The sequence below is a fragment of the Candidatus Scalindua japonica genome (assembly GCF_002443295.1).
Classification (GTDB): Bacteria; Planctomycetota; Brocadiia; order Brocadiales; family Scalinduaceae; genus Scalindua; species Scalindua japonica.
The window spans coordinates 115,344-230,686 of the sequence record NZ_BAOS01000017.1; the positions used below are offsets into that span (position 1 = coordinate 115,344).

General features: G+C 40.4%; 97 protein-coding genes and 3 pseudogenes (1 of these 100 only partly in view). 34 read left to right on the forward strand and 66 right to left on the reverse strand.

The window, feature by feature from the left end; genetic code table 11:
- A protein-coding gene (locus SCALIN_RS10555; RefSeq protein ID WP_133111829.1) for a hypothetical protein crosses the window boundary here: on the forward strand, positions 1–512 show its 3' portion. The gene continues 559 nt to the left of window position 1, outside the view; 512 of the gene's 1,071 nt are visible here — the last part of the coding sequence; its start codon lies beyond the left edge, outside the window; its stop codon occupies positions 510–512.
- 12 nt (positions 513–524) lie between these two features.
- Here SCALIN_RS10555 and SCALIN_RS22160 read toward each other — a convergent pair whose 3' ends face one another.
- On the reverse strand, positions 525–698 hold the full coding sequence (locus SCALIN_RS22160) for a hypothetical protein (protein WP_162532257.1): 174 nt from the start codon (positions 696–698) through the stop codon (positions 525–527).
- A gap of 68 nt (positions 699–766) precedes the next feature.
- Between SCALIN_RS22160 and SCALIN_RS22165 the strand changes: the two genes are divergently transcribed.
- Positions 767–922 carry a hypothetical protein gene (locus SCALIN_RS22165; protein WP_162532258.1) on the forward strand — a complete coding sequence of 52 codons (156 nt, stop codon included), beginning with the start codon at positions 767–769 and terminating at the stop codon, positions 920–922.
- 1 nt (position 923) lies between these two features.
- Here the strand turns inward: SCALIN_RS22165 and SCALIN_RS10560 are convergent, their stop codons facing one another.
- The 22 genes from SCALIN_RS10560 to ligA form a co-directional block, all read right to left on the reverse strand.
- Positions 924–1,700: a sulfite exporter TauE/SafE family protein gene (locus SCALIN_RS10560; protein ID WP_096894574.1), complete on the reverse strand. Its 777-nt coding sequence runs from the start codon at positions 1,698–1,700 to the stop codon at positions 924–926.
- Between the two features lie 135 nt (positions 1,701–1,835).
- A complete protein-coding gene (locus tag SCALIN_RS10565) occupies positions 1,836–3,152 on the reverse strand; it encodes a TldD/PmbA family protein (protein ID WP_162532259.1) in 1,317 nt (438 codons plus the stop codon).
- A gap of 4 nt (positions 3,153–3,156) precedes the next feature.
- Positions 3,157–4,269: a PilT/PilU family type 4a pilus ATPase gene (locus SCALIN_RS10570; protein WP_096894465.1), complete on the reverse strand. Its 1,113-nt coding sequence runs from the start codon at positions 4,267–4,269 to the stop codon at positions 3,157–3,159.
- Between the two features lie 8 nt (positions 4,270–4,277).
- On the reverse strand, positions 4,278–5,330 hold the full coding sequence (locus tag SCALIN_RS10575) for a type IV pilus twitching motility protein PilT (RefSeq protein WP_096894466.1): 1,053 nt from the start codon (positions 5,328–5,330) through the stop codon (positions 4,278–4,280).
- 204 nt (positions 5,331–5,534) lie between these two features.
- Positions 5,535–7,274, reverse strand: coding sequence for a GspE/PulE family protein (locus tag SCALIN_RS10580; protein WP_096894467.1), 1,740 nt, complete (start codon positions 7,272–7,274; stop codon positions 5,535–5,537).
- A 6-nt stretch (positions 7,275–7,280) separates the two neighbouring features.
- Positions 7,281–8,138 (reverse strand): tetratricopeptide repeat protein, encoded by an 858-nt coding sequence (locus SCALIN_RS10585; protein ID WP_096894468.1) that lies wholly within the window; start codon positions 8,136–8,138, stop codon positions 7,281–7,283.
- A 28-nt stretch (positions 8,139–8,166) separates the two neighbouring features.
- Positions 8,167–9,693, reverse strand: coding sequence for a secretin and TonB N-terminal domain-containing protein (locus SCALIN_RS10590; protein ID WP_096894469.1), 1,527 nt, complete (start codon positions 9,691–9,693; stop codon positions 8,167–8,169).
- A gap of 699 nt (positions 9,694–10,392) precedes the next feature.
- A complete protein-coding gene (locus tag SCALIN_RS10595; protein WP_133111831.1) occupies positions 10,393–10,857 on the reverse strand; it encodes a hypothetical protein in 465 nt (154 codons plus the stop codon).
- Positions 10,858–11,030: 173 nt separating this feature from the next.
- Positions 11,031–11,681 (reverse strand): hypothetical protein, encoded by a 651-nt coding sequence (locus SCALIN_RS10600; protein ID WP_096894471.1) that lies wholly within the window; start codon positions 11,679–11,681, stop codon positions 11,031–11,033.
- 12 nt (positions 11,682–11,693) lie between these two features.
- Positions 11,694–13,391, reverse strand: a complete 1,698-nt coding sequence (gene pilM / locus SCALIN_RS10605) for a type IV pilus assembly protein PilM (protein WP_096894472.1) — start codon at positions 13,389–13,391, stop codon at positions 11,694–11,696.
- 14 nt (positions 13,392–13,405) lie between these two features.
- A complete protein-coding gene (locus tag SCALIN_RS10610) occupies positions 13,406–13,657 on the reverse strand; it encodes a hypothetical protein (RefSeq protein WP_096894473.1) in 252 nt (83 codons plus the stop codon).
- Positions 13,645–14,664 (reverse strand): hypothetical protein, encoded by a 1,020-nt coding sequence (locus SCALIN_RS10615; protein ID WP_096894474.1) that lies wholly within the window; start codon positions 14,662–14,664, stop codon positions 13,645–13,647. The genes SCALIN_RS10610 and SCALIN_RS10615 overlap by 13 nt, the downstream gene beginning before the upstream one ends.
- 62 nt (positions 14,665–14,726) lie before the next feature.
- Positions 14,727–15,269 carry a PulJ/GspJ family protein gene (locus tag SCALIN_RS10620; RefSeq protein WP_162532260.1) on the reverse strand — a complete coding sequence of 181 codons (543 nt, stop codon included), beginning with the start codon at positions 15,267–15,269 and terminating at the stop codon, positions 14,727–14,729.
- Complete coding sequence (locus tag SCALIN_RS10625; RefSeq protein ID WP_096894476.1) at positions 15,259–15,717, reverse strand: type II secretion system protein; 459 nt, start codon at positions 15,715–15,717, stop codon at positions 15,259–15,261. The genes SCALIN_RS10620 and SCALIN_RS10625 overlap by 11 nt, the downstream gene beginning before the upstream one ends.
- Before the next feature lie 4 nt (positions 15,718–15,721).
- Complete coding sequence (locus tag SCALIN_RS10630) at positions 15,722–16,204, reverse strand: pilus assembly FimT family protein (RefSeq protein ID WP_096894477.1); 483 nt, start codon at positions 16,202–16,204, stop codon at positions 15,722–15,724.
- Between the two features lie 189 nt (positions 16,205–16,393).
- Entirely contained in the window at positions 16,394–16,825 is a 432-nt protein-coding gene (locus SCALIN_RS10635) for a type IV pilin protein (RefSeq protein WP_096894478.1), read from the reverse strand.
- Positions 16,800–16,958, reverse strand: a complete 159-nt coding sequence (locus SCALIN_RS22170; RefSeq protein ID WP_162532261.1) for a hypothetical protein — start codon at positions 16,956–16,958, stop codon at positions 16,800–16,802. The genes SCALIN_RS10635 and SCALIN_RS22170 overlap by 26 nt, the downstream gene beginning before the upstream one ends.
- Positions 16,959–16,960: 2 nt before the next feature.
- On the reverse strand, positions 16,961–18,181 hold the full coding sequence (locus tag SCALIN_RS10640) for a type II secretion system F family protein (RefSeq protein WP_096894479.1): 1,221 nt from the start codon (positions 18,179–18,181) through the stop codon (positions 16,961–16,963).
- Between the two features lie 11 nt (positions 18,182–18,192).
- The gene (locus SCALIN_RS10645; protein WP_096894480.1) at positions 18,193–18,576 is read right to left on the reverse strand and encodes a response regulator transcription factor; all 384 of its coding nucleotides are present in this window, start codon (positions 18,574–18,576) and stop codon (positions 18,193–18,195) included.
- Positions 18,573–20,330: an ATP-binding protein gene (locus SCALIN_RS10650; RefSeq protein WP_096894481.1), complete on the reverse strand. Its 1,758-nt coding sequence runs from the start codon at positions 20,328–20,330 to the stop codon at positions 18,573–18,575. Before SCALIN_RS10650 ends, SCALIN_RS10645 begins: the two co-directional genes overlap by 4 nt.
- Positions 20,331–21,073: 743 nt before the next feature.
- On the reverse strand, positions 21,074–22,435 hold the full coding sequence (locus tag SCALIN_RS10655) for a TldD/PmbA family protein (RefSeq protein WP_096894482.1): 1,362 nt from the start codon (positions 22,433–22,435) through the stop codon (positions 21,074–21,076).
- Positions 22,436–22,453: 18 nt separating this feature from the next.
- Complete coding sequence (gene ligA, locus SCALIN_RS10660) at positions 22,454–24,520, reverse strand: NAD-dependent DNA ligase LigA (protein ID WP_096894483.1); 2,067 nt, start codon at positions 24,518–24,520, stop codon at positions 22,454–22,456.
- A 453-nt stretch (positions 24,521–24,973) separates the two neighbouring features.
- Here ligA and SCALIN_RS10665 point away from each other — a divergent pair, with 453 nt between their 5' ends.
- The 3 genes from SCALIN_RS10665 to SCALIN_RS10675 are packed head-to-tail and all read left to right on the forward strand — an operon-like array spanning position 24,974 to position 27,068.
- Entirely contained in the window at positions 24,974–25,741 is a 768-nt protein-coding gene (locus tag SCALIN_RS10665) for a hypothetical protein (RefSeq protein WP_096894484.1), read from the forward strand.
- A gap of 17 nt (positions 25,742–25,758) precedes the next feature.
- A complete protein-coding gene (locus SCALIN_RS10670; protein WP_096894485.1) occupies positions 25,759–25,977 on the forward strand; it encodes a small basic protein in 219 nt (72 codons plus the stop codon).
- Entirely contained in the window at positions 25,977–27,068 is a 1,092-nt protein-coding gene (locus SCALIN_RS10675) for a pyridoxal phosphate-dependent aminotransferase (RefSeq protein ID WP_096894486.1), read from the forward strand. The genes SCALIN_RS10670 and SCALIN_RS10675 overlap by 1 nt, the downstream gene beginning before the upstream one ends.
- Before the next feature lie 3 nt (positions 27,069–27,071).
- Here the strand turns inward: SCALIN_RS10675 and SCALIN_RS10680 are convergent, their stop codons facing one another.
- The 7 genes from SCALIN_RS10680 to SCALIN_RS10710 all read right to left on the reverse strand — a co-directional run bounded on the left by SCALIN_RS10680 (position 27,072) and on the right by SCALIN_RS10710 (position 36,952).
- Complete coding sequence (locus SCALIN_RS10680; protein WP_096894487.1) at positions 27,072–27,959, reverse strand: HDOD domain-containing protein; 888 nt, start codon at positions 27,957–27,959, stop codon at positions 27,072–27,074.
- Positions 27,960–28,076: 117 nt separating this feature from the next.
- Entirely contained in the window at positions 28,077–29,702 is a 1,626-nt protein-coding gene (locus SCALIN_RS10685; protein ID WP_096894488.1) for an HD domain-containing protein, read from the reverse strand.
- Entirely contained in the window at positions 29,699–30,043 is a 345-nt protein-coding gene (locus SCALIN_RS10690) for an Hpt domain-containing protein (protein ID WP_096894489.1), read from the reverse strand. The genes SCALIN_RS10685 and SCALIN_RS10690 overlap by 4 nt, the downstream gene beginning before the upstream one ends.
- Positions 30,044–30,316: 273 nt before the next feature.
- The gene (locus tag SCALIN_RS10695) at positions 30,317–30,892 is read right to left on the reverse strand and encodes a CheB methylesterase domain-containing protein (protein ID WP_096894490.1); all 576 of its coding nucleotides are present in this window, start codon (positions 30,890–30,892) and stop codon (positions 30,317–30,319) included.
- Positions 30,893–30,958: 66 nt separating this feature from the next.
- The gene (locus SCALIN_RS10700) at positions 30,959–31,333 is read right to left on the reverse strand and encodes a response regulator (protein ID WP_096894491.1); all 375 of its coding nucleotides are present in this window, start codon (positions 31,331–31,333) and stop codon (positions 30,959–30,961) included.
- Between the two features lie 82 nt (positions 31,334–31,415).
- Positions 31,416–32,585: a hybrid sensor histidine kinase/response regulator gene (locus SCALIN_RS10705; RefSeq protein ID WP_096894492.1), complete on the reverse strand. Its 1,170-nt coding sequence runs from the start codon at positions 32,583–32,585 to the stop codon at positions 31,416–31,418.
- A 200-nt stretch (positions 32,586–32,785) separates the two neighbouring features.
- Positions 32,786–36,952: a PAS domain S-box protein gene (locus SCALIN_RS10710; protein WP_096894493.1), complete on the reverse strand. Its 4,167-nt coding sequence runs from the start codon at positions 36,950–36,952 to the stop codon at positions 32,786–32,788.
- Between the two features lie 783 nt (positions 36,953–37,735).
- Between SCALIN_RS10710 and SCALIN_RS10720 the strand changes: the two genes are divergently transcribed.
- The 3 genes from SCALIN_RS10720 (at position 37,736) to SCALIN_RS10730 (ending at position 41,244) form a co-directional block, all read left to right on the forward strand.
- Entirely contained in the window at positions 37,736–40,096 is a 2,361-nt protein-coding gene (locus SCALIN_RS10720; protein ID WP_096894495.1) for a multiheme c-type cytochrome, read from the forward strand.
- Positions 40,097–40,274: 178 nt separating this feature from the next.
- The gene (locus SCALIN_RS10725) at positions 40,275–40,826 is read left to right on the forward strand and encodes a thioredoxin family protein (protein ID WP_096894496.1); all 552 of its coding nucleotides are present in this window, start codon (positions 40,275–40,277) and stop codon (positions 40,824–40,826) included.
- A 238-nt stretch (positions 40,827–41,064) separates the two neighbouring features.
- Positions 41,065–41,244, forward strand: coding sequence for a hypothetical protein (locus SCALIN_RS10730; RefSeq protein ID WP_096894497.1), 180 nt, complete (start codon positions 41,065–41,067; stop codon positions 41,242–41,244).
- Positions 41,245–41,255: 11 nt separating this feature from the next.
- Here SCALIN_RS10730 and SCALIN_RS10735 read toward each other — a convergent pair whose 3' ends face one another.
- From SCALIN_RS10735 to SCALIN_RS10760, 6 genes are all read right to left on the reverse strand, one after another.
- Positions 41,256–42,578 carry a cyclic nucleotide-binding domain-containing protein gene (locus SCALIN_RS10735; RefSeq protein WP_096894498.1) on the reverse strand — a complete coding sequence of 441 codons (1,323 nt, stop codon included), beginning with the start codon at positions 42,576–42,578 and terminating at the stop codon, positions 41,256–41,258.
- Position 42,579: 1 nt separating this feature from the next.
- Complete coding sequence (locus SCALIN_RS10740; RefSeq protein WP_162532262.1) at positions 42,580–43,203, reverse strand: ABC-type transport auxiliary lipoprotein family protein; 624 nt, start codon at positions 43,201–43,203, stop codon at positions 42,580–42,582.
- 19 nt (positions 43,204–43,222) lie between these two features.
- Entirely contained in the window at positions 43,223–44,116 is an 894-nt protein-coding gene (locus SCALIN_RS10745) for an MlaD family protein (protein WP_096894500.1), read from the reverse strand.
- Positions 44,117–44,244: 128 nt separating this feature from the next.
- The gene (locus SCALIN_RS10750; protein ID WP_096894575.1) at positions 44,245–45,006 is read right to left on the reverse strand and encodes an ABC transporter ATP-binding protein; all 762 of its coding nucleotides are present in this window, start codon (positions 45,004–45,006) and stop codon (positions 44,245–44,247) included.
- Between the two features lie 153 nt (positions 45,007–45,159).
- Positions 45,160–46,299: an MlaE family lipid ABC transporter permease subunit gene (locus tag SCALIN_RS10755; RefSeq protein WP_203415433.1), complete on the reverse strand. Its 1,140-nt coding sequence runs from the start codon at positions 46,297–46,299 to the stop codon at positions 45,160–45,162.
- Between the two features lie 15 nt (positions 46,300–46,314).
- The gene (locus SCALIN_RS10760) at positions 46,315–46,677 is read right to left on the reverse strand and encodes a hypothetical protein (protein ID WP_133111835.1); all 363 of its coding nucleotides are present in this window, start codon (positions 46,675–46,677) and stop codon (positions 46,315–46,317) included.
- 305 nt (positions 46,678–46,982) lie between these two features.
- On the opposite strand from SCALIN_RS10760, the gene SCALIN_RS10765 reads away from it, so the two are divergent.
- The 4 genes from SCALIN_RS10765 (at position 46,983) to SCALIN_RS10780 (ending at position 48,874) form a co-directional block, all read left to right on the forward strand.
- The gene (locus SCALIN_RS10765; protein ID WP_203415434.1) at positions 46,983–47,714 is read left to right on the forward strand and encodes an esterase/lipase family protein; all 732 of its coding nucleotides are present in this window, start codon (positions 46,983–46,985) and stop codon (positions 47,712–47,714) included.
- 4 nt (positions 47,715–47,718) lie between these two features.
- On the forward strand, positions 47,719–47,988 hold the full coding sequence (locus SCALIN_RS10770; RefSeq protein ID WP_096894503.1) for a hypothetical protein: 270 nt from the start codon (positions 47,719–47,721) through the stop codon (positions 47,986–47,988).
- 150 nt (positions 47,989–48,138) lie between these two features.
- On the forward strand, positions 48,139–48,468 hold the full coding sequence (locus SCALIN_RS10775) for a 1-acyl-sn-glycerol-3-phosphate acyltransferase (RefSeq protein ID WP_096894504.1): 330 nt from the start codon (positions 48,139–48,141) through the stop codon (positions 48,466–48,468).
- A 16-nt stretch (positions 48,469–48,484) separates the two neighbouring features.
- Positions 48,485–48,874: an AMP-binding protein gene (locus tag SCALIN_RS10780; protein ID WP_230406601.1), complete on the forward strand. Its 390-nt coding sequence runs from the start codon at positions 48,485–48,487 to the stop codon at positions 48,872–48,874.
- 250 nt (positions 48,875–49,124) lie between these two features.
- Here the strand turns inward: SCALIN_RS10780 and SCALIN_RS10785 are convergent, their stop codons facing one another.
- From SCALIN_RS10785 to SCALIN_RS10805, 5 genes are all read right to left on the reverse strand, one after another.
- On the reverse strand, positions 49,125–50,078 hold the full coding sequence (locus tag SCALIN_RS10785; protein WP_096894506.1) for a carbohydrate kinase family protein: 954 nt from the start codon (positions 50,076–50,078) through the stop codon (positions 49,125–49,127).
- Between the two features lie 271 nt (positions 50,079–50,349).
- Complete coding sequence (locus SCALIN_RS10790) at positions 50,350–51,675, reverse strand: TolC family protein (protein WP_096894507.1); 1,326 nt, start codon at positions 51,673–51,675, stop codon at positions 50,350–50,352.
- A gap of 385 nt (positions 51,676–52,060) precedes the next feature.
- Entirely contained in the window at positions 52,061–55,174 is a 3,114-nt protein-coding gene (locus SCALIN_RS10795; RefSeq protein WP_096894508.1) for an SUMF1/EgtB/PvdO family nonheme iron enzyme, read from the reverse strand.
- A gap of 84 nt (positions 55,175–55,258) precedes the next feature.
- Entirely contained in the window at positions 55,259–57,508 is a 2,250-nt protein-coding gene (locus tag SCALIN_RS10800; RefSeq protein ID WP_096894509.1) for a heavy metal translocating P-type ATPase, read from the reverse strand.
- An 85-nt stretch (positions 57,509–57,593) separates the two neighbouring features.
- Positions 57,594–57,836 carry a DUF6868 family protein gene (locus SCALIN_RS10805; RefSeq protein WP_096894510.1) on the reverse strand — a complete coding sequence of 81 codons (243 nt, stop codon included), beginning with the start codon at positions 57,834–57,836 and terminating at the stop codon, positions 57,594–57,596.
- A gap of 707 nt (positions 57,837–58,543) precedes the next feature.
- Between SCALIN_RS10805 and SCALIN_RS22175 the strand changes: the two genes are divergently transcribed.
- The 3 genes from SCALIN_RS22175 to SCALIN_RS10815 all read left to right on the forward strand — a co-directional run bounded on the left by SCALIN_RS22175 (position 58,544) and on the right by SCALIN_RS10815 (position 59,697).
- The gene (locus tag SCALIN_RS22175; protein ID WP_162532263.1) at positions 58,544–58,687 is read left to right on the forward strand and encodes a hypothetical protein; all 144 of its coding nucleotides are present in this window, start codon (positions 58,544–58,546) and stop codon (positions 58,685–58,687) included.
- 22 nt (positions 58,688–58,709) lie between these two features.
- Positions 58,710–58,904, forward strand: coding sequence for a hypothetical protein (locus SCALIN_RS21685; RefSeq protein WP_133111837.1), 195 nt, complete (start codon positions 58,710–58,712; stop codon positions 58,902–58,904).
- Between the two features lie 130 nt (positions 58,905–59,034).
- Positions 59,035–59,697 (forward strand): ATP-binding protein, encoded by a 663-nt coding sequence (locus tag SCALIN_RS10815; protein ID WP_162532264.1) that lies wholly within the window; start codon positions 59,035–59,037, stop codon positions 59,695–59,697.
- Positions 59,698–59,979: 282 nt separating this feature from the next.
- On the opposite strand, the gene SCALIN_RS10820 is transcribed toward SCALIN_RS10815, so the two are convergent.
- The 6 genes from SCALIN_RS10820 to priA all read right to left on the reverse strand — a co-directional run bounded on the left by SCALIN_RS10820 (position 59,980) and on the right by priA (position 68,769).
- Positions 59,980–61,149 (reverse strand): cysteine desulfurase family protein, encoded by a 1,170-nt coding sequence (locus tag SCALIN_RS10820; protein WP_096894513.1) that lies wholly within the window; start codon positions 61,147–61,149, stop codon positions 59,980–59,982.
- A gap of 34 nt (positions 61,150–61,183) precedes the next feature.
- Positions 61,184–63,424 (reverse strand): ATP-dependent helicase, encoded by a 2,241-nt coding sequence (locus SCALIN_RS10825; protein WP_096894514.1) that lies wholly within the window; start codon positions 63,422–63,424, stop codon positions 61,184–61,186.
- 69 nt (positions 63,425–63,493) lie between these two features.
- The gene (locus SCALIN_RS10830; protein ID WP_096894515.1) at positions 63,494–64,138 is read right to left on the reverse strand and encodes a class I SAM-dependent methyltransferase; all 645 of its coding nucleotides are present in this window, start codon (positions 64,136–64,138) and stop codon (positions 63,494–63,496) included.
- Between the two features lie 206 nt (positions 64,139–64,344).
- Complete coding sequence (locus SCALIN_RS10835) at positions 64,345–64,791, reverse strand: PEGA domain-containing protein (RefSeq protein WP_096894516.1); 447 nt, start codon at positions 64,789–64,791, stop codon at positions 64,345–64,347.
- 188 nt (positions 64,792–64,979) lie between these two features.
- Positions 64,980–66,506, reverse strand: coding sequence for an IMP dehydrogenase (gene guaB, locus SCALIN_RS10840; RefSeq protein WP_096894517.1), 1,527 nt, complete (start codon positions 66,504–66,506; stop codon positions 64,980–64,982).
- A gap of 10 nt (positions 66,507–66,516) precedes the next feature.
- On the reverse strand, positions 66,517–68,769 hold the full coding sequence (priA, locus tag SCALIN_RS10845; RefSeq protein ID WP_096894518.1) for a replication restart helicase PriA: 2,253 nt from the start codon (positions 68,767–68,769) through the stop codon (positions 66,517–66,519).
- 170 nt (positions 68,770–68,939) lie between these two features.
- On the opposite strand from priA, the gene SCALIN_RS10850 reads away from it, so the two are divergent.
- Positions 68,940–69,548 (forward strand): peptidoglycan recognition protein family protein, encoded by a 609-nt coding sequence (locus SCALIN_RS10850; RefSeq protein WP_096894519.1) that lies wholly within the window; start codon positions 68,940–68,942, stop codon positions 69,546–69,548.
- Between the two features lie 151 nt (positions 69,549–69,699).
- Here the strand turns inward: SCALIN_RS10850 and SCALIN_RS10855 are convergent, their stop codons facing one another.
- From SCALIN_RS10855 to mutS, 4 genes are all read right to left on the reverse strand, one after another.
- Positions 69,700–70,836 carry a response regulator gene (locus SCALIN_RS10855; protein WP_096894520.1) on the reverse strand — a complete coding sequence of 379 codons (1,137 nt, stop codon included), beginning with the start codon at positions 70,834–70,836 and terminating at the stop codon, positions 69,700–69,702.
- A 176-nt stretch (positions 70,837–71,012) separates the two neighbouring features.
- A complete protein-coding gene (locus SCALIN_RS10860) occupies positions 71,013–71,972 on the reverse strand; it encodes an HD-GYP domain-containing protein (RefSeq protein ID WP_096894521.1) in 960 nt (319 codons plus the stop codon).
- 256 nt (positions 71,973–72,228) lie between these two features.
- On the reverse strand, positions 72,229–73,866 hold the full coding sequence (locus SCALIN_RS10865) for a hypothetical protein (protein ID WP_096894522.1): 1,638 nt from the start codon (positions 73,864–73,866) through the stop codon (positions 72,229–72,231).
- Between the two features lie 89 nt (positions 73,867–73,955).
- On the reverse strand, positions 73,956–76,583 hold the full coding sequence (gene mutS / locus SCALIN_RS10870) for a DNA mismatch repair protein MutS (protein WP_230406598.1): 2,628 nt from the start codon (positions 76,581–76,583) through the stop codon (positions 73,956–73,958).
- Positions 76,584–76,938: 355 nt separating this feature from the next.
- On the opposite strand from mutS, the gene SCALIN_RS10875 reads away from it, so the two are divergent.
- The 4 genes and pseudogenes from SCALIN_RS10875 to SCALIN_RS10890 all read left to right on the forward strand — a co-directional run bounded on the left by SCALIN_RS10875 (position 76,939) and on the right by SCALIN_RS10890 (position 80,022).
- Entirely contained in the window at positions 76,939–77,268 is a 330-nt protein-coding gene (locus SCALIN_RS10875; protein ID WP_096894523.1) for a 4a-hydroxytetrahydrobiopterin dehydratase, read from the forward strand.
- Positions 77,269–77,586: 318 nt separating this feature from the next.
- Positions 77,587–79,103: pseudogene (locus SCALIN_RS10880) on the forward strand (ISNCY family transposase).
- A gap of 205 nt (positions 79,104–79,308) precedes the next feature.
- Positions 79,309–79,776: a hypothetical protein gene (locus tag SCALIN_RS10885; protein WP_096894524.1), complete on the forward strand. Its 468-nt coding sequence runs from the start codon at positions 79,309–79,311 to the stop codon at positions 79,774–79,776.
- A 27-nt stretch (positions 79,777–79,803) separates the two neighbouring features.
- Positions 79,804–80,022, forward strand: a complete 219-nt coding sequence (locus SCALIN_RS10890) for a hypothetical protein (RefSeq protein WP_096894525.1) — start codon at positions 79,804–79,806, stop codon at positions 80,020–80,022.
- A 149-nt stretch (positions 80,023–80,171) separates the two neighbouring features.
- Here SCALIN_RS10890 and SCALIN_RS10895 read toward each other — a convergent pair whose 3' ends face one another.
- From SCALIN_RS10895 to SCALIN_RS10910, 4 genes are all read right to left on the reverse strand, one after another.
- A complete protein-coding gene (locus SCALIN_RS10895) occupies positions 80,172–80,540 on the reverse strand; it encodes a GIY-YIG nuclease family protein (RefSeq protein WP_096894526.1) in 369 nt (122 codons plus the stop codon).
- 221 nt (positions 80,541–80,761) lie between these two features.
- A complete protein-coding gene (gene pgi, locus SCALIN_RS10900) occupies positions 80,762–82,423 on the reverse strand; it encodes a glucose-6-phosphate isomerase (protein WP_096894527.1) in 1,662 nt (553 codons plus the stop codon).
- Positions 82,424–82,476: 53 nt separating this feature from the next.
- Positions 82,477–82,818: a type II toxin-antitoxin system PemK/MazF family toxin gene (locus SCALIN_RS10905; RefSeq protein WP_096894528.1), complete on the reverse strand. Its 342-nt coding sequence runs from the start codon at positions 82,816–82,818 to the stop codon at positions 82,477–82,479.
- Positions 82,811–83,017, reverse strand: a complete 207-nt coding sequence (locus tag SCALIN_RS10910; RefSeq protein WP_096894529.1) for a hypothetical protein — start codon at positions 83,015–83,017, stop codon at positions 82,811–82,813. Before SCALIN_RS10910 ends, SCALIN_RS10905 begins: the two co-directional genes overlap by 8 nt.
- Positions 83,018–83,412: 395 nt before the next feature.
- Between SCALIN_RS10910 and SCALIN_RS10915 the strand changes: the two genes are divergently transcribed.
- The 11 genes and pseudogenes from SCALIN_RS10915 to SCALIN_RS10965 all read left to right on the forward strand — a co-directional run bounded on the left by SCALIN_RS10915 (position 83,413) and on the right by SCALIN_RS10965 (position 97,261).
- Entirely contained in the window at positions 83,413–85,194 is a 1,782-nt protein-coding gene (locus tag SCALIN_RS10915; RefSeq protein ID WP_096894530.1) for a hypothetical protein, read from the forward strand.
- A gap of 46 nt (positions 85,195–85,240) precedes the next feature.
- A complete protein-coding gene (locus tag SCALIN_RS10920) occupies positions 85,241–85,615 on the forward strand; it encodes a ComEA family DNA-binding protein (protein WP_096894531.1) in 375 nt (124 codons plus the stop codon).
- Positions 85,616–85,620: 5 nt separating this feature from the next.
- A complete protein-coding gene (locus tag SCALIN_RS10925) occupies positions 85,621–86,835 on the forward strand; it encodes an AI-2E family transporter (RefSeq protein WP_096894532.1) in 1,215 nt (404 codons plus the stop codon).
- Between the two features lie 11 nt (positions 86,836–86,846).
- The gene (uvrB, locus tag SCALIN_RS10930; RefSeq protein ID WP_096894533.1) at positions 86,847–88,808 is read left to right on the forward strand and encodes an excinuclease ABC subunit UvrB; all 1,962 of its coding nucleotides are present in this window, start codon (positions 86,847–86,849) and stop codon (positions 88,806–88,808) included.
- A gap of 126 nt (positions 88,809–88,934) precedes the next feature.
- A pseudogene (locus SCALIN_RS23925) lies at positions 88,935–89,257 on the forward strand (GxxExxY protein).
- Between the two features lie 59 nt (positions 89,258–89,316).
- Entirely contained in the window at positions 89,317–90,207 is an 891-nt protein-coding gene (gene nadC, locus SCALIN_RS10940; protein WP_096894534.1) for a carboxylating nicotinate-nucleotide diphosphorylase, read from the forward strand.
- 269 nt (positions 90,208–90,476) lie between these two features.
- Positions 90,477–91,295 (forward strand): HAD-IIB family hydrolase, encoded by an 819-nt coding sequence (locus SCALIN_RS10945; RefSeq protein ID WP_096894535.1) that lies wholly within the window; start codon positions 90,477–90,479, stop codon positions 91,293–91,295.
- Positions 91,296–91,481: 186 nt separating this feature from the next.
- A complete protein-coding gene (locus tag SCALIN_RS10950) occupies positions 91,482–92,690 on the forward strand; it encodes a glycosyltransferase family protein (RefSeq protein ID WP_096894536.1) in 1,209 nt (402 codons plus the stop codon).
- Positions 92,691–93,875 (forward strand): FprA family A-type flavoprotein, encoded by a 1,185-nt coding sequence (locus SCALIN_RS10955; RefSeq protein ID WP_096894537.1) that lies wholly within the window; start codon positions 92,691–92,693, stop codon positions 93,873–93,875.
- Between the two features lie 433 nt (positions 93,876–94,308).
- Complete coding sequence (locus tag SCALIN_RS10960; protein WP_096894538.1) at positions 94,309–95,061, forward strand: oxygen-binding di-iron domain-containing protein; 753 nt, start codon at positions 94,309–94,311, stop codon at positions 95,059–95,061.
- A complete protein-coding gene (locus tag SCALIN_RS10965) occupies positions 95,054–97,261 on the forward strand; it encodes a PAS domain-containing hybrid sensor histidine kinase/response regulator (protein WP_096894539.1) in 2,208 nt (735 codons plus the stop codon). Before SCALIN_RS10960 ends, SCALIN_RS10965 begins: the two co-directional genes overlap by 8 nt.
- Here SCALIN_RS10965 and SCALIN_RS10970 read toward each other — a convergent pair.
- From SCALIN_RS10970 to SCALIN_RS10980, 3 genes are all read right to left on the reverse strand, one after another.
- Entirely contained in the window at positions 97,258–97,494 is a 237-nt protein-coding gene (locus tag SCALIN_RS10970) for a hypothetical protein (RefSeq protein WP_096894540.1), read from the reverse strand. The two genes, SCALIN_RS10965 and SCALIN_RS10970, sit on opposite strands and share 4 nt — an antisense overlap.
- 122 nt (positions 97,495–97,616) lie before the next feature.
- Entirely contained in the window at positions 97,617–98,465 is an 849-nt protein-coding gene (locus SCALIN_RS10975; RefSeq protein WP_096894541.1) for a UbiA family prenyltransferase, read from the reverse strand.
- A gap of 33 nt (positions 98,466–98,498) precedes the next feature.
- Positions 98,499–99,764 carry an OmpA family protein gene (locus SCALIN_RS10980; protein ID WP_162532265.1) on the reverse strand — a complete coding sequence of 422 codons (1,266 nt, stop codon included), beginning with the start codon at positions 99,762–99,764 and terminating at the stop codon, positions 98,499–98,501.
- Between the two features lie 562 nt (positions 99,765–100,326).
- Between SCALIN_RS10980 and SCALIN_RS10985 the strand changes: the two genes are divergently transcribed.
- On the forward strand, positions 100,327–100,827 hold the full coding sequence (locus tag SCALIN_RS10985; RefSeq protein ID WP_096894543.1) for a peptidylprolyl isomerase: 501 nt from the start codon (positions 100,327–100,329) through the stop codon (positions 100,825–100,827).
- 171 nt (positions 100,828–100,998) lie between these two features.
- Here SCALIN_RS10985 and SCALIN_RS10990 read toward each other — a convergent pair whose 3' ends face one another.
- The 4 genes from SCALIN_RS10990 to SCALIN_RS11005 form a co-directional block, all read right to left on the reverse strand.
- Positions 100,999–104,154 carry an efflux RND transporter permease subunit gene (locus SCALIN_RS10990; RefSeq protein WP_096894544.1) on the reverse strand — a complete coding sequence of 1,052 codons (3,156 nt, stop codon included), beginning with the start codon at positions 104,152–104,154 and terminating at the stop codon, positions 100,999–101,001.
- Complete coding sequence (locus SCALIN_RS10995) at positions 104,151–105,230, reverse strand: efflux RND transporter periplasmic adaptor subunit (protein ID WP_096894545.1); 1,080 nt, start codon at positions 105,228–105,230, stop codon at positions 104,151–104,153. The genes SCALIN_RS10990 and SCALIN_RS10995 overlap by 4 nt, the downstream gene beginning before the upstream one ends.
- A gap of 167 nt (positions 105,231–105,397) precedes the next feature.
- A complete protein-coding gene (locus SCALIN_RS11000; RefSeq protein ID WP_096894546.1) occupies positions 105,398–105,784 on the reverse strand; it encodes a type II toxin-antitoxin system VapC family toxin in 387 nt (128 codons plus the stop codon).
- Between the two features lie 2 nt (positions 105,785–105,786).
- Positions 105,787–106,044 carry a hypothetical protein gene (locus tag SCALIN_RS11005; protein WP_096894547.1) on the reverse strand — a complete coding sequence of 86 codons (258 nt, stop codon included), beginning with the start codon at positions 106,042–106,044 and terminating at the stop codon, positions 105,787–105,789.
- A 128-nt stretch (positions 106,045–106,172) separates the two neighbouring features.
- Between SCALIN_RS11005 and mfd the strand changes: the two genes are divergently transcribed.
- A complete protein-coding gene (gene mfd, locus SCALIN_RS11010) occupies positions 106,173–109,592 on the forward strand; it encodes a transcription-repair coupling factor (protein ID WP_096894548.1) in 3,420 nt (1,139 codons plus the stop codon).
- A gap of 605 nt (positions 109,593–110,197) precedes the next feature.
- Here the strand turns inward: mfd and SCALIN_RS11015 are convergent.
- Complete coding sequence (locus SCALIN_RS11015; RefSeq protein WP_096894549.1) at positions 110,198–111,379, reverse strand: PKD domain-containing protein; 1,182 nt, start codon at positions 111,377–111,379, stop codon at positions 110,198–110,200.
- A gap of 556 nt (positions 111,380–111,935) precedes the next feature.
- Here SCALIN_RS11015 and SCALIN_RS11020 point away from each other — a divergent pair.
- Entirely contained in the window at positions 111,936–113,219 is a 1,284-nt protein-coding gene (locus SCALIN_RS11020; RefSeq protein WP_096894550.1) for a DEAD/DEAH box helicase, read from the forward strand.
- Positions 113,220–113,311: 92 nt separating this feature from the next.
- On the opposite strand, the pseudogene SCALIN_RS23930 reads toward SCALIN_RS11020, so the two are convergent.
- The 3 genes and pseudogenes from SCALIN_RS23930 to SCALIN_RS22700 form a co-directional block, all read right to left on the reverse strand.
- Positions 113,312–113,428 (reverse strand): annotated as a pseudogene (locus SCALIN_RS23930) (YaiI/YqxD family protein); the annotation flags it as partial.
- A 236-nt stretch (positions 113,429–113,664) separates the two neighbouring features.
- Positions 113,665–113,970 carry a group II intron maturase-specific domain-containing protein gene (locus tag SCALIN_RS22695; protein ID WP_203415436.1) on the reverse strand — a complete coding sequence of 102 codons (306 nt, stop codon included), beginning with the start codon at positions 113,968–113,970 and terminating at the stop codon, positions 113,665–113,667.
- Between the two features lie 11 nt (positions 113,971–113,981).
- Positions 113,982–114,536, reverse strand: a complete 555-nt coding sequence (locus SCALIN_RS22700) for a reverse transcriptase domain-containing protein (protein WP_203415437.1) — start codon at positions 114,534–114,536, stop codon at positions 113,982–113,984.
- Between the last annotated feature and the right edge of the window lie 807 nt (positions 114,537–115,343).

Below are 115,343 nucleotides of genomic sequence, written 5' to 3' on the forward strand. Positions count from 1 at the left end.
AGGTCTGGTGCGGAGCGAAAGGCAAAACGATGGAAGGGGCTAATACAATTTTTGCTTCTGATGGTATTAGCAATGCCATTGTGTATACGAGGGCAGATGTATTACGCAGGGAAGAGGCCAATGAGATTAATAAATTTGTAGAGTACTGGAAAAGCATAAAAGAGAATGTTGCGGAAACACTGGTTTTCGATTGTAAATTTACAACATATAGGATACTCGATGATCTGACACAGAGGAAGGTGAAGTTTGTAACTCTGCGGAAACATTATGCCAGATTGATAAAAGAAACCAGGGATTTGCCGAAAGAAGTTTGGAAAAAGATTTACGTGCCTATTCCAAAGCGAAAATATAAAAGAGTATCAGTTTATGAGAGCCAGGTCAGGTTAAAGGATTGCAAAAGCTCATTTCGTCAAATAATAGCTGTAGGGTGGGCACTGCGCACCAAAAACATTCTACATCCGGAAACAAAAATCGTAGGGTGCGTTTTACGCACCAGAAACATGCCAGCATAATCAAGTATTTGCTTAATAGATAACACCATTGCCGTATCCAACGTTGTTAGCGGTGCATGGAATGCACCCTACTTGTCTGCTGCCAACCAAAAACATTCTACATCCGGAAACAAAAATCGTAGGGTGCGTTTTACGCACCAGAAACATGCCAGCATAATCAAGTATTTGCATAATAGATAACACCATTGCCGTATCCAACGTTGTTAGCGGTGCATGGAATGCACCCTACTTGTCTGCTTGATTAGGGGAATATTGTGATTATTTCAGAGCCTGTGAAAATCGGTGTTAATGCTGAGAGATATGATGATGCGCGAAATCTTTGTAATCGTATCCTGAGTTTATCAGGATCAGAAAGTAACGCGTACAGCAAATATGCTGAAGAGATTCTGGCGCGCTTATCAAAAAAGTAAGTTACGGAATGAAGCCAGAAAGTTTTATTACCATCGCTATTACACAGACGGTAAGTACCAATCGTATCCAACGTTCACCCTTATCAACAGCCCAATGGCTCCCGATCCAACCCCCAAGTCCCATCCCGGCAGCCAGACATAATCCAATTGACCAGCAGACCTTACCGTTGAAGGCAAACACTATTAATGCAAAGATCGTATAGGTACCGGCAATAAATGCCTTGTGGCTGTTTGTCACCACAAGATTGAATCCTGTAATCGTGGTTAGCGCCGCAATAATTATGAAACCAACACCTATCTGGATGAATCCACCATAGATCCCAATAAAAAAGAGCACAATCATTGTCGCTATTAGTTGATTGCGTCCAAAACGAACCGGATCGTTTCCGCGTAACTGCCGATTTGTATTCCATCTTTTTGCAGGATCCAACAAAATAAGCCCGAGAACCAGTAGCATAACAATGGCAAGTACTCTTTTAAACAAGATGTCGGAAAGGTCAACCGCAATCTGAGCACCAATGATGGCGCCTAAGATTGCAGGAATTACAAATAAAAGGCTTAGTTTAAAATGAGAAATACCCTTCTTCTTAAATCCCGCAACCGCAGACATACACTGAACCACAATTGCAATACGGTTCGTGCCATTTGCTATCGCTGTTGGTAAACCGAGAAAAATGAGTATCGGAAGGGTAAGCAGCGAACCTCCACCCGCAAGGGTGTTGATGAATCCAGCCAGTATACCAATAGTGAAAACAACAGGGATATGCCAAATTTCCATTTTAAAGTCTGGTATCTGTAGGGCAGGCATCTCCCAGCAAAAAAATTCTGCAATTGGAAAAGGAATGGTATAAGATGCCCACCATAAGTGAATAAAAAAATAGTATTTCCACGGTTGTCAGGTTTCATACTCGGGTCAGCCCATATTTCCAGCAACATTTACAGACCTGAAATAAAAGGGTGGTGCTTTCAGTGATCCATGCCAATCGGATGTATCACCAATAGCTATTATGTTATTAAATACATCAAAGACATTTCCGGCAATCATACAATCTTTCACCCTTCCAACGATTTCTCCGTTTTCTACAAAATATCCTAAATCTATGTTTACAGAAAACTCTCCGGCAAGGACGTTACTTTGACCTCCTCCAAGGACCTGGTCAACCAGTATTCCAGTCTTCATATCTTTGATCATATCATCAAATTTCATTTCTCCTGGCTCTATAATAACATTAGAGTTTCCCGGGGAAGGTTGAGATGCAAAACTTCTTGTTCCATTTCCAGTAGACTTTGTATTCATAATACCGGCAGTTTGTAAGTCAAATATATAATTTTTAAGTACACCTGATTCAAAAAGCGGGGTCCGCTGTGAAGAGACTCCTTCATCATCACAAACATAGCTACCATCAGCAAAGTCAATAGTTGGATCGTCATAAATGCTGATCCTTTCATCTATAATTTTCTGGCCCAGTTTGCCAGTCAACGGGGAGACGCCTTTCTGCACCATTTTTCCATTACAACCGGTTTCAAATGTTGATAATAAAGTCCCGATAGCCTTGGAAGTAAAGACAACCGGATAACTGGCAGTAGATACGTCAACTTCCTTCTCTGCCAGCCTTAGATCATGAAGCATTTTTGTTGTATGTTTTTCAAGACAGTCAACTACTTTAGCGGAACTCTCACCTTCTCCAGTCCATAATAATCCGTTATCTTTAACAAGTAAGATATCCATGCTTGAACCAAAAGAGGTTGATTGTGTGCTTACGTCTAAGCCGCTTGAGTTAATTAAGCGGCTTAGACCAACACCTTTTCCAATGCTGACCCCACATTCATAATTTGAATTTACTGATAAGGCTTTCTCAATCGCATCTTTACCAATTTGTATGCCTTTTTCTATAGGGTAGTTCACAACGCCTTCATCAAACAACTTAATGTCATTCAATTGGCTTTTTTGCTGAAATACAAATTTTGCTTCCTGTCCAAACTCAGCACTTTCAACCGCATTTGCAACAAGTTGTTCCGGCTTCCTGAAATCAGTGGTACTTGAAAATCCGATTTTTCCGTTTTTGATAATACGTAAACCGATGCCTCGGATCGATTTGGTATAAACTGATTTTAATTTATTATTTTCAAAACTGATAGATCTGGATTCTCCCTCTTCATAAATCACCTCAGCTGAGTCGGAATTTTTTAAGGCCAGTTCAAGTGTCTTTTCTTCTATGTTATTATTCATTTTTTTATTGTTCTCTGATTTTAAAAATAGGTTTATTTTTTCCCTCTTCCTCATGACCGGGAGTATCAAATTTAATTCTTAAACGTAAGTCATTTGCACTGTCCGCGTATGCTATTGCGGTCTTATAATCAATCTTTCCCTGCACATAGAAGTTATAGATGGCCTGGTCAAATGTCTGCATGCCTTCCTGCTCGCCTTGTTTCATGGCTTCTTTAAGCAGACCAATCTCTTTTTTCAGGATCAGGTCCTTAATCCTGGGCGTATCCATAAGGACCTCCAGTGCGGCTACCCTCTTCTCTTCAACTGCGGGTATAAGTCTCTGGGAAATAATACTTCTGAGATTAAGCGAAAGAAGCAGATATATCTGCTCATGTCTTTCAGCAGGGAAAAAGTTTATTATACGTTCTATGGACTGATTGGCATTGTTTGCATGAAGAGTGGCAAGGCAGAGATGGCCGGTTTCAGCAAAGGTTATGGCGGCCTCCATTGTTTCTGTGTCACGTATCTCGCCTATGAGGATGACATCAGGGGCCTGCCTCAATGTATTTTTTAAAGCTTCCGAAAATGAATTTGTATCAATCCCCACTTCCCGATGGGTAACAATGGACTGTTTATGCTGATGCACAAATTCTATAGGATCTTCTACTGTTATAATGTGTCCTGATGAACTACTGTTTCTATGGTCAATCATTGCTGACAGAGTGGTGGACTTACCGGACCCTGTCGCCCCGACTACTATAACCAACCCTCTTTTTGTCATTGAAATATCTTCTAAGACTGAAGGAAGTCCCAGGTCACTAAAAGACTGAATTGGGGTTTTTATCTGACGAACAACAAGCCCGATATTATTCATCTGATAAAATATATTCACTCTAAAACGACCTTCTGAAGACGGAGCCAAAGCAAGGTTCATCTCCTTGTTTTCAAGAAAGGTCGCTTTCTGCTTTTCACTCATTATTGAAAAAGCAATCCTCTCTGTGTCTTCCGGTGTCAATGGTTCTCCCAAATCAGATTCAGTCTGGCCCTCCACCCTGAAGGCAGGCGCAATTCCCGCCGTTATATAAATATCGGAGGCTCCCTTTTCTACCATTAATTTTAAAAGATCTTCTATATTCATAAGAACACCTACATACCGTATGAAGAGAGGGCGGATGGATTGGTTAGATAAGGGGTTACGGTCTCCAGTGAAACCACACCCTGTTTATAAAGTTTCGCGAGTGTTGCATCCATTGTCTGCATTCCAAACTGTTTTCCTGTCTGCATCATTCCGGGTATCTGGGCTATTTTACCTTCTCGTATGAGATTTCTTACAGCGGGTGTTCCTGTTAATATCTCTAAAGCCGCAATCCTGCCTTTACCCTCCTTCTTTTTCAGTAGATTCTGGGTGACAACTGCCAGGATGGATTCAGAGAACATAGATCTTATCTGGTTCTGTTGTTCCGGAGGGAAAACATCTATTACTCTGTCTACCGTTTTAGCCGCACTGGAGGTGTGCAATGTACCAAAGACCAGATGGCCTGTTTCAGCAGCAGTCATCGCTAAGGAAATTGTTTCCAAGTCCCTCATTTCACCAACCAGAATAACATCAGGGTCTTCTCTTAAAGCAGAACGGAGTGCTTTGGCAAAACTATGCGTATTGAGACCAAGCTCTCTCTGGTTTATGAGGCTAAGCTCAGATTCATAAACAAACTCTATGGGGTCTTCAATAGTTAAGATGTGTGCCTTTTCATTTCGGTTTATAAAATCCATCATAGCTGCCAGTGTTGTTGATTTACCGGACCCTGTGGGGCCTGTTACCAGAACAAGGCCCTTGGTTTTTTTTGTCAGATCAGCAAGTACATCGGGTAGCCCTAATTCTTTCAGCGTCATGACCTTTGTTGGAATAGTCCTGAAAACTATCGCTTCGCCTCTGGACTGATAAAACGCATTTATTCTGTAACGGGCAATTCCCTTGATGTCCAAAGCAAAGTCTATCTCTTTTTCTCCCTCGAAAACCTTACGCTGCTGGTCATTGAGAATATCATAGAGCATTGAATGGACTTCATCTTGGGGCAGGGAAGGCATATCTACCTTCTGGATATCACCATCAATCCTGACCATCGGCGGTTCTCCAGAGCTTATGTGCAGGTCAGAAGCGCCCTGTTCTTTTGCAAAAGTAAGAATTTCACTAATATCCATAATTTGTCTTATTTAACAGTGGAGTCTCAAGAATGTTAATTCAATAAAATTTCCTGTTATTTCCGAATTTCACTGTGATTATACTTCATATAAGTGTTTATTATATAAAAGTTTGTATTATTACACCATAAAATATTCTTTATTTATAAAATTATTATTAATCAGGTTCAAAATTTTCAGAAAACTCCGATTCATGATCTTTATCTATACGGAAGATGCAACGGTAAAAACTTCCTCCAGAGACGTTAAACCATTTTCTACTTTATCTATTCCATCATCTACAAGGCTTTTAAAACCCTGAGTTTCCCTGGCTGACTTTGCAATAACGTGTGGAGTCTCCTGCCTTATGATTAAATCTCTTATCTGATTATCTACCGCGAGGGTCTCGTACAGGCCAAGTCTACCCTTGTATCCTGATTTCCTGCAACGTTCACAGCCTTTCCCTTTTGAAAAAGTAATGTCAGTTTTGTCATGTAGCCTTGCACCTGTCAATAGCTTTTCATCAGGTACATAAGTTTCTGTACAATATTTACAATTTGCTCTAACTAATCTCTGTGCCACAATACCTATTACAGAAGATGCAATAAGAAACGGTTCAACGCCCATATCTATTAAACGACTGATAGCACCGGGAGCATCGTTGGTATGAAGCGTACTGAATACCAGATGACCGGTCATTGCAGCTTGAATGGCTATCTCCGCTGTCTCTCTGTCTCTCATCTCTCCAATCATTATTACGTCCGGGTCCTGACGAAGTATACTCCTCATTGCGTATGCAAACGTAACACCCGCCTTGGTGTTAATCTGAGTCTGACGGATAAGATTTAAATGATACTCTACCGGGTCCTCCACCGTAATTATGTTTTTTTCAGGAGAGTTGATTCTATTCAGGGATGCGTACAGTGTCGTTGTTTTACCGCTACCTGTAGGTCCGGTAATAAGGACAATGCCGTTTGGCCTGTCAATAAATGATTGATATCTCTCAAGAGACTCTGTTGTAAAACCCAGCTGCTCCAGCCTCATAGAGGCGGTCCTTTTATCAAGTATACGCATAACTACACACTCTCCAAAAACAGTCGGCATTGTAGAAACACGAAAGTCAAATTCTCGCCCGGATATTTTCACTTTGAACCGGCCATCCTGCGGTAGCCTGCTCTCGGCAATATTCATTCCTGCAATAACCTTTATTCTGGATACCAGGGTATTACGAAGTTTTTTCGGTAGAGTGGAGGCATGATATAAAATCCCATCTAATCTATACCTGATAAGCATTGAGTCCTCTTCATGTTGAATATGAATATCACTTACTCCTTCTCTGATGGCTCGATGAAGGATTGTGTTAAGTAGTTTTACTATAGGAGATCTTTCCAGCGCCTCCTCCGATACTGTTTCAAGGTCTACCTCCTTGATTTTCTCCACTTCAACATCTTCATCAAAGCCCTCAAATTCATTCTGAACAATATCATCTACGACATCTGTCAGATCTTCTACAGTGCTTCCATAATACTTGTCCAGAGACTGGAGTATCTGACTCTCAGATGAAACAGTGACTCCGATGTCGCAGTCCAGAATGTCCCGAATTTCATCAATTCCATATAGATTCCTGGGATCAGAAATAGCGATTGTCAGGTTATTAGTTATCTTAAAGAGCGGCAGAAACTTATATTTACGAGCCAACCTCTCTGAGACCACCTTTAATATGTTTGTATCAATATCGTAATTATCGAGGTCCACATACGGGACGTCGTAATAGTTACCCAACGCATTAGCGATAGACTCTCTCGTTGCAAGGCCCGTAGTGAGAGCTGCCTGCTCAAAAGGAACCTCGGACTTTTTTTGCTCATCAAGGCATTTTTTCAGATCCTCTTCTGTTATCACACCTTCGCTTACCAGTATATCTGCCAGTTTCACTCTTGATTCCTTTTTGGCTTCATTCTGGATCATTATGTTTTATCCTTTTAGTGTATCTCCACCAGACTTTTGCAGATCTTTAATATGCTCTTTTACTATTCCTCTTAATTCAGAATAATTATTTGTCGAATTTTTAAGGAAAAGAGTATAGCGCCATATAGCCATCTCCACATGCCCCATCTCCTCATAAAGAATTGCCAGGTTATAATGAGCTTCTGGAAGGAAAGAGTCCTCCGCCACTACATCTTCCAACACTTCAATAGCTTTTTTTGTTAAGCCCTGAGTCTTGTAGACAAGCCCCATGTTTATCAGGCTTTTCAGATTATTAGGATTGAGTTCAAGCGCCTTCCGGTACTCCTCTGCAGCCTCCCTATAGTTACCTCTGAGATAATATATTACTCCGAGGTTATTACGCGCCTCCTCCATTCCGGGATTTAATGATACTACAAACTGATAATGTTCCATCGCTTTATCCAGCTCATTCTGTTCTCGATAAATAACACCCAGGTTGTTATGTGCCTCGGCATTGTTTGAGTCCAGCTTCAGCACTGTTTCGTATTCATTAACAGCCCTTAACATATCACCCTGTTTCTGGTAATAAACCCCGAGATTAAAATGATAAACTGCCTTATCGACGGATTGATCTTCTGGTGAAGATGCAACATGTGGTATTCCGGTATTACCAGGCCTTCCTGAATTAGTTACTTTACTATTTACGGTCCTTTTCAACTCTACATTCTCCGGGGCGGCATAAACCCTGCTGATATTACAGCCAAAGTATAAAATTACCGCAATAACCACAATAAAGTTTACATAACAGGTAAACTGTTTTATGTACGACTCTCGTATATAACGCATTAATCCCTTTCTGTAATAACTATTAATGTTATGTTGCATAATATCCTCCTGTTAATTTAAATTCCAATTACCTGGAAAATGGTTTCTTCACCATCGAATATTTTGACCTGATAGAACCAAAATCCTTTGCTCTGGGGCCAACAATAGTAGGTGTAATAAGTATCACCAGCTCTGTTTTAATATTTGATCTTGTTTCTCTTCGAAAGGCTTTTCCGGCAACCGGAATATCACCGAGAACAGGAGTTTTAGACTGGTTCTCCTTTACATCATTCTTCATCAAACCTGCTATCAGGATTGTCTCTCCATTTTTAATGGTAACTACCGTCTCCGTCTCTCTCGTGTCAATAGCGGGCCTTGCGGCTGTTCCGGAAGTCCGGAGGGCAATAAATGAGGACACGCTTGGGTGTACTTCCATTGTAATCATTCCATTCGAATCCACGTGTGGCGTAACATCAAGATATACTCCGAAGTTAAACGGCTTTGCCATTGTAGTGGTAATGACGCCGCCCGCTCCTCCTGCACTCTGCTGGGTCTCAAAATATACATCCTGAGTAACGCTGCTCAGGATGGCCTTCTGTCCATTCAAAATAGAAACCTCAGGGGCTGAAAGGACGGTGATATCTCCCTGTGATTTCAGCGCCGTTAAGAGATAATTAAAGTCACCATCACTCTTCCCTATCTGAAACAGCTCCGCCACGTCACCCGGTCTTGACTCGCCGGTCGGGGTTGTTGTCTGGCCTAACCGTGGGGCAAAACTCTGTACAATGTTCAAAGGGTTGGTTTTACCCGAAAACGGCCCTATAGATTGAAGCGTCGCCGCCCAGTTAATTCCAAATTCATTACCCGCTTTAAGGGTAACTTCCAGCAACTTTGCCCTGATATGTATCTGTGTCTTAACTGATGACTTGAAAATGTTTATGTATTCCTCTATCTCATTCATATTTGGCCGATAGTCAGTAACTCTTATGTAACCCACTCTCTTGTTTATTAACAATTTTCCCGTATCACTACTCATAAGTGACCTGATCCCTGATTCAAGTTCTCCCCATACATCTACAGATTCTTCAGTCTCAATATAGCCATAACTTGCACTATCATTTTCCTCTCCTCCGGCCCCTGTGACAGCCAGGACCGAGCTTTTGGATTTCCTGGTAGAAGTGCTGTAAATAAATTCAAAGGTACGTGTTAACATTCTTGGCTGTGAAACCCTGAGAATATTGTCTTCAATAGTGTACTCAAGCCCTAATGGTCTCAGCAAGATTTCAAGGGTCTTGTCAAGCGGCAGATTCTTGAATGATGCAGTTATTTTGCCAGAGGCATCAGGGTCTACAATAACATTATATTCCGGTAACTCTTCGGACAACACATAGAGAACGTCCTTTAGTGCCATATCCTTAACCGATAAGCTAAACAGCTTCTCTCTCTCTTTTACCTCTTCCAGCATTTGAGTTACAGGCAGTTCATCCAGAGTAGAAAGGTTGCCTCTTTTTTCAGGGACTAACTGACTGACCGGCATTTTTTTCAGCTCTTCTTTAGTGGTAGCACATCCGGCAATAATGGATACAATAATCATTGCTAAAATAATATTTTTCATTTCTCCTCCTTATGCATGCGTTTAATTGAATGGCTGAGATAGAACTCTCCGGTAATACAACCTGTATGTTGCCCTGCTCTCCCGTCTAAAGTAATGACTACTGTCTTATCCATCATCTATAAAATACGCGGGTTTGTTCCGCAAAAAAACTTCACTAAAAATTTTTTAAAAATTAACCATTACATTTCAAGTTTTGTTTTGTATAAAAATTAACCATTACATTTCAAGTTTTGTTTTGTCTTGTTGAAGAATTAATCACTAAAACGTAAGCATTGCTTTGTTGCGCAAATGCATTGCCAAAATATTTGTCAAACTCAAAGTTTTTATAAGATGCTTAGATAACAGCATATGCGAGCTAAAGCATTTTACTGTTTATACATTTTTATTTGTTTTAACATGTGTCACTCTGGTGCATCCTGAGTTATTTTGAATCTTAGCAGTACAGGGAGGACTGGTGGGTTGGAACCTCCAGCTCAATAGTTTCTCATGTTGGTACAAACGACTACCGGAATCCGGCATGGAAAACGTGTGAGAGAGACGAATGCTACAGGCTGGATATAGATGTCTTACAGAAGGTCAGTGTGAGTAAGCTCAATGTAGAAAGAATGGTACATAGGAAAGCAAAAAGGAAGGACAGGTTTATTTCCTTTCAACTCTACCTCTATAGGGTCCGGGAAAGCTTACGGGCTTTTTTTATTTCTACCCCTTTGTCCTCGATATAATCCGCTTAGTAACCTTAAACCTGGCCTTCTGTTCCTGCATAAGAAGGGTCCTTTTCAACCCATTCTTCCCGGACAAAACTACTCGATCCCTGTTTATTTCGGTCACCTGTTCCTCTCCCACCCAACTGCCTGTTTCTACCCATACATGGTTAATATTGGCAATGGATTTCCCATTGCTCCGGAAAATACCTTTTACCCTGCTGGCAACCATTCCCTCTTCCCATTTTCCTGACTCTGAGTAAGTCTCTACAAAATCCTGTGATTTTTTAAAAAAACTTACGTCAAGGGGGAGAGTAAAAGGACCGCGTACGGACTCTTCTTCCTTTGAAGGATTTAAAACCATGTCCTCTCCACCACCATATATATCTGTAAAGCAAATTGATAAAATATTAATGGTAATGATAGTCGTAAATAAAAACAGTCTCGTTTTGATATGTTTCATAATTAATAACTCCATTTTATAATTTTAAAAATCAGTGGATTTGTCTCTCTTCCGAGAGGATTCCAATTCTGAAGGCATCTCGAAAGAGAGGCGGGTCGTATTTGCGAATAAAGTTATCAGGCAGAATCGGCGCCACCCACCTTACAACTATGGATATTAATAAACACAGGCAATCACTTACTGGCGACAATATCACCTGCTTTCTTTTTACTATAAACGTTTATCATCAGATTTGATACTACCTGTGGATACAGTTTTTCATCACTACTGATTTCCAATGTATCTATGATAAGGAACGTTGCCAGGTCCTGTAGTACGCTTATGAACTTTTCCAGTTTGTCGTATTTACCCTGCAAATTGATATCAAAGGAGACCTTAATATAACCGGGAACTTGTCCGGGGATGACAGTACTGGACCCAGTTTCCTCACCTTTATCATTATCAGGTTCAGGCGAAGGTGGTGGCTCTATCACCCTTGTAGACATTTTTAACACCTTTAAATCCAGACGCAGCGCTTCTTTTTCTATCGTTTTAATTATGGGAATTATCTCCCCACTTGCAGCTATTTTAGTCCTGATTTTATTGAGTTGGTTTTCAATCGCCGCTACTTCTTCTTCTATCTTTTTTGTCATGGTAACATGTTTTCTGGCGATACCGATTTTATTTTTGTGATCTTCAATTTCCCTGGATATATCCACTATCTCTTTCTTTGAAGGAACGAGAAAAAATTGATAAAATGCTGCCGACAAGGCCAATGAGCCGACAACACCCAGCATAAGGCATTTCTTTTTATCCAGCTTAGGCATATTTCCTTTTAGTTCCAAATCTATTACCTCCTATATAGTATTAGATAGACAACTTATCTGAAATTTCAGACCTTCAGATGTATAATCTTTGTCTTGTTCCAGGTAGATAAGCCGTACGTCATCAAATTGAATAGAATCTTCAAGGGCAGTCATAAATTCTGAAATTGCAGAGCCTCTTTTATCCAGAAAAAATGCTGTACCCGTTACCATTATCTTCTTCTTTTCTTCTGTAGATGATTCGGAGAGAAAGCGAATATATTCCAGTCGTATATTGTCTGCGGTATGCAGCCTTATCTCTTTTAGTATTATAGAGGTATCTATATCTTCTCTAAGCACTTGAGGGTATAAGTCTCTTTCTGCCAGTAATTTTCTTTTTTTAGAACTCAGCAGAAGCACACGTGTATTTGCGGGAGCCAGAGACGACAACTCCTTCTTTCTACCTTCCAATTCAGATCTGGCATTAACCATTCCTCCGGATATGTTTAAATAGAGAAAAAACATTACCATGGCAGCTACACCGCTGGGGACCGTTAAGGCTGTAATAGAGGCGACACTCTTGTTCTCGTTCTTTTTCTTTCCGTGTAAGAGATTCAACTCTTCTTTATTCCACACGGCCAAACCATACACTGTAACCAGAGCCGAGGGGCTCGCTGTAGTAATTTCTTCAGATATTCCATCCGCATATTCTGCACCATGGATGGGATTGGCCGATTCTACTTCTATACCAAGCTCACTTGACAGGAAGACCCTTAGGCCTTGCAACTCACAACCTCCACCCGACATACTTATTTTTTCTACGTTAGATATATGGAATTCAGTTGTATAAAAATCGAAACTCGTCCTGATTTCACTCAACAGCTTTTCTAAAACAGGCATCATCAGCATGGAAAGTTGTGACAACTGTATACCACCTTCTGTCGTTTTCCTTTCTGTTGGAGAGGGAAATCCGTATTCTCGCTTCAGGGCGTCTGCATCGTCATATGATAGCGTATGCAGATCTTTCCCGCTTTCGCTTATCGGCGCTGATATCAGTGATTTTGTTACATCATTACCTCCCAGATTAATAGTCCTGGTAAATTCGAGTACTCCATTATTAAAGAAACTAATGACAGTCCTCTCATAACCAATATCCACCATGGCGCTAACTTTATCTCTTTCATCATTATTACGTAGTGCAAGCGTTTTCCATTGTACTAATGGGGCAACAGTGACCGCAACAGGCTTCAAGCCGGCAGCACGAGCAATAGAGAACTCCTGCTCTACTAACTCTTTGGGAGCAGCAACCAGGATGACATCCAGCTTATTTACACCATCCTCATTCTTTTCCCCTACAATCATATAATCCATAGCCATTTTGTCGACGGGGATGGATACATATTTCTGCACCTCAAAAGGCACTACTTCATCCAGCTCTTCTTCTGGCATTGGAGGCAAGGTAATACGTCGGATGAAAACCTGAGACCCTGATACCATAATAACAACATCTTTGTCCACAATGCGTCCTTCCGCCAGGCAATTTTTTATTAACCCGGTCAGTACCTCCGGATTCCTTCCGTTCTGCCTTGCTTCTACAGGTACTTCTGATATTGCCAGGCACTCTATTTTCTGGTCCGTTCCGTTGACGTTTACTCCTAAGGCCTTTACGGAATAGTTGCCTATATCCAGACCTATCAGACGTTTTCCTTTACTTTTCTTTGAAATTGAAGAGAACATTTTATTTTTTAACATGGTTTTTCACTTTCTTAATTAGCTGCCACTGCCTCCGACAATGATTGGACGGTTATGATGGGCATTGACGTACTTAAATCTCTAAAATAATCATTTTCTACTGTAACTGCGGTTGGATTTCCATTTCCATTTATAACACCACCATAATGGATTATGCCTCCAATTATATCTGAGTTACCATTGAATGTAATATCACCTTCGCAGATTATTATGGCGTCCATTGTGGCGGTCCCATTCAAAACAACGTCTCCTTTTACCCAGAACACCCCCACCCCTTCCGGTTTGAACCAACGGTAAGGTCATTCTCAACATAGGTAAAGTTCGGCATTGCGTTTGTTGGTGCATCAATGTAGTAACTTGGATTTGATGGTTCCGGATAATCATCGTTAGCATTGTCAATAGTCAAGTCCCAGGCATTGTAGTGTCCCTGATCAATGGCAATGACCTTAACAAAATCCACATCCAATAACTGTGCAGGACGAATAACAATACCGGTCTCAGGGTCAGGGCCAGTATTGTTATCTACCCCGGGAGTACCAAAACTAGTTACAATAGAGCCATCATCATTTGTCATGCCAAAACCTCCACCTGTTCCTGCAATACCACCACTCGTTTGTACACCCGGTTGTACTGCGGTGCCAGGAGAAGGAATAATAGTCACCTTTGTCTTTATCTGTCTTTGTGAGACTGTGGTACCGCCTCTTATAACCTTACCAGTCGCTATTATGGTGTAAACATCTGAGAAACCGTCAAGTGGATTACTCACATCAGTAACGTTATTGATAATGGTAGCATCATCACCATCATCATCTACTATGTCATCATCCGCAAGTGCTGTATCATCATCATTATTACCACGATCTAAATCAACATCAGAATTTGTGGAATGCGGAGATGAGCCCGCGAGGTACGGTCTTTCAATCCAGTACTCTGCTCTTTCAGTAGTGCTGGATGATACGACGTACGGAGCACTCCTTATGCCTGTTGTAGCAGCTGGAAAAAGGGGAGTTCCGGAGGCATTCATACTAAAAAACCTGTACTTTGCATCCTGAAGGGCAAACATTGTTGCTGTATCAGCCAGGTAATAGGCCTTGTTTGAATTTATGGTTAGAGGTGCAGATACTTTCCAAGTACCCATAATAGAGGTAAAGATACCTCCCATTACTGACATAAGCACCATTATTACTATGATGGAAGTGAGGGCAATCCCTTCGTTTCTGTTAAAAAATCCAGGAAATTTCTTCAGTAATTTTGTAGTCTTAATATTGACCATTTTCAAATAAAGTCGCTAATAATTTCAGCTTATAAATACACTTCTTACACTTCTTAGTTTAACTAAAGACCATAGTTCCTGGGATAAATTTTTGTATTCCAATTAGAGCCGCCGTCAAGTACCAGATCTATGATAATTGCGTCAACACTGCTGCCATATTGCGGCACAGCATCGGCAATGAAGGTTGTAACATGTTCCGCTATAACATCGCCTGAAGTATCGTTGCCAGGAAGACCTCCATAAGTTGTAGAGCTCTGCCTTCTCAGTTCATTAGTGGATGTATTCCGAATAAATTTTACAAACAGGTTTCCGTCCAAACTTGAAGTAACATTTTTTTCAAATATTAGTTGATTTGTTGCTGTATTATTTATGGTTTTTGCCTCTTTTACCTCTCTACTTATCTTTTCCATTACCATGATGGCATCATCATTTCTCTCTTTTTTCTTCTGCATGGCAATTTGCGCGCTCAAACTTTTGGTAAGGACCCCAAAAACAAAAGTCCCGAGTATAGAGGCAATTACAACCACTATAATCATCTCCATCAGAGTGAAACCAGCCTCTCCATCTTGAGTATGTTGACATTTATGTTTTCTATTAATTTGCATTTGGATTATAAAAGTCCTTTGCCAGGATGGCCCAAAGGGTGACAACATCCGCGTTCTCCGAGTTGCTTACGCTTTCAGTAACTCTTATGAAATCTGTAGGTGAAGCAGAGTAAGTGAAAGTGCTGCCTGAATGAGACACATATTCTCTCGTGGAGTTTTCAGTATAGAGACGCCCATTCAATGTAACAGAACTGGGGACATTACCAAGATTGCTGGTAGCGATCGTATAACCGGCATTTTTTAACTCTTCTATTTCTTTCTGTGCCAGATAAGTGGCCGTGGCATATATCTCCGGCCTGGTCCCCTGCTTTATTCCAGTGGCAAAGGGTACAACAAGGGTAGAGGAGAGGACTCCTGTTACGGTTATGATCATAACGAGTTCTACAAGGGTAAAGCCCCTCTCTGACTTCAAATCCCATATCCTATTTTTACAAAAACTATTCTTCATACGTTTACTGTATAGCCGCTCTTCCTGTTGTATTCTCAACAATAATATTTTTAAAAGCCCCTTCTGAAGTAATTCTAAGAATTCCACCCGCTCCTGTAACAGGTTCACCAGTGGAATTGAATGTATATATAAGATCTGTAGTACCAGTACCAACTGGACTAAATATTGCTCTAGAAAATTCCGGTAATTCTTTTGACTCGTTTGACCCTGCAGATGTAATAGTGTAAGTACTACCGTTTGAGGTAAATGTAATTGTTGTTTCTCTGTACTTGCTCATTGCCATCTCTTGTGTATGACGAATATCTGATTTTACCTGCCTGGCAACACTGTCAAGGTCTATAGTATTAATTGCTCCCAATCTGGGCAGGGCAACCGCCGCCATTATCCCCGCAATAGCTATAACCATTACCAGTTCAAAAGTAGAAAAGCCTTCAGAGCGCCCATACACTATTTTCCGGAGTTTTTTTTCTATTATATTAATTTTCATTTTCACTAACCTGCGTGGTGGCATGGACAAGTTTTGTTTGTCCGTATTCTCAGCATATTGTAACATTCCACACGAACAAATGAGTTTTTACATGCCACCCTACCGTTTCAAAAACTTTGAAATTCTACACATCCAGGCAGGCAAACTGAAATAGTAAACAGTTTACCCACCTGTACTATGTAGAATAATTTAAAAAGCGGAACTAGCATCTTCTGTTATCAAAGCAGGGGTATCACCACTCCTTGCCGTCCAATCCCATTCGAAAGTTGAACCCTTATAATTCAAGATAATGGCGGTTCCTGCGGCGTTTGAAGCAATCTCTCCTGAAGCAGGGGTATCAGTGGCGGTAGCTTGATACGTTATACCACCGGTGAACGCGGTAGCAGCTAAGACATCGGCTAAAGTGTATGTAGTTGTATTAATCAGAAAATCAGAGTGTTCTGCCTGAATTGACGAACTAAGTGCGCTTCCAACTCCCCTGGCGGCACTGAGCTTTGCTGAATCTGACAAACTTAAGAACTTAGGTATGGCAACGGCAGAAATTACCCCGAGGATAACAATAACCATAATGAGTTCGATAAGGGTAAAACCTTCTTCACTTTTTTTCCGTTTTGACTGCATTTTTCTTCTCCTGTAAAAAATTATAAAATTCTTTAATAATTAACTGCTCAATACCTCTTTCATGGTTCTCTATACTAATCAATACCTCCTTTCTGTCTCTCTCTTTTAAAACAGATTGTTTTGTTTCAAACATAATTAACCACCTCTTTCTGCCAGCTTGGTAAGGTCCCACATGGGTAAGAATATAGCCAACATAAGGAAGAGCACAACTACTCCAAGAAATGCCAGGAGTATTGGTTCAATAAGGCTTGCAATATTTTTGATTGAGTAATCAACTTCCATGTCATAATATTCAGAAACCTTGACAAGCATACTGTCAAGTTCCCCGGATTCTTCTCCCGCTGACATCATCTGTACTACCATAGGGGTAAAAAATTTTGATTTCTTCATGGTGGCGGCTACACTCTCTCCTCGTTGCACACCTTCTCTGAGATCACCTATAACCTCGGATATTGGAATATTCCCAACTACGTCCGCACATATCTTCAGGTTCTCCAGGATTGATAGTCCACTTCGATTCAGGGTAGACAAGGTCCTGGTAAAGACCGACATGGCAATCTTAAGAAAAATAGGCCCAAAGATTGGGACCTTCAGCTTAAGCAAGTCGAGTTGACGACGTCCTAGATAGGTTTTGGCATATCCTCGATAAGCAAAAAACAGACATCCTGCTCCACCAAGGAGAAGGTACCAGTAGTTTGAAAAGATATCATTAGCGGCTATCAACATCCTTGTCGCAAGAGGTAGTTCAAGATTAACCTGCTTAAAGATACTCACAAAATTGGGGACCACGAATTTCATGAGTATTAATACGGCAATCAACATTGCGCTTATGACTATCTTGGGATAACGTGTGGCAGCCTTTATCTTCGCCTTGGTTTCTGCTGCATGTTCCGCCAGAGAGGCAAGCCTCCCCAGGATATCATCAAGAGTACCGGAAGCTTCTCCAGCTCGTATCATATTTATGTAAAGACTGGAGAACACTTTGGGATGTTTTGCAAGCGCGTCAGAGAAAGAAGAACCTGTCTGGATTTCTGCAGCCAGTTTAAAGAGAATCTCTTTAAAGGTTTTATTCTGCACCTGTTCAGCAAGCCCCTGGATCCCCATGAGCAATGGTATTCCTGCGGAAAAGAGGGTGGCAAGCTGACGGTTAAACACAATGAGATCTTTGTCCGTTACCTTTGGCTTTAAAAAACTGAATGAAGATGCGCTCTTAACCGCCTTACCTTCTTCCAGGTGAACAGGAATGTAACCCATTTCCCCCAGCTGAAACCTGGCAATATCCAGCCCCGCAGCTTCCAGAGTCCCTGCAACCGCTTTTCCGTATCCGTCCCTCGCCCTGTATTTAAAAACCGGCATTATTCACCTCTTTATTTAACTGTCTCATCTAAATATTTTTCAACGGTATTTGTAAGCATATTCAGATCATAAGGCTTTGCTATGTACTCATTTCCACCACATGCAAGGCCCATTTCCCTGTCGGCATCCTGAATTTTTGAACTTACAATAATAATCGGGATATGCTTGAACCTGGCATCAAACTTTAGCAGTCTGCAGAAATGGTAACCGTCCATTTTCGGCATCATAACATCCAGTATTATGAGCTGTGGTTGTTCATTGTTTACCATTGTCAGAGCGTCTTTTCCGTTTGTAGCCATAGTTACTACGTGTCCTTTTGCCTCCAGGGCAAACTTCAATGTTTCAGCGCTATAATAGTCATCTTCTACCAATAGTAATTTTTTGTTCTCACTCATTTGTATAAAGGCAGAGTAAAAACGAAATTACTGCCCCCTCTCCCTTTACTTTCTACCCAGATTCTTCCTCCCTGTGCTTCTATGATGTCTTTGCATATGCTCAAACCCAATCCTATGCCGTAGTGTTTTTTTGTCGTGGCATTCTCAACCTGATAGAACCTTTCAAATATCTTGTCCTGCTCCTCAAGAAAAATACCTGCCCCATTATCCTTAACACTGATTTCTACCTCATCTTCCGTAGATTTTGTACTTACTACTATTTCTCCACCATGAGGCGTAAACTTAAAGGCATTATCCAGAAGATTCAGCAACGCCTGCCTTGTCCTGTTTGAATCTGCCAGGACTGAAGGATGGCTTCCGTTATTATTGATCAGAGACACTTTATTCTCTTCAGCCTTGAACCACTGGCTCTCTATAGTGCTTTTTATTATCTTGTCGAGGTCCACCTTTTCCCGCTTTAATGGTACTTTTCGTATTTCTGAAATGGTTATATCCAGAAGTGTAGTAGTCAGGTTTGACAGATATTCAACTCCATCATTTATTATATGTAAAAATTTCTTCTGAGAGTCCGTGTTCGGCCCCAGCATCTCCTGGAGCAATAGGTTTACCGCGTTTTTCATAGATGTTATAGGAGAAAGTAACTCGTGAGAAGCGATAGTTATAAATTCTGACTTTACCTGGTCAAATTTTTTATCCCGTGTAATATCTTTAAACACAACTAAACAGCCTTTTTTTCTCTCGTAGTTAATTTCCCCGTTTATTTCTGAGAACTCTACTTTTATTACCCTTACCTCAGGTATCTGAATAGTTATCTCTTCAGAAGTAAGCGAATCCACCTCTCCTCTCAACCATTTTGATATTTTACCCAGTCCTGATTTTTCCAGTAATTCTTCTGTTTCCTGCTTATCAATGTCCTTTTTGATTTTCCAACCCAGCATCCATTTGACTGCGGGATTTACAACCACAGCATCGTCATCCTGTGTGATTATTATCACACCTTCAGCCAGGTTCTCTACAGCCAGATTAAACATATTCATGTTTTCAGCAAACCTGGTTTTCGGGTTTTTTATCTTGCCGGCACTAACCATAGAGATAGCATTTGAGGCAAAGATGGCAAAAGACTTTAAAAGCCATTCATCATAAGAGGTAAACCGGCCTTTTCCTTTTTTATTTACAACCTGAATCGCTCCGATTACCTTATTACTCTGCTGTTTGACAGGAATGCATAAGACGGTACTTGTTTTGTATCCCAGGTTGTTATCAAGTTCTGGATCAAACAGAGGGCTCTGGTAAGCATCTTCAAGCTTGATAGTTTCTGAAGTCTTTGCTACATATCCGGCTAAACCGTTACTAAGAGGTAAGCGTATTTCCCTGACTTCTTCATTGTAAATAAAAACACACTTGAACTCATCTGCTTCTTCATCCACCAGAAACAGATTACACATATCGGATTCTAATATTCGTTTAGCTTCAGTCATTATAAATTTGAAAAGGGATGCCTGATCAATACACTTCATCATTCCAATAGAGGTATTAAAGAGATGCGCCAACTTCTGCTCTGTCTTGCGCGTAATATTGAGAACACTTTTAATTAAATCGCTTGTTGTGTAACCTAAATCGATCAATATGTTTCCCAGCGCCTTACCATTTGTTTTCTGTACTTCCAGCGCTTCCTTTATCTGTTTCTGATTTATAATTTTTTTGTCCAGCAGTAACTGCCCGAACATCTGTTTGTTTTCTTCTTTGACAATCATAGGTTATCACAGCCTGTAATTATTTTCCGGTTATTGAAGATTAAAATGTTATTATTTTGATCCAAAAAAAAGAGCTGGATCAGAAATAAAAAAGATCTCTATAACATTTATCGGTTATGTAACGAGAAACATTAGTTATTAAATAATTGTGAACAACTAAAAAAGTTAAATACTGACGGACTGCCTGAGAATAGGAGTTTTGTCAGATCTGTAAGGCGTAAACCATTTAGAATCGATGCATAGCTCTTTTGGTTTTGTATTCTTGCACGACATGCTGGCTGTTGAATACAATTGGTTTTGCGACCTGATTTCATATTTGTTCATTTGTTAATATCGCACTTAATGTTCCAAAACTTTTTAATTCTGGAAAATAATATCATGATAAACTTAAGTGCGAGTGATTAAAGATGATATGAAAGGAATTGGTATAGTCTATAAAAAGGAATATGGGTGTGAATTAAGAAGCACCAGATTCTCTGTTCTAAAAATGAAACAAGGGTGCCTTATATTGAAACACCTGTTAGCTTAAAATGGGAATATGAATAAGATGTGTTCAGGTGTTTATTGTCCCCAGGCTTCCAACATGTTGTCTCTGCCCGTCAGGTAGCAATGCTATGAGCATGGAGTATATCATCCCTGTCTGAACAGCCCGGTCTGGCGGGAACTCATTTCTCCGTGTCCGTGCTTTTCACGCATTACTATGTAATGGAGATTTCAGAAAATAGTAATTCAATCTAATATTATCATCTTCCGCCGATTGTAACATTCTTTATTCTGATATGCGGTCCGCCGTCGCTTACACGCAGGGGTGACTGTCCGCCTTTACCGCATCCACCAAGCCCTCCGTACAGCACAAGGTCGTTACCGATTGCGTCTATGTTCATTAATGTTTCAAATACATTACCTGTTAATACTACATCGCGGACCTGTTCACAAATCTTTCCGGCTTTTATTCTATACGCTTCCTCCGCGCTGAAAGTAAACATCTCTGTATTAGTCTGCCCGCCAAGCGACCCCTTTGCGTAGATTCCATCTTCTGTTCCGGCCAACATATCTTCAAATGTTTGATCGCGAGATTCCATATAGGTGTTAGTCATGCGAACAATCGGTTCACTGCCATAGCCGATAGCCCTCGCGTTTCCGGTCGGGTCTTCGTTCATTTTGGCGGCTGTTTCTCTTGAATGCAGGCGGTTGGCCAGGATTCCATCCTTTATCAGGTATGTTTTCTGAGTGGGAGTGCCCTCACTGTCATATTTGTTATAGCCGGCTTCTCCTACAAGTGTACCATCGTCTACAATAGACAACTCGTCAGAACCGAAGCGTTTTCCGATTTTCATAATCTCACGAAGCTTCTGGTTTTCATAGATAAAATCTGCTTCGCTCAGATGTCCAAATGCTTCGTGCGTAAACACACCGCAAAGTTTTGGATCAACAATTACGGTATACTTGCCGGCATCCACCGGTTTGGCGGAAAGCAGGTCCACAGCTCTCTTTGTAACCTCTTCACAACTCTCTTCAAAATTTTCAACTTTCCTGTACCCTCTGAGATCTCCAATTGAATTGTATGCCTGCTGCACATCCATACCGTCTTTTGCCATTGCCATGACCGAAACACCGCAGAATATATTTTCGCAAACGATAAAACTACCTTCCGAGTTCGCGAAGTAAAGCGTACCGTGGGAATCCACATATCTTACACTGGAAGTCTGTATCTTTTTTGAAGATAAGATGATATTATTGTACTTTTGACATAAATCATGTTTATCAATCAACGAGACGTCTGCCGGATCAAGATCAACCTGTGTTTTTACAATGTCATTAACTATCCCGGTTTCTGCAAGCGAAACGTCTTTATTACCAACCAGCTTTGCCTGTTCACATGCCATTTTTACATAGCGAGGTAAATCTTCAATATCATTAAAGGCGACAAATCCCCACCCGCCATTTACGAGAGCGCGCACACATCCCCCCATCATGCTGCTTTCGCCGATACTCTCCAACTCCTTACCCACATAAGAGACACCGGTCCCTCTTCCTTCATTAACACGTATTTCTATATGGTCTGCTTTTGCAGATTTTAAAGCATTCTTAATCAATTTTTCCATTTTGTTCCTTCCTACAAACTAGAGGTTAATTAATTTTTCAAACTCCTCTGTATTTAAAATTGTTGTTCCCAGTTCTTTTGCCTTTGTCAACTTTGATCCAGGGGATTCACCGGCAATCAGAAAATCAGTTTTGCTACTTACGGCTGACGATACTCTGCCACCCAGATTTTTTATTATGCCCTCGGCCTCTTTCCTGGTATATCCATTCAATGTTCCTGTTACTACGAAAGATTTCTCCGCTATAGGGGAGACACTCTTCGTATGTCGGCTAATCGCGGTAAGATTAACACCTGCGGTCTTTAACTTTCTGATAACATCTTGTGTATGGCTATTTGAGAAGAAATCTACTAAGCTTTTTGCCGTGATGCTGCCAATTTCGAAAATCTCCTCCAACTCTTCGACAGAGGCGTTCATAAGTTTGTCAAGTGTGCCGAACTCTTTTGATAACACCTCCGCTGCATGAGAACCGATATTCTGAATACCTAACGCGCAGACCAAAAGATGCAAATCTCTAGACTTACTCTTTTCTATTTCTGTGATAAGATTTTGAGCAGATTTTTCTCCCATTCTTTCCAGTGGTACAAGGTCATCAACTTTCAATGAATAAATATCAGCATAATCATTAATAATCTTTTTATCTACCAATTGCTCGATCAGGGCCGGACCTAACCCCTCGATATTCATTGCGTTTCTACTCGCAAAGTATACTATTCTTCTCTTCGCCTGGGCGGTACAGAGGGGATTATGGCATTTCAGATAAACCTCTTCTTTAATAACATCTCCTTCACAGGCAGGACATTTTTCCGGAACATCAAACCGTTGCTCGTTACCGGTGCGTTTCTCCTTCAACACCTTAACTACCTGAGGGATTATCTCTCCCGCTTTCCGAACAATGACACAGTCTCCTACGCGAATATCCTTTCTCTCAATTTCATCAAAATTGTAAAGCGATGCCCTGCTTACCGTTGTACCGCTGAGCGGGACAGGGTCTAATTCTGCTACAGGAGTTAATATACCTGTTTTTCCAACCTGCACCTTTATCGTCTCGATCTTTGTGGTCGATTCTTCCGGCTGATACTTGTAGGAGATAACCCAACGCGGCGCTTTACTGGTTGAGCCCAATATGCCATGAAGTCCTAATGAGTTAACTTTTATTACCATTCCATCTACCTGATATTCAAGCTCACTTCGTCTGCTTTCCCACAAATTACAGTATGAGATTGCTTCATCCATGTTTTTGCATAATTTATAGTGCGGGTTTACCGGAAGACCGAACTTTTTTATTGTTTCAAGGCATTCAATATGGTCTGTAAATTTACTATCACCATAATATCCAAAGGCATAGGCAAACAGGCGGAGGGGCCGTTTGGCTGTTGTTTGGGGATTAAGGAGTTTAAGAGAGCCTGCAGCGGCATTTCTGGGATTTGCAAATAAGGGTTCACCTTCTTCTTCACGTCTTTGATTCAGTATCTGAAAATCCCCGTCCGGAAGATATATTTCGCCACGGATCTCAATACTTGGCGGTATTCTGATGTGATCATCACACAGAAATCTTAAAGGTATGTCCTTTACCGTTCTTAAATTTGCGGTGACGTCATCTCCCCTGATACCGTTGCCTCTTGTAGCGCCACGTGTGAAGATTCCATTTTCGTACCACAGTGAAATTGCCACACCATCAATCTTATGTTCTATAACATATTCTATCTCCTCGATCAGCTCAAGACTGCCTTCCTGTGCCGAAGTCCGCCCGGCTATGTCACTCAAGCGGGTATTTTTTAATTTTCGTCTTATTCTTCTGTCAAATTCTCTTAATTCCTCCTCTGAGTATGTGTTTTCAATGCTGAGCATGGGTATCTTGTGTTCAACTGACTTGAATTCCGGAACAGGTTCACCGCTTACACGTTGAGTTGGTGAATCAGGTGTGATCAATTGCGGGTGGGAATTTTCAAGCATTTCCAGCTGTTTCATCAGTTGATCGTATTCATAATCCTCAATTTCAGGCATGTTTGAAACATAATACTTTCCGTCGTGGTATCGTATCTTTGCGCGAAGGTATTCAACCTTCTCAATTACATTTTTATTCACAATTAGTTCTCGTTCTTAGCCGGAAAATATGGTATTTAGAGGTGGAGCTTCCAAGATTATAACAACAGGCACTAAATTGAATAATACACAAGCTCTATGTGAATAACAAAGATATTTTTTCTGAGTACTTAGTTACTGCTATACCGAGCTATGCAGTATTCCGGTTTTCACATATAAGCAAAAACCCTTGACAATAAAATCTGTTTTTTATACACTTGAGGGCTTGTATTCTAAAGATTTGTTTTTAATTTCTTTAGTAGATTTATAAACCCATTGTGGAATGATTTTTTTACCTGCCTTCACATTATTTCCCGCCAGTGCGGGCAACATAACCCTATTTAGGCCAGGGATATAGGTTCAGGAACGAATTACCCATTTCTGCTAAAAATATCTTAAAATCATTTTGTTTACCAACTATTTATAAATCATTAACTTTGCAAGTAAGGGGTTGTAATGTTTGGGAAAGAAAAAGAATCAAAAGAGTTTTTTGAAGTATTCAATAAAAAACTACAAACGGATGCTAAATGTGACAGTAAAGTACTGGAAAGAGACCAGGTGAATCCAACGGTTCTACCCCGACCTAACCAACAAAGAAACCAGGATAGTATTGACGAAAGTAGTAATGCAAAACAACTGGGGTGGATTAAAGATACGCAAAGAGAGAAAAAAGTTCAATCAGATGCTGAAGAGCCCAGGACACCATCTCGGAATGAAGTTGTTATTAAACAGGAGACGTTGATCTTTGGTGCGTTAGGCGCCGTTTTTTTATCATTAGTTTGTTTTTTTGTCGGTTATAAGATTGGCAATAAAGATGTGTTAAACCCTGAAACATTGCAGGAAACTATTGAATATTCTACACTGGAAGGTGGGGTCAAGACTATACCTCAGGACAGAAAGATAAATACAGTAGATTTATCAACTAAAAAACCCGAAAAAGTACCAGCGAAGAGTGAGGAAAATGTCAAATGGACTCTTCAGATTATATCATATAGTAACACAAAGCAGCATATAAAGAAGGCGCGTGATCTGGCGAAAGCTATCAAAAACATGACGAACCATAATACCTTTGTGGCAAAAAGGGGTAAGGAAATTGTTGTATGTACGGGTAAATTTAATTCTAAGGATAGTAATGAACTAAAGAGGGCTTTAAATGAAATCAGCAAGTTAGAATACGAAGGAAAAAAGCAATTCGCAAGTAGCTATCCAATTCAAGTGCGATAATGAAGAAAGGATAAACAATGAGTATTGACAAAAGTCTTGTATCAAAGAGTAAGTTAGGCAGGCATCGAAATGTTCTTACAAGGACGGAACGCATAAAAATACTGGAAGAAGACGGTTCGTGGAACGAAAAAAAATCTGTGTACGGCTTACCTAAAGTAAAAAGCATGAAGGTAACGGTTAAGAAAAAGGTGAAGAAGGTTGCTGAAGTTGCTGATGGTAAGGAAAAGGCGTCCTGATGATTGCGGATCGAATGCGGGGATTTGAAGCGTCCGGGATAAGAAAGGTATTCGACCTTGCGCAAAAGATTGAGAACCCGGTTAATCTCAGCATTGGACAACCGGATTTTGATGTTCCTGTTGAGGTAAAGAACGAAGCGATAAAAGCAATAGAAGGAGGTTTTAACCGATATACCAGAACTCAGGGCATACCGGAGCTTGGTGATAAAATCCTGGAGAAAGCAAGGAAAGAGCGCGGTATCAAGGGTGAAAGCATAATGATTACATCAGGTGTGGCCGGAGCTTTAACCCTTGCGTTTATGGTCCTTATTAACCCCGGAGATGAAGTCCTTGTGCCTGACCCGTACTTTGTATCATTTAAACATCTTGTGAATTTCTGCGGTGGCAAGGCAAAGTTTATTGACACATATCCTGATTTTGAACTCACCCCGGAACGTATTTTACCACTTATCAGTCCGCGTACTAAAATAATCATTATAAATAGTCCATCCAATCCTACAGGTGTAGTTTATAACCCTCAACGCCTTAAAGAGATCAGTGACATTGCAGAAAAACATAACCTGATAATTATTTCAGATGAAATATACAAAAAATTCGTTTACGACATAGAATATCAGAGCATCGGGAAATTTTATGAAAAGACGGTTACCTGTAACGGTTTCTCCAAATCATACGCAATGACCGGATGGCGATTAGGCAGTGCAATCGGCCCAGCAAAGATTATTGATGAAATGATGAAACTTCAGCAGTACACCTATATATGTGCTCCCTCATTTGCTCAAGTAGCCGGAGTAAAGGCTATGGATATTGGTATGGACGCGTATGTAGAAGATTACAAAAAGAAACGTGATTTCGTTTGTAACAACCTTAAAGATCATTACAAGTTAATCAAGCCTGATGGCGCATTTTATGCTTTCCCTCAAGTACCCTGGGGAACGGATGAGAAGTTTGTTACGGAGGCAATAAAACATGATTTGCTAATCATACCCGGCAGTGTCTTTTCAGAAAAGAAGACCCATTTCAGAATATCCTATGCGGCAACATTTGAGACCCTGGAACGTGGAATTGAAATACTTAACTCCATGGTGTAATAACTAAAAGAACAACTTTATTGTTTCTGCTTCGTTCTTTATATTTTCCTTCAATGTTTGTTGTAATCTGCTTAAGTCCAACAAATTCCAGTCTATCCCAAACGACTGGGCCAGCTCTATCGCATCACCGTAAAAAAGCTCGGTATTTGTATATTCCCCTTCCTCATCTTCTTCCTGCATTTCGTGAATATGGGTAAGAATATCAGCAACATGTACAATTATAGGAAAATGAGATTTATTATCTGCTTCCTGTGGGTGATGATGATAACCGACCGCATTTATAAGGCTTTCCGGAAACATCCATTTTTTCAGAAGTCTCATTCCAACTTCATCATGAGTCATCCCAAAGACGTCTTTCTCTCCTTCAAAAGCGGTGTATTTTATTTTTAAAGGACTCATGATCTCCAATTGCATCATAAATTCACTGGGAAAGGTGATAAACATGGCCAGTTTCCCGATATCATGGACCAGGCCTGCTACAAATAGTTCATTACTCTTTATTTTTAAATCGACAGCAATAGCCTTTGCCGCAAGGGCACAATAGAAGGAATGCTTCCAGAATTTATTAATGTCAAACCTTCCGCCTTGTTTAATATTCTTAAAACTATCAAATGCGACTGTAGAGATCACCAGGTTTCTGATTTCCTTAAAACCCAGGACAGTTACTGCGTGTTGCAGAGAGGATATTTCTCTTGTAAGACCATAAAATGGCGAATTGGCTATTTTAAGTATCTTTGTAGTAAGAGATACGTCCGGACTTATAATCGCCATGAGATCATTTGCTGAACTTTTAGGGTCAGCAGTGACTTCTATTACACGAAGAGCCATAGTTGGCAAAGTGGGTATAGATTTAATCCTGGCAATGAGTGTTGAAGCTGCATGAGAGCTCACGCTGGTCAGTCCTCCAATGGTAAAAAATATTAGTTTTTAAAAAAAACTATACTTCAGCAGTTGCTTCTTTAAAACCTTTTTATTTGTATCCCGTATCTGATGCGCATTAAACTGTCATTATTTTAATCTAGCCTCACGTATTTTTTCATGTGCTTTTTCTAAAACATCTTCCGACACAGAAAAAAGATTTTGTGTTTCAATGATATTAAAAAACAGGGAAACCAGCATTGGGTCAAACTGCGAACCGGCCTTATCTGCAAGTTCCACAACCATTTCTTCTGGAGAAAGTTTATTCTTATATCGCCGTCCGGATAACATCGCTACAATTGCGTCAGCCATTGCAAATATTCGCGCGCCAAGAGGTATTTCACAATCTTTAAGTCCGTCGGGGTAACCGGTCCCATCAAAATTCTCGTGGTGATACTGTAGTATAGATTTCTCGTTAGCAAAAAAATCGAATAATTCGATCAGTTCTGATAACATATACGGATGGTCTTCAAGCTCAGTTCTCTCTTCTTTATGCAACAGTTTGTCTTTAGCATTAAACGTTTTCTTCATCAAAACCTTGAAATTGTCGTGAAAATTTGCCGCACGTTTAAATGTTTCAATAAAAGCAGGAGGAAGGGAAAGTCTCTCACCGATGAGCATTATGTATCTCTTTACATCGTGATTATGTTGCTTATGCTCATCTCCTCCTATATCACGGGTTAAAAGTTCTAAAGATTCTATAGATGACTTTTTCGTTTTCTCTAAAATTAATGAAAGATTTTCCTTCAGGTATTCTAATTTTTTGTTTTCACGAATTCTATTACCATCAGATATTCCGGAAGACTGCTTCATATAGACAGTAACCCTGTTTCTTCCTTCTGCCTTAGACCGATACAGGGCCTTATCCGCAAGCCCCAGAAGCTCTTTACTCTCATGTAATCGGTGGTGCTTTACCGATGCAATGCCTATACTCACGGTTACTGTTGTTGAATGTTTGCCATCGCTATATCGTTTTTTCTCACATGTAGTACGGATTTTCTCAGCTACTTTCTTTGCTCCGGCAACACCGGTATTCGGGAGAAGCAACATAAATTCCTCCCCGCCATACCGAATGGCAATATCCGTTTTTCTTTCATCTTGTTCCAGACAGGATGAAAATTCACGCAATACCAAATCACCAAAGTTGTGCCCAAAAGTATCATTCACCTCTTTGAAATAATCCAAATCTATAAGAAGACAAGACAAGTCGTTTTGGTATCTCATCACACGGGAAAACTCCTTGTCTAGAATATCCACCATATAGTGTCGATTGAACAAACCAGTCAGTTTGTCATGGATTGCCTGTTTTTCTAAATTGTCACGTACCGACAAAAGCTCTTCGTTAAGTTCAACAATACGCTTTCCCGCTTTCAGGCGAACTCTGAGTTCATTGTGATTGAACGGCTTGGTAATATAGTCGTCTGCTCCTGCCTCCATTCCTTCGATTAAATCATCACGATTATCCTTCGATGTAAGCAACATGACAAAAACGTATGGCTCTCTGGCCTGTTCTCTGACCTTTCGGCATATTTCTATTCCATCCATACCCGGCATCATCCAATCGAGTATCAGAAGGTTTGGTGAATCTTCGGATTGAATAATATTCCAGGCCTCAAGACCATCTTTACACGAAACAACTTCAAAACCGATCTGCTCCAATAGATTTTCCAATCTGAGTCGTGATATATTTTCGTCTTCCGCAATTAAAATTCTCATTCAATACATTCCTTCAATTCATTTGCCAGACATTCTACATCTTTAACCAAAGTATCAAAAACGTCTTCAACCCCGTCAAATCTGTTTTCCCTACCCATTATCTCCAGTTTTAAAGCCGTTTTAAAAGCGGTATTTTCTACAAAATTAGCGATAGCTCCTTTCAGCTTGTGAGCTGATTGCTCCAGTTCCTTACTATTGAGGTTGTTTATAGCCTTTTTAATCTTGGAAAGCTGCTTAGGAGTGTCGTCCAGAAAAATTTCAATAATTTCTGTTAAAAACCCTTCATCTCCACCAAACTTTTCGAGTATTTCGTCCTTCTCTAATTCTATATTATCGTCCATTTGCGGTTCTTTAAATTTCTAATATTGCTACTTACAGATTGAACTTTCAATAGCTTAACAGGCGTACCGTGATTCTTCCAACTAAATTTTTTCTGTTTCCATGAATTTCAATATTACCAGAAAATTTCTGACTTACGGTTTGTCCAATGATTTCATGTGTAATTCATTTTTCAGGTTTCCGTCACATTTAATCTTTTTTGTAGACAAACCTGCATGCCGAATGAAGCAAAATATATTCCAATACAGTCGGCAATTGTGGTCCAGCGTTTGGTGCTAATCACTCAATCTTCCCAGTTGCGAAATCAACTTGTTACGAATACCTATCGGTGTCAGGACAAAATCCACATTTCCGGTATAAATGGCAGCCTTAGGCATTCCCCAGATTACACTGGAATTTTCATCTTGAGCATACGTAACCCCGCCTATAGACTTTATGTGGCTTATTCCTTCCGCGCCATCCTTTCCCATACCGGTCATAATAACTCCCGTAATATTATCCTCGTTAGTTTTTCTTACTGATTTCATCGTTACATCTACAGCCGGACGCACATAACATACTTTCGGACCATTAACAAGTTGTATTATCTTGTTGTTCCTGAGTTCCAGATGAACCTCACTTGGTGCAAAGTAAACCACTCCCGGTTGCATTGTCTCCCCGTGGCAGGCAATCTTAATCTCCATTTTAGTCACACTGTTTAATGTCGTGCATAATGACTTGTTCGCGCATTTCATCATATGTTGCACAAGCACGATACTCGCGTCTAAAAGCGGAAAACCATTAAAGAATTCTCTCAATGTTTTAGGTCCACCGGTCGATATTCCTAAAACTACAATATTTTGTTTTTCCATTGCTTTTATTCTAGATAATTAGTTTTTATATCCCGAAATCAACAATCTATTCTGGAATTGTCAACCCTACTGTACATAATCAATATGCTCTGCCACCGTCTCTAAAAGTTCTTCTGAAGTGAAGGGCTTTCTTACGTAGTTCATTACATACTCAGTCAGTTTCTCCAGTTTTGGACCGGGGTCATGCACTGCCGTTAACATGCAGATAACATTCCCGCCGTGCAAACCTTCATCTTCAATTATTGAGATCGTATCCCAACCATCCATTTTAGGCATCATGATATCCATCAATATCAAACCTCTAAAACCTTCTCTAAGCTTATCCAGGCATCTCTCTCCACTCTCAACAGTGCAGATTGAATAACCTTTTGTATTAAGAATGATCTCCACTGTTGACCTGATGGAAGGATCGTCATCCACAACCATTATTTGTTTTTTCATTTGTCTGCCTCAATAAACATTACCGAATTCCGAATTGTGGAATTCGTGTTTATACAATTCTCTATTTTGGATTCAATATTTGTTACCTTTGTTTCAAACTGCCAACTGAAGCTGGAGTTTCCAATTCACCTTGTCTAACAGGGAGCGTAAAGTATATTGTTGTTCCCTGTCCGATTCCCTGACTTTCAACCCATATCCTTCCTCCGTGTTTTTCTATTATACGCTGGCAGATGGAGAGGCCAAGGCCGGTTGAAGAGCGATCATTCCTTGAATCATCTACCTTATAGAACTCTTCAAATACACGCTTAAGTTGCATTTCAGTCATCCCTATGCCATTATCCCTCACAGATACTGTTATAGTTTCACTACTATCAATGATTGCATCAAAATAAACAAATCCCTTTCCGTTTGTGTATTTGACCGTGTTACTGATGAGGTTATGGAAAACTTCCATAATCAGCATTCTATCTGCCTCAACGTAAAGTGGTGAGGATGTATTGTTCACGACTTTGATGCTATTCTCTTCAAAGAGAGAAGAAAGGCTTTTTATGACATTTCCGATTTCACTAATGAGATCAACTTTCTCAAGTTTCAAACTTATCCTGGAAGAGTTTAATTGTGCAAGTTGCAGTGTCATCTCTGTCAGGTTCTTCATATATTTTACATTGTCCATAACCAAATCCAGCATCCTTTTAGATTCAATGTCTTCAGTACGGTTTGCTACCATAGGTAAAAGCGCTAAAAGTGGTGTCAGCGGTGTCTTAAGATCATGGCTGAGTTGGTTGACAAATGCGTCCTTTTGACGCAGAAGTTGATTAATCTTATCTGTTCTCTGCTCCACACGTTTCTCAAGATCCTGGTTCAGGGTAGCTAACTGGTCCTGTAATTGTTTGGTACGCATGGCTGCTCTGACACGCGCCCGCAATTCAAACGAATCAAAAGGTTTTGTTACGTAATCCACGGCACCAAGGTCTAATCCCCTGATACGGCTTCCATTATCATCAGCAGCCGAAAGAAAAATAACCGGAATCATACAAAGCACGGTATCATCCTTCAAAGCTTGACAGACTTCAAAACCGGACATTTCAGGCATATCTACATCCAGAAGAATCAAATCCGGCTTTTCTCGATGGGCAGACTCAAGCGCCCTCTTTCCATCCTCTACACAGAGAACTTCAAGACTCTCTTTTTTCAGATGGACTTTAGCAATTGCCATGATTTTTGGGTTATCATCAACAATTAAAACCTTCACTGTTACAATCCTTTCATATCGGGAGTTCAGAAATTAAATATTAACAAATAGTATACCAATCTCCGGAAACTACACGGCCTTTCAGGAGGTATGAGACATTTTCCTTACATATAATGGTTTCAGTATTTCCAGGTTAAATTCTCATTTTTAATTCGTATTAACAAGTTGTCGATTAACATATTTTACTTCGCATTCCCGACTCAGTAATCAGTAATCATAACATTTGTTTTCCTACTTCGATCTACTGCCTGATAAAGTACTTCAAACTTGTTCAAAGCTGTTGTGGCGGCCTCCAAGTCCCTTGCTTTAGCTGCTTTCTCCAGTGTTTTCGCGGCCTCAGTTAAAATTGGATATCCATAACTGCCACCTGCACCTTTCATCTGATGAGCAAGCCGACAGAGACCGTTATAGTCTTCACTCTCCAATACCTTACGCATAGAAGCTATATCCTCTTTTAATCCGGCAACAAATTCATCAATAAGTTCCACTAGATCCTCGTCATCCGAATATTCAGAGCAAATCTCTTCCGGAGTACCTTGTTGCCTATCTTTAGATACCTTAACTTCATTTCTATTTTCATATCTATCTTCTTTCAATCTACAATCCCTGCCTTGCCGGTCGGCATGAACATCCCCTACCTTTTCAGCAGGCAGTTGCAATTCGGGATTGTTTTGTTCTTTTTCCCCGTTACTCAGATTCCTGTCTATTGCTTCCGCAAGTTTTTGCACGTTAATCGGTTTGGAGACATAATCGTTCATACCGGCCTCAAGGCATTTCTCACGGTCGCCTTTCATAGCATTAGCCGTCATGGCTATTATTGGAATGTTATGATTCCTAACTGCTGAATTCAGATCTCGTATGGTACCGGTGGCTTCATAGCCATCCATCACCGGCATCTGACAGTCCATCAATACAAGGTCGTAATCAAATTTTTCCAGTGATTCGACGGCCTCCCTGCCATTAGTAGCAAGGTCCGCATGGTATCCAAGTTTTTTCCCTAATATGCGTAATGCTATCTTCTGATTGACAACATTATCCTCTGTCAGAAGTATACGGATACGCTGTTTATGGTCTTCTGAAATAGAATATTGAGTAACTATTTGGCCCTCTGTCTCTTTTCCATCCTTTCCAGATTCACCAGTAACAATTCTGAGACAATCAAATAACTGCATTTTTTTTACAGGCTTTGTCAGATATGCAGCAACGCCCATTCTTTTAAAATGTTCCGCATCTCCACGCCTGCCAACGGATGCCAACATCACAAGGACAAGGTCCTGAAGTTCCGGATCAGTCTTTATTTCCCTGCAAAGTAATTCTCCATCTATTTCAGGCATACAATAGTCAAGCAGGGCGACCCGAAACGGATTACCCTCTTTAGTTGCGGCAGCCAGTTTTTTTATTGCCTCATCACTTGAAGCGGCCTCTTCTACCAGACAACTCCATGATTCCAGATACATTCTAAAGATGTAACGATTCGTATTGTTGTCATCAACAATCAGCACTCGAAACTTCTTGATAGAGCCAAGTTCGAATGGTCTCTGTAATTGATCAGGCTGTTTTCTAAGCACAGCGGTAAACCAGAATGTCGATCCCTTTCCTTCCTCACTTTCAACACCGATCTGACCTCCCATTAACGCTACAATCTGTTTGGAAATTGACAATCCAAGGCCGGTACCTCCATACTTTCTGGTAGTAGAGGTGTCTGCCTGAGAAAATGGCTTGAATAAACGGTCCATACGATCATCAGGTATACCGATTCCGGTATCTCTAATATCAAACCTCACAGTGACATGCGAATCCGTTTCCTCAGCCATAGTCATATTAACACTGACCTCACCTTTATGTGTAAATTTAATGGCATTTCCCGTAAGGTTGTTTAAAACCTGTCGCAATCGTCCAGGATCACCATGCAAAAGGGAAGGTACTTCCGGGCTCATAAAGCATGAAAATATCAGGCCTTTCTTTTTTGCCTTGAAAGCAAAGAGGTCTATAGTACTTTCTTCTGCAATGCGCAGGTCAAAGTCGATATTTTCAATTTCCAGTTTTCCAACCTCGATCTTGGAAAAATCGAGAATATCATTAATAATTGACAGTAAAGCGTCCGTGCTGTTCTGGACAACCCTGGCATATTCACGCTGTTCATTAGTCAATTTAGTGTCGAGTAATAAATCTGTCATACCTACGATACCATTCATTGGTGTGCGTATTTCGTGGCTCATGTTGGCCAGAAATTCACTCTTGGCCTGATTGGCAATTTCCGCCCTTTTTTGTGCTTCCGTTGCGCTTTTCATCTTCGCCAGAGCGTTTTTTTCACCCCTCCTTAACATCTCTTCCATATGTTTCCGTTGTGTTACATCTTCATTGACCGCAACAAAATGGGTAATATAACCTGCATCATTATTGACAGGAGAAATTGAAGTATACTCCCAATAGAGTACACCATTCTTCTTCTTATTACAGAACTCACCCCGCCACTCTTCACCGGACTTAATAGTTTTCCATAAATGTTCGTAATCTTTTAGTGGAGTTTTACCGGATTTTAATATACGCGGTGTTTGTCCCAGCGACTCTTCCACGGTGTAGCCGGTTAGCTCTGTGAACTTTGGATTGACATATTCAATATTGCCTTCGATGTCAGTAATCATCACGGAGTTTGGGCTTTGTTTAACAGCTTCTGATAGCTTACTTAAATTCTCTTCAATTCTTATACGTTCTGATATGTCTTCTTTTACTGCAACAAAATGGGTGGTCTCTCCCGCCTTATTCTGTATTGGAGAAATATTTGCGTGCTCCCAATAAAGTTCTCCATTCTTTTTCTTATTATGGAACCTGCCTGTCCATAAATTACCGGAAGTAATAGTATCCCAAAGTTTTTTATATTCTTTACAGCTTGTTTCATTTGATTTCAGCACTCTGGGATTCTTTCCGATAACCTCTTCTATAGTGTATCCGGTAAGTTTTGTAAATTTTGGATTAACATACTCAATATCACCTTCCTTATTCGTAATAACAACAGATGCAGGACTTTGTTCAACCGCTTGAGACAGCTTGCGTAAATTCTCTTCAATTTGTTTGCGTTCTGCTATTTCCAGGAACATATTATCACGAGATTCGGTAATCTGTTTCATCATATTACACAAGGTATAGAGCATATGGTTGAAATTTAAAGATAATTCGCCTATTTCATTTGCAGACTCAATTTCAACCTTGTGATTAAGTTGGCCTTCTGCTATACGTTTGAGACCATAAGATAGTTCTTTAATTGGACGAACAATACGTCCGGAAAGAATAATTGCTATAATAATAACTACCAGGACAGTTCCACCCAGGATAAAAAAAACAGTGTTACGTAGTATAATGACAGAGGCAAAAGCCTCGGCTTCTTCAACTTCAGCAATTACTGCAAACGGGACATCTGCTATTTTCATCTGGTTATGAATACCAAGTACCCTTTTACCATGAAAACCATCATAGATAAATGCTTTCTCCTCCATGTTGTCCTGCTTTGTTTTTGCAATATGTTCGCTTTGCCATAACCTGGTCTGTTCTGTTTTGATCATATTTTGAAGGAGAGTTTTTTCTTTATTAAGAATCGAATTTGACCTCATTTTAAGATCGAGGCCAATAAGATAAGTTTCTGCTGTTTTACCCAGTCCAACTTCAGTCTGCATAATCTTATCAATCTGAGAGATAGGGAATTGGAATGCAAGTAATCCAATTTTTTCTCCAAAATTATCGATAATAGCAGAAGCAACAAAGCCTGACATAAGATCGTCCGAAAGCGAATAAAATTCATAGTCAGAAAATGCAGGCTTTCCTGTTTCAAGGGCTTTTTTACATGCAGCGGCAAATAAAGTATCTGACCTCTTACCGGTAAACAAGTTGGTGCCTGCACTATCTCCGTCTCCGGCAGAAAAGAATATGTTTCCCCGGTTATCAATAAGATATATATCTTTGTAATCATAAGTACTTCTATAGTTTGCGATATCATTACCTTGCTCAACAACAATCTGCGTCCATTCAGTACTGTTTACAAAATCTTTAAGAGGTTTATTGCTTTCTTTAAATGCCTTTCTAAGTTCTTCCATGAGTTCAATTTTTAGCCGCGTTTCTGACTGTTGTCTTAAAGCGGTTAACATACCGGAAAAATAGGAGTGGATATATTCAGTCTTAATCTTCGCAGTCAACCTCAATGCCTTTTCTGCATCATTATGACGGCTCTTGTACGCATTGTGATAACTGATAACACTCACAACAGTCATGGGTATTATGGAAAGGACGAGAAACCAGAAGATGAGCGTTCTTCCAAGCCCTCGTTTAAGGATGTTTTTTCTGTTACCTTTACTGCCTTTTTCTTCTGTGTTCATCGTTATCTAGTTGTTGTTATTACGCGTAGGTCGGGTTTCTTGACCGGCATCTTTTATCAGACAGAATGAAGATACAGAGATTTTGCCCAAGACCTGACTTGTTGTTAAAACGCCAGTTATCTTGTTATATGCTTAACCTGTATCTTAAACTAAGATCTGGTATAACAGTAACAAGGCAGGTTAAATTAAGTTCTTATACTATCGGGTGTTGTTTTAATAATATTCAGTCGTTTTAAATTTAGATTTAAACAGAGTTGAGATCAGCAAAATAGCTGCCAATTCCAAGCAATAGAAATGTTTAATTTCTAGACATTCAGTTAAACCTTAATGGCATTATCATTAAAGATAAACAAAAATTATTAGAATGTCTTTTTTGTAATAACTTGACATATAAGTGTTTATGCCTGTTGTTGGGTATAGAAAAACTGCCATGTTTATTGTCAAATATTTTTATGTTCGATCTTTTAAGATGGGGTAAATATTTTGAATAACATCTCAATAATTAAATGATTTAGTTATTGAACCTATGCTTGTCGATTTTTTAAACAAATTGTCTATATAGTTAAAATGATTACGTGTCAATTCAATAGCATGAAGGGAGAAAAACAGGATCCTCTTTTGAATATTAAAAACGTTTTGTTGGGTGTTATAAATATTTATTGTTATAGGAATTATCAGTTTTTGTATAGCATTTGATGGTAAAATTATTAAAGGCCTTGTATAATAATGCCCATAAGTTTCTATTTCAAATTCACTGTAAGCCAAAATACTTGGAGAGCTTTCATGAAAAGGGTAAAATTACTTATCATAGTAGTCTTGACTGTCCTTTTTGGGATCATTGGAGCATGTAAAGCGGTAACTGAATCCGTAAGCATGCAGGCTTCAAGTGTTGAAAGTACCGTAAACAAAGTAAATAAAGATAAGGGATGTATGTCATGTCATGAGGGGATTGAGGTTATTAATGACAGAATGCAGCCTTATCTCCTGCTATTTGCCAAACAGAAATATGGAAAAGGCAGGGGCTATGAGTGTGCTATATGCCACGAGGGAGTTCCATCATCTGTTAAAAAAGAAGAGTCACATAAGGGCCTTATTCCGAATCCATCCAGTATGTGGGTGCTTCACGAGGGAAAGGGCTGCGCGAAGTGCCATGATGGTAAGGGTAGTATTACCACTTTAATGGGGAAACCTCTCGAAACGCCTGTTGGCGGAGAGATAATGTCAGGTCAAACCGCCACTCTTGATCCGTCAGGGACACTTGGCAGGAATTATACTACGCGATTATCTAAGTCGCTCCATTCACTTCAGACGGGTATAGTAAACAAAAACCTCTCATCAAATGGTGTAATTTCAAAAGGGACATTTCCTTATGGCAACTTTAATATGGTGGACGAGGACGGTCAGGTCCCCTCTGTGGGGACAGATAAGTTCAAGGAGTGGACGAAAAAGGCCATTAAGTTAGGATATCTGAGAAGGCTTGACAAAGTGGAGGAAATACCGGATTTTAAAAAGGGTGTATCTGTATTCGGTTCAGAGGAAAAGGCAGGTTTCGCAGATACCTATAGAAAACAGTGCGCGCGGTGCCATGTCTGGGGGGAGGGAAGAGACAAGAGGGGTGATCTCAGAGCATCAGGCTGTGCCGCATGCCATATGCTCTATGGAAATGACGGGAAAAACGAAGGAAACGATCCACAAATTAAGAACACCGGAGAACGCCCTCATCCTCTAAAACATCGTATTACTACTGCGATCCCCGCGGCTCAGTGTACACACTGTCACACACGTGGAAAGAGGATAGGGACTACTTTTGTCGGGATGTTTGAGTTTGACTATATCAAGGATGCACACGCCGCTCCTTTTGATGAAAAGGGAAAGCCGCAGAAGCCTCTCTTTACAAAAGAGTATATGCATGTGCGTAAAGATGTGCACTTTGAAAGAGGTATGCAGTGCGTGGACTGTCACACATCAATAGATGTTCATGGTGATGGCAATATCTATCCGGCGACGTTATACCAGGTGGAGATCAGTTGCTATGATTGTCACGGGACTCCGGAGAAATATCCATGGGAGCTGTCCGTAGGACATGGAACTCCAGTAACCCTGGAGGGTACCAGGGGAACATATAAAAAAAATAACGTAGAATACCTGATTACCTCAAGAGGGAACGTAAAGCAGAACTGGAGAAAAGAGGGTGATAAATCATATGTCTATAGCAGATTTAGCGGAAAAAAACATGAAATACCTCTATTGAAAAAAATAAATCTAACCGATACCTTCAAGACAAAACAGGGCAAGATCGCTATGTCAACTATCCACAAACATATTGAGAAGATGGAGTGCTACGCGTGCCATGCCACATGGGCCCCTCAATGTTTCGGGTGCCATATGGAATATGATAGAAGGGCGAAGGGTACTGACTGGATTACTACTTCAAAAAAGGTTGATCCCGTAACAGGCAGACAGACAGTAACGAAAAGCGCCGGGAACCTGTCACTGGAAAACCGCTCTTTTCTCAGGTGGGAAAGCCCGATATTGGGAATGAATTTGAGGGAAAAGGTATCACCGCTTGCGCCTGGCTGTCAGGTATTTTACACATTTATTGATGAAAAGGGAGAGATTAAGGCTCTCAATAAAACATACACTACTTCAACCGGTCATAATTCTCCAACACTCGCCCCTCTGCAGCCACATTCGATTTCACTGGTCTCCAGGACATGTGAGGACTGCCACACAAACCCCAAGGCTATCGGATACGGCACCGGAAATTCAAGGAGCGCCGGGAAGCTTCTGGGAGACAGCCCACTCTTCCAGGATTTGTCGAAAGGCGTATATGGTGATATTCCCGGTGCGAAGACCGGTAACTGGCAAGTCCCTAAGATTACAAGCTTCCCCTTTGCCCTTGATCAGTTAATTACGCGTAGCGGTAAACAGATACAGAACATGCCATTGCCCGAAGACAGACCGTTAAATGAGAAGGAAAGGAATATTGTTGACAGAGAGGGACTCTGTATGGGATGTCATCAATACCATGGAACACCGGAATGGGACAACATCATAAAGAAATATGGCAGGGCGAAAACCCCTGAACAGCATGAAAAGATCATTGAGGAAGCGTTCAAGAGCTTTATTGAGTTGGCAGAATAAACACTAAATATTTGTTATACGCAAGTTAAGTAGCTATCGCGACAAAAGACTATTTACAAATTTAAGATTAAAATTTTTCGGAAGTTCCTCCCTCAGAATGACATGCCGCGGTGTTATTCTGAATTAAACGAAGTGAAATGAAAATCTCACTCGATAAACTTTTATTCAGGAGGTTAAAATGGTTTTGTTAAAATCAATTAATGTACCGCTAGGGACTAAAGCAATTGATTTCTGTCTGAAGGGTATAGACGGAGAAACGCACTCACTTGCTGATTACGATGAGAAAGCAATTTTAGTAATTATTATTATGTGTAATCACTGCCCGTATGTTCAGGCCGTAGATGACAGGCTTGTGCAATTGCAGAAAAAATTTGCAGAAAAAAATGTCCAGTTTGTCGGAATCAATCCGAATGATGGTGTTAAGTACCCGGAAGATAATTTTGAAAACATGGTCAAAAGGGCGAAAGAAAAGGGATACAACTTCCCGTATTTAAGAGATGAGGACCAATCCGTAGCTAAAAAATATCAGGCTCAATGCACTCCCGACATATATGTTTACAATAAAGAGAGAGAACTATGCTATCACGGCCAGATAGACGACAATTGGCAGGAACCGGAAAAAGCAACATCTCACGATTTAAATGATGCAATTGAAGCACTACTGGAAGGCAATAAGCCATCGTCCAATCAATACCCGTCAATGGGATGTTCTATCAAATGGAAAGGGTGATTGACCAGTAGAGATATATCCAGTTTGTAGCGGGAAAATAACACCTGAATTGAGCATTTAAAAATAATATTTTCATTCCCGCCAGGATGAATCCTTTCGCCAACCCGACAATGAAATTCTGGCGGGGACGGGAAAACAAGAATCTGATAAATCGGGAATGTTATACTTCATAGCATTACAGGTATCAATGGGAACCGCTAATTTACTTTACTTCTAAACTATTAAGGAAGGAAATAGCATGAATAATATACCCGTACGGATAACAATAGAAGATGATCTTCATATTTGTCCTGAATGTGGGTACAAGGACGGCTTTCATACTTCATTTATACGGCAGACAAAAGAACAGTGTAAAATCATCCTGATATGTCCAAGCTGCCATGCCCGTTTTGATCCGGACTGGATGGTTTATGTATAAGATAAACAGATTCATTCTTTCTGAAAATCCAGCCTGGATAATATCTTTGTATCTATACCATATTCACGTTCCAGGATCTCCATATCCAGTTGGTAGATAAGCCAGTTTGTTATCTCGCCATCTTCCCCACGTATTTCATATGCTATCTCAAGCCCCTTTGCACCCATACGATGTTTTTTGTCAGCACGAAACAGGGTAAGGATTTTATAGGCCGCTTTCTCATCTCCCTTAAATTTGATACCGCTGTAGCTGGAGCCAATAATAGCCGCCGCCCTATCTCTTTTTTTTGAAGAGTATGCGCTTACCACTTTTTTATCGCGATTAAGGAGAGCAAGGCCGATAATTCCATAATGTTCCGGGTTCTCATTTTCAAAATAAATTTGCATCATGACATTAACAGCCGTAAAATTTCCTGTTGCAAGATATGCGGCTATGTCATTGGCTATATTCTGTGAGCTCTGGATAATACGGACCTCAAAGGTATCTTTCTTGTAATCAAGTATCCTGTTTCCTCTTGATAAATATGGGAAAGTAAAGAAAAGAGATATCATCGCTACACAGAAAAATAAGATGGAGGGGATTAACCATCTTCTCATCCGTTTATACTTTTTTTCAAGATCTTTGATATCGGTTACATCTCGACTGAGAAAAATAAAACCTTCCACATTGTGATGGCCGTCATAAAGGACGGTTGTACTGGTTGAAACAATGCGTTTGTTCCTATCCGGGTGTTTAACGGCCAGCTCTTTTTCCTGTAATGAGTTACCAGCCTGAATGTCCGCTACAAACTGTTCGTAAGCTTGCGGGTCTTGATACAAATCGGCCAATGGATAGCCTTTCATCTGCTGCCAGGTCCTTCCATGCAATTTCTCAGCAGCATGATTCCAAGAGAGGATATTTCTCTCTTTATCTGCCATAATAATCGCATCTGGAAGCTGATCATTAAACTCTCTAAGCCCGTGCATTATCTTAGTGGTCTCTTCCAGCCGTCTGGCAAGTCTCATAGTTATTTCATGAGCAATGGGTGGATATTTAAATAATACATTCTTAATCTGATCAGCAGGGACCTTGATGGCTTCTACCTCTTTAAACGCCTTGATTGTAGCTGTCCTTTTTGATCCGAACAGGTAGGACAGCTCGCCTGCAGTGGTACCGGTATCAGCTAGCTCCGCAATCTTTTTGTCACCTTTATAAACCTCAAGTCTGCCACTTTTCAGGATGTACATATCCTGAGAATAATCTCCTTCGAGAAATAGTGTTTCCCCTGATGCATATTTTTTAGCATATTGTTGCATGTCCGGCTGGTTAATGATATCCAGCATTTTTTCTTCCATTTTACTCTCCAGCTAAAGCGCTATGAATAGCGATTCCAATCTCTTTTGACAATTCAGCCATGGCAAGGCTCATGGCCTGGGCAAGAGCCAATGGGTTCTTCTCTTTACACCTCTCTTTTACTGAAAAACTTCGCTGAAATATAACTCTTTTGTCGGCATCCGGTTCCCTGGCGACCTGTAAGGTCACGCTTATACTTAGCAGGGCTTCCCAGCCATCATTCGAATCTAACTCAAGAAATTTATCCACTACGCCTTCTACAGTATGCGTGTGTGCGCTTCCACTGGTGGGTGGGATGACTGCCTTGAATAAGCCGCTCTCTTTAAGGTCCCTGGAGAGAAAGTAAGTCACAAACTCTGCCGGCTTTACCCTCCACTTATGATAAAAATATGGTGTACGCTTAAATTGTTGATTGCTATAAATGATTTTAACAGTGTTATAAACTGGCGCAGCACTGAAAAATTTAATCTTCAGAATTGTTGATTTCCGCTTAGGAGTATCGTCCTTATCAGAGGATATTGCATCATACTCAAGAGTATAATATTCAAACTTTGTATTTGGTTGCTTCAGTGATACACAACCACAAAAGGCAAATGAAAATAGTGTCAAAATAATAATAAAACGCACCTTATTCCTCCGATAATATCTACTTAATATTCTTTTCAAACTCTTTTTCTATTGGCGGTTCACTGAAAAGTAGTTGCGATGGCTGAATAGAAACCTGTTCCAGTGTCTGGTCCAGGCTACTACTTGCTTTCTCCAGATATTGTCCGACTACAAGGATGTAACGGCTGAGGTTTGCAACCTCAGCCTCTGTTCTGGCTATCAGTCCTGAAGCATTTGCCATAAGACTGTTCGTATTACGAAAGACTTCGTTTAGAGATCCTATACTCTTTTCAATGCCGGTGACGACCTTATCCCATCTTTCCGGATCAAAATTTTTATTTATGTCAGTTAATGAGGTTCTTATATCACCTGAAATACCTTTAGCATCAAAATCCTGTAAAGCCTGGTCCAGATGATGTAATGTAACTTTTAAACTATCAGATATGTCGACGATATCTAAAGCATTAAGTTTCTTTATGATATCATCTGCGCTGCGAAACAACTCGCTGATATTTGATGGCCTTGATGCCAGTACACGGTACTCTGTGGGAAATTTCAGATCCGGGGAACTTGCTTCTACAGAATCACTCATAAGGTCAAGTTCAATAAATTTGCTTCCAGTAATGCCCACGGCCTTTTGCTGGGCAACCATATTCTCCTCAAGAGTGATATCAGCTTCTATCTTCAGAACAACCTCTATTAATTTTGAATCGGGAGCAAGTGATATGCGTTCAATATGGCCAATAGCCACACCTCTGTATTTTACCGGAGAATCTATCTTAAGACCCTGGACAGATTCATTAAAATAGACGGCATAAAATTGCCCCTTTTCGAGAAAACGATTCATCCCCAGAAAAATAATGGTTATCACGGCAAGAGAGATACCTGCGGCAATGAATAGTCCGACAAAAAATTTAGCTTTCTGATTAATCATAGTTTAAAACTGACGGGTTTTTAAATTAAACAAATTTTTCCAGGTGCTTAGCTGCATCACTATAAAACTGAATTATATAAAATCACCTTAAACAATGAGAGGGTTAAATTAACAATATATCATTATTCTTATTCAATTTCACGATTGAAAAACTGTCTGACAAATAGATTCTGGCTGTTATCACGTAAATAGTGAGGCGATCCTTCTGCAATTATCTTTTTGACCCTTTTATCAAGCATGATAACCCGATGTGCAACCGAAAATATACTGGGCAGTTCATGAGTAACAATTATCATGGTTGTATTGTAACTACGGTTAAGACGAATAATCAACTGGTCAAGCTCTGCTGACGTTACAGGATCGAGCCCGGCAGATGGCTCATCAAAAAACAGGATCTTCGGATTAAGCGCCATTGCACGTGCGAGGCCGGCTCGTTTTCTCATCCCGCCACTGATCTCTGACGGCAGATGATTCTCATACCCGGTCAGACTTACCTGAGCAAGTTTCATTTTTACTATATTATCAATAGAAGAAGCAGGCAAATCCGTATGTTCCTGCATTGGCAGCGCAACATTTTCAGCTACTGTCATTGATCCAAAGAGCGCACCACTCTGAAAAAGTATACCACACTCATGTAAAACCTGATGAAGATTGCCTCCCGTACCAGCCGTAATATCAATTCCATTAATTAAAATGTTTCCGGCCATAGGCTGATTAAGTCCAATGAGATGTTTGAGTAGCGTGGACTTGCCACAGCCACTCCCACCAAGGATTACAAATATCTCACCTTCGTATACTTCAAAATTAATATGGTTTAGTATTACATCCTGCCCATAACCTGCCACCATTTCCACAACTTTAATAGCAACTTTTTTTTCTTCTGCCTTCATATTGATCATTGTTTTATTGTGATTTACAAATTTCTTCTTTTTTCCTAACTTTAACCACTTTTGTTCACTTCACACTTTCTGTCTCCGTAAGAATACACGTCGTGCTGGCGAACGGCACCGCAGTCGGGTAGGCACTTATTTAAACTCTGTCCATCAACCATTCCAATACCTGAGTATAACCACAAGAAGCGAGTCACTCAGGACAATCAGAAAAATGCTGCTTACCACTGCAGACGTAGTTGCTTTTCCTACTCCTGAGGCGCCGCCCTTTACCTGAAAGCCCTTAAGACATCCCGTCCAGGAGATGAGAAGAGCAAAAATTCCACTCTTGAACACCCCCCAGAATACATCAAAAAGCGTAAGGGTGTTGATAGTCTGGTTTGTATAACCACTGACGGTCAGGTCAAGCATTGTAACTCCTACAAGCAAACCTCCGGCAATAGCAAACAGATCTGAAAAAAGGGTTAATATTGGCACCACCAGGCAGGCGGCAAACATGCGTGGCAGTACAAGAAAGAAATTCGGGTTAATATTCATGGTAGATAATGCATCTACCTCTTCCGATATTTTCATGGTACCTATTTCAGCGGCAAAGGAGGAACCGGAACGACCGGCCACAATTATGGCTGTCATAATTGGGCCCAATTCACGTGTCATCGAAATACCGACAAGCGAAGCGACGTAAATATTAGCGCCAAACTGCTGGAGTTGTACTGATGACATGAATGCCATGATCAGGCCCAGGAGAAAGCTTATCAAGCTGACAATGGGTAATGCGTCCAGTCCGACACGTTTCATATTTTCAATTGTATCGTTAAAGCGTAAGGAACCTGGGCTTCGCAAAAACCTTAGAAAAGAGAAACATGTATCACCAAGAAACGTGAGTATATATCTTATTTCATTACCAACATTAAATACGGAGTTGCCCAGATTGGCAAAAAGGTTATAGGATGTTTTATGTGCAGTAATAGATTGTTGGCCTAACACATCAAAATTATGCATAGTAAGAATTTCATTGACCCTTTCAGGAATGTTTACCAGAGAGTAATTGCCACGCATATTACCCATTATTTTCTTTAGTTCCACCAGTACAGATACTCCATAGTCATCAAGATCGTTTAGCTTTTCCAGGTCAATTACCAGGCTATCCGGTTTGCGGGTCCGCAACAGAGTGTTGAACTCCTTTATCAGTAGTGCTGCGTTACTAACATCCAGCCTCCCCTTAAAATGGATGGCCAACTTGTCAGAACTCTCCTTGCTGAAGGTATAGAAACTGGTAAGATTTTTGCTCAAAATAGTCATCTTGTTTCAATGATACTGTTTGGTTGTATGGATATATTTTCTTACGGTACGTCGATCAAGTTTTGTCTTTCTTGCAACTTCCTCATAGGTCCCACAGCGTTGATATATGTCAAACAACAAAGCTATACGCATGATTTCTCTCTTTTCACCGGTGTATGATCCCAGGTCGCCTCTTCCTTCCATTTCAATCTGTTTTATTCGGTCCGCTACAGAGTTGATCATTTTTCGTAATAACTGTTCCCCGGAAAGGTTCTTGATTCCGGCAATTTTTCTGTTAAGCTCTTGTCGTCTCAAGCTAAAAGGGTTAATAAAAGCAGTTTCCTTTAAAGTTGAGAAAAAATCCTTTTCTTCCGTATTAAGTACTTTCATAGAAATTCCAATATTATAACACTTCGACTCGGCCATGCGTGACGACACACTGGACCAAGCTGAAGAATAGTCTTTAGTTGCCCAACGCCTTAATTGATTTATATTTAATATTCAATTAATGTACATGGCATATACACAAAATGTCAACAACATAGTTAATAACTTTTTGTACATTTTACCTGAAAACACATAAAATTTTATAAACCATAGCTTTATCAAAACAGCACACCTTTGGCACATCATATGCCTATAAAAGTAAGAAAGAAAAGAGTATCCTTAAATATTATTTCAGCTAACTTATTTTAATGAAACAGATTAAAGTAATAATAATTACCATGATCATGGTTTTTTCAATACAAAATACAATCCCAATTCACCCCTGTGCTGAAACAAATAGAGAATGCGTTATTATTCTCCATGGTCTGGGAAGAACGAAAAATTCAATGAAGCGACTAGAGAGATCTTTGGTTAAAGCCAACTACATTGTCTGGAACAACTCATACCCGTCAAGGTCGGAAAGAATTGAAAAGCTGGCGGTAGAACATATTCAAAAGGGTCTGTCATTTTGTAATAAAGCAGAAGCGAAAACAATTCATTTTGTCACACACTCTCTGGGTGGCATAATGGTCAGGTATTACCTCCAGGACCATAAAATTGAAAATCTTGGAAAAATTGTAATGCTAAGCCCTCCCAACAAAGGAAGTGAAGTGGCCGATTTTCTTAAAGACAGATATCTGTACAAATTAATTATGGGACCAGCGGGACAACAGCTGGGAACAGGACCTGACAGTTTGCCAGGATCAATGAGGACTACTGATGCACGTATCGGGATTATTACCGGAAACAAGACCCTGGACCCATGGTTTTCACCCTTGATACCGGGACCGGATGATGGCAAAGTATCTGTCGAAAATGCAAAATTGCAGGAAATGTCTGACTTCTTAGTCGTTGAAAGTAGCCACGCCTTTATCATGAAAAATACCCTGGTAATTAATCAGGTTAAATATTTCTTGAAACACGGTTTTTTTGAAAGGTAAGAAAATGGAGAAAACATCATCATTTAAATCGAATGGCTTCAGGGCACTGTTGACAACTCAATTTCTGGGCGCTTTTAATGATAACGCGTTTAAACTGGTTATCTCACTGATAGCGGTAAACAGCTTTGCTGATAAAGCTGGTGGAGGAAGTCAATATATCGCCCTGGCTGGCGTGATGGTGGTACTGCCATTTATCCTTTTTTCATCTTATGCCGGGTTCCTGGCAGACAGGTTTAGTAAAAAATGTTATCATGTTCTGAGTGAAGGTTGCTGAGGTTGTCGTAATGGGCATCGGAACATTGGCTTTCTGTTTTGGAAATATATATGCCATGATGATAGTGCCGTTTCTGATGGGGACGGAAAGGGACGAATATTAGATACAAACAATTTCATCGCGTTTTGCAGCATACTTCTGTCGTCAGCAATGCTTTGGCTTTTTGCCAATGTATTGAAATGCAGCCCCGCGCTGATATTTGTTATTTTCGAGTTACTCTCTTTTTTTGTAATTGCGTACATTTGCAAACTCCTCCCGGAGTTTCTTTTAAGGTTTGTCTCATATATCATCACACATACGTTTTACAGAATCAGGGTCATTAGTAGAGAAAATATTCCTGAGGATGGTGGAGCGCTGATTGTCTGCAACCATGTTTCTTATAATGATGGCAGCCTTGTGTTTGCGTGTACTCAGAGGTTTATACGCTTTATGATGCGGAGGAAAATGCCCGGTAAATCTGAACTTTACGGTATCCGCTGAATCTGTATCTGAATCAATTCAGAAATGTGGGATCAAACATATTTATTCATCAAAAGAATTTGTAGAAAAAGCAAATATTAAAGCCCGAGACGAAATGGTCTGGGTTGAAGATCTAAGGCAGGAAGTAAGGTTTTTTGACAGGCTGCTTTCTCTCGTCTCTTTTATGCTGCTTCCAGGAATCCTGTTCAGAAAGCTCTATTTTAACGATATCCGGATTGAAAGCCTTGCTACCGTAATGTTTTCCAGTGGAAGTACAGGAGAACCCAAGGGTGTAATGTTGTCCCATAAGAATATCAATTCCAATATCGAGGATTTATATCAGGTTTTTCATACACTGAGGAAAAATGATATTATTATGGGGGTTGTCCCCATGTTTCAGTTACTGCCGTCTCTACTTGTGATGTAATTGTTCCGTAACGTGTAAATCGATAATTTCATGTTTTGTTGTTTTGTCTGAAAATTATCATCTTGTATCCCTGTCAGATAGATGAAAAAGGAGGAATAGTTCTCTCTATGGGATGCGGTCACAATCTTTTGTGAAATGTAATGTATACTGCAGGTTGGGTCAAGCAAAGCAGATTTAACACTGATTTTCCAAAAGCTTGACAGGTCTGCCTTGCTTGATCAATCCTACAAATTCGTAATTAGCTGTGATCTTAAAATGCCTTCTCACCAAAAGCATCTTCAAACCGTTTGTTAAAAGAGTCAGGAGTGTAATTATAGTTTTGCGGACCATAAACCTCTACACAATAAGCGGCACTGACTGAGCCTATTCTTGCCGCATGAACAATATCACTGTCTGACAAAAAGAACCCTTTTATTAAACCGGCCCTGTAAGCATCTCCGGCCCCTGTGGGATCTTTAACAGAATTAACATCGGCAGCAGGAATATCAATATTCTTAGTTTGACCATGCTCTTTCATTATTACGGTCGAACCGTGTTCGCTTTTTGTCTGTACCAGTATCTCCGTCTTCTCCAGAATATCTTCTATCGTCATGGAAGTTTTCTCCTGGGTCAACTGCAGCTCATAATCATTACAGATAAAAATCTTGGACCCGTCCATCATCTCTATAAGTTTTTCTTTAGTCCATGCCGGTAGAGATTGCCCCGGGTCAAAAATATAATCTACTTTTTTCTGTTTATATATATTGGAAAAATTAAACATGTCATCCAGATTTCCCGGTGAAACAATGGCAACAGTGTTACTGTGGTCCGCTGATTGAAAATCATAACTGGCACAGAATTTCATTGCACCTGGATTAAATGCCGTTATCTGATTGTCTGACAGATCTGTAGTAATATAAGCACCTGCTGTAAGCTCTTCTTCGACAACCTTGATATTATCCGTAGAAATACTGTTCTTATTAAACCACTCTCTATAAGACTCGAAATCACGACCGGCAGTTGCTACTATTGTCGGGCTTTCACCTTGCAGAGAAAGCGCGTACGCGATATTCCCGGCAGTGCCTCCAAAGTTCTCCTTTAATTCATTTATCATAAAACAGACATTAAGGACATGCACCTTATCCGGAAGTATGTGATCGGAAAACTTGCCGGGAAAGTCCATAATCCTGTCATAAGCCAGTGATCCGGAAACAATAGTATTCATCTCTTCTCCTAATAATAAAAAAATTTATCCAGACATAATAACGAATTGTCTTTTAAAAATCTAGAAATATTAATTATGTAGCGCCCGTTGCCTAAACGGGCATTTCCTCATCAATGAAACAACCGCTGTCTGTAGGGTCCGTTTCCCTAAACGGACTTTCCCGGAATGACCATTTGTTTTACGAACGTTATAAAAGCGCGTTTGCCCGCCCGGATGAAACCGTTCGGACGGGGGAAACGGGCGCTACGTTACAGGAATAAAATAGTGGGACCTACTCTGCTTCTATTGACAACTCAACACCGACAACCCTTTCTAACCCCGCTACATTAATACCAAAATCAGCTAAAGCCCGGTAGAATGCGTGATTAAAATCAAGCAGGACTCTCTGGCTGTCAATAAGGTCCAGAAAGCCTACCTGGCCAGCCTGGTATCCACTCTCCGCCGCTTTCATAGACTGTATTGCCTGCGGTATAATACTGTCCCGGTATAGCTTTACGAGCCTCTCCGCGGTCTGTACTTTAAAGTGAAGATCTTTCACCTCGAAAAGTGTCATATTCTCCCTGTTTTTGTAAGCCATTTTACTGGACTTCAACCTCGCATTCGCCTCTCTTACACCCGCGTCATGTTTCCTTTTCTGAAATATGGGTACGTTCATGCTCAAGGTCCCTGTATACGAGTCCCTGCTCTCTCCAATCGGTGATAAAAATACACTCGATGGCATATCATTGATAAATGTATAATTAAGACCAAATGTAAAGTCAGGGTAGTACTGTTTTTTTGCGAGTTTGTAAGCCGCCTTGTCTCTCTCAATTTTATATTTAAGAATACTGAGATCAGGACTGACCTCTTTAGCTTTTTCGTACAGATCTTTGAGAGAAACGGTGAGTTGCTCAATATCCACTTCCTCGGGAGTACCAAGTGGTGAGTCGGGGTGGCGGTTTAATAAAGTATTTATTCTTGCTACAGCAGTCTCTTTAAGCTGCTCCAGGGATATCAGTTCGTTTATCATTCCGGAAAGCTCTACCTGCGCTTTTAAGACGTCCTGTTGTGTCGATTTACCGGTGGCATATTTTACCTCCGCAATCTTGACAAACCTCTTTAAAAGGTCTCTGCTCTCCTCGTTTATGCTGATCGATTTATATGCCCAGTATAATTCATAAAACGCGGATTTAGCTTTTGCTACAATCTCTCTTTCAAGTGTTCTATATCTTCCTCCGGATACTTTCGCTTCACTCCTCGCCACCTCTCCCTTCAATCTGAGTTTTCCGAAGAAAGGTATCTTCTGTGATGCCGTTACCCCCGCCTGCTTTTCACCCACACGGGTCTGTACCTGTTCGCCAAAATAGGTAAATCCTATTACAGGATCGTCCAGCGCCTTCTCCTGTACTATCTTCTCTGTTGACGCGCTCCATCTCAGCTTTGCCGCCTGAAGTTCAGGGTTTGCCCTTAACGCTTCATCTATTACCCATCTGATTTTTAAGACGTTGGTGTTCTCCTCCGCCGTTACAATGTTTGTGAACATTGCAATAAAGAGTAACAGGGCTGATAAAGACATAAAGAAAGAAAAGAATCTATTTTTAATAATTCCAGAATTCATTGATAACCTCTTTTATTTTGAATTAATCAGTGCTCTACGGGAAGACTTCTCTCGCCAACATGTCATTCTGAAGGAGGAACGACTGAAAAATCTCTTCATGGAAACCCTACAAACCTTACAAAACATCAATTGGACCGTCTATATATTCTCATTTTACAAAGTAAAATGCCAGATAGTTTTTTCCTCTCTTCCCCGGACAAAAGACGCCGAGACTCTTTCCCACGCTTTACTTGTTCACTTGTTTCCACGCAATATCAAATTCTTTTTTCCTGATTTTCCTGCATTCCTTAGCGGTAATAATATTTCTCTGCGGAAGGCTACCGCCTTCCATTAAAAAAATAGAGAGAAGCAGAGATACAGAGTAAAGAGGCTTCAGAGATCAGAGTTAAAATGGGGAAAACACAAGACGAAACCCAATAACGTCGTCCCCGTCATCTGGATTGTCCCCGCCACGGTAAGCGCAACGCACGAACCCGCTGATATTGTTGAAACAACCGCCACGAATAACTCGGTAACTATCTTTAGATTCATTCAGGTTTTCTCTTCCATCATCCGGAACATATGGATACTCCTTATAAATACTTCGTGTCCATTCCCACACATTCCCGCTCATCTCCTCGCAGCCATAAGGAGTTACTCCTGTGGAAAAGCAACCTGCCGCACTGGTAGAGCCGATGCCTGTGTCGGAGTAATTCGCGCAATTCGTGTCAGGTTCATTTCCCCATGGATAGATGCGTTCCGGATCAGTGTTGGCTTCAAGCGTAGGAACACCAATTTTATTCATATCGTTAACAGGTTTCATGAACTTTTTTATAGGTATCTCCAGACCACCACGTATTGCCTTCTCCCACTCAGCCTCGGTTGGTAGCTTTACTATGAGGTCGCCAGGGAGAATACCCTGATTTTTCCATACCTCATTCAACCATCGTGTAAATGCCAGAGACTCATACCACGTCACTCCGACAACCGGATGATCAGGCAGGGAAAACGGAATACTGAATTGATATGGCCCTTCTCTGAATGTATCATCCCACCTTCCCTTTACTTTTCCATCCTGCCATATTTTAACATCCTTTGCCTCTTTCCAATACTCTTCTTTTTTGTATCCACTATCATCTATAAATTTCTGAAATTGTGATTGTGTAACAGGATATTGAGAGATCCAGAAATCATGAGAAAGAGTATCATTCCGGTGCAAACCCTCTTTTTCACCCATCTGAAAATCTCCTTTCGGGACCAGGCAAAAAGGCATTTCATCTAGAGATATTACCTCTTTTCGCGCATCGCCTATACGTGCCAGGTTGACACCGGCAGTTGTTCTCTCACCGGGAGGAAACGCGTTTATAGAGATGATCTCCCGTAGATAAAGTCTTACTTTTTCCAACTTTTTGCGGTTTGGTTCACTCAATTTAGTAAGATTTGTACTTTCAGCTAGAGCTTCAGCGGCAATGTGCGCGCCCCAGATATCTTCAGTTTTTTTGCTTATATCTTCCGGTTCGCAATAGCACATCGCATCTACGAATGTCCAGATTATCGAACTTGTTCCGCGGGCAGCTTTGGCACAGGCAAGCAGAGCTACCTCACGCCAGCGATTTGGTTCTTTCCTGACCAGTTCGGCTATTTGATCCGGGAAGTCGGTATCTGTAAGATAGCAGGCTGAGAGATACTCCTGGAAAGTGCGATGTGGAAATGTATAGACCTTAATACCACGAGGTAAGAGAATCCCTGCACGGTCAACGAGAAATTCTATCAGCCTCGCGGGTTTGACTTCAGGGTTATTACTCAAATCTATTAAACCGCTTACCAGATCTTTTTCTGAAATATCAGCAGTCCCCATCACTTCAGGTTGGCATTTATGCACTGTAAAAGCAAGCTCGTTGAGTAAATTGCGTACCTTGTCCTTGTCTATTTTCAAGAATTCTGCAATGCTGGGTTGTAATACCTTGATCGTGCCATCCGATTTGCGAACTGTCTTGGGGGCCACCCACCACTCAAGTAGCAGGTCTACGGTATCGGCATATAGCACTTCGCGTTTTTCCGGGAGGCTGCCGCCGCGCCATGCGTTCAAACTGGCCATAAGGGTCAGGAGCAGAGGCCGCTCGGCAAGGGCATACAGGCGGTTGTTTCCGGAGATCGTGCGTTTGAGTTTTTCCGCCTTCCCCTGCGCATCTACTCTGTTTGTGCCTCTTATATTAGCAGTGTGGATATACCAGTGATCAATAAAGTTGTTAATCTGTGCTCGACTGAATGGGGCGAGCACAGTTTCCGAAAATTCAGACAAACGCCAGTCCTGCTTCTGATAGGCGTATGTACGGCTGGTAACGATTATACGGCACCGGTGGAACGTATCAGCAAAATCCTCAACGGACTGCCTTATCTGTGTTCGTCGTTTGTCTGCCTCCGGTACTTCGTCCAGACCGTCAAAGAAAACTAATCCGCCTTTTTCAATCAGCTCCTTTTTCAGATAGGCGGCATACTCTTTTAATGCGAGTTCCGATTCGACAAACTGCCATATATGATCAGAAGTGGCTTTTTCTCCGACCGGTGGCAGTCCACGGGCCGCGAAATCACGTAAAATTATCCGGACAGGCATCAATGCTCCATGATTCCATGGTTGGGGTTTTCTTTTCTCTTCATCCTCTTCCGGTAGCGGAGATCTCAGCATCTCAAGATTAATCTTTTCATCACCGAGAAATTCACCGCTAAAACAGAGGGCCGCGAAATTCACAAATGTACTTTTCCCACTGCCGGGATCTCCAAGAATAACCAGTCTATTGTGTAGATCAAGTTGCTCCATCACTGATTGTCGGCGGCCCTCTCTTTCTGGAGATTTCTCCTTAAGCAGATTTTCGTGTTCTTCAGGAGTTAAGGTAATGAGCGCAGTATACACTGCGTCAAGTTTGAGTTGGGCTTCCTTCTCATCGATTACCGCTTTGGGATCAACTCCGGCAAGGGAGAGTTGCCGGCACTGTTGGAAAAGGTGGTTAAGATACACGTTGCGGAGGGCTATCGGGTCAAGGCTGTCAGAGGGCTGTATGAATACTGCGTCAGCTTTAATAAAAACATTTTCAAAACTCTGTAGATTACCCATTCGGTCCAGTTCTTTCCGCAATGTCTCTTCAAACCATTTTCTGTCATCTTCACGAAGGGATTTTTCGGCATATGTTACAGCATCGAGCTTTTGAAGGAGTTCATCCAGCTCCTTGCGCAGGTCTTGATTGTTCTCGATTTCAGATTCAATCTTTTTTGCCGCGTCAGCTTCGTCTTTCCAGCCCTGGAGCCTGTTTGCGAGAAGGCTGGTACCCAGACCAGAAACGAGCTTGCCAAGTTCCATTATTGGGGCCAGATCACCACCATTTACTGCCTGTATTACCGGCAGGAGTGCGGAGGCGGAGACAAACGCGTAGATGGACTTTACCCCGGACTCTTTCATCCTTCCACTCCAGCCTTCGAAACGCTTTTTAAGATTTCCCTTCCATGATTGGATTGAGAATGGCATGTCTGGTACCTCCGTGTTTTTTTGTAAAATTTCGTTCCCACACAGCTTGCCCGACTGGCAATGTGGCGGGAGCGTGAGAACAAGTTAATCTTCTCTTTCGAGAGGAGTCCAAAACTGGACCCCTCTCAAAAGAGAGGAAAATGTGTTCACGTTATTTTTTTCACTCCCTGATTTAAACCTTCTCAATCTCAGTGAGTTAGTAACCACGGACACCGAACTGAACGCCATGGCTCCCGCCGCGATCATGGGATTAAGGAAACCGCATGCGGCGAGAGGGATTGCAAGGACGTTATAGCCGAAAGCCCAGAAAAGGTTCTGTTTGATTATCTTCATTGTCTGCCTGCTCAGCTTCAAAGCTTCCCACGCCTTTGTAATATCACCCTTAACGAGGGTGATATTTGCGGCCTCCATCGCTATTTCGGTAGCTGTTCCGATTGCGAAACTGACATCCGCAGTGGCGAGGGCAGGTGCGTCATTTATTCCGTCCCCTATCATTCCAACGACATTGCCCTCTTGTTGAAGCCTCTTTATCTCATCACATTTGTCCGAGGGTTTGAGATTTGCGTGAACAGTTTTTATGTTCATCTTTTTCCCAATCGCTTCCGCAACTATCTCATTATCACCGGTAAGCATAACAGTTTCAATGCCCATATCCTTGACTCTTTGAATAGCGTTTTCCGACGTTTCTCTGACTACATCTCCAATACCAATGACGGCTTTTATCTCATTTTCAATGGCTACAAAAGCAACACTCTTGCCCTCACTTTTGATATCTTCAGCCTTCTGTTTTAAGCCTGAAATATCTATACGGTTTTCTCTCATCAGTCTTTCACTGCCGATTAATACAGTAGACCAGTTATAATTAACCCATATACCCATACCGGTAACTGTCTTGAAATCTTTTACTTCGTCTATCTCTACATCCAGCGCCCTGACATAGTTTACTATTGCCTTCCCAATGGGATGTTCTGAATGTTGTTCACAGCTTCCTATTATGCGTAAAAAGTCTCTCGTCTTTTCATTAAATATTTCTGTTGCCTCTTCTTCACCACTCATTTTATGATACATGTCCGTGACCCTTGGTCTTCCTTCAGTTATTGTACCTGTTTTATCCAATACAAGTGTATTGATCTTGTGTGCAAGTTCGAGGCTCGTCGCGTCTTTGATCAGTATTCCAGCCCCGGCTGCCCTGCCGGTACCCACCATGACTGCTGTAGGTGTGGCGAGACCCAACGCGCATGGGCATGCGATCACCAGTACCGCGACTGCGGGAATAATTGCCTCGCTGAATGGATTGCCTGTCAGCAGCCATACACTAAGGGTCAACAATGCGATGGAAACAACGATCTGCACAAATACCCCTGATACTTTGTCCGCCAACCGTTGAACAGGGGCCCTCGATCCCTGGGCGTCCTCTACCAGTTTTGCTATATGGGCCAGTACCGTATCTGCCCCGATGTTCTCAGCCTTCATATAAATGAGACCGGTTGTATTTACCGTACCACCAAATACCTCGTCATCTTCCATTTTTTTTACCGGCATACTTTCTCCTGTCAACATCGATTCGTCAATGGAAGTGCTTCCTTCTGTTATTACCCCGTCGACCGGGACCTTCTCACCGGGCCTTATTATAAGCGATTCTCCTACCTCTACTTCAATTACCGGAACCTCTATTGTTGTACCATCCCGCACCACTCTTGCCGACTTCGGCTGCAGGTCCATCAGCTTCCTGATCGCCTCACCGGCCTTGCCTTTTGCCTTTGATTCGAAAAACCTGCCGAGCAGGACCAATGTAATTATTATTGAAGCAGATTCAAAATAGAGAGCGCTTCCTCGATTTAAAAGAGTTATTACACTGAAACCATAAGCAGCGCCTGATCCCAATGCAATCAGGGAGTCCATCCCTAACGACCAGTGCTTGATCTGTTTCAGCGCGTTTTTGAAAAAACCGATGCCCGGCCAGAAAATTACAGTAGTTGTTAAAACGAATTGGCAGATGTCTGAGAATCTGAAATGAAGCATAAACATGCTGATTATGAAGACCGGTACGCTTAGTATTGCTGAGATCAAAAACTTTTTCCACTCGGATTGAGCAATCTCTTCTTCGGATAGGGAGGGAGCTTCTCCCTTGACTACGTTATAACCCAGTCCCTCAATAATTTTATGGATCTCTTCAGCAGTAACACTGCCCGTAACCGTAGCCCTCTTTGTGGCAAAGTTAACTACAGATTCATTTACCCCTTCCGCGTTACCAATAGCGGCCTCTATCCTCTGCGCACACGAGGCGCAGGACATTCCTGATATTTCTATAGTAATGTTTTCTCGTTTTGACATGGGTAATCCGTAATATTGAACGGTTAATGCTCCGCATAAGCAACTACCACCTATGTGTAACACGTGCAGTTATGAATAAATATCGTCAGCCAACAATGCACAAAGCAAAATATGGTATTATGTTAAACACAAATATGGCAAGTTTAAAGTACATTATCCCCGCATAGTGAATAGCATCAAATTTATCAGCCGGTATGTTGAACCATTTACCATGTACCCGACACACCCAATCGTGAGCAAATATAATAAACAGAAACCAGTAAAGCAGTAATCCCATGTTTATTACGGAACACCACCCTAGAAAGGAACGAACAGTTTCAATCGTCATTTTTCCCCCTTTTTGATAAAGAAAAGAAATCTATATGAAGAATCCTGTTTTTTTACAAATAAAACTATCGTTTTGTAGATATAAATTGTAGTAAATGACAGTGCTGAATAAACGTGATTTGTAATAATAGCTACTTTCTGTCATTATAAAAGAGTGAAAGTGCTTTGCAAGACAAAAGACAAAATACTATTGTTTTTTCCATCTAATTACCGTGAGTGCCATGCTTACTGGAATCCACTGAAGCCATTAGACTACAATACGACCTGGCAAAAGATGAGATGATTAATAAATACCTGCACAAAACAATTTCACCAGAAAGTTTATACAAAGACTCTCATAAAGGATTAAAAATCTTCAGAGAAACAGGAGAAGGTTCTTTGATTGACAAGATACTTGTTTTGCCTTGTATCAGTAAGAATAAGACAGAGTTTTATGCGTATAACTCCTTTTCTGCAATTATAAATAGGGGCAAATGCATGCGACAGGCATGATAAAAGAATGCCCTGATCAGAACCAGGCAAAGAAGGAGTTCAATAAAACCCTTGAATATTTGAAAAATCACATTTAGAATAGTTATCTTCGGGTATGGAAACCCGACCTGGCAGGACTTTCAAGATGAAAAAAGAAGATGCAAAAAAAATAAAGCTTCTACACTACGCAAAAGGGCAGAAGAAAAACTCATCTCTCAAACAACACCAATTGAGAAAATGTCTGATGCAGACGTCCGCAGATTAGCACATGAACTGCAGGCTCACCAGATAGAACTGGAAATGCGGCATGAAGATCTCAAAAAATCACAAAAGACTCTTGAAGAATTAAGAAGCAGATATTCAGATATTTTTAACCATTAGTGAAAAAGGATTGATTATCAAAGTGAATTTAACATTTGCTTTAATGGTAAATATGGAACGAAGTTTATTAATCAAAAAACAGTTGTCAAGATTTATTGAAGGGAATGTCCAGGACATATTCTATCATCATCACCGGCAGGTTTTAAAAACAAAAAACCGGGAAGGCGGTGAATTAAAGATGTTGAAAAAGGACGATGCCCAATTTCACATGCAATGAGAAACAGAAATAGTATTAAATCCAAATGACCATCAATGCAGGATAATCGTAAGCGATATTACAAAACGGAAGCACGCGAACGAGACTGTTTGCTGAAAACATGACTATAGGCAATCAGGATATTTCAACCTTGAAATCAGGAGATTACGTCAAGATAACGCTTGAAGATCAAGGCGAAGGGATATCCAAAGAAGTAATGCAAAAGATATTTGATCCATTTTTTTCGACAAAGAAGAGGGGAAGCGGCCTTGGACTTGCATCCTGTTATTTTATAATCAGAAACCACGGCGGATATATCAGTGCAGAATCAGAGGTAGGTGCAGGAACGACCTTCCAAATATATCTTCCTGCCTTAAAGGAAAAAAGAGTGACAAAAGACAAAGAAGCAGAATACACGATAGTTGGTAACGGAAAAATATTACTTATGGACGATGATGATGCCCTCAGAGATGTAACAGGTAAGTTACTCATGAACATTGGATATGAAGTTAAGCTCGCCAGGGAAGGTAAAGAAGCGATTAATATGTACAAAGAAGCCAAAGGATCAGGGACCCCCTTTAATGCTGTCATTCTGGATTTGACAATACGTGGCGGCATGGGAGGCAAGGAAACAATAAAGAAGCTGATTGAATTTGATCCGCAAGTAAAAGCAATTGTATTAAGCGGGTATTCAGAAGACCAAATAACCTCTAAATTCAGAAAATACGGTTTCATGAGTATTGTGAAAAAACCATATGAAGTCTGGGAACTTAACAAAATATTATGCGATGTAATAACAGGAACAGATGATTGAGAAGCCTCGTGATACGTGATACAATTGAGTATTTGTAATTTTAATAAGGAAGTAATGTGTAACAACAGGATTATTTGTGGGGATTGTATGGCAGAGGAAAAATGTTGAATCAAAAAATAACTGAAAATGGGAAATAAACAGATGGACTCTCATTAACTGTATTGTCAAATGGGTAATGCCTATCTACGTCTCCCCACCAGAATACGTATTGTCAGACCTTACCCATTAGTTGCGAAACAAATTACGCATTCGTCTTATAATACGCTTAATAAAGAGCAAGAATCATGCCTGACTATCCTCATATAGTGGAGACATCTCTCTCAACCTTTTTATAATAGGAGGGACTGTTTCCAGTACATATTCAATATGTGCTTCTGTATTATCTATCCCCAGGCTGAAGAGTATCGAACCCTGGGCTACCGCGTCTTCTACCCCGATTGCGCTCAACACATGTGATGATTTCAGTGATCTGGAGGTACACGCCGAACCTGAAGAGACCGCTATTCCCTTCCTGTCTAAGAACAGAAGTATAGACTCTCCTTCAACATATTCTACACTGATATTTATATTGTTTGGTAATCGTTTTTCAGGGTGACCGTTAAGATAGATATAATCTACGGAATCCATCAAGCCGTTTAGTAGTCTATCACGCAATGGCTTTATTTTCGCATTACGCACATCCATCTCTCTCTTTGCCAATTCCGCAGCTTTCCCCATACCCACTATTCCGGGTATATTCTCCGTACCGGCACGACGCCCCCCTTCCTGCACACCTCCTTCTATAAAAGGCACGATTCTTGTTTTCTCCCTCAGGTATAGCGCGCCTGCCCCTGGTGGGCCATAAAACTGGCTGCCGGACAGGCTTATGGCATCAGCCATCATTGTGTTAACGTCTACCGGTATATTACCTGCTGACGCCACGGCATCAACATGAAAGGTTATACCTTTCTCCTTAACGATTTTTCCGATTTCTTCAATTGGCTGAATAGTACCTATTTCACTATTTGCATGCATTATTGAAACGAGAGCAGTCTCGGGCGTAATTGCCCTTGAAATCTCATCCGGATCTACCATACCATATTTATCGACAGGTACATGTGTAATTTCAAAATCCATTTTTTTCAATTTTTTCAGTGGATTAAGAATTGAGAAATGTTCTATACTGGAGGTAATTATGTGTTTCCCCTTCTTCTTGTTTGCCGTTGCAAGACCTCTAATAGCAAAATTATTTGCTTCACTTCCACTTGATGTAAATATTATCTCTTCAGCTTTTGCTCCTATGAGTGACGCCACTTCTCCCCTTGCGGTCATAACTGCTTTTCCCGCAATCTGCCCGAAATAATGCAGGTTTGAAGGGTTGCCATAACAGTTTTTTATAGAATCTACCATTGCATCAGCAACTAATGGATGAATTGGCGTACATGACGCATGATCAAGGTATATTTTATCCATTTTTTCTGCTCCTTTATATTTATATTTATAGTTATTACCGACAGTATCCTTCTATCTTTTCTAAATTCGCGTATTCCAGCGCCAGCTTTTTCATGCCGACATTATTGAAATCAACATGTACTGTGTCTGAAGAGGGAGCTATCTTTACAACTCTGCCACGGCCAAAAATTGCGTGCTTTACAATATCTCCTGAAACCAATTCAATACTATCTCGCGGTTCATCAATCTGGAATTCCGGCAACTCATCATACCCACCCTCTCCCGCATCATATTGATAGTCATCCTCCCCTGCCGATTCTCTGCCTCTCTTTGTATATTCGGTACGCAGTTTACCATTGTAGGAATTATAGTCTGTTTTATCTATCTCCTCAACAACATCAAAAGGTATCTCACTTAAAAATCTTGATGGTATACAGGCGGAACGCTGACCGTATTTTGCCCGATATCTGGTATGGGACAGAAACAGGTCCCTTTGCGCCCTTGTAATGCCCACATAGCACAAACGACGCTCTTCTTCAATATCATCATCCGAATCCTTTGATTGCGAATGGGGCAATAAACCTTCCTCCAGGCCTGTGATGAAAACAACGGGAAATTCCAGGCCTTTTGCAGCATGCAACGTCATCAGAGTAACGGTATCTATTGTATCGTCCCATTTGTCAATATCAGAAATTAATGCCACCTCCTCTAAAAAACCCTGTAGCGAACCTTCCGGGTTTGAAACATCATACTCACTGGCAGCGTTCACCAGTTCCTCAATATTCTCCAATCTCTCTTCGCTATCACCTTCATAAGATTGCACCATATAATCTACGTATCTAATTTTCTGAATAACCTGTTTTACAAACTCCATTACCGGATAAACCGGTGACTTACGTAATTCAGCAACAATATTCCGGAAGTTATTTACTGATTTGGAACTTTTCGCCTTGATTTCCGGAATTTCACGGACTCTGGAAATCGCCTCTGACATATTGGTATTATGCGATACCGCCCACTCTTTTAATCGCTTTATAGTCGTTGGACCAATACCTCTTGCGGGGACATTTACAACTCTTTCAAAAGAGAGATCATCATCCGGGTTGGCGCAGAGTTTGAGGTAAGAAAGGAGATCTTTAATCTCTTTTCTTTTGAAGAATTCAACACTACCAACAATTGAGTAAGGTATTCCAGCCCGTAGCATACAAGCTTCCAACACACGTGACTGTGCGTTTGTACGATAGAATACCGCTATATCAGAGTGTCTGTTTCCACCCTGAATAAATTCAGAAATTTTTTCAGCAATTTCCTTCGCTTCACCATTCTCATCCTCACAATGAATAATCCTGACCTTGCTCCCTTTGCTGTTTTCCGTCCAGAGTAATTTCGGCTTCCTTGAGAGATTATTATTAATTATTTCTGAAGCAACATGAAGAATGTTCTTCGTTGAGCGGTAGTTTTGTTCCAGTTTGACTGTCTTTGTATCAGGATAGTCCTTTTCAAAATTCAGTATGTTCCGTATGTTGGCACCGCGCCAGCCATAAATAGATTGATCAGGGTCTCCGGTAGCACATATATTTTCATACTTTTGTGCCAGAAGTTGAGTAATTGCGTATTGCGCGTGATTTGTGTCCTGATACTCATCAATAAGTATATACCTGAATTTCTCCTGATATTTCTCCAACACTTCTGGAAAATTATTAAATATATGTACAACCTTGAAAAGCAGATCGTCAAAATCCAACGCATTATTTGCCTCAAGATATTGCTGATATTTGGTGTATACCTTTGAAACAACGTCATTGTAATAACCTGATTTATACTCCGCAAATTTTTCAGATGACAGTAACTCATTCTTTGCGTTACTAATAGATGCCGCAACCGCACTCGGCCGCCAGTTAGTAGTATCCAGGTTCAGTTCATTCATGGCGTCCTTTATGCACTTAATCTGGTCTCCGGAATCGTAAATACTGAAATTTTTTGTAAAGTCCAGATGCTCAATCTCACTACGTAATATCCTGGAACACATGGAGTGAAATGTAGAGATCCACATTCCTCTGAGATCAAGAAATTCACCCAACCGCTCTTTCATCTCATTAGCGGCTTTATTAGTGAAAGTTATTGACAGAATATTTGCCGGAGGAGTTCCCTTTTCAACAAGGTATCCGACCCTGCGGGTAATTACCCTTGTTTTACCGCTACCAGCCCCGGCAATCACGAGCAATGGGCCTTCTATATGGGTTATTGCTTCTTTTTGGGCTTCAGTTACGTTGTCCAGGATGTTCATATTACTCATTTTTATTTAAACGGTAATGAAAAACCGTGTTGAATAGTTTTTATTTGCTGAATCAATACGGTGAAATTCTCATTTCTTCTGTGCTATCAAACTCACCACTGACTTATTCTCTGCTATCTCACCTTCTCTATAAAAAAGAATACGGAAATCTCTGAAAGAATTGAGAAGTTCATTGTGCTTCAGTAGATATGCCGGATTTTTGGGTCCGGGCGCGTCTTTTCCATATTTCATCTGATCAATAGAGTATGTCTCAAACATAACCATACCACCCTTTCTAAGGCCCTCCTTGATCTGGGGGATAAGGTCTTTCTGTGTATAATAAAAACAGGTAATGAGATCATACTTATCAGAGGGGATTTTATATTCCTCCAGATCAGCTGCAAATGCGTTCAGCGTCACACCACTTTCCCGAGCGAAAAGCCTGGCTTTCTCAACTGCTTTATCTGAAATATCACAACCGTCAACAGCAAAACCGTTTCCGGCAAGAAATACAGCGTTTCTCCCTTCTCCCATAGCCAGTACCAGGGCCTTGCCTCTCACCAGAATGTCCAACTTATCTTTAAGAAACTTTAACGGTTCTTTACCATAGATATACTCTCTGGAGTTGTAACGTTTGTTCCATCTATTCCTGTCATCTTCACCGGCACAAACAATCTGTCCAAAACAGAAGAATAAGAGAGAGAGGGTTATTGTGGAAATTAATATCATTTTCATACAGAGCCTGATTGGTCAGTTTGAGAAACGGAGCCTACATGTATTTATTATTAATCTATATATTAATTAAATAAGGGAACGTTCAAGAAATACTCATCTGCGGCAGATAGGTTTCAACGTACAACCTGGAATATTTTAGATACAAATTCGGCTAATTTGTGTCTACCACATATTTAGCCCTGGCTCGGCAAGGCCGAGAATGATATCTAGAACTCCGGTACGTTAACTCTTTTCCTTAACTCTTCAGCATTTTTTAATACACTTGCCTGTTTCTCTTTCATAGATAATGGCTTTAATTCGGCCAGATTATAACTAAAAACCTTGTCATCTTTAAGTTTGCGTGGCCACAATAATTCGGAGAAGAAATCCAGAGGAAATATTTCGTAATAAGGCGCCTTTGTCTCTTCAAATACTATTTTGCGTTCGTGGGTAAGCGCCCCGTTCTCATCCTTTCTCACTATCATTATTTTTCTGGTGCCATAATATGTAAACGGTATCGTAACGGGACTTTCGCCGATAAGCTGATCATCAATATATACCAGAGCATTGCTGGGATTTGTCTTAACCGTTATTGATCTGGTTACACAGCCGGAAAAGGCAAAAAGAACAGCGATGAGGACCAGGAAATTGATAGATCGTACCGTTTTCATCATGATAAAGTTTACCCTATAAACTACAAGTTGAAATTATTTTATAAATTTATGTATAAATATGTATTGAAAATCCAAAGTTTAGATTCTTCAGTAAAGCGGAGCTTAGCTCACTCCGTTCATCCTTCAGAACGACAGATTAGCATGTCATTCTGAACGTAGCGGAGCGGAATGAAGGATCAAATTTGAAACTATCCCCTTTTTCTATCACGAGGATAAAAGAGCGCCGCTTCTGGCGCGGTATATGAATGCAGGTCATGGACCGCCCCTTCCCCCTGAGCGGAAGGTGACCTGGCTTCAAAAGCTAGAGAACCGTCATAAATCGCGTTATGCAGGTCCTTTATTGTCTTGTAACCAATTGTCTGCATAGCATGCAATAAGCTTTTGATAATATACTCCCCAAAATGAGCAACTGAGCCTTTATCAACTACAGTACCAGACACTCCCTGAGCAATTTTTATTTTATCATCATTTGAATAATATCTCTTGTCACCACCTTTATCCATCGCCTCTAAAGATGCCATACCTCGATATTTTTTTAACCTGACACCACCTTCATAATAGTAGTCACCCGGAGCCTCATTCGTACCGGCAAGCAATGCGCCAAGCATTACGTCACTTGCTCCCAATGACAGCGCTTTAACTATGTATCCTATATTTGCAACTCCTCCATCCGCTATTACCGGTATTCCCGCATACTCTCTCGCAAACTTTGCGCAGTGATAGACCGCAGACCCCTGTGCTCTCCCTACGGCCATGGTATCCTGTGTAATGCAGATAGAACCTGCTCCCATGCCTATCCGAAGCGCATCTACACCCTTATCAATGAGTGATTTACATTGCCTGGCCGTTACAACGTTTCCGCCTATAACATCTATTTCAGGATAATTATTCTTTATATACTCTATCATATTGTGCTGGTAAATTGAATCACCCTGAGATGCGTCAATCACTATTACATCCACTCCGGCATCTACTAACTCTTTCAGTCTTTCCTTGTCTTCATCTCGTGTTGAAATCGCCGCTCCTACCAGCAACTGTTTTTCTTTGTTTTTTGAAGCCAGAGGAAAATCCTTATTTTTTAACAAATCAGACCTGCTCATTAAGGACACCAGACGTCCTTCTTTATCTATCAGAGGCAACTTGCCTTTTTTTGACTCCTTAAGTATTTTATTCCCTTCCGCAAGAGTAATACCCGCAGTTGCCGTAATAAGCCGGTCAACCATAACATCACGTAGTTTTTTTGTTCTATCTAATTCAAAATCTATATCCCTCCGTGTAACGATACCTGTTAATTTTGTTTTTAATGTCCCGTCTTCGGTTATTGGTATCCCGGAAAATCCGTATGTTTTTTTTATGTTATCTACATCTAAAATTGTGTCTTCCGGACTGAGCGTTACAGGATCGGTAATGAAACCGTTTTCAAACCTTTTTACCAATCTGACTTCCGCAGCCTGCTCTTCAATTGTGTTATTGTAATGTATTACTCCGATTCCACCCAGGAGGGCCATATAGATGGCCATTTTTGACTCCGTAACAGTATCCATCGGAGAGCTGACAAGCGGTCTCTTTATCCTGATATTCCTTGTAAGGTTCGTTTCCAGATCAACATCTTCTATAGAAAAACCTATATAGCCGGGCAGCAGTATAAAATCACTATATGTCATACCTCCGCCGTCGCCAAAGAACTCTTCCGCGCTAAATCCATTTTCTGGCATTATTTATCACCTATATTAACATGTAAGGGTCCACATCTATCATCATCTGGACCTTTTTTGAATTTCTTTTTTCGTTTTCAATACTTTTTAAGATCGTATGCAGATTATTGAAACTATCCGCCTTCACTATTAAGTGCCATCTATAGTTGTCTTTAACCTTGACAATCGGCGCGGGCGCAGGACCTAAAACACCAATTTTGTTTTTATGCAACCCAGATAAAAGCGGACCTCCGGACAGTTTTATTGCTTTCATTAGCTTTTCAGCAATTTTGGAGATCTTTTCTTTAACATCCTGGTCATTCTTTCCACGCAAAACAACTCTGGCTAATCGCCCATATGGAGGATAATAAAGTTGCTTTCTATATTCAAGTTCTTTTTTGGCAAACCCATCGTAGTCGTGTGATGCAGCATGTGTAATACTGTAATGCTCAGGATTGTAAGTTTGAACAACGACCTTGCCCCCCTTTGATCCTCTTCCTGTTCTGCCCGCCACCTGACAAAGCAGTTGGAACGTCTTCTCTCCAGCTCGAAAATCCGGCAGATTGATAATGGTATCAGCAGAAAGTACACCAACCAACGTAACATTCGGAAAATCAAGGCCTTTTGCTATCATTTGAGTGCCTAAAAGGATATCTATATCGCCATTTCGAAAAGAGCTTAATGCCTTTTCGTGAGAATCCTTCCCTCTCATTGTATCGCTATCCATTCTCAGGAGATTATAATCAGGGAACCTGGTCTTTATCAACTCCTCCATTCTCTCAGTACCAAAACCCTGAAAACGTATTCCATTAGAACAGCAATCAGGACATTCTCCTGGAACAGGCTCTTCTGAAAAGCAATAATGACATATTACCGCATCTCTCTTTTTGTGATAAGTAAGAGATATGTCACATCTTTTACATCTTAATACAAATCCACATCTTCTACAACTTATAAAAGGTGAAAAACCCCGTCTGTTCAATAGTAGCAACACCTGCTCTTTTCTGGAAAGAGATTGCTTCATACTGAGTTCCAGATAATTTGATATCTGCTTAAGCCCTTTACCTCTGTAAACTTCACGTCGCATATCAATTATTTCCACCCTGGGAAGAGGTTTGTGCCCAACACGATTCTTCAAATTAACACATTCATACTTACCATTAGACGTATTATAGAAGCTTTCAAGAGAAGGTGTCGCTGAGCCAAGCACAACCACCGCATTTTCATATGCAGCCCTGACAACACTCACATCGCGAGCGTTGTAACGCGGAGATGTGTCCTGCTTGAATGTATTTTCATGTTCTTCATCAATTACGATAAGCCCCACATCTTCTAAAGGGGCAAACACTGCCGAACGGGCGCCAACGACAACATCTGCATTGCCGTTCTTAATTTCCCACCATTGATCGCTTCTCTGCCTCTCAGTCAAACTGCTATGTAAAACGGACACTCTATCAAAACGGGATTTAAACCTTTCAATTGTTTGTGGTGTAAGAGATATTTCAGGGACAAGAACAATGGCCCTCATACCCAAAGTAATCACTTCTGAGATCGCCTGAAGATAGACCTCTGTCTTACCGCTTCCCGTAACACCTTTAAGCAAAACAACACTATGCTTTCTCTCTCTTAATTTTCTCTTAATTAACCTGATTGCTACTTCCTGCTCTTCGGTTGATGATAAATGAGCTGTCTTCTTAAAGTGTTTTCCGGCAAAGAGAGAGTCGCTTACCTCTTTTTTATCAAGGGTTATAAAACCACGATCACGAAGTCTGTTAATACTATCCATTTTGCACTTGCTGATACTTGCTAATTCCGGAAATGTCATCTCGCCTTCTTCAGTGAGGACTTCCAGCACTCTTGCCTGTTTTGGCGCTCTCTTTTTTATTGTGGAGACCATATCTCTTACCGAAGCTCCATCTCTACACAATCTGACAACGCTTATTGTCCTGGATTTCATACCCTTCCTTACCACAGAAGGTAAAAACGATACCAGGGCCTCACCTAAACCGCAGAAATAGAAATTCGACATCCACTCCGCGACTCTTAACATTTTTGAATTCAAGATAGGTGTTGTGTCGATTACGTGTATTATGTCCTTTAATGTTGTTACGTCTGATATATTGGTCAATCCAACACAATACCCCACAACGGTCCTATTCCCAAAAGGAACCTTAACCCTTTTACCAATTGCTACCTGGTTTACAAAAGATGGCGGGATTTTGTAGTGAAATTTTTTATTCAGAGGTATATCCAGGACAACCTCAGCAAAGCGCTCGCAAGTCATTGAAATAAAAGCCCTTACAAATATTTGAAATCATAGTTATTTTGCAGGATAGTATCACAATTATAAAAAAGAGTCAAGACAAGCATCATTATACAAGCATATTATCCTTGATTTACCACCCCAATATTTCTATAAAATATCGATATTAAAGAGACGAACCAAACGATACCATGAAGATAGTTGAACGGCATGTCAAAATATTTATAGTTGCCATGTTTGTAACAGCATCAGGGCTTCTTATTTATTATCCATTTATCAGTGTTAAAAGGAAGATTCGTGTCACCACTATTGATTTAGAAAGATTATGCGAAGTAGACGTAAGTGAGAATAACTGGCAATATGTGGTAATACATCACAGCGCCACTGATGAAGGATGCGCGAATAGCTTTGACCGATATCACAGGGAACAAAAAAAGTGGTCGCACGGCCTGGCCTATCATTTCGTCATCGGAAACGGTAACGGTTCGGGCAATGGTGTGATTGAAGTGGGTAACAGGTGGAAAAAACAAATTCATGGCGCGCATACCGCTAATAAAGATCTTAATCAGATTTCTATCGGCATCTGCCTTGTCGGGAACTTTGAAAAGGACAAAGGACCTACAGACAATCAATTTACATCTCTTATAAGCCTGATCAATTACTTTTCAAAAAAATATAATATCCCCATATCACATATAGTCAAACATTGTCAGGTCCTTCAAAAAGGCACGGCATGCCCCGGCAGGCATTTTCCTTACAGACAACTTATTAACAAAATAAGTTCATTGCAGTCACTATAAAATAAACTCGGTATTGACAATTTCCAGTCAAGAAAAGCATAGAACGTCAATGCAGACACGAAGATGTTGCCTTCAAAAGGCTTTCCAGTTTTACCCTTAACAAACCAGGGTCTTTGATATAACAAGAATGACAGCAGAGAGATACATCAGATTACCCATCAACATAATACTCTCTGATACTGACAAAATCTTTTTCTGCCTTAATAAAAGCATCTACCACATCAGGATCAAAGTGCTTGCCACTGCCATCAACAATGATTTTAATGCTCCTGGTATGAGAAAATGCTTCTTTGTAGCAGCGTCTGGATGTCAGCGCATCGTATACATCGGACAATGCAAGAATTCGTCCGACCAGAGGAATGTTTTCTCCGGCAAGTCCATGCGGATAACCCGTACCGTCCCATTTTTCATGGTGACTCTCAGCAATATCAATACCAATACGTACAAAGTCGTTTCCGGAATGCAGCCGGTACACTTCTCTAAGTGTTTCAGCTCCTATACAGGTATGGGCTTTCATGGCATTAAACTCTTCATCCGTTAGTTTATCAGGTTTTAGAAGTATACCATCTGCAATCCCAACTTTACCGATATCATGCAACGGGCTGGCAGCACAAATATTTTCTATATAATTATCGTCTATGATATTCTCATATTTTGTAAGAAAACGGAGTTGTTGACAGAGAAATCTAACATACTCTCTTATCCTTAATAGATGTTCCCCTGTTTCCGGATCACGTGACTCAGCAAGTTTTGCCATTGCAAAGATAGTAGCCCGCTGAGCAGCGGTAATCTCAGACACTTGTTTACTGACACGGTTCTGCAGTTCCAGGTTAAAGCTTTCAATCTGCTCCTGATATCGGCTCTCTTTATCATGCATCTGCTTTTTTTCCAGGCACGCATCAATCCTGGCTCTTAGAATAGCATGGACAAATGGTTTGACCATATAGTCATCCGCCCCACTTTCGATACAACGTATTACATTATCCATATCACTAAGTGCAGAGATCATTATGACCGGGATATGAGATAAATGTGGATCGTTCTTTATGATTTTCAACACCTGGTAACCATCCATTTCAGGCATACGAATATCCAACAGGACCAGGTCGCAAGCCTGGTTCTCCAATACGGATAAAGCGTATAATCCATTTTCTGCCATAACAGGCGTATATCCCATAATCTCAATCAAATCATTGAGGATTTTAAGATTAATATCGCTATCATCTACAATAAGTATATTGGGCTTCACCGGTCCTGTTTCGTGGTCCATTTTTTTCGAATTGATCATTTCTATAATTCTGTCAGGATAAAGTTCAGATTCAGTTCATTTTGTGATAGTATCACTTGAATTAGTAATTCCTCCTCTCTGAAAAATGATATTGAACACCTGGTAGAAAACCTGGGTAATTGTCAACATTGTTTCCATTACTATCATGCACTCATGTTTATCATTCTTAAATGATTTCATTTGTGAGGCGAATTACCTAAAAAGCAGATAAACTCTTTAAACAGTTCAACATCAAAGCAGTTCTTCATTGTATTCTTCATCTCTACGAGAGCAGAAAATGGTTTAAGCGCGTTTCTATAAGCCCTGTTTGAAGTTATCGCATCATATACATCTATAATACGGGCAGCTCTTCCAAACAGGTGAATTTCTTCTCCTGCAATTCCATTTGGGTAACCTGTTCCGTCATAGTTTTCATGATGCTGGAGTAAAATATTCAGAGATTTTTCCGAGATATTGTCTTCTTTTGATAAAAAATTTACCGCTGTTACAGGATGCCTTTTAACTATCTCAAATTCATCACTTGTCAAAGAACCTGATTTATTGAGTATATTTGCCGGTACTTCAATTTTTCCAATGTCATGCAAAATCATCCCTGTACCAAGGCTACTCAGACTATCCGGACCCAAACCAAGATGTTTTCCAAAAAGCAAACCCAGTACAGACAAATTTACAGAGTGTGTGTAAGTTTGATAATCATGGGCAGTTACTCTTGTCAGGTTTGAGAATGCCTTTTCGTCGTGTAAAATATAATCAACGGTATTTTCCACCCAGGAAGAAACCCTTTCTACCTTAACTCCTGATTTTGAATCATTCAACAGTTCCTGAGTCAAATTCTTTGCAACACTATAAACAATAGTCGATTTTTCTCTTGAGCTTTTTCCTTTGTCTGAAAGAATTTTCTTTAAATTCTGCTCCTGATAATCGTTAAATGTCTTGTAACTTTTTGCATAGACATAAAGCTTCTTAATATTACTCTCAATTAACTGCTTTCGTCTCTCGCCGCGAAACATTTCGCCACCATGACTAAACAAAACATATCTCGGGTTTCCATTAACGTAGCTTTTTATATATAAATCACAATCTACTTCAGTATCTTCTACCAAAGTACTCTCATTGATAGCTAAAAAGTCCTTCATTCTGCTTATTTCTCCTATTTATAGTAACCTGGCTATTAAACAGGTTTAACCTATCAGAGCTTTAAGCGGTAAGTATTCACTAATATGCCCCATATCCATACAGTTCAGTGAAATTCCCATTAGAAAACAGTAAATGGAAGAAAACCAGCTTATATATACGGAATTATCGGTAGTTATTCACAAAAATTCACTACTTTCAGGTTTTCGAACCAATTATTTGAAAATTTTCAGTCAACAAAGATGATATATCTTCCTTTTATCTTTTACTATTTCTAAAAAGTTTTTCCAGCATTGATTCCGGATAGATACAAAAGGGATATTCTCTATCCGTTACAATAGAGTTATATGCTAGCTTCTTCTCTAAATTTTCAATTTTTTTTTCCTTCTTTTTAATCAGGGGACTGATCTTATCTTTCATTAAGGTATTAATCTGTTTTAACCTCTGAAAAGTACGGTGTTTTTCTTTGGTATCGTGTGACACCTTAGCTATCAGCTTTCTCTTTTCGCTTACCATAGATCTCATTTCTAAGTCTTCCATAATTTCGTCGGATGCATATCTGTCAGGGTTGTAACTCATATCTTTGATGTCGTGTTTCAGCGTATTAACATTTTCCTTAGAAACATCAAATGGTGTATAGGGTAAGTGCAGGGTTGCTGAGATTGTTGCGTATTCCGGGGGTTCCACACCAAAGAAATCTCTTATGATCTCATCGGTGATCTGATCATATTTAGCACCACCGATTCCATGGATAAACAGGTCGGAAAAGAACATCCTTGAGTACATAGTGTTAACTATCGCCTTTGGTCGTATCTTTATGCCGTCACTTATCAGATCTTTCAACCTTCTTAAGTTTTCTGATAAGTTACTGTTTTCACCAAGATCAAAACAGGAAAGAATTCTGTTTTCCTTTATTATGTCTAAACGTTTCTCATTTGCTTTAGACGCGTAAAGGTTTTTCCGCTGTTCATCTTCTACCCACACCCAGAATGGCATTTCAACTACATCACCTTTCTCCATCAAATCAGGAAGGGGGTTGGCCTTTGAGCTTATTTTTCTTAACCTGCGATATTCTCTGAGCTTTGCATTATAGATCTCTACAAAACGGTTTACATCAGCCGCTATGTGTAGAAAGAAATGTAAGAAAGAATCTGTTTTGCTGATAAGAGAAACAGGAATTTCCTGATTACAAATTCCAGATCTTAATAACAACGCGTGCCTTGCATAGGTAAATAGATCACTGAATTGCAGCGTTCCTTCAGAAACCCTCATTACTACATTCATAAAATCCTCAAACGTTTTCGTCATATCAGGATTATGCAGGGCCTTTACAGCGCTATCTTTAAAAGCTGTTAGTTGTTTTGAATCCGCGTAGCTGATCTCTTCAAAGGCGAGATTGCGTAAGCCGGGAATGTATTCTATTTTTTCAACTGAAGCATCCTGGCCGTTTATGTTTGGAATATTCAGACAATTATCAATACTGGCATCATTATCTACAACCATATTGATGCTGACGCCATTCGTTTTTTTTGCAACGCTATTCACAAGACTGTGCTTTATCATTACACCCGGGTGTGCAAGGGCAGGGGAGTGTCCGGTCTGGATTATCTCCTTATCAGGGGAATAAGAATCTTTCGTATAAGAAAAGTTTTCTGTATCAGCTATTTTCAGTTTTGAACAGAGAGACCATATTTTTTCAGTATATTCTCTTGCTTTTTTTAATGTCTCTGCACGTACCTGTTCACGGAATTGAAAAAAAGGTGTGCCGTTAATATTAAAATCGTAAGATTGGAATCTCTCTTTATTTGAGTCAATTAATCTCGGAATATCTTCATATTCGGGATTAATGAATACCTCTTTGTTCTGCTCAGGAGTTGTGAATGGTTTGATTTTCATATTAAATTAACAGAACACAGACAAACGAGTTTTTCCATACCACCAATTTTGCTATGTGTAATTTTCGTCCTTAATCTTGTAACCCTTACCTACTCTTCCAGTTTCTCTTTAAGTTCATGAAGTTTATTGAGTGCTTCAAGTGGTGTGATTTTTGAAATGTCCAGATTTCTTATCTCTTCAATCACGGTATTCTGAGGTGGGTTAAAGAGAGTGAGTTGTTTTGGCTTAGGTTCTTCTTTACTCTTGATAGTTGCAAACTTAGGTTTGCCATCCACATCCAGTGTCTCCGCTTCAAGATTGGCGAGTATTACCCTGGCCCTCTGGATTACCTCTTTTGGCATTCCAGCCAGCCTTGCTACATGGATGCCATAACTTTTGTCAGCTCCGCCTTCAATAATCTTTCTGAGGAAGATGATCTCATCTTCCCACTCCCTAACCGCAATATTGTAGTTTCTGATACCCGGAAAGAGCAGTGCCAGCTCCGCCAGTTCGTGATAATGAGTGGCAAACAGTGTCCTGGCTTTCAGATGCTCGTATATATATTCCGTTAACGCCCAGGCAATACTTACACCGTCAAAGGTGCTGGTTCCCCGGCCAACTTCGTCCAGGATAATCAGGCTGCGTTTTGTAGCATTATTTAATATGTTTGCGGCTTCATTCATCTCAACCATAAAGGTGCTCTGGCCTTTTGCCAGTTCATCCATCGCGCCCACTCTTGTAAACACACGATCAACGACTCCTATTGTCGCCTCTTTTGCCGGGATAAAACTGCCCATCTGTGCCATGAGTACGAGCAGGGCTACCTGGCGAATATATGTGCTCTTTCCTGCCATATTTGGCCCTGTGATGACCATGATCTGTTTGTCTGATCCATTAATATCAATATCATTGGGTACAAATTTTTCCGACATTAATGTTTTGTCCAGAACGGGGTGCCTTCCATCAACAATCCTGAGAGTGGTCCCATCTGATATCTCAGGTCTAGTGTATCCGTTTTCGGCAGCTACATTTGCAAGTGTTGAAAGGACGTCCAGATGTGCAATAACATCTGCCGTCTTCTGTAAGCGTTCAGTGTAAGTAGCCACCTCTTCCCTGATCTTTTGAAAGTACTCGTATTCCAGGTCCTTTGCTCTGTCATCCGCAGTAAGTACCTTGGTTTCATACTCCTTCAGTTCCGGTGTGATGTATCTCTCTGCATGTTTAAGGGTCTGCTTGCGAATATACGTTTCAGGGACCCTCTCTTTGTGAACATTTGTGATTTCGAGATAGTATCCGAATACTTTATTGTATCCAATCTTTAATGAACTTATTCCCGTCCTTTCTGTCTCTTTTGCCTGAAAGCCGGCAATCCAACTCTTTCCGTTTTTACTGATATTTCTCAACTCATCCAGATCGTGGTCATAGCCTTCCCGTATCATTCCTCCATCACGGACTGAATGTGGAGGATCAGATACAATAGCCGTACTTATAAGAACCTTTGGCTCTTCTAAAAGGTCCAGTGTTTCATGAAAGAGTTTTAAAATCGAAGAATTACAGGTAGAAATTGAAGACTTTAATTTTGGTAAGAGTGAAAGTGATTGCTTCAGAGAAATGAGGTCTCTCGCGTTGGCGCGGCCAAAGTTGATCTTTGCAGAAATTCTTTCAATATCATAAATATCTTTCAGTAATTCACAAATCTCCCTGCAAAGGTTTTTATCATTATATAACTCCCCTACACCATTCTGCCTGATATTTATATCCTCGGATATACAAAGCGGACTCACCAGCCAACCCTTTATTAACCTTCCTCCCATAGGTGTCTTTGTGCGGTCCAGTACTCCCAATAATGAACCTTCCTTCTGGTGTGTCCTCGACGTCTTAACCAGCTCCAGGCTCAGTTGTGTGGGATGGTCCAGGATAAGGCGGTTATGGCTGGAAAACTTCTCAATCTTATTAATATGTTTCAGTGAAGTTTTTTGTGTTTCATTAAGGTAGTTTATTAATGCGCCAGCCGCACAGAGAGAAGGGCCTATATCTTCGCATCCAAACCCCTCCAGCGAAGAAGTGCAAAAATGGCTGATAAGATTCTGGTATGCTGTATCACGTGAAAACTCCCAGTCTGCACGACGTGTAACCATCGCATTAAAATCTAAAGTAATTCTTTCTGAAAGATCGAACTCCTTAAAAGTAACATTTTCAGGAATGATACACTCCGACGGATTTATCCTCGACAGTTCATCGAATAAATTATCATTATTAATATCCTGTACCATGAACTTTCCGGTAGAAATGTCTACCCATGACACACCTGCCTTATCATCATGTATAAAAAGAGACAAAAGATAGTTGTTGTCTTTATCATCCAGCATTGTATCTTCAGTAAGTGTGCCGGGTGTGATGATCCGTACCACGTCTCGTTCAACTATCCCTTTTGTGCCCGCTTTAGAATTGTCTTTTTCACTTCCATTCTGCATCTGTTCACATACAGCAACCTTGTATCCCGCCTTTATCAACTTTGGGATGTAGGAACCGGCTGCATGATAAGGTATGCCGGCCATAGGCATGGCCTTTTCACCTTTCGACCTTGAAGTCAATGTAATACCCAGGATCTTTGCGGCAATCCTGGCATCATCGTGGAACATTTCGTAAAAATCCCCCATACGGAAAAACAGTAATGAGTCCTCATTTTTCTTCTTGATACTCAGATATTGTTTCATCATAGGGGTTGAAAAAGGCATCCAGTTTTCCTTATTTTAGGCGAGTTTATGTTGTATATTATAATTTTTGCAAAAATAAAAATTCACCACTCCCCGGACAAAAAACGACGGGGACAAGAAGACGCAGAGAACGCACAGGATACAAATTATTTAAAATACACCTGCTATCATATAATGTCAAGTTGTAACCGGTGTATTTGGTAGGATAATCAGAGAAATATTGTTGGAAATAACTATTGATTTTGTACATAGTTAACATTAGTATGAATTTACATGTTTATTTTTAAAAAAAATTATTCTTCTCCGACCGCTTTAAAGAAAATATGATACGGTTGAATAGGGGCTAAAATGCCTAATTTTAAGAAAGGAGTTGAAGATGTCACTTTCTAGAAAACAATGTGTACCCTGCAAAGGCGGAGTGCCGCCATTAAAAGGCGAGGAGTTAGAAAAACTGAAACAACAGGTAGATGGTTGGGAGGTAGTTGAAGAACATCATATTACTAAAACCTACAAATTTTCCAACTTCGTAAAGGCGCTTGCATTTGTAAATAAAGTGGGAGATATTGCGGAAGAACAGGGACACCATCCTGATATTTTTTTTACATGGGGGAAAGTCCGCATTACCATGTGCACTCATAAGATTGACGGCTTGACAGAAAGTGATTTCATCCTTGCCGCCAGGATTGATGAGATTCCTGTCAGCTAGAGCTTAGCCGAAAAGGTTTCTAAGGATCAAAGCAGAGTGGTAGAACGCAAGCTCACCAGTTTTCACTATTTTGCGGTAGCGCAACACCAGTGTTCACTTTATGTTATAAAAACAGCAAAAAAATAGTGAAAAAAGCAAATAAACAAAATTCTTCAGGCTTCGATAGTAACTACAATGAAATATTAGAGAAATTGCAAAAAAATGTGAAAAAATCAGGATGGGAAGAAAGATCAACAATTTACAAAGAGGTATAATGATTCCTTAGTATGTAACAAATCAACATAATAAGGAGAATTTTAAATGCAAAACATTCAGCCAATTTCACTGCTAAACGGCATATTCTTACCAGTAGCAGAAACAGGATTCAGAGATTACTTAAGCGTGTGCGAGGAACTAATAGAACGGGAACCCGAAATATTAGAAATGGTGAATAGCGATTTAAACCAACATGCAAAACAAGAGAAGAAAAGCCGCCTGAAAGATCAGGAATGGAATAACCGACATACAAAAACATTTCCCTGGGTTGTAAACCAGGATGAGATAGTTGCAGAGGAGTTAGAGTTAAAAACAGGCCGCCCTCGGATGTCTGCCTATTTAGTGTTTATGTTTACTATGGTAAGAGGGTATGTAGGTAGTATAAAATCTCAACAGGCAAAAGTGTTTATAAGCGAATCAATAACATTGAGATTACTAATAGAGGGCAAAGGAGTAAAGATGCCTGGCTTTAGCACGATACTGGAACTAGTAAACATAGTAAGTAGTGAAACAATGCAGGCGATATTTGATGCACAAATCCGAATGGTATTAAGAGAAGAGTTAGACGACTTTAAAGAGTTGACGATAGATAGTACAAGCGTAAAAGGGAATACATCATGGCCAACGGATTCAAAGGTATTAACAAGGTTGGTAGGACGGGCCTATAAAAGAATTCAAACGATAAATATATTCACAATAGAAACGAGAAAGAGCACAGAAGTCGAATGGAAATTAAAAGAGATGACCGGTTTATGTAAAAGCATAGATTTAAATGTGGGCAAGAAGAATGCCAAAACGAAGCGCAATAAGGCCTATAAGAGATTGTTAAAGCACGCAAAAAGAGCAAATAAACTATTACGCAAAGAGCTACAAAGGATAGAGAAAGCTGCGGCAGAAGTCGATATAAAACCTACACAAAAGGTACGACTAATTCGAGTAATAGAATTAATAACAGAGGATCTCAATAATTTAGAAAAGGTAATGGATTATTGTCCCAAGAGAGTATTTAAGGAAGAGAAGATAAAATCATCAGATAAAGTGTTAAGTCTCTCAGATGGAGACGCAGCATTTATAAAGAAGGGGGGTCGTGAGCCTAAAATAGGATATAAGCCACAATTAGGGCGTAGTAAAAACGGATTTGTATCAACCTTGGTAGTTCCAAAGGGAAATGCGGCAGACTCAGTGAATTGAATGGAACGATTGAAGATCATATAATGCGGACAGAAGTAATACCTCAAAAAGTTAGTACGGATGATGGATATGCGAATGCAAAGATACGAACAAAATGGCTATCAGCAGGAGTCGAAATATTTAGTATAAGTGGTTCCAAGGGTAAAAACATGATAACAGAAGAGGAGTGGGAGAGTGAGGAGTACAAAGAATCCCGAAATAATCGTTCGGCAGTCGAATCCATGATGTTTACGATAAAACATAATTTTGAATTTGGTGTTGTGATGCGCCGAGGCATAGAGAATGTTAGGGCAGAGTTATTAGAGAAAGTTATCGCATACAATTTCTGTAGAATATTAGAGGTAAAAAAACAGAATAGAAAGCGTGAGTTACAAAAAGTAGCAGCTTAGAAGTATATAGATTTTAGATCTAAAAAAGATAGACAGTACTGGTATGCCTACAGAAGCAATAATCATGCGGAACACACATAAATTTTTAATGAATTATAGTTACTAACGTAAATTCAGACACTTTGGTATATGCCGAAGGCCTATGGCTGTTGACTGTACCCCTTTTCGGCTAAGCTCCAGCTAGCAATCATCAGGGAGATAGTTTATGGAAAATCAGTATAAGCTTCTTTTTAATGAAGCAATCAGAGTGGAAAGAAATATTGCGTCCTTTTATTCGCTATGTGCAACTCATTTTGAAGATGACCGGCTCTTCTGGCAAATGCTCAGTGAAGAAGAGGAGCATCATGCTAAGATCCTGGAGAGCGGCCTGGAATTGCTTCTGGATCAAAACCTGTTTCCCGATGCAATACTGGATCTGGATATTAAAGAATTACAGGCAACAAATAATAAGCTGGAAGAAAAAATAGCAGAATGTAGAGAGAATGTACCTGATAAGAGAGAGGCATACACTTATGCCATTGAGCTGGAACAGGCATCTCTTGAATTCTTTTTTCAACAGACTGCTTCAAAAAAAGCAGATCAAAAAGCTTTGAAAGTTTTTGATAATCTGATCGGATTTGACAAAGACCATGCCAAGAGAATACAGGATTTAATTGATACTACAAAATTTTAGGAATATTAACATTCAAAGGATAATTCTATGTCAAAACACAAGGTAACAGTTTTCAAACCATATCCGTTTCAAGTAGGTCAGAAGATAAGGATTGATGGATCAAAACGTGAGGGTGATTGGGAAGTTGCAGATATTACAGAACGCAAGGTCACTCTTCGCTGTCCCATTTCCAAAAAGGAATATACATGGGATCTCTTCTGCTATTTCGCGGAAGAGAAGGATGATGCTTGCTGGCCTGTGGAATAGACTCAAAGAATCCAGACCCTTATACTATTTCCTCACCCTTCGACTCCGCTCAGGGTGACATTATTTGTTCTGTCCTACTTATGATATCCATCAGTATCTGACACTGCTTGGGTACCAGATCGTATTTGGTTTTGTAATATCCTGACGTGCTATCTTTGTTGTCCTGACTTACCAATTCTGTCATCCCGAGCGGAGTCGAGGGGCTGTTTTTCATGATGAACATGGGAAGTACTGTTTTTACATTTTGCTAGTTCATGAATTTTATTCCAATCACCCTGAAAAAGAGCTTCTTTCTTTTTTCTACTCCAACTTTTTATCTGTTTCTCTGCTGCAATTGCCTCTATTGGATTTGAAAAGTCTTCAACAAACATTAGATTTACAGGCCGTCTTTTATATGTATAGCAATCTGGATTTATTCCTTCATTATGTGTTTGTAGTCGGCGTTCAATATCATTAGTTATACCTGTATAGTATGATTGATCAGAACATTTGATTATGTATACATAATACGTTTTCATGATAGTCTTCTAACCTACCCTTCGACTCCGCTCAGCATGACCGTGTGAGTTACTACTTTTATTTAGTGGAAAGTTTGTATCAGGATATTTTCATTGATGTCTAGCTCTTATCAGAACTACAGTATGTATTCAATTTTACTTCATCCTGATATGCTATTTTGTTGTATTTAATCACCTATTATGTCATCCTGAGCGGAGTCGAAGGACGTAAATCTGAATTCTTACTCGGAAGCTCCTCTCATCTCTTTGAAAGCATTTATTAATCCATTTGTAGACGAATCGTGGGATTCAACAGGTTTGTCATCACTTAGTTCCGGCAGTATCTTCTTTGCCAGTTGTTTTCCAAGCTCGACGCCCCACTGGTCAAAACTGAAGATATTCCAGACCACTCCCTGGACAAATATTTTGTGCTCATACATTGCTATTAAACAACCTAAAGTTCTCGGGGTTAATTTGTTGAACAGGATTGAATTTGTTGGTCTGTTCCCTTCAAAGACTTTGTGTGGATATAGTTTCCGGATTTCATCATCGCTCTTACCGTCCCTTTTCAACTCTTCGATAACCTCTTCTTTTGTCTTTCCATTAAGAAGTGCTTCTGTCTGTGCGAAAAAGTTTGATAATAGAATATTATGATGTTCACCAATCCGGTTATGGCTGATTGCGGGTGCGAGGAAATCTGCCGGGATTACCTTTGTTCCCTGGTGTATTAATTGATAAAAGGCGTGTTGGCCGTTTGTCCCCGGCTCACCCCATATGACAGGGCCAGTCTGATAATTGACTCTGTTTCCATTTCTATCTACATATTTCCCGTTACTCTCCATATTCCCCTGTTGAAAGTATGCAGGGAACCTGTGCATATACTGGTCGTATGGCAGGATTACTTCAGTTTGTGCTCCAAAGAAATTGTTGTACCATATTCCTATTAATGCCAGGAGAACAGGTATGTTTCTTTTAATTGGAGTTTCTCTAAAATGACTGTCCATTTCAAAGGCGCCTTGCAGCAGTTCAGCATAGTTCTCAAATCCAATATAACACGCTATAGAGAGACCGATTGCCGACCAGAGTGAATAACGGCCACCAACCCAGTCCCAGAACACGAACATGTTATCTCTGTCAATACCAAACTCCTCAACTTTTTCTCTGTTTGTAGAAATCGCCACGAAATGTTTTGAAACATGTATCTGATCTTTTGCATTTTTTAATAACCATTCTCTTGCGGTAAACGCATTCGTCATTGTCTCCTGAGTTGTGAAGGTTTTAGAGGCAATGAAAAAAAGAGTAGTTTCAGGGTTAAGATGTTTCAAGGTTTCTGTGATATGGGTCCCGTCAACGTTTGATACAAAATGAACTGTCAGACCATCCTTCGCGTAGGGCCGCAGACATTCGGTTACCATTACGGGCCCCAGATCTGAACCTCCAATTCCAATATTTACAATATCCGTGATTTTTTTATCGGTAAACCCTTTCCATTCTCCGGAAATGATTTTTTCTGAAAAAACCTTCATTTTATGTAAAACAGCATTTACTTCGGACATTACATTTTTATCATTAGTGCAAACAGGAATGTTTATTCTATTCCTTAAAGCTGTATGCAAAACAGCTCTATCCTCCGTCTCATTTATCCTGTCTCCATTGAACATCTTATCAATCGCATCTCTTAAACCAACATCATCAGTTAATTTAAGTAAAAGTTTCAGTGTTTCCTCTGTGATTATATTCTTGGAATAATCGACAAGAATCCCATTAAATCTAATAGAATATTTTTTAAATCTGTCCGGATCGCTGGCAAAGAGATCTTTCATATGAACACCCTTTATCTCTTTGAAATGATCTGAGAGGTCCTTCCAGCTTTGAGTCATCGTAGGATTAATTTTTTTCAACATAGAATTTAACCTCTTTCCACTACCAGAAAGTCAATCCTTCCTTGTATATTCTGTTATTTCTTCGAAATTAATTCTTGCAATTTATTGCAGATTTGATTAAGCATGGTTGAATTTACCCTGCCAAAAGTCTTTATGACTAAAGATTGTGCTAAGGTGAATATTTTATCGACTCGAACATTGCCCGGCCGGTTTAATTTGCCAACGTCCAGATCAGAAGAGTTGATAGTAATACTAAAGTCGACAATAGTTGGATCAGAAGTCATGGCAACAACAACTATATCCAAAGTTTTATGGTTATAGGTTTTGTTTGAAATGACAATAACAGGTCGGCGTTTTTGTGAAGACAGGTCAGTAAATGGAATTGGAATAAGAACAATCTCGCCTTGATCAGGCATTATTCCAGTCCTCGTCATCAAAAGGATTATCCCAGAAATCAAGATTGCTCTGTGATGCATCCAATAAATCATTAAAGATGTCTTTAGACTGTTCAACGACAAAAACAGTAACATGTGAACCTGGCGAAAAAGGAACTTGTAATTCAACCCGTCCTTTTTCCATTACTTTAATATCATACTTCAAGGCTTTCTGAGACATAAATAATTCCTCTTGTAAATAGCAAAAGTACAATCTTTTTTTACAACAATAGCATATTATAGACAACACATTTGTCAACTATAAAGTATTTGTTTGTTCTTAAAATCAACATTGATTTTAAGTATACAAAATGTTAGTCTGCCTTTTTAAGACTATAGATATGTTGACTCACATTTAGAAGGATAATAGATATTTGAAAACAATAACTTCTCATAATACGTTTAAAACATCTTACATTGCCCAAGCGAAGGAGGAGTTTTGGTTACCTGTCAAAAGAGCGTCTAACAGAAAAGGAAAATTTAGAAAAGTACAAATAAGGACAGAAATAAAGTAAAACAACTTGCTTCAGATATAAAGATTGCTAAACGTTTTCTGAATTTCTCAAATAGAAATAAATGCAGAATATTAAGATAGAGTTTAATAATGCTCAACTACCGGTCAAAGGGTTATTAGAAACAGGCGTTGAAGGAAAGAATGAACTTACGTCTATAATTCACAAAATAATTTTGCGGTTGAATGACGGTTACGATTACGGCATGGAGTTGGCTAACGAGTGGGTACATTATTTAACTCTTCTAGTTAACGACTGTGACAATAATTTGTCAAATCCCTATTCTGACCTGGTAAATTACAATATAGAAACACTTTCTGAGAGTTCAGAAATTTTATCTCAGATTGAGACGATTAAAATACTTGATAAAGTACCGGCAACACCTCTAGAGAAGACCTGTCCTGAGAACCTCCCTGTTATGAACAGGGCAATATTTGTTATTGCGTTAGGAGGTACAGACACGACTTTTTATCGAGGACTATCAAAAGTGGAATTCGACATTTTTACAAAAGAGTTATATTCACCGGAATTATACTCTATCTTTAAAAAGCATGGTACTGAAGAGTTTATCCCCAGAGGTTTAAGCGCTAAAAGAGAGAGAGACGAAAGCTATATCTCTAATGTTGAAAGTATGATTATGCATGCTTACTGTTCCGGCATCCGGCATGTTGCCATTATTGCGAATTCCAAATCATACAAACCAATTGAAGAATACCTGAAAAAACGATTGGGTTATTTAAAGGATTTAAAGATCATAGTAACGGTGCAGCCTCTTTTACCAATGATTAAAGCATTCAATGATTCAAAAGGGTTTATTATTTCTGGAGAAAATGGTGGCTATCCTGGCGGACACGGACACGGGTTTAAATATTGTCTGAAAAATAGAGAAATCCAGGATGTTATTAAGGAAGATAATTTAGAATTTTTTATATTCAGTAATGGTGACAATACTGTTGTATTGAACTGGGGAGCAAATCACTTTATAACTGCAATTAACGAAATGAAGGATTTAGAAAAAGACCCAAAATACGACAATCTGCGAATCGCGTTCTTTCTGGTCTGGGAATACTTAAGAAAGGGAGGGTTCTCCTTCCTACTGAAGAACAAGGTAACAGGAGATTATATTACGCAGATTTTTGAAGCCGAACTTGCTGAAAAAAGTGGTGCTGACATTAAACAGTTAGAGGAATCAAGGGGTGCATATAATACAAATGTCGCAACCGGAAATATCAGAAATGTTTTGGCCCATTTCGATAATATTCCAATGGCTTTAAAGAAAAAAGAGAAGGGAGGTTTTACTAATTATTTATTTGAAGCCTCTCTGGCAACATCTATTACAACACACCAGGATGTCAACGGTGTCTCATTTTTCGATAATAACGCAGCTCTTAATATCTTAGGTCCCAAAAAAGCAAAATATCAACACTGGAACCATATCGCTACAAGGAAAAGAGAAGATTTCTTCGCGTTTTTCTCCTCTATTTTTAAAGTAAAGGCAAAAGAGACAAAATATGGACCGGCGTTGGTAATTTTTACTGATAGAGACGCGACACAGAACTACCCAATGTTAAAGGGCAATTTTGTTAACCAGGACATATTAAATTCAAAAGAGTTTTTTGAGATTTTTAATGATGCTTATATTGACGTTGATGACTTCAGCGGTACTTTAGCCATCAATTTGTTAAAAGAAAATGGTAAGACTCAGGGAAGAGTGAAGTTTGAAGGGAATATAAAACTGGTTGGAACAGGAGAAATCCTTATTAATGTTCCTGCCGGGGAACTCCGGATTATTAAAGATAAGACACTGATTGACACGGATGTTGTAGACACGAATTGCACTAATTAACACGTAGATAATAGCACTATTTTTTGTCCCATTTTTTATTAACGTAATGACAGAACTGCCTGGACCATTGAAGATTTTTGAGTTTTCAAGGAAGGAAGCTCTTGCTCTCTTTTTTCTCATTACGGCAATCCTGGTCGGCACAGGGATTAAGTATACAATTGACCAGCATTGGTGGCTTCCGAAAACCGAAGTTGTAGACACAAATCCAGAATCTATTAAATTAAAGATTGACTTGAACAGGGCGGAATGGTACGAACTAATTATCCTGCCCGGAATTGGTGAAAAAAAGGCAAAAGCAATTGTTGAGTATCGAAAAGAAGTTGGGACCTTTAAGAATCTAGCACAGCTTTGTGATGTAAATGGTATAGGGGAGAAAACTATAAAAAGGTTTGAAGCTCTTGTTTTTATTGATGGGGACTAAGATTTATGGAAAAGCAGAAATTATTAGAAAATGTGTGGATAAGGGCATTGGCAATATTATGCGTACTGGCCCTGTTTTTCACATTATGTTATTTCCTGAAAGGTATCCTGATATCCCTCTTTCTTGCGTTTACTATAGCGTATATTTTTGATCCCGTAGCGGATTATTTTTCAGAGAAAAAACTTTTCTTTTCAAAAAAGCGCGTGCCGCGCGGTCTGGCAATAGCAATACTTTTGACTCTGGTGCTTCTGATTATGGGAGGTTTGTTAACTTATACGGTTCCCAAGACTGTCAGCGGTATCCAGCATGTGGGAATTGCATTAAAAGATCGATATCCAGAATATCAGGCAAAGATCGAAAAAGTGATTAATGGGTACAGAGATACGGGGTTTGGGGTCTTATTAAAATCACAACTGGAGACTGAAGAAGGCGGAGAGGAGCAAACTGAAAGGCAACAATCGAAGAGCAGGAATGGTAAATCCGATGGCACCGGAAAATCAGCAGGCTTGGAAAATAAGATTCCAAAGCCTATTCTCGAATTAAAGAAGCATATACCACAGGTGATGAATATGGTATTGGGTGTTGTAAAAAATGTATTTTACAGTACATTTGGTTTTTTTGGTGTAATAGTGAATATTATTGTTTTCGGAGTTGTAACCGTGTATCTCTTAAATGATTTTAATACAATTGTGGCAAAAGGCAATGAACTATTACCATCGAAAAAAAAAGAAAAAATAGTTGATATTATGTCCAGAATAGATGAAAACCTTAAAGCGTTTTTCAGAGGTCAGGTTATGGTTTGTGCAATTTTGTCTATTATTTATGGTATAGGGCTTACCGTTATAGGAATTCCCATGTCATTTTTGCTGGCCTTTGTGGGTGGGTTTGGGAATATGATACCTTATGTTGGAATTGGACTTGGTTTGATACCAGCCATAATCCTTGCATTTATTCAATATCAGGATATTACTCATATACTCCTTGTCGGATTGGTTTTCGGTACAGGGCAATTTCTGGAAGGAACAGTAATAACGCCAAAAATCGTAGGTGATAAACTGGGATTGAACCCGGTTGCCATAATACTGTCTATCTTGATTTGCGGTGAAATATTCGGCTTTTTGGGTCTATTACTGGCTGTGCCTATTGCGTCTATTGTTAAAGTATTAATTGATGAGGGGATTGTTAAATATAGAGAGACAAAACTTTATAAGGGTGGCTAGGATTATCATATATGTCTATTTTTAAATTATCATCAGAGTTTAAACCGCAGGGTGATCAGCCAGAGGCGATAAAGAGATTAACAAAGGCCTTTAAATCAGGTGAGAAGTTTCAAACCCTCATGGGGGTAACAGGCTCAGGGAAGACTTTCACCATGGCGAATGTTATAAAGGCCCTGGGCAAACCTACGCTTGTGATGTCTCACAACAAAACTCTCGCCGCGCAGCTTTACAGCGAATTCAAGGAGTTCTTTCCGGAAAACGCGGTGGGATATTTTGTAAGTTATTATGATTATTATCAGCCGGAGGCTTATATTCCGCAGAGAGATATCTATATTGAAAAAGAGGCGACAATAAATCAGGAGATAGACCGCCTTCGCCTGGCAGCAACAAGCTCCCTTATGTCACGTAAGGACGTGATTTTAGTGGCAAGTGTTTCATGTATTTACGGTCTGGGTTCACCTGAGGAGTATCGGGAGATGTATGTGCAGATAAAAAAGGGGCAGGAGATAGAAAGGAATACATTGCTCCTGAAACTCGTAAATATACTTTATGAGAGGAGTGATATTAAATTTGAACGTGGTGTGTTTCGTGTTAATGGAGATGTGATAGATGTGTATCCCGCATATGAAAAGTTTGCCTTTCGTATTGAACTGTTTGGAGATGAGGTAGACGGCCTTTCTATCATTGATCCGGTTTCAGGAGATAAATTAGAGGAGACGGAAGAAATTTCCATCTATCCGGCCAAACATTTTGTGATGCCGGAGGGAAAAGTTGAAAGGGTAATTGAATCGATTGAAAGGGAACTTAATGCCTGGCTGAAGGAGCTGCGTTCCCAAAATAAGGATTTTGAGGCACAACGCCTGGAGGCAAGGACACGTTACGATATGGAGATGTTATCCGAGATAGGATATTGTCATGGTATTGAAAACTATTCACGTCATATCAGTGGTCGTGCGCCGGGTGACCGCCCATATTCACTAATCGATTATTTTCCAGATGATTTTTTTGTGGTTGTTGACGAGTCCCATGTTGCTGTCCCTCAGATTCGAGGTATGTACGCGGGAGACAGGTCGCGGAAAGAGACCCTGGTAAAATATGGTTTCAGGCTTCCTTCCGCTCTGGATAACAGGCCTCTACGTTTTGATGAATGGGAATCGTTAGTTAAACAGGTATTGCTGGTTTCGGCAACTCCGTCAGAATATGAGTTAAATAAGTGTCATAATAAGGCTGTTGAACAGATAATCAGGCCGACAGGGCTTCTGGATCCAATAGTAAAGATATTGCCCGCAAAGACCCAGGTTAAAGACCTTCTGCAGCAGATCAGGAAGAGAGCGGATAAGAAAGAGCGTGTACTGGTAACAACATTAACCAAACGGCTTGCGGAAGACTTGAGTGAATACATAAAAGAGGAGGGGTTAAAAGGAATGTATTTGCATTCGGAGTTTGACGCAATTGAACGGGTAGAAATACTTAAGAATCTCAGGCTTGGTGAGTTTGACGTTGTTGTAGGTGTAAACCTGTTGAGAGAAGGGCTTGATCTGCCTGAGGTATCATTGGTCGCTATATTGGATGCTGATAAGGAGGGGTTTCTTCGTTCCGAGACGTCTCTTGTCCAGACGATAGGGAGGACGGCAAGAAATGTAAACGCGGAGGTTATATTATATGCTGATGAAGTAACCCGATCCATGCAGAGGGCAATGGACGAGACTGAGAGAAGGCGTAAAATTCAGCTTGAGCATAATAAACAGAATGATATTACACCACAGACTATACGCAAGGAGATCAGGAAGAGTATTGAGGAAGAGAGCACTTCAAAAAAAATTGCAAGGCAGATGGTCAAAGAGGATGAGGCCGAATACGTAACCCAGGAATATATAAGAGAGCTTGAAGAAGAGATGCTACAGGCCGCCAGCGATCTTAATTTTGAAAAGGCTGCGGAAATCCGGGACAGGGTGCTGAAATTACAATCTTAGACACGGATTTGTACGAAAGACTGTAGACACGAATGACACAAATTATCACAAATTAACGGTTACTAAAATATCATGGATGATAGGTTAATTTATAAGGAGGAATCGTATAGAATAATTGGTTTGTGCATGGAAGTTCATGGGATACTTGGCAAAGGACATAGTGAGGTGGTTTATAAGGATGCTCTGGAGCATGAGTTTTCAATCAACCGGATACCATTTTCAAGAGAAAAAACTTTAAAATAGAATACAAAGAAATTATACTGCCAAGGGGATATTATACAGATTTTGTGGTATATGATAAAATAAAACTGGAATTCAAAGCGGTAAAAAGTCTTACCAACAGCCATGTGAAACAGACCCTGAACTACCTTGCTGCATCAAAGCTGAAACTCGGGTTACTGGTTAATTTTGGAGAAAACAGTCTAACCCATAAAAGAGTTATTTTATAAAAATTAGTGCTAATTAGTGAAATTAGTGTCAGTAATCTTCGTGTAAATTGGTGAAATTCGTGTCTAAATTTGATTTCAAAAAAATAAAAGATCTCGTTGAACTTGCGATAAAAGAAGATGTCGGAGACGGAGACATTACTTCAAAGCTGTTTGTCCCTGAAGGTTCCGAATCAGATGGAAAATTAATAGCGAAAGAAACCGGTATTATTGCTGGGTTACCGGTTGTTGGATACGTCCTTTCACAAATAGATAAGGATTTAGTCCTCACGGTAAACATGGAAGATGGTTCAAGGGTTGAAAAAGGGTCTGTAATAGCAAGTGCTAAAGGTTTAACGTTGTCATTGTTGTCAGCAGAAAGGCTGGTGTTGAATTTTCTGCAGAGGCTTTCCGGCATTGCTACGGCAACTAACAGGTTTGCTGAAAAAGTCAAAGGATATAAAACTCAGATTCTGGACACACGGAAGACTGCACCCGGGTGGCGCTATCTGGAGAAATATGCTGTAAGAATCGGTGGCGGTGTTAATCATAGAATGGGGCTGTATGACCAGATTCTGATAAAAGACAATCATCTCAAGATTGTGGATTCGGAAAAAGAGAGCGCTGATATAGGCAGCCTGGTAACAAAGGCCAGAGGACAAACAGCAAATGGAATGCTTATAGAAGTTGAGGTGGAAGATTTATGCCAGATAAAGGAGGTTGTGAATGCCGGTGTTGATATAATACTGTTTGACAATATGGTACCATCAAAAATAGAAGAAGCTGTCGAGATGGTTAAGGAGTTAGAAAATAGTAGAGATGTGGTGACGGGAAGTACGATCTTAACGGAAGCTTCAGGTAATATTACCATTGAAAATATTGAAGAGTATGCGAAGGCAGGAGTGGATAGAATATCAGTAGGGTCAATTACTCATTCGGCCAAGGCGTTGGATATATCTTTTGATATAAATTAGACTCAATGAAAAATTCAATAGATTTGTTACGGTTTTGTCAATTCTGTGTACTTGCTAATTTCAAATAGAAATCATTATTAGGGTATTGATAAATTATAAAGCAATGCTATACTTCTAATAGATATTTATATATTTCTAAAAATGTTGACTTTGTCATTGCATATAATGCAGTATACATTAATGCACATAACCTGAAACAGATATAGACTCTCGATAGAAAGCATTTTTCAAGAATTCAAGATAAACAAATCGAAAGATTTTAATTTTATATGAGTAATGAAATAATAATCGTTTTTACGGATTTAGACGGTACATTACTGGATCACAGTACGTACTCTTACAGTGAGGCGGAAAACGCGTTGAGATCGCTCAGGGAGAAAGGTATCCACCTTGTTTTATGTTCCAGTAAATCCAGGGATGAAATAAAAATTTATCGAGATAAACTGTCAAATAATGAACCCTTTATATCAGAAAACGGGGGCGCTATATACATTCCTGAAAAGTATGGTCTGAAGTGCGAGTTTAATAAAACGGATAACGGTTTTTTAGTGGTAGAGATTGGTGCAGAATATGAAATCCTTAAAACTGCATTTGATAAAATAAAAAGAGAGACTGGCGTGCAGTTAAAAGGTATTGCTGAGTTTACGGTAGATGAAATTGTTGATTTGACAGGCTTGAGTAGAGAAGAAGCCTGTTTTGCACAAAAGAAAGAGTATTCGCTGCCTTTTCTTATTGACGGTAGCGAAGAGGATATTGAGAAGATTAAAAATAAGATACAATTATCAGGTTTCAATTATACAGAAGGTGCAAGGTTTGCCTACATGATGGGTGGAAATGATAAGGGGAAGGCTGTCAGTTTTCTGATAGATATTTTTAGAAAGAATTATACGGAGACAGAAATATTAACTGTTGGCCTGGGGGACAGTTTAAACGATCTTCCGATGTTGGAAGCAGTTGATAAGAAATTCCTTGTGAAGAAGAAATTAGGGAACTACGAGGAGCGAATAAAGGTTAAAGACCTTAATTATGCCGATGGTATAGGACCGGTTGGTTGGAATAAAGCTATTTTAGGTCTGTTTGGTAAGTAGTAATCAGCTGACCGGTTTTAAAAAATTACGCGGAATGTACACAAAGGTGGTGTATAAAATATTCGATACAGCAGACACTTCGACTCCGTTCAGTGTGACATCGTTCAAAGCGCTTATCGCATCTTCAGCCTGAGCGGAGTTGAAGGATATTTTTGCAGGACGCAAATAAAACAGGAGGTTTGTACTATGGGTGACTTTCATCAGTCAGGAGAAATAACAACACTGCACAGGTTTGGTAACCGGGATATTGCCAAATTGGAAGCCGAAATAAAGAAGCTCTCGCGTTTGAGACCTATTGCTCTGGTATTGCCAGCAATTTTTGCCGAACTGGAAGGCACTGCTCTGCCTAAGATTTTAAATGAATTAAAGGAGGTTAAATATTTAAAACAAATCATTATTACCATGGGACGGTTTAACAGGGAGCAGTTTAAATACGCTAAGAAATTCTTTTCTATTCTACCTCAGGAGGTAACGTTGATATGGAATGATGGCCCCAGGATCAAGAAGCTTTACAAACTACTTGATGAAAAGAATGTTTCTGCGGGAACTGACGGAAAGGGCAGGTCCGCATGGATGGCGTACGGTTATATTCTGGCCAGTGAAAAATCAAAGGTAATTGTTTTGCACGACTGTGACGTGCAGACATATAACAGGGAATTCCTTGCACGATTATGTTACCCTGTTGTCAATCATAATCTGGATTTTGAGTTTTGCAAGGGATATTATAGCCGCATTACGGACCGTATGCATGGAAGAGTAACCAGACTCTTTGTTACTCCCCTTTTAAGGGCCCTGCGCAGGTTATTGGGAGATCTGGATTTCCTGAAATATATGGATAGCTTCAGGTATATTCTTGCAGGAGAGTTTTCCATGTTGGCTGACCTGGCAAGGGTAAACAGAATCCCCGGTGATTGGGGACTTGAGGTCGGTGTATTGGCAGAAATCTACAGAAATTGTTCTAAAAAAAGAATTTGCCAGGTGGATATCTGTGAGACTTACGAACATAAACATCAGCCGCTCTCTGAAGAAAATATTACAACAGGATTAATGAAAATGAGTATGGACATTACCAGGACCATTTTTACCACACTGGCAAGTACCGGCATAGTATTCAATGACGGTTTCTTCAGGACACTGAGGACCACATATCTAAGGACTGCCCAGGCTTTCATTGAACAATTTGAAACTGATTCAGCAATAAATGGTCTGTTTTTTGACAGGCATCTTGAGACAAAAGCTGTAGAGGCTTTTGCTAACGGGCTCAGGATGACCGGAGATAAATTCCTTGAAGACCCGACCGACTCTCCACTCATACCGAACTGGAGCAGAGTAAATTCGGCAATACCTGATTTTTTTGAAAAGCTTATTGATGCAGTTGATAGTGATAATAAATAAATGAATGCTTTAAAGATAAGAGATAATATTTATTGGGTTGGAGCATTAGACCCTGAAATGAGAATATTTGATTTAGTCTTCAAAACTGATCATGGATCTACTTATAATTCATATTTAATTAAGGATGAGAAAGTTGCACTAATAGATACAGTTAAAGGGGCTTTTACAACAGAGTTTATTTCAAGGATTAAATCACAAGTTGACCTTAAGGACATTGATTATATCATTACAAGCCATACAGAGCCTGATCACTCAGGTGCACTTCCGGAGTTGTTGAAATACGCGATTAACGCAAAGATTATAGTTTCAAAGGCTGGTCGGTATCTGCTGAAAAACATACTCAATATGCCCATAGATCTGACAACTACTGATGAGTGTCCGGAGATAGATCTGGGTACATACAGACTGAAATTTTTTCCCGCACCGTATTTACATTGGCCGGATACTGTTTTCACATATCTGAATGAGGAGAAAATACTTTTTACCTGTGATGCGTTTGGCGCACATTATTGTGATGAAAGGATGTTCGATGATCTGGTTGGCGATTTTGACCCCCATTTTCACTACTACTATGACAGTATAATGCGTCCGTTTAAACCGTATATCCTCAAAACAATAGAAAAAATTGAGAATTTAGATATTGATATTATTGCAGCCGCACATGGGCCGATTATACGAAAAAATCCATGGAAGTATGTTGAAAGCTACCGTAGCTGGAGCCAGCGCCAGACAGATGAAAAAAAGAATATCTTAATTCTGTATGTCAGTATATATAACAGTACTAAAAAAATGGCGGAAGCCATTGCTGAAGGAATTTTAAAAAAGGGAGTGAGTGTTAAAAAGATAGAGGTAAATGAGACAGACCCTCAATTTGTCAGGGATGCCATCGAAAGAGCAGATGGTATAATTGTCGGATCTCCAACAATTGTCGGGGATGTTCCAAAACCTGTATGGGACGCGCTTTCCCTTCTTTCCACTGTTAAATCCGAAATCAAGTTGGGGGCCGCTTTCGGGTCCTATGGTTGGAGTGGTGAAGCTGCGAAAATGATTGAGGATAGACTGAGTGGACTGCACATAAAACTCCATAAACCATCATTAAGAGTAAAATTAATTCCGGAAGATAAAACCTTGCAAGAGTGCCGGGAATTTGGAAAAGAGTTTGCAATTGCTCTGGAACAAAAATAAATATTACTTTAATTTCATACCTTATGGTTGACATCTTTTCATTAATTTCACGCTTGGCTTATCATGCATTAGCTTTACAATTTCCTGCAATATATTCTTAAACTGAAAATGTCTGATCTCAGAAAACACGCAAATGATATCTTTAATAGATTAGGTTTTAATAGCTATCTGTTTGGTTTTTAGACATTAATAATAAAAAAATGGTATGATTTGTGCGAGTATAAAAATCCGTACAATATTTGATGATAATGGACTAAATACGGTAAACCAAAAGCATTTAGTGTTTAAAAATTATACAACTATAAAAGAATAAAGCTGAATAAAGAGTTAAATTTAAATTATAGATACATGCTGCTTTTTGGAAGTTTTTGTGTCATATCTGTACAGAGTTTTGTTTTTTATGAAAGAATTTTGGGAGAGTGGAGCTTGCTGAATGGCTGTACTTGATGCTAATAATTCCATAACTATATTACGGGATATCTATTGGGTTGGTTTCTATGATAAAGAATCAGACCTCCACTGTAATGCCTACCTTATCACCGATGATAAGGATATAATACTTATAGACCCCGGCTCAATCCCTCATTTTTCTATAGTTATGAGGAAAGTTTTAGACATTGTTAACCCTGGAGATATTACAAAGATAATCGTGACTCATCAGGACCCGGATGTCTGTGGCAACTTGCCCGTTGTCGAAAGCTTGATTGATAACAAAGATCTGGATGTTGTCATTCATTCAAGTTGCTCCCGCCTCATACGTCATTATGGTATAAATTCAAATATTTACGAAGTAGACAAACATGATAATAAACTTAAACTGAAGAGCGGAAGAGTGCTGGAGTTCTTTCATACTCCTTACTTACACTCGCCGTTCGCGATGATAATGTATGATGTTAAAACGAAGACCCTCTTTACCAGCGACCTCTTAGGGGGTATTTCTAAAAACTGGTCACTCTTTGCAGAGAAGGGTTTTCTTGAATCTATGAAAGTGTGGCATCAGATGACTATGCCCAGTAGCCATATATTAAAAAAGTGTATGAATGGTCTTGAAAAACTTGAGTTAGAGCGTATTCTACCCCAACATGGCTCCATCCTCCAAGGTGACCAGATAAAGGAGGCTATTGAGTGTCTAAAGTCAATTAAATGCGGTGTAGAGACCATAAAGGGAGTAAAACTCTATGAATAGTGACGATACGCTAAGTACAGGGACGAGGCATATCCTGGAGGCCCAGGGTATTAATAAGGAATTAATAGAAAAAACGCTGGAGATGCGGGCTATGGCTTACATTGCCAACATAAAATCCAATCTCCTTACCGATACAATCTTTAAAACTGATTCCTGTAAGAAGGGATTGGACATTGCTCCACTTGACCTGGAGAAGAAAGTTGACAGCCGAACCCGGGAATTACAAATTGCTGTTGAAACGCTAAAGGCGACACAGGAACAGCTAAGAAAAAACAATGAAGAACTTGAGACTCGTGTTAACGAGCGTACTGCTGAGATTCTCAAGTTATCCCATACCATTGAACAGAGCCCAAGTGTTGTTCTGATTACAGATACTGAAGGCAACATAGAATACGTTAATCCACGGTTTACTAAGATAACAGGCTATACATTTGAAGATGCTATTGGGCAAAACCCTCGTATCTTGAAGTCAGGAAAAAATACAGACGAAGAGTACAAACAATTATGGGATACTATTATGTCTGGTAATGAATGGCGGGGAGAATTGTGCAATAAGAAAAAAAATGGAGAATTGTATTGGGAGTCTGTGTCAATTTCATCTTTCAAAAATAGAGAAGGGCTTATTAGTAGTTTTATTGCCGTAACGGAAGATATTACAGAGCGCAAGTCAGCTGAAGAAAAATTGCGTTATGCGAGGGGCTACTCAGACTCCCTCATCAACAGCTCTCTTGATATGATCATCTCTGTAGATAAAGAAAGGAATATCGTTACATTCAATCCGGCTGCAGAGAAGACCTTTGGTTATAAAAAAGAAGAAGTGTTAGGTAAGCATGTAGGCATATTGTATGGAAAAAAACCCCAGGATTTACAAATTTATGAAGTTGCCATTAAATCCAGCGAATACGAAGGAGAAGTAATAAACAGGAGGAAGGATGGGAGCGAATTTGTCTCCCAGCTTTCTACAACAGTGTTGTATGATCCAGACGGTGATATCATTGGCCTCATGGGCATATCACGCGATATCACTGAGCGCAAGAATAACGAAATAAAACTTCTGGCGGCAATGGAAGAAGCCAAATCTGCTAATGAGGCCAAATCAACCTTCCTGTCTAGTATGAGTCACGAAATACGAACACCCATGAACTCAATACTCGGTTTTGCACAGTTACTTATATCGAATCCACAAGAACCTCTTGCGGAATCTCAGAAGGAAAAAGTAAATCATATATTAGATTCCGGACATCTCCTGCTTAAACTCATTAATGAAATCCTGGATCTTTCAAGTATTGAGTCCGGTAAGCTTCAAATTTCAATGGAAAGTGTTGATGCGGCTTCCGTTATAGATGAAGTTATCGCATCTGTTGATCCAATGGGACAAAACCATAAGATACATATTATCAACTCAGTGGAACATTCAGGTCAATTTGTTATGGCAGATTACACACGATTGAAACAGGTCCTCATAAACTTGTTATCAAATGCAATAAAATATAATCGTGTTAATGGTACAATAACCGTATGGAATGAGTTGACCGAAGCAAATAAGATACGGATAGCCGTTGAGGATACCGGGTTGGGTATCGCGAAGGAGAGGCTTGAATCCTTATTCGAACCATTCAACCGTCTAGGAGCTGAAACGCTAAATAAAGAAGGCACAGGAATTGGCCTGACGATTACAAAACGATTGGTAGAACTAATGGGTGGCAGTATTCATGTGGATAGTGTCATTGGGAAGGGTACAAAGTTTTATGTTGATTTAGAAAAGGCCAAGGCCCCTTCGTTTAAAACGGTTAATACAAAAGATGTTTTAGATGGTAGCAAACTCCTTGAAAAAAAAGAAAAAAAGACATTGCTTTATATCGAAAACAATCCAGCAAATTTAAAACTTGTGGAAAGTATTCTAAAGTGTCAACCGGGCATTGATTTACTTTCTACCACACAGGCCCAGGTCGGTATAACAATTGCCCGAGTCCAGCAACCGGATGCTATCTTGATGGATACTAACCTTCCCGGTATGGATGGATTTGAGGCGTTAAGGATTCTGAAAAGTGTTGACGCTACGAAAGAGATTCCCGTTATTGCCATAAGCGCTAATGCCATGTCCGAAGATATTAAGAGAGGGAAAGCTTGTGGCTTTGTTGACTATATTACGAAACCGATAAATATAAATGAATTTCTTGAGGTAATTGACGGTATTTAACATATCCCGTCCCTGAGAGAACGGATTTTTTTAACAGATGTGTCTTCTCCTTTTAAACGGATACATCCGGAGACTTTCTCTATGCGGTCTTTATACTCAATTTCTTCACCATAACTTAACCTGAGTGCAAGATCAATAGCCTCAGAATTTTTTCTTACCTTAAATCGTCTTTTGGCTTTACTTAACATCTCTTCTCTTTTAGGCGTAAGGCGAATTGTAATTGTCCGGTTCATCACACACCTTCATTTAATGTGTCACATAGTAATAAAGGTAACACATTGTGTCAATGCAGTTTATAAAATGGATTGAACAAACAAGATACTCATGCAGATAATAAAGATTTGATTTTTCCCCTTTATGATAAAATCGAAAAAATTACTATAATGGTGATATCTGTAGCCACCCATGCCCATAGCGCACGATACATTCCCTTTTTTTGGGGATAGAGACTTCCTTGTGCTATCCATGGAATCAGTATGATTAACCAGAAGGATAAGGGAATAATGAGAATATAAAACCTGATGTGTTCTATAAAAAGGACAACCCCAAAAATCGTAAAAGCACAGATCAGGCAAACGAATGAAAGTTTGATTGATCTATCAATGCCCAGGACTACAGCAAGAGTTTTGTCCCCCTTGTCCCGATCTTCATCAAACTGATATATCTGTGTTAAAGGGTAAAGAGACCCGAACAGAAATATATAACCTGTACAGATAAGGATGATAACAAGATTTATTTGTCCGAACACACATGCCCAGCCTGCATATGTTGTAAAGGCACCGTAACCCATAACGCAAATGAATATATCACTTCCGGCCCTTGCCTTTAACCTGACCGGTGGACATGAGTACGCAATGCTCATAAAAAAACATATCCAGAATACCGTGGCAAATTGGAATGAAACAGAGAACGAGATAATACCGCCGGTGACCATGAAAAGCAGACCAAATAACCAGAGACCATCCGGAACAGGTGGTGGTGAATCGAGATAACCGATATCTCCTGTGTCATTATCAAAGGCGCTGTTAAAGGCGAGACTTCCGCCATTCAACATGACGGCCCATACAAATGCTCCAATTAATAGAGAAAGTATATTACCTGACCATTCCGAAGGCGGTAATGCAATTAAATAACCGACAGTCATATGACCTGCTACTATCGGCCAGGAGCGAGGCCTTAAATGCAAAAAGTAATCTTTTACCATTGTGCTTTTAGAATAATCCAGTACACAAGTAAACTATTTCACCGGTATCAACTCAGCCCTTCTGTTCAAGGCCCGTCCCTCTTTTGTATCGTTAGTGGCTATCGGCTTTGACAATCCTAATCCAACTGAAGTGATTCGTGATTTTCCAATGCCTTTTTTGATCAGATAATCCTTTATTGCCTTTGCCCTCTTTCTCGACAGTTCCAGATTGTATTTCGCGGAACCGATATTATCTGTATGCCCCTCCACTCTGATCTTTAAGTGTGGAGCCCTTTTCAGAATATTAATAATATTATCGAGATTAGTATTAAACTGCGGTTTTACATCCCACTTTTTATAATCAAATTTTACCCCTTTGACGACCCAGCAACCACGATTATCAACAATAGCACCTCTTGGAGTACCCGGGCATCTGTCTTTATCATCGGCAACACCATCTCCATCACTATCCACGGCGCACCCAAAAGCATTAACTTTAATTCCGGGAGGTGTGTCTGGACATTTATCTGCATCATCGGGAACACCATCTCCGTCACTGTCCCTCGCAAGAAATACCTTTCTTATAAAATCGGCCATCTCTTCGTTTGTTGCAATCTCTTCAGCCGTTACCGAGAAACCACATCTCATTTCTGAAGCGAGTTTTTCCATAAATTCCCTGCTTTCTGTCTTACTTCCCACCCAAATCGTGTAGAGACATGTTCTGTCTCCAAATTGGTTTTTCAGGGTCTTAACTTTAATGAGTGGCTCATCTTTCAGCTTTTCTCCGTCACTTATAAGAATTACGGCACTCTTGCCCCTTGTAGAACCTAAAATTTCACTTGTAGCTCCAATAGCAAGACCCGCAGGACTATGTCCACCGGGAGATATTATGCTTTGTAAAGCATACTCCAAATCGGGTTTGGAATGTGTAGTCGGCCCGTATACCGCCTCAGTAAGTTTCCCCTTATCCAGATAACCATAACCAAATCTCTGAAGGGTCCCTTGAATCTTCATCTGAGGTAGAGCGTTGTTCATTCGACTGATAATATCTTTCGCGATCGTAAACCTGGAATATCGCCCGCCAATCTTATCTTTGTAAACAGAACTCATAGATGACGACGAATCCAGAATTATAATAAAACTGTCAACCTTAGGTACATACCCTGCTATTTGAAGTCCTTGAGTCTGAGATTGAGGAGGCAATGTGTCCATACTCAGAAAGTTTAAACTTTTGAAGTCCAAACTTTTAAATTGAAAACATCCGGTTTGTAACGAAACAAATATTGCTAAACACGCAAATAGTAACAGTTTTCTTTTCATTGAGTACTCCATTAAAAAGATTATAGAAGAACTTTATAGAAGTGTAAGTAATACGGTCAACTCTTCCTTGTGCAATTTGCCAACTAATAGGATTGTAAAGATTTATTCAAAAAGATCAAGCCTGCTTATATCCTCTTCTCTCTAAATTCTATATTCTCTATGCTCGTTGACAACAGAACATCCTCTCCTTTCATACTTCGGCACTCAGACAATTACCAGGAAAACAGTTCAGTCAAGAATTACATTTTATTTTCTCACGATGAATGGTATAAAGAACTGTATAAAAAACATAAACCATAGACAAATTGTTCTGTACAAGACAAAATTGAATTTTTGTATGTAACTACCAAACAGATTGACAAAACTTATAGATTCATAATCACCCCTCATTCTCAAGGAGGGTATTAAAGCCATCGGCGCTTATTGTCCGAGGAAAATCCTCGGTGTTTTCTGTTCCACGAAGAATGTGGAAATGACAACTTTTTGACGACAGATGAAATAATTACAATAACCTAATCGAACACCACTGATTAATATTATTACAAAAAGGAGAAGAATTATTATGGAACCGGTAAATGTATTTCTTGACATAGAAACTGATGGTGAAGAGCTGGGACGTATAGAGATTGAATTACACGTGGATATTGCTCCTAAGACAGCCGAAAATTTTCGTGCTCTGTGTACAGGCGAAAAGGGGTTTGGATATAAGGATAGTACGTTCCACAGGATTATTCCCGATTTTATGATACAGGGAGGTGATTTTACGAACCATAACGGGACAGGCGGCAAGTCGATCTACGGTTCAAAATTTGATGATGAGAACTTTGAACTTAAACACACCGAACCGGGGCTTTTGTCAATGGCAAACGCGGGTCCCAACACAAACAGTTCGCAATTTTTTATCACCACTGTGGTAACCCCCTGGCTTGACGACAAGCACGTTGTTTTTGGAAAGGTGACCGATGGCATGGAGGTAGTCAAAAAGATAGAGGCTTTGGGGTCGCAAATGGGCGAACCTTCGAAACAGGTCACCATTTGTAACTGTGGTGAGTTAAAAGACTAAATAAGTGCCTGAAGTGTAAATTGCACTAAAGTTAAAGAGATAGTACGTATTAAGATAACAGTGACATGCTCCCCTCTTTCGGAAGAACCAAAGCGAGAATCCTGTCGAAAGAGAGGAGCGTCATCAGACAGTGAATTCAATAGTACCGATTTTTCATTTCTACAAGTAATTTTATTCTGATTTAAATTTCAACAAACGCCTTGTCAGGTTGCTTATTACCGGAGCGGTTTTTTCTCTCCACATCAGGGCAGCGGGAGTAACGACAAGCGTCAGGACAGTTGAAAAGCTGAGACCGGAAACAATCGCTGTTGAGAGCTGGACCCACCATTGTGTTGAAGGTGCGCCAATACTGGTTTTACGTGATATAAAATCAATATTTAACTGAAGGACCATAGGCATCAGACCGATGACCGTTGTAATCGTCGTCAACAAGACAGGCCGAAGACGCTGCGCTCCCGTGCGAAGAATAATTTCACGAATATCCATAGTGTCGCCATATTGACGACGCAGATGATCAAATGTATCGATCAGCACGATATTGTTGTTCACGATAATCCCGGCAAGAGCAATTACCCCAACTCCAGTCATGACAATGCCGAATGGTTGACCGGTAACCATTAAACCGATCATCACTCCAATAGTAGACATGATTACCGCCGTCAGAATTAAAAAGGCACTGTAAAAACTGTTAAACTGCGTAACCAGGATTATTGCCATCAAAAACAGAGCAACGATAAAAGCTTTTGTCAGAAAAGATTGTGAATTACGCTGGTCTTCGTCCTGTCCTTTAAATGTGATCTCTACTTCCGGATCAAGCTTGTCAAGATTTTTGTTCAGCCATCCTTTTATCTGCTCAACCTTTGCGTTAATATTTATATCAGGCGGCAAGTCAGCCTTTACCGTCACAATCCGTCTCTGATCAGAACGATATATCACACCTACAGCAGGCTTTGCGGAACGGTTAACAAAACTGCTGATCGGGACTGACCCGCCAGCACTTTCAATGCGCACATTGTCCAACTGATCCAGTGTCCGATCCCCTCTGCCATGACGGATTACAATATCAATCTCATCATCACTTTCATTTGGCCTGTATTCAGCTACTTTCAATCCGTTGGTTACCATGCGGATATAGTTGCCGATTGTAGTTATATCCATCCCGAATTTTGATGCCTGTGCCCTGTCAACCTCCAGCTCCCATTCGATACCGGGAATAGGTCTTGTGTCTTCTATATCCCGAAAACCACCCAACTCCTCCAGCACATCCTGGATTTGCACTGTCGCCGGTCCCAGCTTTTCCGGAAAACGAGAAGCGATTTGAATCTCTACTGCCTTACCCGCAGCAGGGCCTTCCTCCTGCTCACGGGTCTCAATAAAAATGCCGGCCAGATTTCCGGCTTTTTCTCTAATTTCATTTAATATTTCACTTGCCGGTCTGCGCGTATTCCAATCGGTAAACTCAATCTGGATCTGCCCGATTGAGTCCTCCGGTAAATCTGTCCCCTTCTGTTTTGATGTTCCAATCCTAGAGTACATGGTTTCAATTCCATCAATTTCAAGAATTATGTCTTCCACATCTTTTACCAATTTATCCTGTTCGTAAATAGAGAGGTTGCCTCTGGCATGGACCAGAACGGATGCAAAATCCGGCTCAATACTTGGAAAGAATTCAACACCTTTTCCTAATTTCATGTAAGTAAATTGAACACCAATCAACAACGCCAGAGCCAGAAGAAGTACTCGTCCGGGACGTTTTATCGCAACTTCTAACACGGAAAGATACCATCCTGTGAAGCCGGTAATTGTCTTCATGTCTCCATCTTCCGAAGCGGTAAGCATCTGCATCATTTTAGGATCGCCGGCCGCACCGGGTTTCCCATACAAAGCGCCCAGTGTCGGAACAAAGATCAGCGCCATGAGCATGGATGATGCCAGGACCGCTATCAGGGTAATCGGCAGATATTTCATAAACTCACCAACTGTATCCGGCCAGAACAGAAGAGGCGCGAATGCTGCCAATGTCGTTGCTGTTGAAGATATGATCGGCCAGGCCATACGCCTTGCCGCTTCACCATAAGCCTTCTCTCTTGCGACCCCTTCCGACAGTTTCCGGTCAGCATATTCGGTGACAACGATGGCGCCATCGACCAACATACCAATTGAAAGGGTAAGGGTAAAAAGTACAACAATGTTGACCGTCAGGCCCATTATATAGATAACAAAAATACCAGTGAGAAATGCGCCGGGAATAGCAATTCCCACAAGTGTTGCAGTACGGACACCAAGCGCAAAGACGACTACTATCATTACAAGAATAATGGCGCTGATCACGTTGTTCTGCAAATCAAGCAGCATTGTTTTAATCTGCTCAGACCCGTCCTGTGTGAAAGATACTTCTATGCCTTGAGGCCAGAATACTCTCTCCGCCGCGACTATCTTGCGCACAGCTTTTACCGTATCGATAATATTCTCACCGGAACGTTTAACCACCTCTATCGCAATAGCCCGCTCTCCACGAAGACGCGCGATACTGTCAGGGTCTTTAAAAGTCCGGCGAATCTCTGCAATATCACGAACCTTAATAACGGAATCTTCTTTCACACGTAAAGGCATGTTCATAACATCGTGGACAGTTTCAAAAAGCCCCGGTACTTTAATTGCAAAACGTCCGGCCCCGGTATCCAGATTACCCGCGGCAACAAGACGATTGGACACCTTAAATAGATTCAGGATATCGCTGCCATTCAACGCGTAGCTCTCAAGTAACTCCGGATTTACGATGACTTCAACAAGTTCTTCTCTGTCACCGGCAATATTCACATCCAGCACAGAGGAGATTGTCTCTATCCTGTCCTGTAAATTCTGTGCCAATTTTAACAGTGTCCGTTCCGGTACCTTGCCAGAGAGGGTGACAACCAGAACCGGGAACAGACTGAAATTCACCTCAGTAACGCTCGGTTCCTCAACATCATCCGGTAATTCTGGCCGGGCCTGGTCCACGGCTTTCTGTACGTCATCAAGAGCTGTGTCCTTGTCAAACCCCGCCTGAAATTCCAACAGAACAAAACCCCCACCCTGATACGCAGTAGACTTCATCTCCTTTACACCTTCAATAGTGGCCAGCTCCTGCTCCATCGGCCGCAGTAATAACCGTTCGGAATCATCCGGAGATATACCTTCCAGAGACATGGAGATATATATTTGTGGAATATCAATATCTGGTGAGGACTCTTTAGCGATATCAACATAAGCATACGTTCCGGCAATAAGCAGTAATATCAGTATCGAAAGGACAGTCCGGCTGTGATGAATAGCAGCATTAATCATAACAAGCCATCTCCATCCGCCACTATCGGCTGGACAGTCTGACCGTGGGAGACAAATTCCTGTCCCACCGTTATTAGCCTTACATTATCAGGAAGCCCGAGGATCCACATATAATCCGAGGTATCTGACAGAACCGTCACAGGAATGAATTGTGCTTTATTTTGATCATCCACAATCTTTACTCCAACCTGACCTGCATCATTCAGTGATAGAACTGATGGTGAGATTTTGTGTGCCTTCTTTTCTTTTAACGAAATCCTGACTTTTGCCGTCAAGCCGTCCTTAATTGAATAATCAGGATTAGGTGTTGTGATTTCAACGCGGAATGTTCTTGTCTCCGGATCTGCGACAGGAGCAATATAGCTTACTTCTCCCATGACAGTTTCACCATTTAAAAATTCTGCCAAAGCTTTTTGACCCAGACTGACACTGGAGATATTGCGTTCCGAAACAGAGACTACCAGTTCAATCGGGTCCATATCCACAATCGTAAATATCGGATCAGCAACCGAAACATAATCACCTACCTCAACCACCTGATCGTAGATCAAACCTTTAAAAGGCGCTTGTATTTTAGTGTTTTCCTGCGCAATGACGGCCTTTGTCAATACAGCACGTGCTGTTTCCAGATCAGCAAGAGACTGTGCTAATGTAACTTTTGAATTAAATCCCTTATCTTCTAATGACCTGGCCGCGTCATATTCAATCTGCCTTTGTGCAAATCGTTGCTTTGCTTCTATAACTTTAGCTTCACGGTCACTCATTTCAATTCTTGCAATGATTTCATGTTCTTCAACACTGGCTCCTTTTTCTTTCAGGAGCACCTGAATCTGGCCTTTGATTTTGGCCTTAATTGCAACAGTACGCGCCGCATTTGTACGTCCTGTTACAACAATATCATTTGCATACGACTGTGACACGATATCTCGAACTCGAACTTCTGCAACCTTTGTGATCGTTGTACCAGCCGCAGATCCTTTGACGTTTCCACCAGCTCCTGAGAAAAAAATACCGGACAAAATCCAAATCAGCGCAACTATAGATATACTGGCTGCTATATATTTTGAAGACTTCATATTCTTATTCCTTAGTTGTTATTATACGGTAATGAGCGCTTATCAAGCAAAACTTGTCGCACCCCGGGAAAGGGAAGACAAAAGCCAGCAGACTCGATTCCCGCAGAAAGAATACGGGAATAGCTGCAGACAATAAAATTAAATGCACGCAAAAGCCTGACTGGAAACTATTGATGATAGCCAGGGCTTTCTAAGTTTAATTTTTTCATTGGATAGTGTTTTAAATTTTTAGTGGCCAGGACTGCATTTTCTGCTAATGCTGTAGCAGCTATCAAACAATTATCTAATTCCAGCTTTTGCGACTTTGTATCTCTCTTAAATTCTCCTGCAATTCTGGCTATCTCTTCTGATATGGGAATTGAAAAAAGACCGTCAAGGAGTGTTGTCGTTTTTTTCTCTTCAGTTTTTCTCATACCGGCATATATCTCAGCAATTGTAATAACAGAACAACAAAGAGTAGCATCTTTAGACAGTATAGATAAATAGTTTCTGGCCCCTTCTATACCTCTAAGAAAATCAATAAGTATATCAGAATCTATCAGAAACTTTTTCATCCTCAGGCCTTTCCTGCCCTGCTTGATTTTCTTATCCGCCTTATATACTTGTCAGTTCCCTCCGCCAGCTCAGGGTGGCACTCGCTCTTCCATGCACCAAAGCTCTCTTTCATGGCTTTTTTTAGTTTTATACTTTTTAACTCTTTCTTTAATGCTTCGGCAACCACTTTACTTTGCTCCATTCGGGGAACATTCTTTTTCAAGTCTTCAAGTAATTCTTTCGGTAAGAGGAAGTTTGCCTGTTTCGTCAATACTTTCATAAATATATCTCCTTAAAACCTTAGAACCTATAGTGTTAGAATATATCCTATATTAATTCCTATGTCAATCTGTTCTTTTATTCTTCCCAACTCTTGCTCACAATTGAAAAGGTAAGTATAATTTCTTTGTGAAAGATTTACTCAAACTTATTCATAAAGACGAGAAGTACAGACAGGTATCTGCTGACCTCGCATCAGGCAAGGATTGTCACGTTCAGGGATTATGGGGATCTTCAGCCGCTTTTCTTATAGCTGGCCTTACAAGCGACAGAAGCCTTTCCGGAAAAAGAGAAATCCTCTTTATAACTTCCAGCATTGAGGAGGCAGAAGAAGCCTTTGAGGATTTAAGCATTTTTCTTCATGAAAGCCCTGTTTTTTTCCCTGTCTCAGAGGATGCTATCTCTGTTGAGTCATTACCTGACGCTAACACTTATGTTCAGCAAATAAATGTTTTATATCAACTGCTGTCAGAAAATAGTAAATCTACCAACAGAATTATCATAACCCCAATCCAGTCGCTCTTACAACATGTACCTTCACCGGAAGTGATAGAGAAAAATATACTCACAATCAAGATTGGTCAGGAATACAAACAGGAATATATTGTAGAGTGGTTGATTAAAGGCGGTTTTGAGCGGACGGGTATTGTTGAATTACCAGGAGAGTTCAGCTTGAGGGGTGGAATAATCGATATTTTTCCATTTGCTTCCTTGAAGGAGTTCGAACAGGGCAATGATATTACGGCTGATGGTGTGGCGGGTGAAATGCCTTATCGCATAGAGTTCTTTGGAGACGAAATTGACTCTATCCGTAAGTTTAACACAGAGACGCAATTATCAGCAATGAGAGTTAATGAATGTAAAATACTTAGTGTACAAACTGAGCAGATCAATGCGCTTACTCATCCGGAATCCAACGTCACTCTACGAGAAGGGTCAGGTAAACAAAAAGGCAAGCACAGCTCTCTTATTGATTATATGCCGGAAGGCTCATGGATTATTTTTAAGGAATATGAAAATATAGATAGCAAGGCAGAGCACATAAACAGTAACTTACAATCTCATGATAAGATTTTTTCTTTCAATCGTATTATAAAATCATGTAAAGATTTCAGGAAAATATGTCTTTCCAGGTTAACACTTAAACGAGAAAATACATTTTCATTTAATATAAAAGCCTTGGACAATTTTGACCATGATGTCGATAACTCAATTCAAAAGATCGGAAAAATCAGGGACTCTTACAATCATGCCATAATCTTTTGTGGTAATCAGGCCGAAGAACAGAGGCTAAGTGAACTCCTGTCATCAGACAGTAATTCCAAACCGGTCTCCCACAAGACAAAATTAAATAGAACTCGAAAAACTGCAGGTAAACGTTCTCCTTCCAATCATATAGAATTTAAGATCGGGCATCTCAACCACGGTTTTTTATTTGAAGACATCTCAACTGCCTTTCTTACACATCATGAAATATTCCTTCGCTACCGGCTGAGAAGAGAGCCAGAGAATATAATGCCATCAAAGGCCATCGACTCCTTTCTTGATCTGGCCAAAGGAGACCTGGTAGTACACGCAAGCCACGGCATAGCAAGATTCCTGGGTATGCAAATGCTTAATAGCGATAATGATACCGGTAGTTGCGGTGAATTCCTGGCTCTTGAGTTTGCTGAAAAAGCTAAGGTCTATGTTCCAGCCACAAAGATCGAATTGGTGCAGAAATATATATCCGGTTCCGAACGCAAACCAAAGCTGAGTAAATTGGGCAACCGGACATGGGAAAGAAAAAAGCAGATAGCAAAAGCAGCCGTTCAGGACATGGCAACCGAACTCATATCCATGCAGGCAGTCAGGGAGGCAAAACGTGGTATCGCCTACCCAAAAGACTCCGAATGGCAAAGAAAGTTTGAGTCGGAATTTATATTTCAAGAGACGAAGGACCAACTCCAGGTTGCCAGGGACATTAAGAACGACATGGAATCATCAAAACCGATGGATAGGCTTGTTTGTGGAGATGTTGGGTATGGAAAAACAGAGATTGCAATAAGGGCGGCATTTAAAACGGTAATGTATGGAAAGCAGGTAGCGGTGCTGGTGCCAACAACCTTATTGGCCCAGCAGCATTACAGGACATTTATTGAAAGGATGGCAGACTATCCAGTTAATATTAATGTGTTAAGCCGATTCAAAACCCGTAAAGAACAAAAGCAGATACTGGAGGGTTTAAAAGAGGGGAAGGTAGACATTGTTATTGGCACACACAGGTTGGTCCAGAAAGATGTCACCTTCAAGGATATCGGATTGGTAGTCATAGATGAAGAGCAGAGGTTTGGTGTCGCGCATAAGGAGAAACTGAAGAAACTGAGAGAATCAGTTGACGTGCTTACGTTAACGGCAACTCCAATCCCACGTACGCTGCATCTGTCTCTTCTGGGTATAAGGGATATTTCGTCTTTGAACACACCTCCACAGTCCAGACAGGCAATAAGGACAAGTTTATTACGTTTCAATCCTGAGGTAATCAGGAACGCGATACTCCATGAATTGAACCGTGACGGACAAGTGTACTTTGTTCACAATCGTGTAAGAAACATAAACCGTATCGCGGATACTATCGGGAAGATAGTCCCGGAAGCAAGTATTACTGTTGCCCACGGACAAATGCCTGAAGGAGAACTGGAGAAGAGAACAGCTGGTTTTATTAACGGAAGATCAGATATCCTTGTATCAACTACAATAATAGAATCCGGGCTGGACATCCCAAATGTCAATACGATATTTATTAACGAAGCAGACCATTTTGGTCTGGCAGACCTGCATCAATTGCGCGGCAGGGTAGGACGGTACAAACACAGCGCTTATGCTTATCTCCTATTGCCAAAGCATAGACCGGTCACACCGGAAGCGGAAAAGAGATTAAAGGCTATTATTGACTTCTCTGAACTTGGCGCGGGCTTTAAGATTGCGATGCGAGATCTTGAGATCAGAGGAACAGGAAATATTTTAGGCATAGAACAACATGGGCACATTGCCGCAGTAGGTTATGAGATGTTTTGCAGGCTTCTCGAAATTGTGATTCGTAACGCAAAGAATGAGCCGGTACCGGACCAGAATGATGTACACATAAACTTAAACCTGGATTCATACCTGCCAGACAACTATATCCCTGATATGAAGCTTAAAATAGAGATGTACAGGAAGATTAATCGCCTTTCAACCCGACGTGAGATAGAAGAGATGGAGAAAGAGCTTGCTGATAGATTCGGCCCAATACCTGAATATGTTAAAAACCTGTTATTGGAGGGTGAGATAAGAGTTGCGGCACAAGCTTCTCATATCTGTTCACTCATACGAATAAACCGAAAAATTATCTTTCAAGTAGGAAATTTGAAAAAAGCAGAAACACTCTTAAAGAAAGCAAAAAAAATGGTAAAAGTAGTGTCCAGTAACGAACTACATCTTACGCTCCCTGGGAAGAGAATGTCACCTTATGATACAGCAGATTTCATAAAAAATCTGTTAAGCTCTGAAGCCAAGCTTGATCCTTAGCCTGACTTTTGCAATTCGAGGTATTTTGACGATCTAAGCCCTTATAAACCCCCAAAAAAAACCGAAAAGTCTACACTACAACAGGTTTCAGGGCGTTTTTACTCTTTTTTTAAAATTGGAGCCGTTATTTACAAGTACTTACGTTTTTATAAAAATTAAAAATTTCTTAAATTCAGGGGTGAATTGCGAAAGTCTGGTTAGTTTCAGAAATATGCTTAATACTGCAAGCCCATTCCGATAGGATGTTGTCTGAATACCAGGATACACAGGGATATTACAGGTGAGATGTCGTTTGGGGTGAGGTAGATTAGAATATCTTTTCCCTCGTATTAGTAATAAACAAAAAAGGCCTTCTCGCATCTCTCTTAACTGATACAAGAATGCCTTTTGATTGGTACATCTACTAGTATTAACGTTACTTTTGATAACCAGTCGAATTTGCTACGTTAGACATGATTGTTTTTTTCATCTTCAGTTATAAGTCCTTGTTTAAGAAACTATTTGCTCTTTTCGAAACACCTGTACATTGCAAACGTTCTTCCCGCTATAACACTCTATGGGGTCAGGCCATCCAGGGCACTAGTTAAAAGGTTGTACACCTCAATCTATGCTGCGCTGCTGGTGACCCAGTCCCGGCCCTTTCCATTACCGTCTGGCTCCCCTCTCAGAGCACAGCCATCAGTACGAGCAAGCGCCTTCTCAATTTTATTGATTGCCTTTGCAGTATCGTCCTCTTGGAGGGCAACCATGGCTTGTGTGAGAAAGTTTCCAAACGCATTCTGATTACCGGTGTTCGTAACCTCACTAAGACTCTCATCCAAAACAGATACGATCTCGTCTGCTGCCACAATCTGTATCTCCGCAAAATCGTCAGCAGTGGTTGCTGTAATTTCAACGGCATCCGAGGTTCCCGGACCTATGAAGTCGCTAACTACCAACGTGACCTCGTAAACACCTTCGAGGTCTGGCGTAATGATGGGAGACTCCGTGGTGGCATTACTGAGCACGGCAGTGCTTCCAACTGGTGCGGAGGTAATTGTCCAGTCAAACGTCAGAGTGTTCGCCTCAGGATCCGAACTGTTCGATCCATCAAGGTGGACAGCGAATCCTGTAATAGTCAACTGGTCTACCCCTCCGTCTGCTGTTGGAGCAAGGTTGTCGGTGCTTATTTCAACTTCGTCCGAGATGCTCGAAAGGGCACCCGTATCGGCGACTATCAAGCCTACAACGTAGGTACCCTCAAGATCAGCAACAAAAATGGGAGCGGCGGTGTCTTCACCGGTGAGAGCGGCGACACTACCCACCGGCTTTGAACTAAAGCTCCAATTATAGGCCAAGTCCATAGACATCGTGTTGTCATCGAACGAGTTGCTGCCGTCCAGGAGAATTGTATCACCGGCACGAGCCGCCTGGTCGGAACCGCCTACCGCAACTGGTGGCGTGTTAGTGGACGAAGATGAAAAGGTCATCACAAAAAATGCATCGTTTCCAATTGTTCCACCTTCATCATTGGTCCAATTGTTTGTTTTTAGTAAGCTGAATTGCTCAGAAGTGCCATTGAAACTGTTAATATGAACAAAGTTACCACCTGTGAAGTCCGTATTGTTAGAAAAACTACTCCCCCAATGGAGTAGCGCTATTCGGAAAGGTCCCCCAGTTGCAGTATGAGCTGCACATGATTGGTCTCTGTCGATTACACCACCATCAATATCATGGCAGTGGTCAGCTGTTGTAAAAAAGGCAACATATTGTTTTCCTGGAATTAAGGAGACTCCTCCGGTGAGCATTGTAATAGCGCTCCAACCAAAAAGACAAAAAAATCTTATTCATATTTATCCTTCCGTAATTTTCTTTTTAAATATTTTAGTATCATTCTAGTCTTAAAACATTATGATTATACATAAACTAGAAAATTTAATGGGTCTATCTGGATTGTTTTCTAAATATTGAAACGCACAATGTGTTGATATATAATAATATTAATATTACTTTTTGCGTTCAAATCAGATAAGGTGATTAATGTGTGTCAATAGTAACAAAAGCTAAATATAGGACTATTATTACGCCAATGACATTAAGTGTGGATAGCAAATTAACATGCCGAAAGGTCTTGCAGGGCAACAAGATACATTAGAATACTTTTATCTCACGGGTTGTCAAGTAATATTTTTTTGTTTTAAACCAAAATAGAAATGTCCGGTTTTTTGAAGGCTCATGGTGTCACCCGATTCAACACCTGCCATATCCTGGATATTTTTAAGTCATGTATTAAGTATATTTTTTTAAATTATTGCCTGGTAATCGGCCACTTTGACGCTGGTTGGGCAGATCATAGAATAATGTATGTCATTTGAAAATTTGGGCCTTCGTCCGGAAATACTGACCGGAGTTAAATTTCAGGGCTATGTAGAGCCGACGCCTATTCAGCGGCAGGCTATTCCGGTTATTATTCAGGGACGTGATATACTTGCCGGAGCACAGACGGGTACAGGAAAAACTGCAGCCTTCACATTGCCGCTTCTCCATATTTTAAGCACTCAGGGCCATCGAGGCGGTCATCGCCCGCGAGCCCTCGTTTTGGCACCGACTCGTGAACTGGCGGCTCAGGTCGGTGAAAGTATCGAGGCTTACGGGTGGGGGCTGCACATACGTTCAGCTGTTATTTTCGGAGGTGTCGGCATTAATCCTCAGATAAAACAACTGCGCCGTGGCGTTAACATTGTCATTGGCACTCCGGGACGTCTTCTTGATCTTGCTGGCCAGAAAGTTCTCAATCTTTCATGTATTGAAGTACTGATTCTTGATGAGGCGGATCGTATGCTGGATATGGGTTTTATTCACGATATCCGCAAAATTATTCATATGGTACCGAAAAAGCGGCAAACTCTGTTTTTTTCCGCGACTTACTCGAGAGAGATCAAGGCGTTGGCAGATACCATTCTCTATAGGCCAAAGTTGGTTGAAGTGGCAGGTCAAAATGCGGCTGCAGAAACCGTTGATCAATCTGTTTTCCACGTGTCAAAGTCCCGCAAATGTGAATTATTGTCTCACCTTATTACAGAAGGTGATTGGAATCAGGTGCTGGTATTCACCAAGACTAAGCACGGTGCTAATCGTCTTGCACGGCAGTTGGGAAAGAACGGTATAATGGCGGCTGCCATTCACGGCAACAAAAGCCAGTCAGCGCGGACACTTGCTCTGGCGGAATTCAAAGCATGTAACGTTCGTGTTCTGGTGGCAACGGATATTGCCTCTCGAGGTCTGGATATCGATCGACTTCCGCACGTCGTGAATTACGATATGCCGAATGTCGCGGAGGATTACGTCCATCGTATCGGCCGCACCGGTCGTGCCGGCAGCACAGGAGAGTCAATTTCACTGGTTATGGACGAAGAGGTAAAGCTATTGCGTGCTATTGAACGCCTGATTAAAAAGGCGATTCCTGTTAAACATATCGAAGGCTTTTCTGGATCGGTGAAAGCTCCGGCTAAGGACAAAACTGCTGGTGTTGAAGCTCACAGGCACCGTCGACGTGGCGGTAATAAAGGTGCCTTCCGGGGTGGCAAGCCCCATAAGTCTAAAGGCAATAGTAGTGGTGGGGGACGTAGAAGAGTTCCTAAGGGATGAACCCTTTTCCGTAAGTTGTCTTATTTAAGCCATGTAAACTATCCTGACATGTGCGCGGGTACTTTTCGCGAACATTCTTAATCCCGCCAGTCTCAGTTAGGTTTGAACGGATACTTACGACGGATTGTTTGAATTACTTCATCGAGCTGTTGAAGAAAACGTGATCGATCACACTTCTTTAGCGGAGGAGGCCCGCCCGTTAGTCTTCCTGCGTCACGAAGTACTGATAACCGATCTCAGTTCGCAACGGCCTGCCTGATGTTATTCTCCGTGAACGGCTAACGGTGTCACGCATTAGTCCCTCACAGGTAGGGTCGAGAACTGGCGCGGTACAATGCCCGCTTCCAATTCCCGCCACGTCAAACGCAGCATGCGGTTTTCCCGCACTACGCTTTCCTATTAACTTCTTCTAACGGCTTATAGACCTATCGATCTGGCAGCACTTTCAAACTTGGTATCGTTCAATTCTATAGTTACTGAATAACTTCAGAGTATTATATAGCCAATTTCTACTCCACCTGTTCCAGCCGAAACCACCTCGTTTTCTAGCACGCATAAGATTTCTACGGATTTTCTTTTCCACCCAGTCTTTAACATATCCAAAGCACCTGCTGGAATTTCCAATCCGAAAGTAATTTACCCATCCACGTAACATAGGATTAATTATTTGTATAATCCGATCTACTGGCTGTGAATTAAAACGACGAAACACCTCCTTGAGTTCTCCAAGAAAGGCAGTTCGAGCTTTCATTCTCGGGGTGACTAGCACACCTTATTAAGAAGAATATGATGACGAACATTATCAAAATAGGCACTTAGATCTATATCGATAATTTTGGTCTTCGCCTTGACTACTGCTTCCGCTACACGGTTAACAGCCGAATGAGCATGTCTTTTAGGACGATAACCATACGACCCCTCTTGAAAATCAGCTTCATAAATAGCTTCCAAGATCAACTTGAGAGACCCTTGAACCACCCGATCCTTTATAGAAGATATCCCTAAAACCCTGACGTTGTCTTTGCCTTTGGGCATTTCCTTCCTGCGGTTTCGTAGTGGCTTGTAGGTACTTGAGACCAGCTCATTTCGTATCTGCTTGATAAAGTCATCAATTCCACCCTCTTCGACATCTTCAAATGTTACACCATCAATTCCAGGCGCTCCGTTGTTTCGTTTTGCCATATGATAGGCTTCATGAAGTGTATCAAACCTACAGACATGGACATACAGTCCCCAAAAACGACATGTCTTGTCAGCCTTCGCCTTTAAATATATCTTCCGCCTCAGTTCCTGTAACCCAATGGGCTCCTTTATCATAAAACCCTTACCTCACAATATTGTTGGAAGAATGTTAACAGCAAGGTTTCTTTGCTCCACGAATGTTAATTCGCTTCACGACTACTACAAACCTATCCGCCACCTTCTCGTCTTTCGATACACTTCCTGCTGATACAGTTATAGCATCTACCTTGCTCCAAGAAATTTCTCTCTGGGACGAGGAAGGCTTCTCCAGTTGCCCTGCATGTCCTTGTTGCCGTGCTATCGCTACCACCCCGCCGGAGTGAATATTCGTGTCAGTCAGATTTCGAATATCCATGCTGTCTTCGCTCTACGGTTGCAAGCTCGACCTCCGGGGCTTCTCACTTTCGGGGCCACCTATGCGTTCACTCTCGTTACGGCCCGGCAACTCACTCACCTCTCTAAAAGAGGCTTTGTCAATGGGCTTCAGACATTTGGTTTCCCTCTTGTCTGCCATTCAAGCTACAGGGGTTCTGGCTCTTCCCCTGACAGGACTAACTCCTGCTGAACACGCCAGCCTTATCTGGACGCACAACCGTACGTGAGCTTCTCAGGTAATAGGAATCAAGATTGGAAGTATTTGGAGTTTGGTTATAGATGTGAATCGTGGGAAAAGTTTTATCGTGCAATATACACCATAAACATATATTTATAACGCTCTTATCGAAAAACATAAAGTTTATCATGTAACGGCATTATTGTATTTTATAAAAACATTTGTACTCAAAAATTAAATAGGAGGAAATATGCTTAGGAACTTTTCTCTTTTCTTTAGAATATTGGGTTGATGATAATTGGTAGTTGGAAGATTAAAGAAAATTCCAG

Coding starts and splice junctions, on each gene's coding strand:
- SCALIN_RS22160 (WP_162532257.1), bottom strand. CDS start 698: ATGGTGTTATCTATTATGCAAATACTTGATTATGCTGGCATGTTTCTG.
- SCALIN_RS10560 (WP_096894574.1), bottom strand. CDS start 1,700: ATGGAAATTTGGCATATCCCTGTTGTTTTCACTATTGGTATACTGGCT.
- SCALIN_RS10565 (WP_162532259.1), bottom strand. CDS start 3,152: ATGAATAATAACATAGAAGAAAAGACACTTGAACTGGCCTTAAAAAAT.
- SCALIN_RS10570 (WP_096894465.1), bottom strand. CDS start 4,269: ATGAATATAGAAGATCTTTTAAAATTAATGGTAGAAAAGGGAGCCTCC.
- SCALIN_RS10575 (WP_096894466.1), bottom strand. CDS start 5,330: ATGGATATTAGTGAAATTCTTACTTTTGCAAAAGAACAGGGCGCTTCT.
- SCALIN_RS10580 (WP_096894467.1), bottom strand. CDS start 7,274: ATGATCCAGAATGAAGCCAAAAAGGAATCAAGAGTGAAACTGGCAGAT.
- SCALIN_RS10585 (WP_096894468.1), bottom strand. CDS start 8,138: ATGCAACATAACATTAATAGTTATTACAGAAAGGGATTAATGCGTTAT.
- SCALIN_RS10590 (WP_096894469.1), bottom strand. CDS start 9,693: ATGAAAAATATTATTTTAGCAATGATTATTGTATCCATTATTGCCGGA.
- SCALIN_RS10595 (WP_133111831.1), bottom strand. CDS start 10,857: ATGAAACATATCAAAACGAGACTGTTTTTATTTACGACTATCATTACC.
- pilM (WP_096894472.1), bottom strand. CDS start 13,391: ATGTTAAAAAATAAAATGTTCTCTTCAATTTCAAAGAAAAGTAAAGGA.
- SCALIN_RS10615 (WP_096894474.1), bottom strand. CDS start 14,664: ATGGTCAATATTAAGACTACAAAATTACTGAAGAAATTTCCTGGATTT.
- SCALIN_RS10620 (WP_162532260.1), bottom strand. CDS start 15,269: ATGCAAATTAATAGAAAACATAAATGTCAACATACTCAAGATGGAGAG.
- SCALIN_RS10625 (WP_096894476.1), bottom strand. CDS start 15,717: ATGAAGAATAGTTTTTGTAAAAATAGGATATGGGATTTGAAGTCAGAG.
- SCALIN_RS10630 (WP_096894477.1), bottom strand. CDS start 16,204: ATGAAAATTAATATAATAGAAAAAAAACTCCGGAAAATAGTGTATGGG.
- SCALIN_RS10635 (WP_096894478.1), bottom strand. CDS start 16,825: ATGCAGTCAAAACGGAAAAAAAGTGAAGAAGGTTTTACCCTTATCGAA.
- SCALIN_RS22170 (WP_162532261.1), bottom strand. CDS start 16,958: ATGTTTGAAACAAAACAATCTGTTTTAAAAGAGAGAGACAGAAAGGAG.
- SCALIN_RS10640 (WP_096894479.1), bottom strand. CDS start 18,181: ATGCCGGTTTTTAAATACAGGGCGAGGGACGGATACGGAAAAGCGGTT.
- SCALIN_RS10645 (WP_096894480.1), bottom strand. CDS start 18,576: ATGAGTGAGAACAAAAAATTACTATTGGTAGAAGATGACTATTATAGC.
- SCALIN_RS10650 (WP_096894481.1), bottom strand. CDS start 20,330: ATGATTGTCAAAGAAGAAAACAAACAGATGTTCGGGCAGTTACTGCTG.
- SCALIN_RS10655 (WP_096894482.1), bottom strand. CDS start 22,435: ATGGAAAAATTGATTAAGAATGCTTTAAAATCTGCAAAAGCAGACCAT.
- SCALIN_RS10665 (WP_096894484.1), top strand. CDS start 24,974: ATGTTTGGGAAAGAAAAAGAATCAAAAGAGTTTTTTGAAGTATTCAAT.
- SCALIN_RS10670 (WP_096894485.1), top strand. CDS start 25,759: ATGAGTATTGACAAAAGTCTTGTATCAAAGAGTAAGTTAGGCAGGCAT.
- SCALIN_RS10675 (WP_096894486.1), top strand. CDS start 25,977: ATGATTGCGGATCGAATGCGGGGATTTGAAGCGTCCGGGATAAGAAAG.
- SCALIN_RS10685 (WP_096894488.1), bottom strand. CDS start 29,702: ATGAGAATTTTAATTGCGGAAGACGAAAATATATCACGACTCAGATTG.
- SCALIN_RS10690 (WP_096894489.1), bottom strand. CDS start 30,043: ATGGACGATAATATAGAATTAGAGAAGGACGAAATACTCGAAAAGTTT.
- SCALIN_RS10695 (WP_096894490.1), bottom strand. CDS start 30,892: ATGGAAAAACAAAATATTGTAGTTTTAGGAATATCGACCGGTGGACCT.
- SCALIN_RS10700 (WP_096894491.1), bottom strand. CDS start 31,333: ATGAAAAAACAAATAATGGTTGTGGATGACGATCCTTCCATCAGGTCA.
- SCALIN_RS10710 (WP_096894493.1), bottom strand. CDS start 36,952: ATGAACACAGAAGAAAAAGGCAGTAAAGGTAACAGAAAAAACATCCTT.
- SCALIN_RS10720 (WP_096894495.1), top strand. CDS start 37,736: ATGAAAAGGGTAAAATTACTTATCATAGTAGTCTTGACTGTCCTTTTT.
- SCALIN_RS10725 (WP_096894496.1), top strand. CDS start 40,275: ATGGTTTTGTTAAAATCAATTAATGTACCGCTAGGGACTAAAGCAATT.
- SCALIN_RS10730 (WP_096894497.1), top strand. CDS start 41,065: ATGAATAATATACCCGTACGGATAACAATAGAAGATGATCTTCATATT.
- SCALIN_RS10735 (WP_096894498.1), bottom strand. CDS start 42,578: ATGGAAGAAAAAATGCTGGATATCATTAACCAGCCGGACATGCAACAA.
- SCALIN_RS10745 (WP_096894500.1), bottom strand. CDS start 44,116: ATGATTAATCAGAAAGCTAAATTTTTTGTCGGACTATTCATTGCCGCA.
- SCALIN_RS10750 (WP_096894575.1), bottom strand. CDS start 45,006: ATGAAGGCAGAAGAAAAAAAAGTTGCTATTAAAGTTGTGGAAATGGTG.
- SCALIN_RS10760 (WP_133111835.1), bottom strand. CDS start 46,677: ATGAAAGTACTTAATACGGAAGAAAAGGATTTTTTCTCAACTTTAAAG.
- SCALIN_RS10765 (WP_203415434.1), top strand. CDS start 46,983: ATGAAACAGATTAAAGTAATAATAATTACCATGATCATGGTTTTTTCA.
- SCALIN_RS10770 (WP_096894503.1), top strand. CDS start 47,719: ATGGAGAAAACATCATCATTTAAATCGAATGGCTTCAGGGCACTGTTG.
- SCALIN_RS10775 (WP_096894504.1), top strand. CDS start 48,139: ATGCTTTGGCTTTTTGCCAATGTATTGAAATGCAGCCCCGCGCTGATA.
- SCALIN_RS10785 (WP_096894506.1), bottom strand. CDS start 50,078: ATGAATACTATTGTTTCCGGATCACTGGCTTATGACAGGATTATGGAC.
- SCALIN_RS10790 (WP_096894507.1), bottom strand. CDS start 51,675: ATGAATTCTGGAATTATTAAAAATAGATTCTTTTCTTTCTTTATGTCT.
- SCALIN_RS10795 (WP_096894508.1), bottom strand. CDS start 55,174: ATGCCATTCTCAATCCAATCATGGAAGGGAAATCTTAAAAAGCGTTTC.
- SCALIN_RS10800 (WP_096894509.1), bottom strand. CDS start 57,508: ATGTCAAAACGAGAAAACATTACTATAGAAATATCAGGAATGTCCTGC.
- SCALIN_RS10805 (WP_096894510.1), bottom strand. CDS start 57,836: ATGACGATTGAAACTGTTCGTTCCTTTCTAGGGTGGTGTTCCGTAATA.
- SCALIN_RS22175 (WP_162532263.1), top strand. CDS start 58,544: ATGTCTGATGCAGACGTCCGCAGATTAGCACATGAACTGCAGGCTCAC.
- SCALIN_RS10820 (WP_096894513.1), bottom strand. CDS start 61,149: ATGGATAAAATATACCTTGATCATGCGTCATGTACGCCAATTCATCCA.
- SCALIN_RS10825 (WP_096894514.1), bottom strand. CDS start 63,424: ATGAGTAATATGAACATCCTGGACAACGTAACTGAAGCCCAAAAAGAA.
- SCALIN_RS10830 (WP_096894515.1), bottom strand. CDS start 64,138: ATGAAAATGATATTAATTTCCACAATAACCCTCTCTCTCTTATTCTTC.
- SCALIN_RS10835 (WP_096894516.1), bottom strand. CDS start 64,791: ATGATGAAAACGGTACGATCTATCAATTTCCTGGTCCTCATCGCTGTT.
- guaB (WP_096894517.1), bottom strand. CDS start 66,506: ATGCCAGAAAATGGATTTAGCGCGGAAGAGTTCTTTGGCGACGGCGGA.
- priA (WP_096894518.1), bottom strand. CDS start 68,769: ATGACTTGCGAGCGCTTTGCTGAGGTTGTCCTGGATATACCTCTGAAT.
- SCALIN_RS10850 (WP_096894519.1), top strand. CDS start 68,940: ATGAAGATAGTTGAACGGCATGTCAAAATATTTATAGTTGCCATGTTT.
- SCALIN_RS10855 (WP_096894520.1), bottom strand. CDS start 70,836: ATGATCAATTCGAAAAAAATGGACCACGAAACAGGACCGGTGAAGCCC.
- SCALIN_RS10860 (WP_096894521.1), bottom strand. CDS start 71,972: ATGAAGGACTTTTTAGCTATCAATGAGAGTACTTTGGTAGAAGATACT.
- SCALIN_RS10865 (WP_096894522.1), bottom strand. CDS start 73,866: ATGAAAATCAAACCATTCACAACTCCTGAGCAGAACAAAGAGGTATTC.
- mutS (WP_230406598.1), bottom strand. CDS start 76,583: ATGCCTTTTTCAACCCCTATGATGAAACAATATCTGAGTATCAAGAAG.
- SCALIN_RS10875 (WP_096894523.1), top strand. CDS start 76,939: ATGTCACTTTCTAGAAAACAATGTGTACCCTGCAAAGGCGGAGTGCCG.
- SCALIN_RS10885 (WP_096894524.1), top strand. CDS start 79,309: ATGGAAAATCAGTATAAGCTTCTTTTTAATGAAGCAATCAGAGTGGAA.
- SCALIN_RS10890 (WP_096894525.1), top strand. CDS start 79,804: ATGTCAAAACACAAGGTAACAGTTTTCAAACCATATCCGTTTCAAGTA.
- SCALIN_RS10895 (WP_096894526.1), bottom strand. CDS start 80,540: ATGAAAACGTATTATGTATACATAATCAAATGTTCTGATCAATCATAC.
- pgi (WP_096894527.1), bottom strand. CDS start 82,423: ATGTTGAAAAAAATTAATCCTACGATGACTCAAAGCTGGAAGGACCTC.
- SCALIN_RS10905 (WP_096894528.1), bottom strand. CDS start 82,818: ATGCCTGATCAAGGCGAGATTGTTCTTATTCCAATTCCATTTACTGAC.
- SCALIN_RS10910 (WP_096894529.1), bottom strand. CDS start 83,017: ATGTCTCAGAAAGCCTTGAAGTATGATATTAAAGTAATGGAAAAAGGA.
- SCALIN_RS10915 (WP_096894530.1), top strand. CDS start 83,413: ATGCAGAATATTAAGATAGAGTTTAATAATGCTCAACTACCGGTCAAA.
- SCALIN_RS10920 (WP_096894531.1), top strand. CDS start 85,241: ATGACAGAACTGCCTGGACCATTGAAGATTTTTGAGTTTTCAAGGAAG.
- SCALIN_RS10925 (WP_096894532.1), top strand. CDS start 85,621: ATGGAAAAGCAGAAATTATTAGAAAATGTGTGGATAAGGGCATTGGCA.
- uvrB (WP_096894533.1), top strand. CDS start 86,847: ATGTCTATTTTTAAATTATCATCAGAGTTTAAACCGCAGGGTGATCAG.
- SCALIN_RS10945 (WP_096894535.1), top strand. CDS start 90,477: ATGAGTAATGAAATAATAATCGTTTTTACGGATTTAGACGGTACATTA.
- SCALIN_RS10950 (WP_096894536.1), top strand. CDS start 91,482: ATGGGTGACTTTCATCAGTCAGGAGAAATAACAACACTGCACAGGTTT.
- SCALIN_RS10955 (WP_096894537.1), top strand. CDS start 92,691: ATGAATGCTTTAAAGATAAGAGATAATATTTATTGGGTTGGAGCATTA.
- SCALIN_RS10960 (WP_096894538.1), top strand. CDS start 94,309: ATGGCTGTACTTGATGCTAATAATTCCATAACTATATTACGGGATATC.
- SCALIN_RS10965 (WP_096894539.1), top strand. CDS start 95,054: ATGAATAGTGACGATACGCTAAGTACAGGGACGAGGCATATCCTGGAG.
- SCALIN_RS10970 (WP_096894540.1), bottom strand. CDS start 97,494: ATGAACCGGACAATTACAATTCGCCTTACGCCTAAAAGAGAAGAGATG.
- SCALIN_RS10975 (WP_096894541.1), bottom strand. CDS start 98,465: ATGGTAAAAGATTACTTTTTGCATTTAAGGCCTCGCTCCTGGCCGATA.
- SCALIN_RS10980 (WP_162532265.1), bottom strand. CDS start 99,764: ATGAAAAGAAAACTGTTACTATTTGCGTGTTTAGCAATATTTGTTTCG.
- SCALIN_RS10985 (WP_096894543.1), top strand. CDS start 100,327: ATGGAACCGGTAAATGTATTTCTTGACATAGAAACTGATGGTGAAGAG.
- SCALIN_RS10990 (WP_096894544.1), bottom strand. CDS start 104,154: ATGATTAATGCTGCTATTCATCACAGCCGGACTGTCCTTTCGATACTG.
- SCALIN_RS10995 (WP_096894545.1), bottom strand. CDS start 105,230: ATGAAGTCTTCAAAATATATAGCAGCCAGTATATCTATAGTTGCGCTG.
- SCALIN_RS11000 (WP_096894546.1), bottom strand. CDS start 105,784: ATGAAAAAGTTTCTGATAGATTCTGATATACTTATTGATTTTCTTAGA.
- SCALIN_RS11005 (WP_096894547.1), bottom strand. CDS start 106,044: ATGAAAGTATTGACGAAACAGGCAAACTTCCTCTTACCGAAAGAATTA.
- SCALIN_RS11015 (WP_096894549.1), bottom strand. CDS start 111,379: ATGCTCACCGGAGGAGTCTCCTTAATTCCAGGAAAACAATATGTTGCC.
- SCALIN_RS11020 (WP_096894550.1), top strand. CDS start 111,936: ATGTCATTTGAAAATTTGGGCCTTCGTCCGGAAATACTGACCGGAGTT.
- SCALIN_RS22695 (WP_203415436.1), bottom strand. CDS start 113,970: ATGAAAGCTCGAACTGCCTTTCTTGGAGAACTCAAGGAGGTGTTTCGT.
- SCALIN_RS22700 (WP_203415437.1), bottom strand. CDS start 114,536: ATGATAAAGGAGCCCATTGGGTTACAGGAACTGAGGCGGAAGATATAT.